Source organism: Lysinibacillus sp. FSL K6-0057, assembly GCF_038630885.1.
GTDB lineage: Bacteria > Bacillota > Bacilli > Bacillales_A > Planococcaceae > Lysinibacillus > Lysinibacillus fusiformis_F.
This window is the reverse complement of record NZ_CP152047.1, coordinates 288358-403700: the sequence shown is the minus strand read 5'-3', so window position 1 is coordinate 403700 and position 115343 is coordinate 288358. Positions and strand designations below refer to the sequence as shown.

Here is a 115343-nt window from a genome sequence, read left to right as displayed (position 1 = left end):
TGTTTTATTTTATGCACCATTAACATTTGCTGCAGCTTTTGGTCCAGGTTGGTTGGTTTCTGGTACATGGCAATTTACAATTGTTGCTGGTGTATTATTAGCTCCCCTTTTTGTTTCGGTCATTGCTGGTAAAACAGTTCGTCAAAAAATACCTTTCATATCTCTTCTTATTTCATGTGTCATCTTAGTAGGTATTCTGCTTATACAAATACCTCATGCACAATCAGTGTCGTTTAGAAGTTTAATGCTTGGTATTTTACCTGTTATCGTAGCAGCCTTTGCTTACCCTCTTGGCAATCGCAAAATGATGGAAGTTTGCGGTGGACGAATCGATACTTTTCAGCGAGTATTAGGTATGACGATCGCTTCGATGCCAGCATGGATCATCATGGCTTTTTATGCCATCCTTACAGTAGGACTTCCCTCAGCAAGTCAGATGTTCCAATCATTACTTGTCGGGATTAGTTCAGGCGTTATTGCAACGGTTCTATTTTTCATAGCAACGGATCGCGTAAGAGACCATCAGGGTAGACTAGCTGCGGTGGAAGCAACTCAGTCAACAGAAATTCTTTTTGTTATTATTGGTGAGGTATTACTATTAGGAATTGCCTTCCCTAGCCCTATCGCACTTGCAGGTCTTGGTGTCATCATTGTTGGTATGCTATTACATAGCTACTATACAATGATCATTGGAAAAAAGAATGCTGTACAACAAAATACAACTTCCTAACAGCTCATTTTATGGGCTGTTTTTTAGCTAGCACAAAAAAGACGACTCTATTCTAAAATTAGAATGAGTCGTCTGAGATTTTCACGTTCCCAAAAAATGAGGGGGGTTTTAGGAGCGTAATCATGAACTAGCAAACTTCTGGAGAAAAGTAGCTAAAGTTCATCCTCTCTACACTGTATTGTAGAGGAGGAATAATCTTTATACGATAATGATAATCATTATCAATTAAAATGTCAATCATAATCTAATAATTTTTTTACTTTTTTAAAAAGATTTTTTTAATGAGCGTCGGTACTGCCATTGCTTCAACTGAAAATGTAGAAAACAGCCTATACAAAAGCCTGCTATTGCGATGGAAGATGCAATAGCAACCATGCCGGTAAAGATATGACCAATAACCTGCCAATGTAATAGATAACCTAATAGACCCGCTGCTAAACAAAGGCTGGCAATACTGGAATTAAATTTTTGTTGCTGAGCATCCTCTGGTATATATGCTGATGAGGGCTTTGTTAAAAAGAGCTTCCCTACACGAAGTATTGGGTTATAGTTACATAAAATACCTAGTAAATTTGCAGCTAGTGGTATAACCAATATCCATGTCAACCCTGTTATCCATGATAAAATAACACTTAAAAGAATAGTCCACTGGTTCAGTCTAACTAGTGGCCTTGGAATTGTATGAAGCAGTGACATCCTAAAACCTACCTTCCAGATATGTTTAATGTATTTTACTACATGATATTCCATTTGTGAAGCAAAAATGATTACTTTATAATGAAATTAACAGAAGTTCAAAGGAAAAGAGGATGACCATGCCAGCTTTAACAATGGATCAAGTTCAACAATTAAACTCCTATAGTATTTATACAACTGAACCTAAGCGAACTTTATTTACCTTAGCTGATATACATAAAGACTTTTACCATCCTGATTTTTTAAACCTCATGATGGGTATAACAGATGCAGCAACAGAAACGGCCGCTATTTCTCACTTTGCACGCCGCTATGGTATGTTTTTTGCTATGCAGTTTTATATGCTTGCCGCTTATGACGAAGTATGGGATGGTAAACCGCTTGAATTGCGTTTTGATGCTGCAAAGGAATTTAACAGCTTTACTGTTGCCATGTTCGCTAACCCTAATGACTGGCGCTACGTTGATGAAGATGAACGTCAAGCTGTTATTGAAAAAATTCTTTACGATGGCCATATCATTGTCCAACAGCTTCGTAAAGTAACATCCATCTCCCCTCTTACCATTTGGGAAAATTTCTTTGGTTATTTGCTATGGCATTATCATATATTATTATCTAATCCTGGCTTAGCCGACCAAGCCATGGAGGATATCGAAGCTTTAGAAGATCCTAAAACATGGGCACGCTTCTCCAATAAATCTTGGTGGGCACAATATACAGGTGGCCTTAGTCCGACTAATTTAGTCAATGTTCCTGTAAGAAAATCATGCTGTTTCTCTAAAGATATCCCAGGTTTAATGGCTTGTGGTTTTTGTCCAATGAAGAAATAATAGAACCCTATAAAAAAGCCTTACCCTCCACAAATTCATGTGAAAGGGTAAGGCTTTATGCTTTATTTTTCGTATACAACAAACCAATCGTTGTTTTCTTCGTACATAGTCGTGCCAAGGAAACCTTGTTTTAAAAGTTGCTGTTGCGCAGTCGTGTCTCCCATTGATATCACTTGTTTTTCAGTGAAGATGGAGGGCATCTCTTGCCTTAGGTCTTTATAGAAGATATAACGAAGCTTATCTACATATTTAATTTTCAAGCCTTTAATAACGAGATCTTGCGAGAATTTATCCTTTAAGCTCGGAATATTATATGGCTTTACAGTGGAGCAAACATAATCGTATTTTTCTAAATCGATATTTTCCATCACTACTGTAGCTAATGTTCTCTGTAATCCGTAACCTCGATATTTCGGTGAAACATTCGATATTTCCTGATATAAAACACGGTGAAATTCGTTTTCTGCAATTCCACAATCATAACCAAGATGTTCTTCATCAATAGGCGGATTTAACAGTGCACGAAAGGCAATCAATTCTTCCCCTACATAAGCACCTATCATCATTCCATGACCAGTTAAAATATACTCAAATTCCTCTGTGCTCAAGGGTTGTAGGATACTTTGGTCTGCTAATGCTTCATAAACCTCAACTTGTAGCTCCTCGATTTGCTGTAAATGCTGGGGCGTTAATTTGATGACAAAAAACGGTGTCTCACCAAGCATACCATCATAGATAATTTCCATATTGCGCCTCCTTAGGCTGTGACAACAGTTGAGAACTTACATAATTCCTGGATTACATCTTCATCTACATCTACACCTAATCCTGGTTTTTCATTTAAGCAAATAAATGGTACGTCATAGTGTAAGTTCCCAACATCTTTTGAGAATTTTAATGGACCCGTTAGTTCTACACTCGTCATAATCTTCTTAGAGAATGCTACATGGAAACCAGCAGCAGAACCAACTGACGACTCTACCATGGAACCAACTTGACATTCAATACCTGCCATTTCCGCCATAACAGCAAGCTTCATTGCAGGATAGATGCCTCCACACTTCATTAATTTAATATTTACTTTATCTGCTGCACGCTTAGCTATAATTTCACGCATTTCACGTACACCTCGTAGTCCTTCATCAATCATTAATGCTACATCAGACTTTGATTTAATTTCCACCATTCCATCAATGTCTTCGCTATCTACAGGTTGCTCTAACCAATCGATATTTAATTCTTTCATGGCACGTAAGCCTTGTAACGTAGTGGCTGCATTACCCCATCCTTGATTTACATCAACTCGAATGGCAATGTTTTCACCTACTCGCTCACGTACCGCTTTAATACGGGCAACATCACGAATAACCTCTGTACCTACCTTCATTTTAAACGAACGATAGCCCATTTCTACTCGGTTTGCTGCCTCTTCTGCCATTGCTTCAGGTGTTCCAATACTGAGTACATGTGTGATTGGGAATTTTTCATGATAACGTCCACCTAAAAGTTGGTATACAGGAACCCCTAACGCTTTCCCAGCAATGTCGAAGCAAGCAATATCGATAGCTGCTTTTGCTGCTGGTACATCTTTCACAACTTTATTCATTTTATCGTGCAGTTTTTCAAAGGCCATTGGATTTTCTCCAATAACCGCCGGGACAAGTTGATGTTTTAGCACAGCATATGTGCTTTCCCATGACTCACCTGTTACATGTTCATCAGGAACTGCTTCACCATACCCCACAATACCTGTATCGGTAGTTACTTTTAAAATAATGGAAGGCATTGTATCATATGTAGCATAACTAATGATGAATGGATCAATTAGCGGTAAATGTATAGCAAAAATTTCTACTTGTTTAATTTTCATCGTAATCAGTCTCCTTAGTCGTTAAAGTTGTCGCTAATACGTCGCTAAATGTTTAAAAAAATAGAAAAGGATCGATGCCCATGTCTACCAAAATAGCGATTATTTGTTCAAAAGCATTTATGACTCGTATTATTAGTATCGCACAAAACATAGCCGATATTCAATTAGAATTTTATCTTTACAGCCACCCCTCTGAAGCACCTACTTTAATGAAGCAAATAAAACCATGTGATGCAATATTATTCGGAGGAACATTACCCTATTTGCACACTCAATCATTACTTTCAGAAATACCAATACCCTGGAATTACATTAAACAAGATGAGACAACCATTTCTACAACACTGTTATCACTAGTAGCCAAGCATGCTGTAGCAATCGACAGGATATCCATTGATGTAATGAATCCCGCATTCGTTGATAATGTTTTAGCAGAAATAGAATATCATGGTCAAAAACCACATGTTCAGCATATTTCGATTACTGAACCAACTGAGAATATCTTAAAACGCCATATCGCCTTGTGGAATTCTAAAAGTATTGATTTTGTCATTACAAGTATTCATAGTGTATTTGATAAATTACAAGCACTTCAAATACCAGCAATGCGAATGTTAGATGCTACCAAGTCTATTATTCAATGTCTTGAAGAAACAAAATCCAAATCATTGTTAACGAAATCAGAATCTTTTAAGGCTGTAGTGGGACTATTAGAAATCCCTAAAGATTCTTCAATTGAATCAACTGTTTTAAATCAAATTGTGAAAGCTACCTTTTCAACTTATAAGCAAATTTCAGCGCATTCCTTTGAGCTATATACAACGGCTGGACATCTCCAAAACGCCCTAGAAAAGGAAAACTTAGAACAGCTAATACAGCAAGTTGAACAACCATTTAAGTTAGCATTCGGCTATGGTTATTCCATTTTAGAAGCCACACAAAATGCTCAGCATGCTTTAACATTTACTAAACCTTTCGAGATTTATATTCTTGATGAACATAAAAACTTATTAGGACCTTTCCCCAATACAGAAGGTAAAGTTTCTTTAAAAACAGATGATCCTTATGTTTTACAAATGGCGAAGCTCACAAGTTTAAGTCCATTAAATATTTCTAAATTAATTAATTTCAGCAATGAACGACAATCAGCTCAATTTACATCTCAAAATCTTTCAGAATACCTACAAGTAACTCGACGTACTACAGAGCGTATTATCAAAAAATTAGTTGATAATGGTTATGTAAAAATTGTGGGCGAAGAAATGACCCATCAACAAGGACGTCCTCGCAAAATTTATCAATTGAATTTTGCAACCTACTAAGCTTCCCTATAAAAGAATTCTCGTAGATACAAACGGATCTACGAGAATTTTTATTTTAGTCAGCCATTACCATATTATCTGTATTTTCCACTTCTCGTTCCTTTTTACGCTTCTCAGCTTCTGCCATTTCTTCTGGTGTTAATTTCACAATGGCAAATCCAATATAGCCATAAATAATAGATATAATCGGTACTACAAAATTAAGGATTGCATATGGCGCATATTCCATAGCACCTACACCTAGCGTTGCTAAAATAAACACGCCACAAGTATTCCAAGGGAAGAAAACAGATGTTAATGTTCCCCCATCCTCTAATGCACGAGATAGATTTTTAGAATGTAAACCACGTTGTTGATAGACACCTGCGAACATACGTGAAGGAACAACAATTGAAATATATTGCTCAGAACATGTTGCATTGGTTGTTACACATGCTGCAATCGTTGAAGCAATAAGACTTCCTGTAGATTTAGCAAACTTCACAATTACATTCATCAATGCCTTTAACATTCCTGAATACTCTAAAATACCACCAAATGTCATCGCTACGATCGTCATTGAAACCGTATTCATCATAGAGTCTAAACCACCGCGGTTAAATAAATCATCCACCATATGATTACCTGTTGAGATTTCAAAGCCCGCCTGTAATGCTTGTACAGCACTTGCAGCTGAACCACCTTGTACAAAAATTTGTAGTAAGAAACCGGATACAATTCCAATAATTAAAGCAGGAATTGCTGGCACTTTCTTAGCCACTAATACAATAACTCCCACTGGCACTAGTAATAGTAAAGGAGAAATAACGAAGCTTTCTTCCATCACTTTTAACGTAGTTAAAATTTCTTCAGATTGCATTGAAACTTCTGCAAATTTTCTACCCAAAAATCCAAAAACAACAAGTGAAATAATCAACGCTGGAATCGTTGTGTAAAGCATATGCTTAATATGATCAAATAGGTCAGTACCTGTTAACCCTGCTGCTAGATTCGTTGTATCTGATAACGGTGACATTTTATCTCCAAAATATGAACCTGAAATAACTGCACCGGCAATCATAGCCGCTGGAATACCCATACTTAAACCAATACCCATACCTGCGACACCAATTGTCGCCATCGTTGACCATGAGCTACCAATAGCTAATGACACGATTGAACATAACACCATGATTGTCACTAAGAACCACGCAGGAGAAATTAACTTTAGGCCATAGAAAATCATCGTTGCTACGACTCCGCCGCCTATCCAAGCCCCAATTGTCAAACCTACTAAAATAATAATAACAATGGCAGGTAATGCCAGACGTATTCCTTTATACATCATTTCTTCAATTTCAGTCCATTTGTATCCATGCATTTTGGCAACAATTGCTGCTACAGTTGTGCCAACAAGAAGAGGTACGTGAGGACTTTGCTCTAAAACAACTACTGTAATCAACATAGTAATAATCATAATTGCAAAAGTTAGTAGTGCCCAGCCCGCATTAATATCCTTTTTCATTTTTCCATCCCCTTTTTTTGCACCAAATCCCTTTTCGGTTTTTCTAAGACGCAAATAATTTTTTACGTTTTTTAGCTTAATATTCAAAAAATTAAAAGTCAACGCAAAAAATTTATGCTTCCCTAGCAAATCCCTTTATTTTAGCGTAATAAAACGCTTTCAAGTAGCAATAAAAAACAATGCAAACCCTTGAATATCCATGCATTATTAAAAATGTTCATGCAAAAAAGCTATCTGAAAAAATAGTTACATTTTTTCAGATAGCTTTTTAAAAAATTTTTTATTCAGGCTTTTTTTCTAATACACATGCAAGTACTTTCGCAGCATCAATTAAGGCACTACGATCAAATGTCATTTTAGGGTGATGCAGTCCTGGCGTTAAATTTGCACCAATTCCAATCATTGCAGCTTTTAATTCCGGCTTTTTAACTGTATAAAAATGGAAATCATCACTACCCGGTGTAGTGATTTCGTCTGCTAAATGTTCTTCCCCTAAAGCTTCGATGATGGCAGCTTTCGCCATATTTGCAGCGATCGATGAAACTTCAGCACCTGGTGTGAAATCTATCCAATTCCAACTCATGTCAATATCATATTGTTGCTGTATCGATTTCAAGCCAGATTCAATTTTACTACGCAGCAATTCAAGTTGCTGATTATGTTGTGCGCGAACATCCATTGAGAAACAAGCATTACCAGGAATAATATTTGTACTACCACCATCCGCAATAATTTTTGTTAACTTAGCAGAATGCGGTTCAAATGGTGATAAATGAATACTGTGTAGCATTTGTTGCACGGCCATAATAACATCAATGGCATTTTTACCTTGATGTGGTCTTGCACCATGGGCATCAATACCTTGAATAGTTCCCTCTAAAAAATAAGCAGCACCATGATGAATAGCAGGCGAAACTTTGCCAAGTGGTAATTCTTCTATCGGTCTTAAATGAACACCAAATAAATGTGATACTCCCTCAACTGCGCCTCTATCAAACGTTGCACATGCGCCATTTCCTAATTCTTCAGCAGGTTGGAAAATAAAACGAACACGATGTTGTAAGTTGTGATCTTTCAGTAGTAATAATGCACCAAGAACCATTGATATATTGGCATCATGTCCACAAGAATGGTTGGCTTGCCATTTTCCATCAACTTCCTGCCATAAAGCATCAATATCAGCACGTACTGCAACGATTTCATTCCCTGTTCCAATTTCAGCTATTAATCCAGGTATATCACCTAGTAAACGATAACTAACATGTAATTCATCCAGTATTGAAGCAATTTTCTTAGTGGTCTCGAACTCTTTCCAACTTACTTCTGGATACTTGTGAAAATGATCAAACCATTGGTAAATCGTTTCTTCAACTGTTAAAGCTTTCGACATAACTACACCTCTATACGCATTTTTGTTTCCCATTATACATGAATCTATTTCAGAAAAGTACATATGTCTTCAGACCTAATCAACTTATTAAAATGATATACTACATTCATATGCTCTGAAAAAGTCATTTATAAATAGAGGCATAAAATACAATGGGCTATGTTAAAAGTTAATATACTTTCAACATAGCCCATCAAATTTTCATTATAAACTTGTAAAAAACCCTTCTGGATACTCTTCATACTGAATCTTCACCATTTGCTCCTCATTTTTCTCTTCCTCTTCACGTAAATCAAACTCTTGATCCATTAAATACGTTTCAAACTTTGAATTTAACAACTTACCCATTTTACCACTCCTTATTTAATTGAATTTTCTGATAAAAGAATTATACAATAGGATTTTAGCAAAATGCAATAAATTATACACATTATGCATTATAAATATAAAACCTATCGCATAATTAGATCAATCCCCATTATGTTTCCATTTTTTTGAAAATAGCACAAAAAAAACTGCATCTTATGTCGTTAAGATACAGTTTCAAATTTTATTCTATTGAATGGCACCGCAAGCTATTCTCGCACCGGAATTACCGGCAGGATCTGTTTTATAGTCATCCGCTGATTCATGAATAACAATGGCACTTCCATCACTATCTAATAAAGAATTAGGTTGATCTTTTTGTAAAGTTAATCCCTCAGCTAAAAAGTTAAGATCCACATTGCCATCGTCACCAATCTCCAAATTTGGTAAGTCCCCTAAGTGAAAGCCATTAGGATTTAATTTACCATGCTCCTTGTTTGTTGGATTAAAATGGGCACCTGCCGATTCAAATTTAGGTGGCTCACATTTTCCTACTTCATGAATATGGATACCATGTGTGCCTGGTGGTAAGCCTGTTAACGCGAGCGTCATCATAACGCCATTATCTTCTTCTTGAAAATATGCATTCCCATAGCTTTCATTATTAGCACCAATCACTTTTGCAGTAGCTGTTAAAGGGGACGACGCATTTACCGTTACCTTTTCTTCTTTCTTATCAAAAAAACTACAACCCGCAACAAAAAATAATAATGAAAGGCCAATTAAACTTAGTTTTTTCATAAAAATACCTCCTCTCTTTCTGATGATTTCCAACTTACCCAGTACTTATGCACAAGTAATCAATTACGCTTCGGCAATGATTCTATTTCATTGGCTGTTTGAATAGCCATTCAATCAAGAGAAAAGGGATTTCTCAAAGTTAGAGAAACCCCCTTTCTATATCTAATTTAAAATTTTTACCGTTACTGTTTTAACACCCCATTGAAGTGCTTGTCCTTCAGTAGGAATAAATACATCGATTTTATTACCTTTAATAGCTCCACCTGTATCAGCCGCTACTGCTTCACCATAGCCTTCCACCCAAACCCTCGTACCAAGAGGAATTACTCGTGGATCTACTGCAATTACTTTTAAATTAGGATTAGATCTGATATCTGTACCATTTGCTGTAATTCCTGAACAACCTTCACAATAGGCTGTATAGGCAGTAGCACGCATTGTTAATGTTTTACCAGAACCTGTCGCTGGTGCACTTGCAGGTTTTGTTTGTGCTGATGTTGCAGGCTTTGCAGATGCAATTCCCGCAGAAGCTTTTGGTTTCGGTTTTGCAGCCGAAGCCTTAATAGCTAATGATTCGCCAGCTAAAATCAAATCTGAAGCTAGGTTATTCCATGTCTTTAATTCATCTACTGTTACATTATTAATACGGGCAATCGAAAACAATGTGTCACCACCTTTGATGACATATTCATCACCCAATGGTTCTTCGGCTTTTGTCGTGTCTTTTACTAAGTCTTGCTCTGGATAAAACCATAACGACTCCATCTCATTTAGTTGCTGGAACTCACCTACAGTTAAATTATAAATTTGCGGGAGTGCCCATAGTATATTGCCTGGCGATTTGTCCTTAGCAAAGGAAGGACTAGCATAGAGACCCACACCAAATGTCAATACTACCGCTAAAGCTAATGCTCTTTTCTTCATGTTTAGTAATACCTCCATCATTTTATTATTTGTTGCAAATCTGTTGCTAGCACACTAGAGTTGAACGCTCTATTATGTAAACAACAATAAGTTTGCAAATTAATAACTCAGGACTAGCTGCCTGATATTAGGAATTATTACTATAAAAACGGAAAAATATACAATTTCAATTAATTTTTTAGTAATTTAACCAATTTGTTGCGAATAAATCTATAATTTAGTAGGGCCATTTAGGACTTTTTTATATTAGATATTTGCTATTTTTAGCCGATAAAAAAGAAAAGGAGGGAATGTAGAAATGGAAATAAATTCACTTATGTCTTCCCAGCTGATGGAGCTTCAACAAACCGTACAGATGAGCGTCATGCAAAAAGCACTTAATTTAAACACATCTACAGCTATTGAATTACTACAAGAACTACCTCAGCAGCAAGCTCCTACACACCCATATAAAGGATCTAAAGTAGACATCTCAATCTGATCCTATAGTCATATTTATCGAAAGGTGGTTCCTTAAGTGATTCGGGTAATTGTGGTGGACGATGAGCCATTAGCTCTTGTAAGCATGAAAAAACATTTAAACAAATTTGATAATATCGAGGTCATTCAAACTTTTACTACAGCTAAAGACCTACTTTTAGAAGGGCCAACTTTGGATTTTCAAGTAGCATTTTTAGATATTGAAATGCCGGAAATGAACGGCATAGAAGTTGCTCAATTATTAAAAACTTGGGACAAAAATATTTGTATTATTTTTGTAACTGCCTATCGAGATTATGTTGTTCAGGCAGTTGATGTACAACCTTTCGAGTATTTATTAAAACCGATTTCAAAAACTCATTTAGAGAAGACGATTAACAAAATAGAAGAGAAGTTCCAAACTAAGATAAAACCGCTGTGAACTTAATCTCATCAAAAAATTTACTTATGATGTTTTGGAGAATTTGCCGTTTCTTATAATGAAAATGCTATTCATTTTCGAAGTTATTATGGTGAGTGTATGTCTACATCGAACTATTCTTGGAGCAGGTATATAAAATAGAAAACGTCCATTATAAATCCATATTCTTACAAAACGGTCAGCAAGCTTTTAATTCTTTCATTTTAATTGGGGGACACGAAAAAGCATGCTAGTACCGTACACTAGCATGCTTTCCTACATTATTTAATAATCATTTGTCTCATATTCCTAACGACACATAAACAGTTTCTTCCTGATTGTTTAGCCTTATACAAAGCATGATCTGCAATTTCTATTAATTGATTTGGACTCTGGACATTTGGTGTAAAAGCCGTAATTCCAGCAGACATGGTTACTGGTCTACCACACACTGTTTCCTGTAAAGCCTGTTTAATCCGTAAGTTTTCTGCTAATTTTGTACAGCAGCATCTATGTTCATTGAAGGCAAGATGACCATAAACTCTTCTCCGCCATATCTAAAGCATAAACCCGGGTCCTTTATACTACTTTGCATATGATTAGCAAAAGCCTTTAGAACCTCATCCCCTACTGTATGACCATATGTATCGTTTATACTTTTAAAATCATCTAAATCAATTAAGATGATTGCATGTGGCACTTTATGTACAATCAACTCTTGTAAAGTTTGATCCATTCTTCTTCGATTAGGAATTCCCGTCAATGAATCTAGGTTCAATTGCTCTGTTAAATCAGTGATTTTACTTTCGGAACAAATCATCATATTTTGCACATTATTTTTCAATAATTTTACTTCGTAATACCAATCAGCAATACCCTCTGTTCCCTGTAATGTCTCCCCTATCTCTATTCTTGTTGCAAGATCCTTTAGTGGTCGCGTAATTTTTAGGGCTAACCATATAGCTAGTCCCGATACAATAACTACTACTATAATGATAGGGACAATGGTTTTCTTAAAAAGCAAACTAAAAGAAACAACTCTTTCATCAAGTAAAGTATCAACGACCTGCTCCACATATGGTTCTAATGAACGTTCATCTGTCATAGAGCCTTGTAAATAGTCTTCTGTAAGTGTTGAAACTTCCTTTACATAGGTTTCTTTCATATCTTTTTTATTTTCCTGCAAAATTTCATTAAAATTTAGATAGCTACTCCAAATACTAATACTAGATGCCGCGAGTACAACTATTATCGTCATACTAACAATAAGAAACGATAACTTTAACTTGAATTTACCCACAATAGATCATTTCTCCCTTTGAGATGATTTTTTCGTTAAACTTTATCTATGTTTCAACTCAAACTTCGATATATTTATTCAATCATCATACGTCATATCTCTTAAAGAATACTTAAAAACTAATTAATTCTCCCTCTATTCTGAATACAATAAAAAAATAAATCGAACTATATTATCCATATAGTTCAATTTAATTAGTCTTAAAGTTTTTATTTCTATATGAAGAACAATCAGCAATTTATAGCTCTTCCTCACAACCTTTTACTACACAATCCCCCCTCATTTCAGCTTTACTTTTATAATTTAAAAGTGTTGTTACTAAAAATAGTCATAACATTCTCTATTCTGTTTTGTAGTGGCTCTTCCACCAAGTTTCAAGTTACAATTCTTCTATAGATTTTTGGAAATCAGGGTACATTATACATATAGGATAAAGGAAGGGTCGATAGGTATGTACAAAATTTACATAATAGAAGATGATGCAAATATAGCTTCACTGATTGTCGAGCATTTATCCAAATATCAGTTTGAATGCTATACTGTACAACAATTCCCACATATTATAGAAGAATTTAGCGCTATACAACCACATCTAGTCATTATGGATATTAATCTCCCAACTTATGATGGCTATTTTTGGTCACGAAAAATCCGTCAACTCTCAACATGTCCCATCATCATTGTGTCCGCCAGAGTAAATGATATTGATCAAGTATATGGAATTGAAAATGGTGCGGATGACTTTATCACGAAACCATTTTCATTAGATGTCTTTATGGCAAAAGTTAATGGGCTACTTCGACGTACCTATGGAGAATATGCTTTAACCGAGACAACTACCATGACCATAGCCAATACTACACTTAATCCAGATACAGTTCGTCTTCAAACGAAAGGCAATGAGAGCCTGTTAACGCTAAAAGAAATGCAGCTTAGTAAGTTATTATTCGAAGCCTACCCTAATGTAGTGCCTCGTCAAAAGCTTTTAAGTGCTATTTGGGATGATGAAACCTTTGTTGAGGAAAATACTTTGTCTGTGAATATTGGTCGGCTACGTAGAAAATTGGAAGCTGTTCACTCTCAACTTGAGATTAAAACCATTCGTGGTCTTGGTTATCAATTGGTGGAGGAAGGTAAATGAAGTTATTCTTTCGGGATCATCTTAGTATCATCATTCTCTATAGCATAAGCTTTCTACTAATACCTTTGATTATTCATGTATTAGATGACCTATCATCACACTATGCCTACTTTATCTTTCTTGTCAGCTTTCTGTTTATTCTGTGGCTACTTGGTCGTTATTATCGTAGAAGAAAGTTTTATCATCATTTACAAAAAAATATCCACACACAGGATGACCTCCATCTATTTGAACCACGTGCATCTATTGAGCAGTACTATAGCGAAAAGCTAAGACAAATGCAGTATTTATTTTTAACCCAACAACAAAGATTAGAGGAACAAGCACATGAAAAGCAACTAGTTCTATCACATTTTGCACATCAAATGAAGACGCCTCTATCTGTTATTCAATTAATTGTTCAATCTACATCCAACAAGACCCCTGACGAATTGCAGCAATGGCATATTATTAATAAAGAGTGCGATAAATTGTCATTTACCCTCAATCAGTTATTAACGTATGAACGCACCTCTCATTTAGTAGCTGATTTAAAAATTGAACCTATTGTTTTAAAAGGACTCGTGCAAGAAGTCATCAATGATTTGAAGGATTACTTTATCACAAAGGAAGTTTTCCCAAAGCTGAAGCTTGCTGAAGACCAAATCATTTATTCTGATCGAAAGTGGTTAAAAATTGTACTTTATCAAGTGTTAAATAACGCCATTAAATATAGTGAAACGGCAAGCACAATCCATATTCACTATGACCATGCTGCTTTACACATAAAAAACCGGGGTGAGACGATCCCTACTAGCGAAATAGCACGAGTCTTTGATTTATTTTATACAGGTATGAAGGGACGAACGAATGGCGAAGCAACAGGTATAGGATTATATTTAGTGAAAAAGATTTTAACTACACTAGAGCATCCCTTCACTTTACAATCCTCTGACCATGTCACTACTTTTTCTATTCGTTTTTCAAATAGTCTAAAAAAATGAAGATGACAACTTTGTCATCTTCACGTCATCAAGCGAAATAGGTTATGTACCGCTCCTTTTCTATACTAAAGGTATCTAATGACCATAAAGGAGTTGTTTCAATTTGGGCAACACAATACTACAAGTAACCAATTTGCAAAAGGAATACATCGGAGAGATCACCTATAAGGCGTTAAACGGTATCGATTTTCAGCTACGTCAACAAGAATTTGTAGCTGTCATGGGACCTTCAGGTAGTGGGAAAACAACATTTTTAAATAGTGTATCCACTATTGATCGTCCTACCGCTGGTGATATTGTCATAAACAATCATAATCCTTATGCATTAAATGATGAAGAGCTCGCCAAATTCAGACGCTCTGAATTAGGTTTTGTATTTCAGGATTTTAATCTTGTGCATACATTAACAGTGAAAGAAAATATTTTATTGCCATTAACGTTAGATAGCCTACCTGCTTCAAAAATGCATCAACGTTTAAAGGATGTCGCTCAATTTCTCGGTATCGAGGAACTATTGCCTAAACGTATTTATGAAATTTCAGGTGGACAGAAACAACGAGTAGCCATCGCTCGTGCTGTTATTCATGAGCCGAGTTTATTGTTAGCAGACGAACCTACTGGAAATCTGGATTCCAAGGCAGTCAATGATGTCATGAATTTATTTTCTGCTATTAATCAAGGGCTTAAAACAGCTATTCTCATGGTGACACATGATCCTTATGTAGCGAGCTTTGCCAATCGCATTATTTTTATTAAAGACGGTAAGTTATATAACGAAATACATCGAGGCAACAACCGCAAGCAATTTTATCAGGAAATTATGGACACGCTTGCTTTTCTAGGTGGTGGACAGCATGAGCTTTAACCATATTGTTATCCAAAATATTTTACGTGACAAATGGACATACGTTTCTTATTTCTTGAGTAGTATGTTTTCCATTATTATTTTCTTTCTATTTTCTGTTATCGTCTTTCATCCCAATCTGAAAAGCCTTGATCCAGACTCAACACTTGGTATTTCTTTGATGTTAGCTAGTATGCTCGTTTATTTATTTTCTTTTATCTACATCATCTATTCAATCAGGGCATTTTTACGTAAGAAGACTAAAACTTTAGGGATATTTATGATTACTGGGGCTTCCATGAAGCAAATTCGTAAGCTTGTCTTCCGAGAAAATCTATTGATTGGCATCATAGCTATTGTGACAGCTATCGTTCTTGGACTTGTCATTACGCCTCTTTTCTTAATGGGGGCAAAAGTCGTTTTAAAGGCAGATACATTTGGGATGTACATGCCTCTTCAAGCAATGGGCTTAACCATAGGCTTATTTCTAATTTTATTTGTGGTGATATCAACAGTCGTAACGAGATTCATTAATAAAGAAGCTTCTATCCAGCTCCTAAAAAGTGATACAGTTATCGAAAAACCCATTAAGCCACATTATGTGTTATTAGTACTAAGTATTATGATGACTGCCACATTAGCCTACTTGCTAAAAATCGAGCATTCTATTGTAGACACTTTAAGTGTTCTTTATTATCTGTTATTTTTTATTAGCATTCTTAGTACGATTTATTTAGTCATTGCACAAGGATTTCGTTTGTTTTTGAAAATATATGAAAAGTCTCCTGCCTATCTTCAAAAAACAAATATGCTTTTGGCATCTAATTTAAATGCAAAAATGAAATCACATGCAAATATGCTGTTTCTCATTACTATCCTATTAAGCGGTGTCTTTCTATGTACAAGTATTTTATTTAGCTCTTATTACAATGTAAAAAAGGCTAGTGAAGAAAATTATCCATATAGCTTTCAATATATTGCTGATCCAAAAGCTGATGACAATATGGTAAAGGCTGATCTTGATTATCTTGAAAAAACTTTATCAACGGTTCAAGCTCACAAGTATTATATTGAATTTAAATCAAACGAGGACCAACGTATCGGCTATATGGCATTATCAGATTATAACCTGTTACAACAGCAGGAAACTGATCTAGGTAAAGATGAGTTTATTGCCGTTGCTGGCAGTCGTGATGTAGCGCCAATAATAAACACTGCCAACGATCTGTATATAAACTCTTTCAAACTAGCCAGAACCCAAGAACAAAACCTGCTATCTACTGGTTTTCAACAAAGTTATTTCATTATTCCTGATGACATTTACGATGCCATTGACTACCCTGTTTATAAAACCTATATCTATGAATTAGACGATTGGACAGCCCATACAGAATTGGCGAATACTATTACCAGCGACATACCGTCTTTACCTGGAGAACGTTATGTAACATCTAAAATTGATTTATATGACACAGAGATGTTTGTCAAAAGCGTTATGTTTTTTATCGGCTCCATGCTAAGCCTAATTTTCTTAAGTGCTGCCATGAGTATACTGTACTTCTATTTACAAACAACATTACAACAAGAGAAGGAAAAGTATATTGGTATCCGTAAGTTAGGTCTATCTAAAAAAGAGTTAGCTACTGTTATTGCTAAAGAATTGGCGATTCTTATATTTGTACCATTCTCCATAGCCATTACACTCTTACTAATTACGCTCTTGTCTATGCGAACAATGGTTTCTACAGCATTTTTACAAGTTTCCATGGCTAGCTCTTTCTGTTTCTTTGTACTCTTCCTCATCAGCTATCTATTAATTCGTAAAAGTTATTTTAAACGTTTAGTAAGCTAAAAAAATCGCACTCCTCAAGGGGTGCGATTTTTTTACCAAAGAACGGGCTTTGCTACCATCAACCAAAGCATGATGAGCAATAATAAAATATACATCCATGTTTTACGATGCAAAAGTGAAACAAATTGTTGTTGATTATACGCAGGCGTGTTAAATGTGCGTAACGTCGGTTTAAACGCTCTCGCTAAAAATACGATCGATGCAAGCATCACGAGGAAGGTTAATACAATCCACGAAGTACTCCAATGATAGCCTGCATGCCACATTAACAAAATACCCGATACTACCAGCACATGTCCTGAATGTTTGACAAGCGCAATGGCACCCTTAAAGGCTTCTATATATGGCGGCATTTCATCATTGGAAGCTGTGCGCATTTTTTTTACAATAGTTAGCACAACGAACAAAGGCCCAATCGAAAGAATCGCACTTAAAATATGTATATAAAGAAGAAGTGTATAAATGGAAAACATGATGTGTACGCCCCTTTTCATCAGTCCCCTACATTATAGCATTCAACCTGAATCTACTTTATCAGCAATTGTGAATCCTTTGTAAACACAGCTTGAATCATTGTTAAATTGTTTGAAAACCGTATAAAGAGGGTATTGTTTATAGTAACATGCACTTATAGAACAAAAAGGAGTGATTTTTATAGGAATTCATCAATTTTTTACAAGCCTTAATGATTTAGAGCGTATTATTCGTTGCCCAGGTCGCTTCAAATTTGAAGAGCACAACGTGGCAGCCCATTCATGGAAAGTATCACAATATGCGATGTTCTTTGCAACGTTAGAAGAAATGCACGGTGCAACAGTTGATTGGAAGTCTTTATATGAAAAAACGATCAATCATGACTTTGCTGAAGTTTTTATTGGGGACATCAAGACGCCAGTGAAACATGCTAGTCCAGAGTTGAAGCAAATGCTAGCACATGTGGAAGAAAAGATGATGGAAAAATTTATTATCAATGAAATCCCACAAGAATTTCAGGCTATTTTCTTTGAACGGATGAAAGAAGGAAAGGATACTACTTTAGAGGGTCGGCTACTTGAATTTGCGGATAAACTCGATCAGTTTTATGAAGCTTTCGCAGAATTAAAGCGTGGCAATACTGACAAAGAATTTGTCTATATGTACCAATCAGCCCTTTCAAAACTTTTGGCCATTCCACTTGAAGCGACAGTTCATTATTTCCGCACAGAAATTTTAAAAGACGCAGTAAAGGAAAAAACACATATCGATATTCAAGCATTAACAAATGAAGTACTAACAGCAAATTAATAGGGTGCATGTACAAGTTTTCCGATTGAAAAATTCACGGAAGGCTTTTTTTATTTTCTACAAAAAGTCGTATAATAGGGAGAGATTGAATGGAGGGAAAGTATTGTCACAGGAATGCTCAATTGTAGAAGATTTAATACCTCTTTATAAAAAACAAATGCTTCAAGCATCAACAATCGAATTTGTTGAACTACACCTAACGACTTGTCAACAATGTCAGCAGCTAGCAGCCAAGTCATCAACTCAAAACGAATACTTACCCATGAAAAGAACAGTATCCTTTTTTCATATCATATTTATTGTCTTATCCTTTATGTTCGCCATTAACTCATCCTTACTCGGCAATCAAAAGGGCTTCGTCATCTCGTATGCACTTTTCGGCTGTCTTTCTTATCTTTTCTATAAAAACATCTGGATTGTCTTTATCATAAGTTCTGTGCCTGTATTCGTTTGGGCTATCATAAATAATCTTAATAATGAGCTCTATATTACAACCTTTTCTTTAACAGAACTAGGAGCACTAGTAATTGGGGCTGGCTACATCGCACTTTTACATACCATTTTTGCCTTAATTGGCGCAGCTTTTGCCATTCTATTACGTAGGGTTTTTCAATAAACAAAAAAGCACCTTCAACTTTGTTACCAAAGTTGAGGTGCATTTTGTTTATTAGGCCTTTTTCACAAATTCTGACTTTAATTTCATAGCACCAAAGCCATCAATTTTACAGTCGATGTTATGATCACCTTCTACAAGACGGATACTTTTTACCTTTGTACCAATTTTTAAAGTGGAAGAACTACCCTTCACCTTTAAATCTTTAATAACGGTAACTGAATCGCCGTCAGCTAACAGATTACCATTTGCATCTTTTACAATAAGTGCATCTGATTCCTGTTCAGTTGCATCCATACTCCATTCATGCGCACATTCTGGACATACATAGTTTGCTCCATCCTCATACGTATATTCTGAATGACATTTTGGACAATTTGGATAAGCTGCCATTTCCACTTCCTCCTTTTACATTTTTGCTAGGAAAATCCTCTTTATGCTCCTATCTTTACATAGTCGACCTTATTTAGCAAAGGTTGTTCGTATTTTCCGTTCGCATTTGTGAAAAAAATATGAAACATCAGCATCTTTTTGAACGTATTTCTAGATGTTCATTACGCTATTTGGAACACTTGCCCATTGACTAATTTGCCATTATCATCTTACTTGCATGTTTGTTGATCATGCTTTATTATATCCATAAAGGCTGCATTGTTCGTATAATATTAAGTTTTAACCTTTAAGCTGTAAAAGGGAGTTTTATTATTGGAGTTGGAATGACGGGCCTCACACTACGGTGCATGAGGATAAGCAGGAAAACTTCTGCGAACACCCACTTTGAGGAGTGGTGGTTTAAAACTTTCTATAATAACTACGGCATACGCGGCTTTTTACATTACATTATTTATACAGCACCTTAGCCATTTTGGTTAAGGTGCTTTTTATACATGTTTTCCCCTCCTAAAAATTTCAGTATTTACAAAATTAATATCATTAATTTTCACATAACCTGATCGCTCCTAGTTCCCTTCTTCTCTATCCAATCAAGTACCGAACCATTCATAAAAAGTGTGGACAACCTTCTTGTATTCTGTATAATTCCCTTCTATTTTGCACATAGATGGAGTAACAAGGGAGGTTATGACATTGAAGAAATTAATTTATCTATTGGTTTTTACTTCACTACTGTTAGTAGCTTGTGGAAAGAACGCGGAACCAAAGGAAGTAGCAGTCGATCAAAATACGAATGTTGAAGATATTGTGGGTGCGATTGTGAAAAATGAATTCTCTGTGGAAGAATCGAAAGACGGTGTTGTCACAATTTCTATTCAAGATACAGATGTGACAGAAGGATCGAAAAGTCAGATGTTGAAGGATTCTACTAAAATTTTCGCTGATTTGTCCAAATTAAAAAGCGTGAAGACACCTGCTATTACTTGGTTTGCTCCTCTCACGGAACCTGATGGGGACAAAACGATGACTGAGGTTTTGAATATTTATTTCAGTGAAGAGGATTTTCACAAAGTAGACTGGGCCAATTATCTACAAGTCGATATCGAGTCTAGCGCAACAAATTATCATGAAGATGAGGCTTTGGAGGATTAACCACTCAAAGATACCCCACAACCTATTGTGGCGTATCTTTTTTTACATACTGTTCTATAGCGGCTACTAAAAGAGGTTGCTTTATTTTATAGTGCGTTGCTTGCCAAATGCCTTTCTTACCCTGCAGGATTATTAGCTGTGGTGATTCGTGCTTCACTTGAAGATTACAGGCAATAGCATTGGAAACCACACGATCCATTTGTACGATGACAAGGTATTTAGGCAATTTCGTTTGTAATGCTTTGTATTCCTTTAATGCTGAAATACTACTTATACATGTCATGCTAATTTTTAATACAAGACAAGGTTTGAGCTTCGATTGCTCCAAAACCTCGCTCCAATTGTCCAATGTCATTATCCGTTGCATTTGGTAACCTCCTAAACATATTATATACTACATAGGGTATTTTAGGTCATAAAAAAACACGAGACTACATACATAGCTCGTGCTTCAAATTCTTTATTTAAATGCCTTCTGTATTCATGAATACGAGACGCCAGCCATCAGGGTCTTCAATAGTTACCCCCTTCTCAGCCCAATATGGATTTTCAGGCTCTACTTCGGGATAGCCCATGAGCGCAAGTCGTTCGGCAATATGGCGAATCATATCTCTGTTTGGGATATAAAGTACGAGAAGATTGTCCTTACTTGGTGCTGGACAAGGGCTACCGTCAATATGCTCTGTAAATTCTAAGTGGTAATTTGCATTTGGAAGACCAATCATTAGACCATCATAGCCACGATGTCCTGCAAAAGAGCCTATTTTCTTTAATCCGACACCTTCACAGTAAAACCGCTCTATTTCCTTTAGCTGATCGGTTGGTCTTGCCACACGCACCTGTGCGACTGCTAATTCATTTGTCCATTGTTGTTCCATCGTTATAAATCCCCTTTTAGCCTATTGTAAAATGAGACGATAGCGCTGGAAACAGTCCTAGGTCTGAAGTTATTGTACTAAAGCGACGCTAAACGAAGCAGCTGTTTTCTCCTTTACTTCATCTAAAGAAACACCTTCCGCTAACTCTATCAGTTGCATACCATCTTTCGTAAAATCAAATACAGCCAAATCTGTAATTAATCGATGCACGACACCTTTACCTGTTAGTGGAAGTTCACATTGTTTTTTAATTTTAGATTCCCCATTTTTATTCACATGCTCCATGACGACAATTACTCTTTTTGCTCCGACAACAAGGTCCATAGCACCGCCCATCCCCTTCACCATTTTCCCTGGAATCATCCAGTTCGCAAGGTCTCCTGTTTCAGATACCTCCATACCACCTAAAATGGCAAGGTCTATATGGCCACCTCGAATCATCGCAAATGATTCAGCGCTGTCAAAGAAGGATGCTCCTGGAACGACCGTAACCGTTTCCTTTCCCGCATTAATTAAATCAGGATCTACCATATCTTCAACTGGGTAAGGACCAATACCTAGAAGTCCGTTTTCAGATTGTAAGAGTACATCATAGTCGGCTGGGATTGCATTGGCAACAAGTGTTGGAATACCTATACCTAAATTGACATTCATGCCATTAGCTATTTCTTTTACTGCTCGGTTAACAATTTTTTGTCTTGTATCCATTATGCTTCCCCCTTTTTCACCGTCAAACGCTCAATACGCTTGTCATAATTTTCGCCTACTAATACACGTTGCACGAAAACTCCTGGTGTATGAATATGGTCTGGATCCAGTTCGCCTACCTCAACAATTTCTTCTACCTCGGCAATCGTAATTTTCCCAGCCATAGCAGCTAATGGATTAAAATTGCGTGATGTTTTTCTGTAGACTAAATTTCCTAGTTTATCGGCTTTCCATGCTTTAACTAGAGCAAAATCAGCAACAATTCCTTCTTCCAAAATATACTCTTTTCCATCAAAAACTTTCACTTCTTTTCCTTCAGCAATCGGCGTCCCAACGCCCGTAGCTGTGTAAAACCCAGGAATTCCCGCTCCACCTGCACGTAAACGCTCTGCAAGAGTTCCTTGCGGTGTCAATTCTACTTCTAGCTCACCACTTAAAAATTGTTGTTCAAAAATCTTATTTTCTCCTACATAGGAAGCAACCATTTTTTGTATTTGCTTGTTTGCTAATAGTAGACCCAATCCCCAGTCATCTACACCACAGTTGTTACTGACAACCGTTAAATCCTTTGTTCCCTGTTGCACTAATGCTGCGATTGATTTTTCGGGTATACCACATAGCCCAAAGCCGCCTACAGCTAATGTGTCACCACCCTTAATATCTGCAATTGCCTCTTCAAACGAACTCCATACTTTCCCATTCCCCATCTCGAAACCTCCCTAAATTGCTCACTTATTAAGGAAAATTCTACATCACCGCTATTTTATAAGTAAAGGAATTAATTAGAATACTACTTATTCCTTTATGGAATAAATTTACCTTTTCTATTCCCGCTAATCATTTCTAGTAACTGTTTTAATGCATAAGATTGATAGGTATTTTTCTTCGTAATAATCCCTAAACGCCAAGGCATTTCAAAATTATGTAACGGAATAATTTTCACATTGGCATTTGTTTGCTTGGCAGCAATTGAATGTGGTAACAATGTAACCCCTAAATTGGAGGACACTAATTCCACAATCAAGTCCCATTGTGAACTTTTATAGCCGACTGTAGGTGTAAAACCTACGCTTTCACAGGATTTAATTATATAGTCGTGAAGCGTAAACTCCTCTGCAAAGATAATAAACGTTTCATTCTTTAAATCTTGCAAAGCTATTGATTCCCTGTTTGCATAGGGGTGAGACTCATTCATAAAGACAAAAAACTGATCTTCTATAAACGGTTGAACAGTAAACTTCCTTTCATCTATTGGTAATACGACGATGCCCATATCCACATCGCCATTTTCAACTAGCAGTTCCACCATCTTTGCACCGCGTTCAACAAGCGCTAAATGCACTTCTGGATAGAGTTGATGAAATCCTCTAGCAATCTCAGGGAAAAATAGTGTTCCAATTAAAGGTGGGATACCTAACTTGATAGTGCCTGTTTTAATATTTAATAAATCATCCAGCAAAATATGCAATTCTTGTACAGCATGTATTATTTTTTGACCTTGTTTATAGACAACACTGCCCGCATCAGTTAACTCTACAGTACGCGTAGATCTATTCAACAGTTCAACTTTTAATGATTCTTCTAATTTTTTGATGCTTTTGCTTAGTGAAGGCTGAGATACAAAGGAATCATTTGCAGCCTTTGTAAAACTCCTATGTTCAACAACAGCCATAAAGGCTTTTAAATCCCTTAATTCCATCACTATCTACTCCATTTATTCGTATTTGTTATGAAAATATCTAAAAGCAATACCCTTTAGTAATAAATTCTCCACATTCCTTTTTAATCCTTTGCAATTGAACTTCAGAGTTTTTGAGAGTTATATGTCATACAATCAATTATTTATATTGTAATAATTTACTAAATATCGGAGTAGAGCCAGCGTCACTCCTAGGCGATTTAGCGTCACAGAGAAGACCTTAGAGTGAAGGCTGGTGGAACGGAAATCAACCTCTCTCCTATCAAAATTGCTTTTCTGCCGTTGACATCACCTTTTTTCAACAACATGAAAATACACCACCTTAAAAAGTGGTGTATTTTATACTTAGTGTGCTTTTTCTAACGCTAACTTAATGCCAAATGCAATTAATATTGCACCTGTTAATCCTTCAATTACTGCCTTAGTTGATGGCTTTTTCATAAATGCGCTAATTCGATCTAAAAGGTACACATAGAAGATAAACCATAGCATTGTTAATGCTGTATAAATGAGACCCATGATTAAAAAAGGGAAAAATGCTCCACTATTTCCATCTACAAATTGAGGGAGAAATGTTAGGAAAAATACTGCGACCTTTGGATTTGTCACATTTGTGAGAAATCCCTGTTTAAAGCAAGATTGTTGAGAATATTTGTGTTCTATACTTGCTTCATCTTGTACAACTGGAGATTGTGTTCGAAGTGTCCACAAGGTTTTGATACCTAAATAACATAAATAAACCGCACCCACATATTTTAGAACAGCGAATATATAGGCAGATTTCACAATAATCGCCGAAAGTCCAATAACAGCCGCACAAGTATGAATTAATAAACCGCAGCAAGAACCTAGGATTGTTTGTAAACCGCCCTTTCTGCTTATAGTCAGCGTGTTCTTTGTAGCAATCGCTGTATCAGGACCAGGTAAAATAATAAGTAAAATGCACATAACTAAGAACACAGATATATTAACCATATTACGCCCCTCTTTCTGTCAGAAAATTATAAAAGTAATTGTAACATACGTAAAGACTAACAGAAAGATACAAATTGTTTTCATTGACATATAACCATAAGGTGTTATATATTCGTAACACCTTATGGTTATATTTTCTGTCTACTCCTCTGCTATAGTGGACTCGAATAACGTTGAACACCATTACGCCAAGGTATCACTCATCAATCAAAAAGGAGTAATAGAACATGACTGAAAAATTACAGGATATTGTCAAAACAATTACATTGGATGCCCCTATCGAAAAAGTTTGGGAGACTGTCGCTACGGCTGACAAAATTGCTTCTTGGTTTATGCCAAATGATTTTCAACCGATTGAAGGCCACGAATTCACAATTCAATCACCGTTTGGCCCATCACCCTGTAAGGTAGAACGTGTAGATGCACCGCACTTTCTGCGATTTGCTTGGGATCAAGATGGCTGGTTCGTAACTTTTGAGCTAAAAGAAGTAGGCGAGCAAACTGAATTTACTTTAACACATGGTGGCTGGAAGGAAGCTTCACATATTATTCCTAAAGCAAACACTGCCACTGAAGCCGTACGTACTAATATGGATGGCGGCTGGACAATGATTATTAATCATAAATTAAAAGAGGCTGCTGAATCCTAATGACACAACCAGCTATAAAGTATGATGTTTTTCAAGCAATTGCTGATCCGACAAGAAGAAATGTTTTACAACTCCTTGCAGCAAGTGATAGACCCATTTCCAATATTTCTGAGCATTTTGAAATTAGTCGAACGGCTGTTGTAAAGCACTTAAAAATATTGGAACAAGCGGAGCTGATCTCTGCTCAAAAAAAAGGGCGCGAAAAAATCTATACGTTGCATAGTGAGCGCCTTAAGGAGATTGAAGACTGGCTCCAATACTTCCATTTATTTTGGGACAATAAATTGGCTCGGCTTCAAAGCATGGTTGAAGATCATTAAAGCAAGAAGGAGCTGTCTTTTTATCAGACAGCTCCTCATTTAAAAGAGATAAAATAATCCCCCATTAATGACTTCAATTTTAATTTTTGCTTCATATTGCTCTTCTAATGCTTTTCTTTCAATTTCATAACATTCTGGTTTATCCTCTACATCTTCATAAAAATAATCTAATACACGTTGATCACGTTGCCATCGTTTTTGTGCTTCCGTTGCCCACGAATGATCATCCTGCTCAATAATTGACTCAATTGTTGCCTTTAATCTTTCAATTGCTCGGGCAGGTTTAATAATATATTGCACATGAAATACATTCTCTTCGGGTTCTGTGTCAAAGTCCGATGAACAAATCGTTTCATGAAAATCTTCCTTGATAACACCAGTTAATAAATTGATGCCAAATGAGTAAAGCATTTCTTTTGTACGATCACAGCAATAAGAAACTTTAAAGTTGACACCTAACCAAGGCGTTAAAATAACCTGCCCCATATCACGATCAACCTTTTCAAATAATTGAACAAATGCGCCTAGTTCTCTTGTAGCTAAAAATACCTGATTTAAACGAGGTGAGCCGTAATGAATAGCTTCTCCAAATATGTTTCCAACCATTGCTGTTTGATTTGTAATGAAGGTTACTTGAGCCGGGTTTGGCTCACTATTTGTCGCTTCAACGTATTGCCAATAAAATGGCCTATTCATAATTCTTTTATCTATGTCTACCGTTAATTGAACGGTTAGATAATGAGCCTCTTCTCCTAAAATTGCACAGTCATTTTCCATAAAAAATTCCTTTAAATAATGGTGAACTTGTTGCGGATACATAGCTGCACCTCCCTACCTTATACAGATTCTTTAAAGTTCGTTAAAATGGCATCTAAATCGCCAACCACCTTCTCAAACACATCAATTTTTGTATGAAGTAATTCCAGGATTTTTTCTTCAATCGTATGTTCAATGGCAAGATTATAAATATGGACATCATGTTCTTGTCCCAAACGATGGACACGGCCAATACGTTGCTCTAGCTTCATTGGATTCCATGGTAGATCATAGTTGATTACATGATGACAAAATTGAAGATTTATCCCCTCTCCACCTGCCTCGGTAGCGATGAGTACCTGTGCTCTTTCTTTAAATAGGTGCTTCATATAATCTCGTTTACTTTTATTAAACTTACCATTAAATAGCACACTTGAAATGCCATTAGAATGTAAGTACCATTGCAAATAGATTTGCGTAGCACGATATTCTGTGAAAATAATAACCTTGTCATTTGCTTGTTTAACAATTTCCAATGTCTTTTCTGCCTTTGAATTCACTTCCAAGGTCATTAATTTAGTTATAATCGCTTCAATTTCTTGTGGTTGTACATGATCATCCAGCATATTCGTTAATGTTAATGCTGTGGCTTCCTTGCTACTGCACATTTCTTTTTGCAACGTAATTAAGGAAAATGACCCTGTGTTTTCAAGGTTTCCAAGCATTTCATAAACTTCTCTTTCTTCGTCCGTAAATGTAATCGGTACAATTTGGACACAACGATTTGTCCATTCAATCCCTGTATCTTCTCGACGATTTCTTACCATTACCTGGTTGACCAATTCTTTTAAATAATCATCATGTTCTAAATCATGCTTACTAGCAGAGAAGGCCGATTGGAAGGTATCATAGTTACCTAGATGCCCAGGCTTTAATAAGGAGATTAAATAATACAATTCAAAGACATCGTTTTGAATAGGTGTGGCCGTTAATAGTAAGCAGAACTTTTTCTTTAAGCCTTGTACAAACTCATAAATTTGTGTTTTATTATTTTTTAACTTATGTGCCTCATCAATAATAATCATGTCATAATCCTGCTCATAAATGCGCTCTCTATGTGGACTCTTTTTAGCCGTATCCATACTCATAATGAGGACATCATAGCGCTCTATCGGACAATTTTTTTTATATGCAACGGCAGGAATATGAAATTTTATATTTAACTCTTCAATCCACTGATTTATTAGAGAAGCTGGAGCCAAAATCAATGCTCTTTTCACAAGGCCTCGAATAAGGTATTCCTTTAAGATTAGCCCTGCTTCAATCGTTTTACCTAGTCCTACTTCATCGGCTAAAATAGCTTTTCCATTCATACGTTCAATAACTGTTTCAGCTGCTTGTAGCTGGTGCGCCAAAGGTTGTAAATTAGGTAAATACTTCGTAGCCTGCAATCCTGTAAAATCAGGTATTAATTTCATTTTCACAATATCATAGTTCATCTTATACAATGTCCAGCTATGCCAGTTTTCAAGATGATTTAATCTGTTGATAAAGCCTTCTTCCCACTCGGACGACCTTTCTATTTTCATGATCATCACCTCATGTCATTTTTTCTATCTTAGGATGTCCAAAAAAGGAAAAGCTATGTTCTTTCTATACGAAAAACACCTAATGAAAGTTATTTTTCCACTAGGTGTTTGTTAATTCATATATTTACGGAACAGACTTGGCGATAACCCTGTGATTTTTTTAAATACACGACTAAAATAAAAATAGTCTGTATAGCCCACTTTTTCTGCAATTTCTTTAACAGATAAATGGGAAGTTCTCAGTAAAATTTTAGATTTTTGAATACGCAAATCAGTGAGATAAACATTTGGACTAACACCCATTTTTTTCTCAAATAGATAGGCCAGTTTTCTTCGTTCCATATTAAAATGTTTTGCGATATCCATGACAGTCATATTCTTTGTATAATTTTCTTGTATATACTCCATAATTAACGTTATGTTTTCTTTTTTATATTGATAGTCCATCATTTTAATGGTTAAAAGCATTTCCTCTAAAATGTTTAAAAAAAGAGCCTTAGATTGAAGAAAAGATAAATGACTACGCATAAGATAATTTTGTATTAATTGCTGCAGCATATTCATTAATTTGATTTGTTCTCCTACCTGTAAAGTAAAGTGACGATTATAGAGAGGGAACTTTGCATTATCTCCTTCTGCTAGTTGAAAATGAATGACTGCATACTCGAATTTAGTATCGCTCGCAATTATACGATGTATAGGTAAATTGGGACCCACATGGACAATCTGCCCTTTTTCTAAGCGGTAATTTTCACCTTCAATTTGTACATCAGCTACTCCCTTGATCGGAAAAATTAAACCTGCTGCGTTGGTCATCGTCTTGTAATTCCTAACAACTGTTTCGGAAGAAATCTTCTCCGTAATGACATCTATAAATGTTAATGGAGCAGTTGTATAGAATTCTATTATTTCTTGTGTGTCTATGTTGAACGCCTCCCTTCTTTTCATATTGTTACATCAAGACAAAAAGAAAGGAACACTAATAATACATTAGTGCTCCTAAAATCGATTATTTTAAACTTTCCTGTAATAGCTTACGATTACGTTGTTTGAAAATATCATTATGGGAGGAAACGATACCGCCCTCAGAAGCATCAGGTTGAATATACTTCTTCGCACTATTCACTGCATGAAGTGCATCATGAAATGCTGCTGCAATTAAATGAATTTTACCATCATGGCTCAAAATATCACCAGCAGCATAAAGGCCTGGAATGGATGATTCACTATTAATCGTACCAGCAATAAAATAATCATTTTTGCGCTCAATGGCTAACGGACTATTATCTAACAATTCTTTATCACGTACATATCCATGACTGATGACCACTTCATCAATAGGAATTTCCGTTACAGTACCTGTTTCATGATTTGTTAAAGCAATTGCTTTAATCATTCCGGCTTGATCGTCTGCAATCAGCTTCGTAATTTCAGAATTGAAATGGCATTCAATCGAACTATTTGTAAGCTCTGTAATTTGAGCCTCGTGTGCAGACAAAGTATCTTTTCGATAGGTTAAATAGACCTTGGATGCTATCTCCATTAATTCTAATGCCCAGTCTACCGCTGTATTACCACCACCTGAAATAATAACTGCCTTATCCTTAAATTTTTCATAGGATTTAATTGTGTAATTTAAATTAGATACTTCAAAGCGTTCAGCGCCCTCAATCTCAATTTTTTGAGGATTTAGGATGCCACCACCAATAGCAACGATAACCGTTTTGGAATAATGAATATTTCCTGACTCCGCTGCGATGACAAAAATACCATCTTCATTTTTAGCAATGGACAGCACTTTTTCATTTGTATATATAGAAGGATTAAAGGTTAAGGCTTGCTCAACTAATTGTTTAATTAGTTGTCCCCCTGAAATAGGCGTTACACCACCAACATCCCAAATCATTTTCTCTGGATAAACATGAATTTTACCGCCTAGCTGTGGCTGTGATTCAATTAGCTTGGTTTTCATTTCACGTAAACCACAATAAAAGCTAGAATATAAACCTGCTGGTCCACCACCAATAATGGTTACATCATACAATTCTTGTTCTAACAATACTTAACACACCTTTCTTTTTGTCATTACCTATCTAAACAATTGGACTAATACTGCATGACAGCCCTACTGTATATTTCTACTTGTATAAATTACTTTGAACTTCCTCCTTAATACCATTATACGATAATGATAATCATTATCAAACGAAATTATTACAAAACATGATAATAATACATATTCCGTCACCATTTATTAACATTCTTCTTTATAAAGGAAGAAATAGTATGCATTAGGCATACTATTTCATTTTTAGCATAATCTTATTTATCTTTTAATAAATCTACAACTATATCTATTCCATACATGGTTGCAATTGGGGCATCCTGTGCAAATAAGGAACGATCCACAATATAAACATTTTTATTTTTCACTGCATTGATGTTATTCCAAACTGCACTCTCTTCATAGGATTTTAAAAATTCCTCTTCACTCATGGTAATACCACTCTTATCAAGGAAAATAAATAAGTGATCTGGGTTTAAGACCGACATCCCCTCCATACTTACTTCCTTTGTTATATCTTCTGGGTAATTTTCTGGAACTTTAATACCTAAACCATGTTCAGGATTCGTTGGCGCAATATTTTTACCATATATCCAAAACCCTTCTTTCGTATTTACAGATGTAAAAACTACTGTTTCTCCTTTGGCTGTAAAATTCTTTAAAGCTTCACGGCCGTCTGTAATTTTTTCGCTGACTTCTTCTAATAGCGCCTTTCCTTGTTCCTCTTTCCCTAATACCTTTGAAATTTCTGTCACGGCTAACTCTTGATCAGTAGACATCGCTCTTTGATTTAAATATACAACAGGTGCTATTGCTGATAATTGGTCATATAGCTGATCATGCACACCTGAAGCAGCCAAAATTAAATCCGGTTTTAGTTCTACTATTTTTTCAAGACTTGGACTTCTAACATCACCAATATCTTTAAATTTTTGTTCTTTCACAAAAGATTGATAGGATTCCCATAAATTAAACATAGTATCAGCATTTGCAATACCTACTGGCTTCGTATCTAATGCTAATAAAACATCTGGGTATAATACATGCATCAAAGAAATAACACGCTTCGGCTCTTTCTCAATGATTACTTCTTTTCCTAGAGCATCTGTATATGTCAGAGGATAAATGGAAGGTTCCCCCTTCATCTCCTCTTTTTCTTTTTCGGGTTGATTCGCTACTTTCACTTCGGCATTATTACATGCTACTAGCAACACTGATAGTAACAAAGTGAATAACACCATTATCCATGGCTTCTTCATTGTATATCCTCCTTTAGTTTTCCAATGCAATAATGAGAATCATTATCAAAAAGATAATAACAAATCCGTTTTTCGGAGTACATATAATACCCGATGAACAAATTTGTGTTTTTTTGTGCATAAACGTAAAAATGTCCATCGTTGCACTTTTTGAAAGCTAAATATACGTTATACTTACTTTTTGATACACTATTGGAAAAAAGATAATAGAGGTCGTAATGAAAAGAAAAGTTTTTATATTACATGAAATCTATGGGGTTAATCATTTTATTGAAGAACAGGTGCAAGTATATTGTGATGAAGACACTACCGTTTCCCTTATTTCACTCTATCCTGAGGGACTTTCCTTTCCATATGAACAGGAAAAACAAGCCTATGATTTTTTCGTACAGACAGTTGGCTTCGATGCTCCTCTTGAGTTCCTTTCACAAAAATTATTGGAGGCTTGTGAAAATTACGATGAGGTAATATTAATTGGCTATAGTGTAGGTGCAACTTTAGCCTGGCGATTAATTACACTCCCCCTACACCGTGTCATTTGTGTATATGGATCACGGATCCGTCAATACCTTGATAACATACCATCTTGCCCAACTTTGGTCATTTTACCTAGCCATGAAAGTAGCTTTGATGTTCAATTATTAAAGAAGGCACTTGCTAGCATACCGAATGTTCAGATCAAACAATACCCAGGCTTACATGGCTTTATGGATGCCTCTAACTCAAACTATTGTCAAATGAGCCACTCACAAGCACACACTGATATCAAATACTTTTTACAAGCTGGCAAAATTTAGGAGGAATGAACGTGGAACAAAATATTGATATTCAGGTTGATCCATATATTGAAGCTGGCAATGTTATTTATCCAAGCTTTCATCTTTCTCTACAACCTGGCACGATTATCGGCATCTACACAGACGTTTCCAAAATACATACTTTAATGCAATGGTTTATGAAACAAAATGATACTAGTACTTATTTTCGTGAAAGTGCATTATATGAACGACTCACAGCTCGCGAGTACATCCAGTTCTTTTTGAAACTTTTTAATCGCCCAACTAATGAAACAGAGAATTTATTGAAGCTTTTTAAGCTTACTGAACAAAAAAACAATAGAATTAGTAAGCTTTCTAATAGTGAAAAGCAGCGATTAAAATTATTGAATACGTACCTACATCCGGCATCTATTCAAATTTTAGAAGAACCCTTTCAAAATATAGATGAATTTTCGAAACAAACTGTCCAACAGTTATTAAAAAATCTTGTGAAAGAGCATAAAATTATCATTTTATTATCAAATAATCTAGAAGATTTAATGGTTGCAAGTACATCTATACATCGATTAGATGGAACTGACTTACATGCTTTAGACATAAAAGAGGTTGACATAGAGCAAACGCCTCAGCCCCTTAAAAATACACCCGTTCGACTGGATAAAATCCCAACAAAGAAAAATGATAAGATTATTTTATTTAATCCACCAGAAATTGATTATATTGAAAGTGTTGAAGGAGAAGTATCTATTTATGTAGCGGGTGAAGCATACCCGTGTACTCTATCACTAAATGAACTAGAACAAAAATTGACACCATTCGGCTTTTTTAGAAGTCATCGTTCTTATATTGTTAACCTACAAAAGGTTCGAGAGATCATTACTTGGACACGTAATAGCTATAGCCTAGCACTCAACAGTACAGAAAAAACTGTGGTTCCACTGTCGAAAAATAAACTTGCAAATTTAAAGGAAATACTCGGAATTTAGTAGATTTCCCAGGAAATAAACGACTCCTGTCACCTTCGATATTGTTCTTCCTATGCTCAATTTTCTGCTGTTCACCCACTTTTTACTGTGTTCCTTTTGCTTGTTATTTATAGTGTAGATATCAACAACAAACAGGAGGTTTACACATGAATGCAGTGATTGATGTACAAAACTTGAAAAAGACATTTAATAATGAAACAGCATTACAGGATGTTTCTTTTATGATTAAGAAAGGGGAAATATTCGGCTTTCTAGGGCCCAGTGGTTCTGGTAAAACAACTACTATTAAAATATTAACGGCACAAACAGATAAATCGGCAGGCAATGTTCTGTTATTTGGGCAACCAGCTTCTGAAATGAAGAAAAGTCAAAATCGTAAACGTTTTGGTATTTTAACAGATAATAGTGGCTTGTATACAAGACTAACTATTGAAGAGAATTTATTACTTTATAGTAATTTATATCAGCTATCTCACTCTGCTGTAAAAGAAGCTTTGGACTTTGTAAACTTATATACAGAACGTAAAAAGAAAATCAGTCAGCTTTCAAAGGGAATGATTCAACGTGTCACACTTGCTCGTGCAATTATGCATAAGCCCGAATTATTATTTTTAGATGAACCTACTTCTGCTTTGGACCCTGTGAATACCCAGCATATTTATAATGGCTTACGAAGATTAAATGACATGGGTACGACGATTTTTTTAACTACTCATGATATGAGCGAAGCAGAGATACTTTGTGACCGTGTAGCCTTCCTTCATAGGGGAAAAATTCGAGCAATAGGTGCACCAAAGGACTTGAAAAAGGAATTTGGCACTGATTCCATAACAGTTGAACTCAAAAATGGTATGCAAGAGATTATTCAAAACGGTGCACAAGATGCAGAGAAGCTGTATCAATGGATGCATTCCAATGAAGTGACAAGAATTAATACAAACGAGCCGACATTGGGTGATATTTTTATGCAAATAACAGGGAGTGATTTGGTATGAACATTTCAATGACACGTATTCAAGCAATATTAGTGAAGGATTATAAGGAATTTTCTCGTAACTATGCCGTATCAACGATGATACTTCTGCCTCTAATTTTGGCTTTTTTATACAACAAAACAGGCGCGTCTACTATCAATGCTTATTTCCTACCCATCAATATAACGTTTTCTATGGTAACAACTTATATACAATGCTGTTTAATCGCAGAGGAAAAAGAAAAAAATACTTTACGTAGCCTTATGCTTTCCCCTGCTTCACTTGGAGATATTCTAATTGGTAAAAGTTTATTTGTTCTCATCGTGACCGTTGTTGTACTGGCACTGTCTATCTTTCTAGTTGGATATACACCTGCCAATCTAGCTATCTTATCTGTAGCACTACTATTATCTACTGTATTCTATATTGCACTTGGAACAATATGTGGATTATTTGCTAAGTCTATTATGGAAGGCTCAATAATTGTTTTACCTGTAATCTTTCTTTTCTCATTCGGTCCTTTTGCCCTGACTTTTGCATCTACTTACCCTATTTTAAAAATAGCGGAGTGGCTACCTAGCTCTCAATTATTACTTTTAGCAGAGGCATTAGAAGGGAAGTACTCCATGACAGATATAATCATTCCAATGGTAACGTTTATAGTATGGTCCCTTATTTCTTGGTTCATCGCAGCAATTATTTATAAAAAAAGGATGGTCGATTAAATTATTACAGGTAAGAAACCATACCAAAACTTATTAAATGAAACTATAATAGAGGTATAATTATATGGTTAATATTAGGTCTTATTGAAATAGTAGCAACTTTAATAAATCTTTATATGTATACCACAGGTAAAAATTATAAATTTGCGATGGCAATGGGGTTATCATTTACAGCATTCCGTGGGTATAATTGGAAGATTGGGCAGCTTTAGAAGATGTAGTACCTTGTATGGAAAGAGCATTATAGTTTTTTCACAAATTTTTCTAACTTACTAAATATAGCACCTATACCTTTAGAACTAAATAATAAAAATAATTTCTTATTCGGGTTCATACGGATTTACAACGGTAAGCAACATAAAGTACCCAACCAACGCTTTGGGAATATTGTTTATACTTAAAATTAGCCTACTCATCTCTAGAGTAGGCTATCGATTTATCTAAAGTAACAGCCCTTGTAAAAAAGCGAGTAAAATAACGAATGGCAAAGGAAGTATCTTTAATGAAAGTAAGCCAGAGGAGCTGGCAGTTACGTGTTCTAAAGGGTCCTTAGTTGGCGATGCTAAGTAGCGAATAAAGCGCTCGTACAGCGTTAACCTTTTGTTTAATTGATGCGTTGGTATTTCAATTTTATATTGTTCGAGTTGCTTTGAAAGTGCTTTTTCTTTTCTAAACTCTTCTTTCATGCTGGAAGTCCTCCTTTAGTACGAGCTTTAAAGCTTTCATGGCATTATGTAAACGTGATTTCACCGTACCCACTGGGATATTTAAAATTTGCGCTATTTCTTCCTGTGGTAAATCCTCATAATAAGCAAGCAAAATGACCGCACGCTGTTTTTCAGGTAGTTTGGAAACGGCCTGCTGAATAACGAGTGTTTCCTCATTTTGTAACGTCATATTTGGTGTAGGTACTAGAAAAGGCAAGAGCGTTTGCCACCTTTTTCGACGGTTTAATTTATTCAGCATACGACGATATGCGATTTGAAAGAGAAAAGATTTCACCGTGCCAATATTTGCATCAAAGTGCAGCTTTTTTGATTGGATGATTTCGAAAGTGTCATGTACAATATCGATGCTCAACTGTTCCTCTCGCGTATACCGATAAAGAAAGCAATAAAGAGGTTCGTTTAGACGCTCGTAAAGAATGCCTAATGCCTCTTTTTCTCCTGCTAAGTAGGCTTGCATGATCTCCTCATTACTCATCATCAATATCATCTAGTCGTGCTTGAATACTTTTAATCGTTGCAGATATGCGCATAACAAAATAAACAACTATCACTATGATCCAAGCCTGTGCCTGATTCGTGAAAAATTGCACGTATGGATTGTCGATTGTTTCACCAGAGGACAATAAAATATTTAAACCTTGCACACAGACAATTGTGTAAATCGCTAGAAGAAGCGTAATCGTATCAAAAACGTTCCAACGTAAATAAATTACTGTTTTTGCATAATTTATTTTGCCATTTTCACGTACAATATATTTTCGAAAGAAAGGAATGAGGATGGCAAATAGCAGTACCATCATGATTCCTCCAACAAATAACGAAATTATAAAACCAATATCCATTTTTTTCAGTCCTATCGCATGTAAATTTTTCTCGCTAGCATAATGAAGAACAGGCCTGCAAACGTTAAAATGATGAAGTATTGGTACATCGGTAACCATGTTTGCTCAATTAAATTTAGCTGAAATTGCATTGTATCATTTAAATAGAGCATTGGATTCCAAGATAGAAAGGCATAATATTCTTGAGGCTCATTGCCAGCTAATGTAATAAATAAAGATGGCATCGTAATGGAAAACATGAGTATGAGCATAATTGGTACGAGCATGCTTTGCGCTACTTTTCCATTTTTAACCAGACCTGCAATGATAAAGCATAATGGATAGAGTGCGAGTAATACGAAATTACAAATAAAAATAATTGCAATAGCTGATTCAAATGTCATTTCAATTAATAGTCGATAACCGAGTAGAACAAGTAAGAGTGCCAAATTCATTAATAAAAATACACCCAGTCCCATGCCGATAAAATAATTCAGGGGCGAAATATCAGTACGCTTAAGCCATTGTAAAGTCTTTGTTGTTTTTAAATCTGCCAAATAAATGGTAGCACTTGAAAAAGCAAAAGAGAAGGTTAATAGCATAATTGAAATCGGAAAAAACTGCCCTTTAATGATAAAATCTACTGATGTAGCATCACTTTTCATACCTAGGGTACAAACCCAGGAGACGAAGATAAAGAGAAAGGCCGGTAGTAAGTTTCCAATAAATACACCATAGTTGCGAATTGTCTCGAGTATAAAACTCTTTGTTACTGCTATTTTCATCATTAGTTTCCTCCTAACATTTGTCCAGTCACTTCAAAATAAACGCCCTCTAATCCTAAAAATAATGGATTTTTATACTTTTCTTGTAAGGCTGTTGATGTATCCCCTTCAATAAATGCACCATCTTTCATGAAATAAACAAAATCAAATAAAGATTCTACGCCACTTACCTCATGGCTAATGATAATTAAGCATTTTTTGTACTTTTGTACCTGATCCTTTAAAAAATCGAGTAAAAGGCTTTTTTTCTTTAAATCTAAGTCCGCAAACGGCTCATCTAGTAAAATGAATGGTTTGTTCATCAAAAATGCCAAATAGAGCGAAAGTGCTTTTCGTTGTCCACCAGATGCATTTTTTATGAGCGTATTCTCATATTTTTTAAATTCAAGTAGCTCATGGAGTAAATCGAGCTTGGCTGGTTGTTTGATGAGTGTTGAAAATAATTGAATGACTTCTTTGATTTTTAAAAATGAATAGCTTTCAAAACTTTGGTACTGTAATGCACATAAATCGGCTACATCCCCTTCTAGCTTAGAGTGAATTGTACCACGCTCGAATTTTTCATCTCCTGTAATACATCTAAAAAGTGTAGATTTACCTGCACCATTTTCACCTAGGATTAGATAGCATTGGCCAAGCTGGAAGATAGCAGAAACACTTTTTAATATTGTCGTATTTGTGTAAGATTTTTTTAGGTCTTGTAAAATTAACATTTAAACTCTCTCCCTTTTTATTTTGAATTGAAATGATAAATCTTACCAAACTTTCAGCTTTCCAAGCTCTTTTACTTTAAGAGAAGCGACTTCGCCACAACTTTGACAATACGTAACGAGCAAAGGTGTTCCCGTAGAAAAGATTTTATTAGCAGGCCTTACATTGGCATAACCATGACCTAGCTCACCTACAGCGAATGAATCTTTACCGCAGACTTTGCAATTATTGATTTCCCCCATTGTATATTTCCTCCTTTTTTGGATATTCACTTACTATACAAATGAGTGATTTGAAAAGTTCATTTAAAATGGGAAATTTTTTTAGTATTAATTGGTGGATAGGGCCAGGAGATTTGTTATCTACATATTTGTGAAATTAACAGCAATGAAAAGGTACGAAAAATTATTATTTCGAGATTAACTTAGATTACATCCAAATTTAGCTAAAGAATATGTTACCTTGCTTCTAAATATAAGTTCTATAGGCCTACATATATATAAGAAAGAACCATTTATTAAAACTATTAAGGAAATAACTGAGAAGGAAACGTATAAGAAATTTGGTGCAACAATGATTAATAATGCATACAAAAATTAACCTAATAACGTTCCCAAATCAAAGTTTGGACACGCCAAAAAAAGGCACGAATGTTGTACCATCAACGTTCGTGCCTTTCCTTGTGAACATTATTTATACATGTTTTTATGCACGTTCTTCAAAAATAGGCCATAGCAATGCTTTAGTGGTATTTGGAACACTGCTGCACTATCGACTTTAATGAATAAAATTATGCATATTTCTTAACGTTATAAATCCGCATTTTTCTGACGCTAACTCTTGCCAAAGTTTTAGTATATATACTAAAACTTAAACCCTTTATCCAAAGGGGTTCTATTGCATTTAGTACATATAAGATTAAAGACCATTCTTTTCTTCCTATAATAATTCCTTTTCCAGCTTTTCAATCTCTTTTAGCGTATCTGCGTACCATACACCGACAAATCTAGAAGCTACGGGCTCCTCAAAATAATCTCCATCATAGAAAGATAAGGGAAATAACATTCCCTGTTCTATAAATTTTTTGATTGTTTGATAGAAGTAATCATTCTGTTGTGGGCTTTGCGCTGAATAGGAGCTAAATTTATTGATGGGCTTTCCTAAAGCTTCATGAAACATCAGCATAGAGGTTGAACCATTTTGACGGAAATTTAAGTCTATCGCTTGAACATCACCAGCTTCAGTGACAATTAAATCAAAGCCTGCCACACCAACAAAGCCCTCCTCAACACCGCGTTCCATAATATGTTTTCCTACTTCAATTACTTTTTCGGGTACTTTATCTACAATGATATTCCCCTCATAAATGCCGTTGTCATCCGTAATTTGCTGGGAAGCTCCTAAGTATTGAATGCCAAGCTCCTCCGAGTAAACAAATTGACAACTATAGTTGTCCTTTGTCTGTAAAAGCTCCTCAATGATTATACTTTCAGTTCCCGTCATCCGAAATTGACGTAAACCTTCTGTCAGTTCCTCTTTGTTATGACAAATGGTTACGCCATATCCTCCCGATGTTGGAGAATCATCGCCAGGCTTTAGTACTACAGGTGGCTGCCAATTTTTAATGGCATCTGAAAGTCTATACGTCTCCACATTTAGACGACTTGGCACAAATTTGCTATCGATTAAATGATCGATATATGCTTTTGTATTCAACTCATTAAATTTCTCTGCATCCATCCAATAACATTGACGATCCATATGCTCCAGGTCATGTATATATTGGCACACAATGGTCTTCCCTTCCTCACACCAAGTTTGGATCAGTGCCAAATATTCCTCCTGTGTCTCATAGCTATAGGGCTGTTCAATCCATGGTAGTCCTGCTAGTTGATGAAGCTCTTGGGCTTTTTCTGTTTGTGTGGCTCGATGTACTAGCACCGGGATATCAGCAATAGCAACTTCTCTTGAGGTTAAAGCATCCAGCTTATGAGGATCATCCATCATCCACGGATTATCACTATACGGTGTTCTTGGTGTATACACAGCATTATCGCCATAAATTTGTCTTAAAGTATATTTTGGTTTCAAGTAGATTACCCTCTTTCAATTTTTCGGTACTCTACTCTACCCTTCCCTTTATTTTTTGACACTTTTTATAAGAAAAAACGGTTTTATGAATTAAATAAATACCATTTTATACCTATATTTATCCAAATTGCACTAAGAGCTTCTCTAAATGTTTTTTCACCTGTGGCCATTCTTCAATTGTAATACTATACATAACGGTATGCCTTGTTGTACCATCCTTGCGAATCATATGATTACGCAAGATTCCCTCTTTTGTGGCACCAATGCGCTCAATTGCCTTTTGGGAACGGATATTATCATGATCCGTTTTTATTTGCACGCGTTGTAAATGAAGGTGCTCAAAACAGTATTGTAAGAGCAAATACTTACAGTTAGTATTAATAGCTGTACGCCAGTATGCGGGTGTTAGCCATGTATAGCCAATTTCTAATCGCTGATGCTTGTCATCAATATCCATAAAACGAGTAGAACCAATAATATCCCCTGATTGTTTATCCACAATCACAAATGGAAATTCTGTTTTTTCGTCTTTGGCTCTTAATGCGTTTTCCACAAAGTTATTCACATCCTCCTTTTTTTCTATCGTTGTGGACATATGTGACCAAATTTCTGGATAACTCCCTGTCTCTAAAATTTCTGGTAAATCGCTCAATTCTAAAGGTTTTAGTTTAACCACTTCATTTTCTAATGTTATAAATTCCATTACACTTCACTCCTTTTTTACTTATTTAACGGTAAAATTGATATGATAGATATAACCAATTACTAAAAAATCAACCATACCAAAGGAGGCATCTATGTGGAGCTAGCCATTATATTTAGAGGGGATTTGGCGAAATACATTCAAATCTATGAAGAAATAAAGCATGCTATTATCACTAAAAAATTACTTGCTCACAAACAATTGCCTTCTAAGCGAGCTCTCGCCCTAACATTGGATGTGAGTGTACACACTATAAAAGAAGCCTATGAGCAATTACTTGCAGAAGGCTATATTTATAGCAAAGAGCGATCTGGCTATTTTATTGCTCCCTTTGAATTTGATTGGCTACAGCAAGTACCCCAGCATGTGTCTGCTACAAGTAATAGTATCCCTAACAATATACAATTTGATTTTACTAATGGGCATGTGGATAACGAGGCTTTTCCCTATACTGCTTGGCACAAGCTTATAAAAAAGCATTTTAATAGTAACAACTTATCAACAAGCCCTTGGGCAGGAGAGACGATTTTACGCACAGAGATTGCTCGCTATGTAGAACGTTCTCGTGGGGTTAGTTGTGATGCTTCACAGGTATTTGTTTATAGTGGTACACAAAGCCAGCTTCAGGCTCTTTGTCATTTTCTTGGTCCAGCGACACGTGTTGGATTAGAGGAGCCAGGCTTTAAACGAGTACGTGCCGTTTTCCAACAATGTGGATTGTCCACAGAGGCGATTCCTGTGGATTATTCAGGAATTACCCTACCTCGAAAAATAATTCACATGTTATACACAACACCCGCTCATCAATTTCCTTTAGGCATGATTATGACCATGGAAAGAAGAGCAGCATTGTTACAATGGGCCAACTTGAACGAGGCTCTTATTATAGAAGATGATTATGATTCCGAATTTCGTTATAAGGGGCTGCCAATTCCCTCTTTAGCCAAAATGGATCAACTTCAGCATGTCATCTATTTCGGAACATTCTCAAAAACATTGCTCCCATCATTACGCATTAGTTATATGATCCTTCCAAAGTCTCTAGTAGGACCGTTTATGACTTTTCATGATGAGCAAAAATCAGTTGTCTCCAAAGTAGACCAGCTTGTCTTGGCGGACTTTCTTGCACAAGGTCTATTCGATAAGCATTTAGCAAAAATGCGAACAATCTATCGTAAAAAGCAGCAAGCATTATTGACCGCCATCTCTACACATTTTTCAAATGAATTTCAAGTAATCGGTGAAAAATCTGGACTACATATTGTCATCAAGCTACCCCAACATCTCACCGAGAGTAGAGCGATCCAGCTTGCTCAAGAGGTAGGAGTTCAAGTATATCCATGCTCTACCTCCTATCAGGATGGTACGAATGAAACGATGGTCATTATAGGATATGGTGGACTGACGCTTCAGCAAATAAATGAAGGAATTGCACTCCTTGCGTCCGTTTGGCAATAGTATGTGATTCATTAGTTTGTCGAAATCTCATTTAAATAAAGCGAAACTTTATATAGTATTTTTCGTATTTAAAGTTAAATGGACACATAAGGGGATAAGACAATCATGGAGAACCGAGAGTTATTAGAGCAGTATTTACAAGAGATTCAAGTGTGGGAAAAAGATCAAAAGGATTTATGGTTTTGGGAGAAATTAGGAAGAATACCATTTAAATTATTAGATAAAGTGACACCCGCCTTTCTTCAAAATAAAATTGCTTTATTGGTCGATGAACTAGGCAATTATATTCAGTCAGGTGGAAAGTATTTAATCAATGAACAAGCCATGATACAAAAAATCCGTGACTATTCTTCCACACAGCATATTTTAACTATATCTGATATTGGTCAGATTCCTTTAGAGGACATGATCACTCTCAGTGATCAATTACAAAATGACCGAGTAAAATTTGCTACTGTACAAGGAGCCTCTACTGGCTTTGGTGGCATCTTTACTTTAGCTATTGATATTCCAATGATTTTAGGAACTGCACTCAAAACATTGCAAGAAATAGCGATCATTCATGGCTATGATCCGAATGATAAAATGGAACGTATTTTTATTGTAAAATGTCTACAATTTACTTCTGCTGATATTGTTGGTAAAGAAGCAATCCTACAGGAGCTTTCTACTATGAACAGCTCGAAAAAGGCTTCAGATAATATGATTTCTCAGCTTCAAGGATGGCAGGAAGTATTTTACACGTATCGAGATCAACTAGGCTGGAAAAAGCTGTTTCAAATGATTCCTATTGCAGGGATGGTTTTTGGAGCCTATGCCAATAAAGGCATGATTCAGGATGTAGCCGAAACTGGTACGATGCTGTACCGAAAAAGACGTATTTATGAAAAGCTTACTGAACTAGATCGCTGATAGACGTTGAAAAGATGACACCCATTTTGGAGCGTCATCTTTTTGTATTTTTATATTTTAATAAGTATTTTCCCTTGATGCTGGCGACTTTCCATAAATTCATGGGCCTTTTGCATTTCCTCTAAGGGAAATATTTTAGCAATTGGCACCTGGAAACTATCATCTTTTAACAAAGAAAAAATATCCTGTGCAACCTGCTGTAACAGTTCTGGCTTCAAAGCTCTTGTCGTACCTAAGCTAAATCCTTTTATATTGCGGCAGCTACTGTGTAAATCTGATGTTTTTATATTGCCTGCTCTGCCTCCACTATTTCCGAATTGGACAAGCGTGCCATAAGGTGCTAAACAAGTTAAACTTTCCTCTGTGACAGCTCCTGCAATGGAATCATACACGATATCAACGCCACGACCCTTTGTTAGTTCATTGACATGTGTACTGAATTGATCATATGTAAGCACGTGATCTGCGCCGAGCTGATAAACGATTGAGGCCTTCTCCAAACTACTCACCGTACCAATAATCAGTTTAGCTCCTAGCCTTTTTGCCATTTGGATAAGCATTGTCCCGACTCCACCAGAAGCAGCATGAATTAAGACGGCATCCTGCTGACCAATTGCTGCTATTTGATGTGTTAACATATACGATAAAAATAAAACAGTTGGTACAGCTGCCACCTTCTCGATTGGTACATCACTAGGAACTTTAAAAACCAGTTGTTCCTTTGCTACAACAAATTCTGCATAAGCACCGTTTTTCGGGAAGGCGATAACTTGGTCACCCTTTTGAAAGCCACTGTTATCATTAAAAACTTCTTCTATCACCCCTGCAACATCTAAACCAAGAACCATCGGAAATTTTGCTTTAGCTTTATTACCTGTACGGTTTTTAATATCTGCGAAATTGACGCTTGTATAGGTTGTCCGTATTAAGATTTCACCCTCAGAAATAATCGGTTTTGGACAATCAATAGGTGTTAAAACATCAGGTGCTCCAAACTCATTGATAATAATAGCCTTCATAAATTTCTCCCCCTTTGCTATAGTACAATTATAAACTATCATTACTATAAATGGAGGAATCTTCATGAAAATCAAACCTAAGCAAGCCATGTATAACGGTATATCCTACAACTTTTTTGATAGAAAAAGCGATAAGTTATGCTTTATGTTCTCCGGCACGGGCTATACCTATGATAAACCTATACTTTATTATTCTACGGCATTAATGCTAGAACTTGGCTATGATGTCATTCAAATCAATTATACGTTTGAGCAACAGCAATTCGAACAGGACTCACAAGCCATATCAAAAATGGTCTATCAAGTTGCCAACCCTATTGTAGAAAACAGTTTGCAATCAAAACCTTATAGAGAAGTCGTCTATCTAGGAAAATCTTTAGGTACTATGCCTATTATCGACTTTTATATGCAGCAGACTCCTTTTATTCCTGCTCGTTATATTCTCTTCACCCCATTACTATCTCTTCAACATACAATGGCAAATCTATTAGACAAACATGCATTTTTGGCAATCGGTACTGCGGATCCTTATTATTCACAGGAAAAACTGGCGCAACTTACTACTCTCCAGCTTGCTGTTTTTGAGGACCTCGATCATTCCCTTGAAATTCCTTTGAATGTTGATTTATCCATACAGCACTGCCAATCGCTGATGACACAATTAAAAATCTTTCTACAAAATTATTAGTAATATTTTTATAGTACTATTTACCAGAATCATGTACATATGCTACACTAGCAAAAATACATTGAAGAGAAGAGTAAATAAGGCTGTTCTTCCCAGAGAGCTCGGATTGCTGAAAACGAGTAAGAACGAATTATTGAAACAAGTCTCGGAGTAGCGCATTGGATTTTGTTTGAATGATGGTGCGACGGGAACTCCCGTTATAGAGTTACAGTATAAGCATAGGCACTATGCCGTACTGAAAGGCTATTATGGTGACATAATAGTGAACTAGGGTGGCACCACGTGAGTATATAAATTCCACAATCTCGTCCCTAAGACTAATCGTCTTGGGGGTGGGATTTTTTATTTTGCAAATCATCATTTTGCTTAAGGAGGAATTTATATGAGAAAATCTTTAGAGAGCTGGCGGTATCCTGCCATTCTATTATGTAGTATTGGTGTTTCCAGTATTGGTGGATGGATCTATTTTATTGCCTTAAATCTCCTTGTATTAAATCTTACACAATCTGCTCTGGCTGTTTCTGGCTTGTATATAGTAAGAGCAATCTCATCCTTGTTCACTAATTTTTGGTCAGGAAGCCTAATCGATCGTTTTAATAAGAAAAAGCTAATGATTATTTTAAATATTTTTCAATCTATACTCATTGTCATACTCCCCTTCTTTTCTAGCCTAGTATGGATGTATGTCTTTGTCTTTATCATTACAGTTGCTAGCTCTATGTATCATCCAACATCTATGACTTATATCACTAAGTTAATACCTATCGAACAAAGGAAACGTTTTAATTCATTACGCAGCTTGCTCGACTCTGGTGCATTTCTAACTGGACCAGCTATTGCAGGCTTGCTATTTACAGTCGGAACACCTCATATGGCTATATATTTAAACGCGATTGCTTTATTTCTATCAGCCTGTATAACGTTCAAAATGCCCAATGTTGAAGCCTTTGAAAAGTTTGATCGTAATACCGAAAAAACATCGCTTTATCGCGTATTGCTTCAAGATTGGCAAATGGTCATACGCTTTAGCTTAAAAAATTCCTATGTAATGGTCATCTATTTATTGTTTAGCATCACTATTGTCTTGATGACAGCTACTGATTCTTTAGAGGCTGCCTTTGCAACACAAATATTAGCTTTATCTGAAGGAGAATATGGTATTCTAGTCAGTATTGCGGGAGTGGGTGTATTAATTGGCTCGCTAACTAATTCCGTTATTGTTGAAAAAATACCAACTTCTTGGTTAATAGGTATGGGATCTCTCATAACAGCATTAGGTTATTTGATATTTACATCATCATTTTCTTTTTTTATAGCTGCTTTAGGTTGCTTTGTCTTATCCTTTGCAACCGCCTTTGCGAATACAGGATTTTATACATTTTATCAAAATAATATACCCTCTAAGAGCATGGGTCGAATAGGAAGTATTTATGGATTTTTTGAAGCCCTTTTTATTATTATACTTACTGCTATTTTTGGGATTTTTGCTGAATGGATAACAATACGCTCCGTTGTCGTTAGTGCATCCTTTATGATGTTGGTTGTAGCTGTTATTCTACTATTGCTAAATGTACAACCTACGAAAGGTCACTATTATCAAAGGATTGTGAATAGCAGGCAACAATAATTGAAAAACTAAAGTAACCCCTTTTCATGAAAAAAATTAACCATCTAATGTCGATTAATTATTGACACTAGATGGTTTTTTATCTTAGTAAGAAATTATTATATATATCCTAACTCATGGGACAGCTGCTGAGCTGTTTTAATGACTTCCTGTGTTATACTCTCTAATTTTTCCTCATCTGTATCATATTCAAAACACTCTGCACTAATGGCTGCAATTATTTGTTTATTTGAATCAAATATAGGAGCTGCTATGGATACTGTCCCCTTTGTTTTTTCTCCAATGCTTATGGCAAAGCCTTTTTCTCTCACACCATTGAGGTTCTCAATCAATTTTTCTTTCTCTGGCTCCTCAAGTTGTTTCAAAAATTGTTCCTGTACATCGCTTTTAGAAAACGCCAGCAACACTTTATTAGGAGCTCCGATAGGATAAGGGATTTTTTCGCCAATCATATCAATAATACGGACATTTTTAGGACTATCAATTCGATCAATAATAATGGATGCAAACTGTTTGGCGATACTTAAATAGATTGTTTCGCGAACATTATATGCAAGGTTTTCTAACAGAGGATGCGCTTTTTCTCTAATATCCGTCTCGTGATACATTTTCATGCCAAGTTGCAACCATGTATAGCCCAGTCGAAATTCCTTTTTATTCTCATTTCTCTCTACTAAATCAAAACTTTCTAATGTATATAATAATCTGTAAATTGTGCTCGTTGGCAAGTCTGTTTCATTAAAAATTTCCTGCACAGTAAAAAAACGTTTCGGATGCTTCGCCAGTATATTTATAACTAACATAGCTCTTTCGATTGATTGAATCATTACAATTACTCCCTTTCATTTCCCCATATGATCACTATCTTAAGGTTTTTATAGATCCAGTTAGCACTAAGTGGAATCATTATGAAAATAATATTCATGCAACTTATTAAATTTTTATGTACCCTCAAATTTTTACATGTAGCCCCTACTTTTGAATGTAGTTTCATTTTATTTTAACTAATTTTTATGCATATAAATAGATGCTACATGAAATATATACATAGTTCCACTTAATTAGTAAGGAAAATTACGAGTATTCACAAAAATTAAAATTGACAATTTGTTGTTTTCCATTTACGATGAATTTATATTCCACTATGTAGATTTAATTTCATATAGCGAAAAATAAATGACAATAAAAATATTTAATTCCCTTCTAATTTTCTATTTATATCATCTTGAAAATAAAACATTTTACTATAAAAGGAGAAAAAATAATGAATACTTTTATGTGGGATACACCCGAAAAACTACGTGCCCTCTTATGTGAACTTGTGAGCTGGGAAAGCAGAACATTAACGAAGGGTGAAAATGAATTTGCCTTTCGCTTAAAAGATAAATTGTTAACGCTTCCATATTTTGATAAACACCCGGAATTGATTGAATTACATGATGCAGGACTTGGAAGAAACGCTGTTACAGCCTTCTATAAGCATCCAACGGCAACGGAAACGGTTGTATTAATTAGCCACTTTGATACCGTGCATACGGAGGAATATGGCGAACTAGAGCCGTTAGCCTTTTATCCGGAAGAACTAACGAAAAAGCTACTGGAGCCTAAATACCTAAAAGACTTACCAGAGGCAGCTCGCATTGATTTGGAGTCAGGGAATTATTTATTTGGTCGCGGCACAATGGATATGAAAATGGGTCTTGCCTTACACATGCAGTTAATTGAAAAGGCAAGCTTTGAGCAATGGCCGATTAATTTGATTTTAACAACTGTTCCTGATGAGGAAGTCAACTCTGCTGGTATGAGAGCGGCTGTTGTGGAACTGGTGAGACTGCGTGAACAGCATGGTTTATCCTATCAATTATTTTTAAATAGTGAGCCTTCCTTTTCACAAGGGCCATCGGATACGAATGAATATATTTATTCAGGCACAATTGGTAAAATCATGCCTGCTGCCTTGTTCTATGGAAAAGAGACACATGTCGGTGAACCATTAAAAGGGATGACGGCTACCTTTATCGCCTCCTATATGACACAGCATATGGAGTGGAACCCGCTTTTCCGTGAAACAGATTTAGGTGAAAGCACGCCACTACCCGTATCGCTACAGTTAAAAGATTTGAAAATGGAATATTCTACACAAACACCGTATCGAGCTGCGGCACTTTACAATGTCTTTTTGTTAAAACGGACAGCTGCAGAAGTGATGGCTATTTTTGAGGAAGTTGCGTTACAGGCTATGGCTGCTTGCAATGCGCACTATCAGGACATTTGTACACGAGAAAATGTGCAGGGTGTGGGCAAAGTAAAGGTCTTACGCTACGAGGCATTATTGGAGCACGCCATCGATAAATTAGGCGCTGAGGAAGTACAAGCGATTAAGCAGCAGGTTCTGCAACATAGTGCATGGGATGATCGTGAAAAATCCATTCGCATTGTGGATCAGCTCATGATTCGCTGTCAGGAATTAGCACCTGCCACAGTTCTGTTATATGCGCCACCTTACTACCCAGCCATTAATTCATCCAATCATCCATTAGTGAAACAGTCGATTGAATTAATGAAGCAAACAGCTCGGACATTCGATATTGAGGTGGAGCAGATCCACTACTTTAACGGCATTTGTGATTTAAGCTATGTCAACTATTCCGATGCATCCAATGAATGGCTAGCATTTGAGCGGAACACACCAGTATGGGGCGACACGTATCATATTCCATTTAAAGAAATGGCGGCATTACAAGGTCCTGTATTAAATGTCGGTCCATTTGGTAAGGATGCCCATCAAAAAACAGAACGATTGCATGTGGATAGTGCGTTTAAAGAAATGCCTGTCATGATTGATACATTGATTAAAAGTTTATTTTAAGTAAAGAGGAGCTTCATGCAAAAATTGCTTTCACATCCTCCCATCTGAATTGTTACCTACTAATCTAGGATGAACAAAACAGAATTGAAAGAGGTTTTATATGGCGTAATGCTTTACCTTATCCTTGTTTAGGATTGGTCATCGAGTCAGCGTTAGCACAGGTTTAATCGCAGGAGAGTTTTGTGGAAGACCGCGGCTGGTGTTCAAGCCTTTGAAAGATGCGGTATGAAAGATGTAATTGTGGAATGAAATGACTGAAGTTGGCGATTTGAAATAATTAAATGAACCCTGTAGTAGTCACTAAGAAGTTGAGGAGGTGCTATGCAGGGTTCTTGCTTTTTTAAACTTCCATTGAATGAAGTTAGATTATTTATCTTTCTGTTGGGAAATGCTTTACTTGATCGACTGCCTCTAATAATTTTTTCGTCACAATTTCTGATTCATCAATATGGCTTTTTAGTACGCGATTTGTTTCATCAAATAAGGCAGTAGTCGTATTAAATTTATGCATAACATCTTCGTTTGATAGCTTTTGATCTTTGATTGAAGCTAATAGCTCATTAATTCCCGTTTGAACATTCGTCATAATGTGCAGTAATTGATCAATTTTTACTGAGGTTTTAGCGCTTTTGTCAATACCTTCCGTGACAAGCTGCATGTTATTTTTATTATCCTCGTAAGCAAGTCCAATTTGTTCTTCAATTTTCTTTGTTAAATTAGCAATATCTTCTGTGCTAGTTTTCGTGTTTTCAGCTAGTTTGCGAACTTCCTCAGCAACAACTGAAAAGCCCTTACCATGCTCCCCAGCTCTTGCTGCCTCAATAGATGCATTCAAAGCTAGTAAATTTGTTTGATTTGAAATTTCTCCAATAACATTTACAATTTCTGCTATTTGCTTTGAGCGCTCACTTAAATTACTCATGCTTAAAGATGTTTTTTGAGACTGCTCTCCTAACGCATCAATCAGCTGTTCTACCTCCTGGACAGCCTGCTTGCTTTCAACCGATAACGTCATCATTTGATCCGAGGAAGAAATTAATAAATTGCCTTTATCAAGCGCATTTTCAGAAATTTTATTGGATTGAATAGTGCTATCCTCAACTTTATTAAACTCTCCTACAATATCGGCGACCATTTCTCCTAAAATAGTATGCTGATCATTTACCTTGTTATGTTGTTCAATCGTTTCAATGATATCCTTATGTAACTCATTTAAAAAAATTTGAAATTCATGATCTTTCTTGTCCAGCTTTGCATTTAGTTCATCAATTTTAGCCTTAAATTGCTCTATATCTACTTTTTTTGATTGAAACATTGTTAACACAGCCATCACCTCAGAAAATAGAATATTGAATATGTAATTATTTTACTGGATTTAAAGTGATTAATATACATTTTTAGAAAAAAACACTCACTACTAGCAGCTTCATATCGTGATAGTAGTGAGTGTGATGTTTTTAATAGGCTAAACCGAATAAAGCTTTAATATGTGTTAGGTAACGAATATTAGAAGCTTCTTTCATTAATGTTGCAGGAAGGCCTTTAAGCTCTGTGTTGCTCGCACCTATTGTAGCAACAGCATCTTTACGACCTAAGCTTGCAAGTGTACCAGAGTTTACAGCTGAGAATGATTGCATGTCTTGGTTTTTGTATTGTGCAAATACATTATAACCAGCACATTCACCCATTTGCCATGCAACTTGTGCTGTTGGAGCGTATAGTGGACGACCTCCATCAGCTGGTAGTGCAACAGATGCGTCACCAATAACAAATACATCTTCGTGAGATGTAGATTGTAAGAATTCATTAATCGTTGCTTTACCACGATCAGCTGCTAGACCTGATTCGCCTACGATTGGAAGTGGAGCTACCCCACCTGTCCAAACAAGTGTATTTGCAACAATTGGTTCACGATCTTTTAAAGAAATAACGTTGCCGTCAACACCTGTTACTGGTGTACCTGTAATAAATTCTACACCACGTTTTGCTAAGCTTTCAGTAGCACGTTGGATAAGTGTATCCGGAAGCACTGGCAAGATTTTTGGACCAGCTTCAACAAGTTTAATTTTAAGATCAGCAAAATTAACACCGTGTTTTGCAGCGATTTTCGGGAAGTTGTCCACGATTTCACCAACAAGCTCAACACCTGTTAAACCGCCACCGCCAATAACGATTGTTGCATCTGCTTCATCTTTAGATTGTGCATATGCTTTAATGCGGTCTTCAATATGTTTGTTAATTTTATTGGCATCATTTACTGATTTAAGAACCATAGAGTTTTCTTCTAATCCTGGGATACCAAAGAACCCAGTTTGGCTACCTAAAGATACTACAAGTGTATCGTAAGTTAATGTATAGCCATTATCTAGATCAACTTTTTTAGTATCCACATTGAATTTTGATACTTTTGCAATGTGTAGGTCGATATCTAAACCTTTAAAGATTTTTTTAAGTGGTAATGCAACAGCACCTTCTGCAATTGTACCACCTGCTAAACGGTGAAGCTCAGTGATAATTTGGTGTGTTGGGAATTGGTTTACTACAGTAATTTTTGCTTCATCAGCTGATAGATACTTACGTGCTGTTAATGCAGTTAAAACGCCAGCGTAACCTGCACCTAAGATGACGATTTCTTTTGACATGATTAATTAATCCTCCGTCCTTACGAATTGAATTTACCTTGAGTCTTATTTAGCTTTACGTTCTGAGCTTACTTGTAAGAAAGCATTAACAAAACGGAAAACATTTTGAACTTGAGGGTCTTTTAACATTTTCACAAGACCGAATAAGCCAATTACTTCATGGCTTTCAGATGCACGGTCTTTCGCTTCAATTGCAGTTGCTGCAAGGTTTTTCGCAGAACCAACTACAGGACCAGCCATTTCTGTTACTGCTCCAACAGTATCGTTTTTAAGCACTTCGTCTGTTGCAACAGCTTGAGCAAACTCGTATGATTTCGTTAATAATGTCATCATTTCAGTTAACTTTGGTAATTGCTCAACTAAAGTTGTAAGTGATTCTTGAACTTCAGGCTTTAATAATTGATCTAGTACATCTAATTGCTCTTTACTCACAGTTACTTGTTCAGCCTGTGTTTGGTTATTCGTTTCTGACATTTTGAACTCTCCTTTGCCATCACTAGTACTATTTTTTATTGCTTACATGTAAAAAAGACCATTAAGGTAAAACTTAACAGTCGTTACAGCGTATATCTTACACAATCACCAGTCACAAGGGCTGGATAGCGATTCGTATGACTTGTTATTACAATGTTTACTTTAAATCGCAAAAAGCGCATCATAATACCATCCTTATCTTGTCTTGGTGACATTACAACCTTCATTATAAGACTGTTTGTACATTATTTCAATGAGCTATATCACAATTTCGACAATCTTTTCAAAATTCATTGATTTTATCAACTATTAACTGTCTTGCTATAATAAATTTTCCAAAGCATCATAATTTTTAATGATAATTCTTTTTCCTGTCATCTCTATATACCCTTCTTTTTGGAATACAGATAAACGACGACTTAAGGTTTCTCTTGTAGTATTCAATAAGGAAGCTAAATCTTTTTTTGTTAGTGTCAATAGAAATGTGTCACTCTTGGCCAAGGTAGCTGATTTTAAAATAAAGGCAGCAAGTCTTTCACTCACCTCTTTAGAAATAGCTTCACTCAAGTGATTTTCTGTCTCCTCTAAACGTGCAGAAAGCTGGGCAAGCATATGAAACAAGGTAATAGGTGTACCAGCTAATATCTTCATAAGTTCCTCACCATCAAGCGAGCAAATTTCTGTTTTTTCCAGTGCCTCTACTGTCGATTTTTGTGGTTCATCATTAAACAAGGTAACATCACCAAAAAATTCCCCTGCTTCTAATATTCTCATGACATACTCCCGACCATCTGCAGATATATGAGAAACTTTTGCTCGTCCATGTCTTACGATAAATAATTTTTTCTTACGATCACCTGCAAGTAATATAATGTCTCCCTTATCAAAATGATGATGCGTTATAATACGTGAAATTCCCTCCATTTCATGCCCTTTTAGATTTTGAAATATCGGTACCTTTGAGAAGCAATATTGTTTTTGACAGACCATTCATATACCCCCAAATTTGATTTAGATCACATTATCAATTAATACATTACCTATATAATAATGAGAATAATAATCATTTTCAACTAAAGGAGGATTTTATAAATGAAAAAACATACCTTAAATTATGAAAAAATGCCAGGACATTGGCTGCTCGCAAACTTGGGAAAAACAGTACTTCGCCCTGGTGGCATTCAAATGACACGACAAATGCTTAAGCATCTAGCCATTACAGAACAAGACTATGTTGTAGAGTTTGCGCCTGGGCTTGGTATTACCGCAAAAATGACCTTGGAAAAAAATCCTACCTATATAGCGATTGAACGTGATGAGGAAGCTGCTACAAAAGTAAGAAGTTATTTAAATGGGGAAACTCAACGTTGTATTATTGGTAGTGCTGAGCAAACTGGTTTACCAAATACTTGTGCAACTGTTGTATATGGGGAAGCCATGTTGACCATGCAATCTGCTAAACAAAAAAATGCCATTATTAGTGAGGCAAAAAGAATATTAAAGCCTGGTGGCACATATGCCATCCATGAGATGTGTTTGACCCCTTCTACTATCGCTAGTAATCAACGTGAGGATATTCGTAAAGATCTGGTCAATGCTATTAAAGTCAATGCACTACCACTAACAATGGAGGAATGGGAGGATGCTTTAAGGCAACATGGTTTTGTTATAGAGCATGTTGAAACGGCACCTATGCACCTCCTCTATCCGAAACGCTTAATTGAAGATGAGGGGTTATTTGGCGTCCTAAAAATCCTAAAAAATGTAGCAACTAATTCGCAAGCTTGGAAGCGTGTATTGTTAATGCGTAAAACGTTTATGAAGCATAACCAGAATCTGCAAGGCATCTCCATCGTTGCACGTCTGCCGCAACATGGATTATAGTTCTTTAGAATAAGCATATAAAAAGCTCCATATTGAATAGGAGCTTTTCACTTTGTTGAAAAAAGATCATATCACTAGCAGAAAAAGATATTTTAGCAAGGTGAGGGGTTGATTTCCGTTCCGCTGGCTTCACTCCAATCAACCATTCTGTAAAAGTGTCTTTTCCTTTTCTTTCATACTAACAGTAGTGAAAAATGTGGAGAAGTGATGCGTGACAACACCCTCTTCATAAAGAGTAGTGAACACCTTCACTTTATCTGAAAACCTTTGCTAAAAGTTAAATATTTATGGGGTTGAGTGGAAGGCTACTTGACTCCCGTGGGATAGCGAGACAGGCAAAACTCTAAACAGGGCGGTAGCGGTGGAAGCGATTCGGCACTCGCCCACAGGAAAACAAGTAGCCTGCAACGGAAATTCATTTTCACCTTTCACAAAAATTCTATGGATTGTTTTGTTTTTCAACACTATGAAAAGCTCCATATTAAAGTAGGAGCTTTAATTTAATTTAATTACAATAACACGAACGTCTGTAATTGCTTCTAAGCTATGCTTTTCAGATGGTTTTAAGGTTAGAATAGTATCTTGTGTTAAAATTTCCTCTATACCTTCAACAAGAAAGCGAACTTCACCAAATTGAACAATAATTAGAACTTCATTGTCTGTATGATGCTCAGGAATTTCTTCACCTGCACGTAATTGAATGTTCAAAATATCTGCACCATCGATACGCCCTAATTTACCAATATGTTTTGCCTTTTCTTCTAACATTGCTTGAATTGGTATAATTGCCATTGTCATTCCTCCATATTCCATTTCATCATTTTTGCTTTTAATGGGTTTAAGATAAAGCTATCAATTGCTAAAATTACTAACACACTTATCAATGTCCAAGCGAATACTTTATCCGTGTTAATATTGATACGTGCCATGGTTAAAGCAGCACCAATACCACTGCTTGTTCCTAATAATTCAGCCATAATGGTAATTCTTACTGCACCTCCTGCTGCCAACGAACAGGCTGTAAAAAATGGCACCATTAGGCTTGGTAAAATGATGAAGCGTAATGTTTGCCACGTCGATTTTTTATAGACCGTTGCCATTTGTAAGAGTTGAATATCTATTTGACGATAACCATTTGCAATATTCATGTAAAAAGTCGGAAACACTAAAATACTTACGACAAAAATTGGTATGATTGAATTAGTACCAAACCAAACCATTGCAACCACGACCAAAATAATAGGTGGAATACCTAATAAAAAGGCAATAATGGGGCGGAACATTTCGTAGATAACTGCAAATCTACCAGCCAATAAACCTGATAGAATGGCCAACGACATCCCTATTATTAAACCTACTAACATACGAACCATTGTTAAATAAAGTTGATGAAGCAACTCCCCACTAACTGTAATGTGCCATAGTGCGGTTAGTGTTTCATATGGGGAGGGTATTAAAATGCTCGGAAACTTTAAAGATAATAGTGTCCAAATGAGCACGATGCCACAGCAAGTGCTCATTTGAATAATCAAGCTTTTTTTACGGTTCATAATAGAAATCATCATCCGGTAATTGCCCACCAATAATATCTGGCGATAGTGAAGCTAGTTGTTCAAAGAAAAACTCAAGCTCTTCCTTGGCTTCTTGCGCAGTGACAAATTCGATATTTAAATAGGGTAATAATCCTGCAATAAAGGTTGGATCAAGCCCTTCCTGATATGATGCTAATAGCTCGCCAGCAGCTTCAGGGTCATCTTTTAAAAATTGAATAGATTCCTCTATTTTTTCTTGCAGCAATGCTACAGTTTCTGGGTGCTCTTGAATCAATGCCTTATCAACAACAATTCCTGCTTGTGGAATACGTGGAGCCTTTCCTGTTGCTGCTGCCCACTCTTCTTGCAGGCTCATGGATTTTTGTAGGACGATTCCCTCTTTCTTCGCTTTCGCAATAACAAGTGAAGCGGTATGCTCTGGTAATACAGCATACTGTGCTTTGCCTGCTGCTAATAACTGGACAACCTCCTGAGGTGTCGCTGTATATTCCACTGTTAAATCTTTTTCTATATCAAGCCCGTTTTTTTGTAATAAGTATTGAAATACTAATGCTGGCATATCTCCTTTAAATGGTACATGAACTGTTTTGCCTTTTAAATCTTCCCATGCTATTGCTTCACCTTCTGGACCAATGAAATATAAAATCCCCCAAATCAGTGTATTCACTAATTGAATGTCTACACCTTTATTATAAAGGTTAGCACCTACATAGGTTGGGACGGCAGATACTTGCACCTGACCTCCACTGATACGTGCACGTAATTCATCAGGCGTATTCCAAGTTAGAAACTCAACATCCTCTGCACCTTCTAATAATGATTCGTCATCAATCATTTTATAGAGTGGTGCGGCAATGGAAATACCTGCTGGTGCTTGAATAGTCATTTTTTTTGCCTTTGCTACTTCAGATACACTTGATTGGTCAGCAGTAGCTTGTTCACTTTTCTCTGGTTCTTGATTTTGCTTTGTTTCTTCTTTATTGCCACAAGCGACTAAAATCACTGTAAGACATAATAGTAAAAGGCTAAATATAGGCCATTTTTTCATGGTATGTTTTCTCCCCTGTTTAAAGTTGTAATAATTGATATTCAATATTTTTTATATAATCAAAGCTGCGTTGTTTTCTTGGTATATCTAAAATTATTTCCTTGTAAATTCCATCCTTTGCATACGCAATATTGACAATGCGATCTGCCACCGTTGCCGCTTCCTCATAGTCATGAGTAACATAAAACATACCCACATGCTCATTTTCTATTAAAGCAATCAGATCCTGCACAAGTTCTTTTTTTAACCAATAGTCTAATGCTGAAAAAGGTTCATCCATCATAATAAATTTAGGCTTGCATGCAAATGCTCTGACAATTGAGGCTCGCTGCTTCATTCCACCTGATAATTGCTTAGGAAACTTATCAATTTCATTGTTAAGTTTGACACGCGCCAATAGATTCATAATTTGGGCTCTATCTACATTTCCATTACAGCTAAATGTGACATTTTCATATAATGTACACCATGGTAATAGCCTTGGTTCCTGAAATACATAACCTAACTTATCTGTGAAGCATTTAATATGACCTGATGTCGGCTGTAACACATTTGTTGCTAAGTGTAAAAAAGTCGTCTTCCCACACCCTGAAGGTCCAACAATAGCCACTACTTCACCTTCCTGCAAACTTAAATTACAATCTTTAATGATTTGCTTCGTTCCAAAAAATTTAGATACTTGTTGAAATTGAACTGCTGTTTTCATTGATTATCCTTGCTTTTTTGCGATGATGGTAATGTGACCAAAGTGATGGCGAGCATGATCAAAATGCTCAATTATTTCAAGGAAATATTGCTCATCATCCGAATTTTTTCGTGCATTTTCAACTATACGTATTAAACCATCTAAGCCCTCATCTCGAATAAGCCCTACCAAAGATACTAAATGAAGTTCTCCAGTATGCACATCTACAGGTTTGAACCCTATTTTTTCAACTAAATTTCGCCAATTTTGCTTTGATAGTGGCTGTGCCTTTACAATGATGACTTTTCGAAGTGCCTTAATTTCATCAGTAAGAATTTCTTCACTTGACGCTTTAACAACTAAATCGTGTGTGGCTAAGATGCCACCTGGCTTCAAAACTCGCATATATTCAGCCAAAGCCTGTTCTTTTAATTCCTGCGGTAGCATTGTGAGCATCGCTTCATTGATAACCACATCGAAGGTTCCATCGTCGAATGGTAATTGTGTAGCATTCCCTTGCTGAATATGGACGAGATGCTGAACATTTTCACCAATAATATTTTCATTTGCTTTCTGAACTGCCTCTTTATTAATATCGATTCCACTTACTTTAGCATTGTATGTTTTGGCAATATGTATTGCTGTTGTCCCCATATTAGTAGCCACCTCTAGGACATGGCTATTTTCATTTAGCTGGCAAGCATCTAATAGTCGATTCGTTGCCTCTTTTCCACCTGGACGTAAGATTGTCTTTCCTAATTTCGCTAAAAATAGATGTGTTGGTAAACGCTGTTCTGTTGAATTCATTTTTTTCTCCTCCTCTGTCAATAACCAAACTATAAATGAGAACCATTATCAATGTATGTGACCTATATCACAATTAAAGGAGTTACCTCAAATAATGAGATAACTCCTTTCATGTTGTTTGTTGCAAAAAGATGAAGTCAACGGCAGAAAAGGCAACTTGGCAAGGTGAGGGGTTGATTTCTGTTCCGCCAGCGTCCTTTCCAGGGGGCGTCCGATGAGCCGCTCAATCCCCTAGGAGTGATGCGCGACAACACCTCTTCATAAGGAATAGTGAACACCTTCACTTTATTTGAAAACCTTTGCTAAAAAGTCAGTGGATTGGAGTGGAAGGCTACTTGACTCCCGTGGGATAGCGAGACAGGCGAAGCCCTGCACGGAGCGGTAGCGGAGGAAGCGATTCGACGCTCGCCCACAGGAAAGCAGGTAGCCTGCAACGGAAATCCATTTCTACCTTTCAATTAACTGTTTTGTTTTTCAACACTAAGAAAGGAGTTACCCCAAATAATGAGATAACTCCTTTTATAAAAAATCACATAATCATTAAGTTTTATTTATTTTCAACAGACCGCCAAAAGAAATTTGTTACTTCCTTTGCCGTCACATCTACTGAGCCTAGCAAAGTTTTACCATCGCCATCTTTAAAATACCCTACAGTCATCAATGCCATAAAGTTATGAGCGAAAAATTTTGCATTTCCTTTTCGAATTGTTCCCTTTTCCATCTCTACTTGCATAGCCTGCTCTATTGTTTGATACATATCATTTTCGGAGGCTTGGACTTGTTTCAACTGTGATTCCGATAAATTGATAGTCGCCTCTTTCATAAAATTTTTCATATCAATATCGATAGTGGCTGATAAATGAACCTCAACAAGCTGTTCGAGTCGTTCTTTAAATGGTTTAGGCTGCTCTAAAATTTGTAGAATCGATAGCTTGATACGATCCATCATCGCGATTAAAGCAGATGTATATAATTCCCCTTTTGTTGGGTAATAGTAATAGATAGTCGCCTTTGTTACGCTACAAGCTTTTGCTACATCATCCATCGAAATATTTTTGTATCCTTCTTTAATAAAAAGTCTTGTGGCCGTTTCAAGGACAATATCTTTTGTAGGTTTCGCATTTTCATCATGGCGAGGTCTCCCGAGAACACGCGGTGATTGTTTCAACAAGTTCGCCTCCTTAATTAAGCATTCTTTTTACGCATATTATAACATATTAATATTTATAGATTGATTAATTAACCTTCTAGTATATATAATTAAATCACTTACATGAATGGAGGTCTTCTTATGAAAAAACATCCACTTGAGCAATGGGGCTCAATGGTTGCAAGTAAAAAGGGACGTTTATTAGCACTAGCTTTTTGGGTGTTATTAGTAGTTGTATTATCGTTTGCTTGGCCACAAATCAATAGCATCGAAAGTGAATCAGGCAAAAACTTACCTGACACTGAAATGTCTGAGCAAGCAGCAGCAATTATTGCAGAGCAATTTCCTAATGATGCTGGCACACCGCTATTGCTGGTTTGGCATCGTGAAAACGGCTTAACATCGGATGATTTTTCAGCCATACAAGGTGTATACAGCGAGCTACAAGCAAAGCCCTTAGCCCATCAAACTATGGTTCCACCATTTGATCAAATGCCACCGCAGGCTTTAATGGCTTCCGCTTCCGAAAATGGCACAACAATTGTTACACCTGTATTTTTTGAAAAGGGTGTCGCTACAGATATGCTACAGGATAGTTTAGATAATTTGACAAAGATAATGGAAGGCTATCAAGTACAATTAGATGAGAAATTATCTAGTGATGTACTCCATGTGCGCTATTCTGGACCAGTGGGGATTGCCACTGATGCTGTCAGTTTATTTTCACAAGCAGATGTGAAGCTATTGATCGCAACTGTATTACTCGTTTTGGTACTACTTATTATCATTTATCGTTCTCCATTGCTAGCTATTATTCCTTTAATTGTTGTAGGGCTTGCCTATGGTGTAATTAGTCCAACACTTGGTTTTTTTGCTGATCAGGGATGGATAGATAAGGATTCACAGGCAGTCTCCATTATGACTGTTTTACTTTTTGGTGCAGGTACTGACTATTGTTTATTTTTAATTTCTAAATATAGAGAAATACTCTTTAATGTTGAAGATAAGGCGGTCGCTATGACGTTAGCTATCAAAGAATCGGGTGGCGCTATTTTAATGAGTGCCCTAACGGTTGTCATAGGTTTAGCTACCCTTAGTCTCGCCCATTATGGCGCATTTCAACGCTTTGCCGTGCCATTCAGCTTTGGCGTGCTTGTCATGGGAATCGCAGCACTTGTTGTCCTACCTGCTATTCTTGTCCTTATTGGTCGTGTAGCGTTCTTCCCCTTCACTCCACGCACGGAGGAAATGGCAAATAAAAAGGGCAAGAAACAGCATAAGCCTTCACATAAGGTCAGTCATAAAATCGGCCATTTTGTTACCCATAAACCTTGGATCGTAATTGCTGTAACTGTTATCTTACTTGGAGGGTTGGCAGCATTTGTTCCACGTATTCAATATACGTTTGATTTGCTTTCATCCTTCCCAAAAGATATGCCGTCTAGAGAAGGATTTACTTTAATTGAAGAGAATTTTTCACCTGGAGAGCTAGCACCTGTTCAATTAGTAATAGATACAGAAGGTGCTGATATTAATTTACAGCAACAACTTGAAGCTATCTCTTATATTGATAGTGTGTCAGATGTACAAATTGGCGAAAAAAATAAGTACATTCACTTGTACGAACTCACTTTCAATGCCAACCCTTATGCGAAAGAATCATTAGCCCATATTCCAGAACTACAAACAGAGGTTATAAAAATGCTGGAGGCAAAAGGTCTCAATCATGCTGAGAAACAAGTTTGGATTGGCGGGGAAACAGCTAGTCAATACGATACACAGCAAATAACTAAGCGTGACGAAACAGTGATCATGCCAACCATGATTGCCTTAATTGCAGTATTATTATTTGTTTATTTACGTTCTATTACAGCAACTGTTTATTTATTAGCGACTGTTATTATTTCTTACTTTGGAGCATTAGGCGCTGGATGGTTAATCTTGCATCACATCATGGGGGCCGAGGCTATTTCTGGAGCTATTCCATTGTATGCCTTCGTTTTCTTAGTAGCTCTCGGAGAGGATTATAATATTTTTATGATCTCAGAAATTTGGAAAAAGCGTAAAACCACTGACCATTTAACAGCTGTAGAAGAAGGTGTTGTCCGAACAGGAAGCGTTATTACATCTGCTGGACTCATCCTAGCAGGTACATTTGCTGTGCTGGCAACATTACCAATTCAGGTGCTTGTTCAATTTGGTGTTGTGACAGCCATTGGTGTGTTGCTCGATACATTTATTGTAAGACCATTGCTTGTGCCAGCTATCACGACAGTACTAGGTAAATATGCTTTTTGGCCAGGTAAGTTATTTAAAAAAGATGCCTAAATAGATAACACGGACATTAGCTAAGTATGATTGTCATACTCGCTAATATCCGTGTTTTTATATTAATACTATTATCATTTCATCATATAATTATAGTAAGTTGACCTTTTTACTTTCTATTCAAATAAAGGAGTGGCATGCATGGATCTTCAAAAATTACAGCAACGTTTCCCATTATTAAGCCCCTTTTCAGGTAAAACTGATGGAAACTATGTGTTTAATTTTGACAACCAGCTTTACGAAATTCCAATACACACAATGACACAAAGTGAATATGAGTTATTGCGGGTATTCTCAGGACCCATTGACTTGTCGCATAACTACAATATAGTTTGGCTTGATTATCTAACAGGGAAAACAGACGTTGCCCCAGCTGTCCTTCCTATGCATCGTTTGTTATTTCTTCAATTTGACAAAGACTTTACAGCACCTACATTATTGCGTTCAGTCTTCGAAGCTTTACTGGGGAAGGATATTATACTGCTATCGCTTCATCCACAATTATTTGTCATAGTCGAATGTATCGACAGCGATGAATTATTAAATTTGGCTCATTATCATGATCCCATAATGGTTGACTTAGAGGTTCATTTTAGGATTTTTGTTTCTGATGTTATACATGACATCACCACGACCAAGGAACGATTTAACTGGTATGTTCACCTTCTACCATCCATTTGGACTTATACACCAAAGCATGTACTCACACAGCAAGAGCTTTTAGTGCCATATGTAACGCAGCATCTAGCGTATCAAGAGAAAGAGATTTTTATCTCCTCTATTCTAAAAAGTGCCACCTCTCAGCCAGATTTACTCCACACAATCAAGAAATTGATTGAATACGAGGGAAACATTACATTAGCCTCTAAAAAAATGTATATGCATCGCAATACCTTACAAAATCGCTTAGAAAAATTTCAACAAATGACGCAAAAGGATATTCGGCAATTTTCCCATCGGCTAGAAGTTTATCTCGCAATTATTTTCTTAGAATCACTTTAAGACCAACTGCACAATTTATGACCTCAATACTGTGCATGCTTTCCATATCACTCTACTCTAAAGTCATTTACAATGAAAATATGACTTATAAAGGGGTGTAGTGTGTATGGCGGAATTACGGTTAGAGCATATCTATAAGATTTACGATAAAAATATACAAGCCGTAACTGATTTTAATCTGCATATTCATGATAAAGAATTCATTGTGTTTGTAGGTCCTTCTGGCTGTGGTAAGACAACAACTTTACGTATGATTGCTGGCTTAGAGGATATATCAAATGGAGAGCTATATATTGACGATGTCTTCATGAATGATGTGGAATCAAAAGATCGTAGCATCGCAATGGTATTCCAAAGCTATGCATTATATCCGCATATGACAGTTTATGATAATATGGCATTTAGCTTAAAGCTACGAAAAGTCGATAAAAAGGAAATAGATCGTCGCGTTAAAGAAGCTGCTAAGATTTTAGGATTAGAGGATTATTTAAAAAGAAAGCCAAAAGCTCTATCTGGTGGACAACGACAGCGTGTAGCACTTGGCCGAGCTATTGTCAGAGAAGCTAAGGTATTTTTAATGGATGAGCCTCTTTCGAATTTGGATGCAAAATTACGCGTGCAAATGCGTGCAGAAATTCAGAAGCTCCATCAACGAATTCAAACGACAACGATTTATGTCACTCATGACCAAACAGAGGCTATGACAATGGCGACTCGTCTAGTAGTGATGAAAGATGGACTTATCCAACAAATTGGGACACCTAAAGAAGTATACAATACACCACATAACATGTTTGTGGCAGACTTTATTGGTTCACCGTCCATGAACCTCTTCCATTGTCGTCTAACAGAAACGGAAATCCTGTTAGGTGAGCAAAGCTTCCCTATTCCATCCATATACTTACCATTGTTAAAGGAAAAAAATTATTTAGGGAAAGAGATTGTTATGGGTATTCGTCCTGAGGATTTACAAATTACTGATGTTATTTCCCCTTATACGTTCAACGCAACGATTGATGTAGCAGAATTACTAGGAGCAGAAACTTACCTCTATTGTTCTTTAGCAAATCAAAATTTCATTGCACGAGTACAGGCTGATAACAATTTGCATCCATCCGATAAGGTTTTCCTAGTCATGAAGGAAGAAAAGATCCATTTCTTCGATCCTCAAACAGAGGAGCGTCTTTGAAAAAACATGCATTGCTCCCACATGAAAGAAGGGAGCCTTTTGTACCTGGCTCGTCAAAAAGCTTTGCTGAATTAAGATAAAAAACGAAGACGATGCTATGGCTAATAGAATCGTCTTCGTTACTTTATTTTATTTTTTTGTTTAGCCACTTTTTTATGCAATCCTTGAATAACTGAACGTGTTTCATCTAAATAGTTTATTGTCTGCTCATAAGCACTCGTCACGACCCCCATAAATAAAATATCAATGACAAGTAGCTGGGCAAGGCGTGAGGAGGTTGCACCACTTCTAAAGGTTGCTTCAACATTTGGAGATACATATAAACAAATATCTGCTAGGCTAGATACAAGTGAACTTCCATACCTCGTTAAACTAATTGTAGTGGCTGGTGTTTGGCCAGCTATTTCAAGGATTTTAGCCACTTCATGCGTTTCTCCAGAGAAGGAGATACCTACTACCACATCCCCTTTCTGTGCATTGACAACGGCTGTAGCTCCTAAATGCAAATCCACAAATGCCCTACTATTTTTATTGATTCGTAAAAATTTTTGATCCGCATCCATTGCTGCTATACCTGATGCACCCACTCCAAAAAATATAATTTTACGGGCTTGTGATAAGGCCGTTACGGCACGCTCTAATTCAGCAATATCTATTAAATTAGCTGTTTGTGTCAAAATTTCACTACTTTGCATCGTCACCTTCTCTACAATCGATGGCAATGCTTCATTCGCCTCAATATCCCGATCTTCCGTTTTAGCATGTTGTAAATCACCAGCAATACGCAATTTCAGCTCTTGAACACCACTAAAATTTAACGATTTACACAGCCGAATAACCGCGGCACTACTTGTATGACTTGCTTCTCCCAACTCAACCGCAGTCATTTTAATCGCCTGTGTTGGATTCTCTAAAATATAGCTTGCTACCTTTTTTTCCGAAGGTGGTAGCTTTTTTCGCATTTCTGCGAGCATAATTAAGCCAGCATTTATTTTTTCCATTTTTCTATCCCCATCCCTAGTTAAAAAAAGGTCTTCCATTCATCTCTATCATCAATACTTTTTTAATTCTACTGCTCTACGTACATGCCCTTCGGATTGAACCAGTAATTCTGCCGCTTCTTCTAATGTTGTATTTGTCAGTAACAGCACAATGGCGAGTTTTACTTGAAAATTAGTTTGTTCTAAAACACTTTCAGCCTGACTATAAGAAACACCCGTCACTTCACAGACAATTTGTTTGGCTCGCTCTCGCAATTTAAAGTTACTAGCATGAACGTCCACCATTAAATTTTTATAGACCTTTCCAAGCTTAATCATGGTTGTCGTTGTAATCATATTTAATATTTGTTTATGAGCTGTGGCAGCCTTTAGTCTTGTAGAACCTGTTAAAATTTCAGGTCCTGTAATCACCTCTATTGCAATATCTGCATGCTGACTAATGACAGAATGAGCGTTGCTGACTAAGCTGATTGTTTTCGCCCCTAATTGTTGAGCATAAATTAATGCCCCTTTGACAAAAGGTGTTCGCCCACTTGCTGCAATCCCTATCACTACATCACGGTTTGTTAGCTGTTGTTTCTGTAGTTCAACCTCTCCTAATGAAAGATCATCTTCTGCACCTTCTATGGCGATCATCACTGCATCTGCCCCTCCAGCCAATATTGCCTGGACAAGCTTTGGTGACGTACTAAATGTAGGTGGACATTCTACTGCATCTAGCAAACCAATTCGACCACTCGTCCCTGCACCTACATAAAATAATCTACCGCCATTCTTTAACGCATGCACAACAGCTGTAATAGCTTGTTCGATTTCAGGTAAAACCTTTGCTATGGCTAACGGTACTTTTTTATCCTCTTCATTCATCAGCTTTACAATGTCACTAGTGGACATCAAATCTAGATTTGTCGTATCTGGATGATAGCCTTCAGTCGTCAGTTTTGTCATTCTTTCCATTGAAATCAAATCCCTCCCACGCTATTTTTCATGGATGCTCATCCAAGTTTCTTTTACCGTTCGTTGTAAAGCCTCTGTTATTGGAATTCCTTCACTGAGAAGTCCATTAACGAAAGCTCCTATAACAGGTGGCACCTCTGGTCGTATGAGTCGATTAGGTATTGTAGCGAGGTGTAATTTTTCTCGAAAGCATTGAACAAAATAAAAATTTTCGAACAAACCTCCACATAGGACAATAGGGTAACCTTTTAGCTGCGGCTCTTTTTTCAACATTATTTGGATGAATTGAACTAAATGATGGGTAGCCTGCTCAATAATTTTCTTTGCCCTATCATTATTTTGTTCGGCTAAACGTAACACCACTCGAGCTAAGGAGGCTATGAATACACGCGGCTGTAGATGCTCATAAACATGCGTAATAATTTCAGTAGGATTTTTTAATGCTAGCTGATCCAAAATAGTCGCTGTAAATAGATCCTCATTCAGGCCAAAAGCATCATAATGTCGCGTAATAAATCGCAATGCCTCTTGCCCAATATAGTACCCACTGCCCTCATCGCCTAATAAATAACCCCATCCTCCAACACGACTAGCTTGATAATTTTTTCCGACAGCATATACGATAGAACCCGTTCCTGCTATCACAACGAGCCCTTGCTGTGTAAATGTACCGCTAGTAAGCCCCGCTACCGCATCATTGGTGATGGTTATCTTACAGGCGCTAGCAGGGAAAAGAAAGCTAATCCATTGCTCCCAGCGTTCTTTATCTACCTGGCGATCGCCCCCTGCCACGCATAAGAACACCGCAGAAATATCATTCTTTGTTGCATCTATCTTTTGTAGTAACTGAGCAAGTAGCTGGATGATTTGTAGCCTTACCTCGTCTGGTGGCGTTGATTTCATATTCGTTCCGGCTCCTTCAACAAAGGCCAGCACTTCCCCTTTTCTTGTCCCAATCACTGCACGAGTCCTCGTCCCGCCACCATCGACCCCAATAATGTATTGCCTATTTAATGGCACCAGCCGTCAGCCCCTCCATAAATTGCTTTGACGCAATAAAGAATAATAGGATCATTGGTAATGATGCTAATGTTAAACCTGCAAAAAGAGAGCCCCAATCTGCCGAATGCTCCCCAAAGAGTGACATCATTCCAACAGGTATCGTCCTTTTCATTTTTTCTGTAATAAAAATAAGTGGGAAGAAGAAATCATTCCATGCAGCAATAAAATTTATAATCACCACTGTTCCAAGTGCAGGTCTCATTAACGGTAACACCACATGCCAAAGGACTCTTAAGTTCCCCGCCCCATCTATACGGGCCGCTTCCTCCAGCTCATAGGGCATCGTTTTAAAAAAGCCCGTTAAGATCAGCATGGATAATGGAATCCCTGTCGCCGTGTTCATCAAAATTAAAGACCATAAGGAATTAATCAGCCCTAAATCACGCATTAAAATAAAGAGCGGTACAATCCCAAGCTTTATAGGAATCATCATGCCTAGTAAAAAAATAAAGAATAATGCATGATTCCAAGCGAATTTAAAGCGGGCAATATAAAATGAAGCCAGTGAACAAACAACAACAATCAGTACAACAGATACAATACTGACAAACAAACTGTTTAGAAAATACGTTGTAAATGGAATTTTTGCTAATAATGTACGGTAAGTATCTAAGCTAAAGCTAGTCGGTAAACCTAATGGATTTTTGTAGATGTCCACGCTCTTTTTAAATGAAGATAAAATCATTAATACGATAGGATATAAACTAATGGTCGCTACCGTAAATACCACTAGATAATAAAATGGTCTAACCCAAATAGCACCTTGCTTCACTATACGCACCCCTTACATTTGAACGTCCTTTTTATTGGCAAAGCGTAAAAATAGCGTGGTACAAACTAATATAAATAGGAACAGAACCGTCGCTAACGCAGAGCCTAGCCCAATAGCTGTCGCTCCAGAAGCTGTAGAGCTACCAAATGCCAAGCGATAGAAAAACACAGCTAACGTATCCGTAGAATAATATGGCTCTCCCATAGAGCCCTGCATCGCATATACAAGCTCAAATGCCTCAAAGGACTGGATAAACGTTAAAATGCCCATGATCATAATAGATGGCACCATTAGGGGCAAATAAATAGTACGCAGTAAAGTAAAGCCCTTAGCACCATCTAACTTTGCAGCTTCAACTAACTCACTTGGAATCCCTTGAAAGCCAGCAAGGAAAATTAAGACACCAAAACCTAGTCCAAACCAACAATTGACTAAAATAATGGCGATTAACGCAGTTCCAGGATCCCCCAGCCAAGCTTTTTGTAAGGTTTCTAGACCTAATTTCTCTAAAATAACATTTAAAGTACCAAAATTAGGATTTAGAATGAGCTTCCATAAGAAACCTACAACGATCACTGATAATAACCGTGGTAGAAAGAAAGCCGCCTTAAAAAACGCTGCTCCTTTAATTTTTTGATAGATAATAAAGCCAAGAAAGAAGGCTAATCCATTCATAACTACCATTTGCACAACAAAATACAGTACATTATGTTTAAAGGCGTTCCAAAACATAGAGCCATAGGGTTCTGTCGTAAAAAGCGTCACAAAATTTTGGAGACCGATAAAATCGCCACGAGCCATCCCTTTCCATTCAAAAAAACTATAGGACATTGCCGCTACTATCGGATAAAGCACAAACATTCCATATACGATTAATGCAGGAATAGGGAAAAGATGAATAGTCCATCTTGCCCACGATCTCCTTTTTCTTACTGATGAAGCTGTAGATTCTCTCATCATAAGCAGCCTCCTTTACTAATAATGAGACAACAAGACCCCTAAACTCCTTTATAGCGCTTCAGGGGTCTGCTGGCTTGATGCTTTCATTATTTTTGAAATGGCGTAAACCAAGTTTTAGCGTTTTCCTGTACTTTTGTGGCCACCTCTTCAGGCGTTACTTGACCTAAATACATGCCTTGTAGCTCACTTTCAAGCAAGCTCTTTGTTGTCGGGTCCCCACCAGTAAAATTAGTTACCCACATATATGGGGTTGCTTCATTTGCAGTCGAATGACTAATATCATTGAGCAATGCATCGTCAGAAGTAATACCAGGAATGGCGCTGATCATGGAAAACTCCTTCACAAATAACTCACCAAACTCCTTTGTTGTTAAAAACTCTAAAAACATTTTAGCCGCTTCTTTATGTTTCGAATTAGCATTGATCGCAAATGAGCCATCTACCCAAGTCGTCACTGTTTTATTTCCCTCTTTAGATGGAATAGGGAAATAACCTAAATCTAAGTCTGGATTCATTTCTAATACAACAGGAATTTCCCAGCTACCTAACGGGAACATAGCCGCGTCTTCCAGCGCAAACAAAGTACGAATATCATCCATTCCTAAGCCTTCAGAATTGGCTGGAAAATACTTTTTCAAGTCATTCATCACTTGTATCGATTCAATAAACTTTGCATCTGTAAAATCTCTTTCCCCCGCAAGCACCGCTTGATAGAAGTCATTGCCTTCATAAACAGCCGGACCGACAATACCGTGCAGCAATGATAATAACCAGCCTTCTTTTGTACCCATTGCAATTGGTGTAATGCCCTTTTCTAATAATTGGTCGTTTAATGCAATGAATTCATCCCATGTAGTAGGAATTTCAAGATTATTATCTTTAAAAATCTTTTTATTATAGAAAAATTGTGTAGAGCTTAAGTTAATTGGTACACCGTACTGATTTCCTTGGTCATCGCGAGAAGCCTTTAATGCTTCTTCAGGAAATACACTCAATCCATTTAAGCCATTTATTTTCTCGACAAAACCTGCCTCTGCAAGCTTCAATCCAGCTGCATAAGGACGTAAGTGGAAAATATCTGGACCCTCCCCAGCCTGTAATGCCGTATTGAGGACTGTATTGTATTCTGTATTTTTAGTTGGGTTAAATGACACATGTATATCAGGATGTTGTTCATTAAATAAAGCAATCACTTTTTCATACTTGGCAACATCTTCTGTACGCCAACTCCCTATTGTTAGCGAAACCTCTTCTGTTTTCGGTTCCTCTTCTTTATCAGGTGATGTTGAGTTCGTTGATTTCTCACTCGTGTTACAGCCTACTAAACCTACAACGAGTAATAAAAGAAGCAGCAATAACCATTTACTCTTTTGTCTCATACCAGCAGATCCACCCTTCATATCAGTAATTTTTCATAAATCATCGTATGAAGCTTCTCTCTAATCTTGCTCATGTTTATATTTCTCCCATAATGCACAGCATTCGTTAGTAAAATGACAAATGCCTTTTGTACAGGGTCCATCCAAATACTCGTACCTGTAAATCCTGTATGACCAAATGAGCCCTTGCTCCACCTCCTACCAAAACAAAATGATGCGTCGTCCCCTCCCCATACTTCAAATCCAAGTCCCCTCGTTTTAAATGTTTTCGTATAGGCAAGCTCTAACCAATCGTATGGAATCACCGTTTGTTGCTTGATCCCCAACCAAATTTCCGCATACTTTGCTAAATCCTCTGTACATGAAAATAAACCTGCGCTACCAGCAATCCCATCTAGTAATAAAGCTTTCTCATCATGGACAATTCCCTGCACAAATTGATCTGCCACCATTTCTGTAGATGCCGTAAGCCTTCTTGTATGCTCAGGCAGTTGAAAACATGTATGATGCATGCTCCACGGCTTAAAAACCTCTTGCTCTACAAAACTTTTTAATGAATTGCCAGTAACTTTTTCAATCACCTTTCCTAGAATAATCATACCTAAATCACTATATAGCACTTGTTCATTTGGCTGACACACTACATCACTTGCCAATACTTCCTGCATGATGTCACGCTTATGATGCCTCTTAACTACTGGTGTTAAATCTGCTGGCAAACCTGAGCAATGCTGCAATAAATGCTGGATTGTCACAAGGGGATATTTAAAATCAGGCAAATAGGTTTGAACTGAATCTGTTACATTAACTTGATTTCGACTCATCAGTAGTAAAATAGCCGGGAGTGTTGCAACAACTTTTGTTAAAGAGGCTAAATCAAATAACGTATTGCTTAATATAGCTTGCTCGCTGCCATCCTCAGCTGTATAGGCTCCATAGCTGCCTGAAAATAGCCTTCTTTCTTGCTGCTGAACAATTAACACGGCACCTGGAATTTCCTGTTCTTTCACTAAGTCATTTATATATGCATCTACCAAGTAAGCACCTCACTACTTAAATATCTAAATTTTCTGTAAATTAGTATTATCATATAAAATAAAATGATGAAAAATAACAATAATCCTAAAATTTTTTTTCATATAAGCTCAATTAAAAAATCCCTAGCTAGTAAATGTTTACTGGCTAGGGATTCACTTGATTATTTAGTTGGCTTTTTTAAATCCATTGACGCTGCTGCGCTTTCAACTTTTACGCGTTTCAAGAAGAATGCGAGTACCACTGCAATCACTGTTATTGCAGCTGCAATTAAGAAGGAATGCGTAATACCATCTAATAAGGCAGTTTGCATAATTTGATCTTGCATTTGCTGCATTTGCTCTGCAGTAGGCGCTGCTCCTGATTGTGCAGCATTCGCTTTTGCTTCTGCAATTAATTCTTCCGCTTTAACTTTTGTACGGTTATTCATAAATGTTACAAGGATCGCACTACCGATTGCTCCTGATACCTGCTGTAATGTATTGTTAATCGCTGTACCATGTGGATTCATCATTTGTGGTAGTTGATTTAAACCGTTTGTCATAATAGGCATCATGACCATCGACATACCGAACATACGAATTGTATACATCGATACGATATATGTGTAGCTTGAATCAATTTCTAATTTCGTTAAACCGAAAGTTGCGATTGTTGTAATCGTTAATCCAATAATGGCCAACACTCGAGGACCAAATTTATCAAAAAGCTTACCAGTGATTGGTGACATAATCCCCATGACAAGTGCCCCTGGAAGCATCATCAAACCTGCTTCAAATGGTTCGATACCACGGATAGACTGTACATATGCTGGTGTTAAAATCATCCCTGAGAACATTGCCATAGAGACAATAACTGAGATAACTGACCCTAAAGCAAACATCGGATACTTATAAATACGTAATTCCAGTAATGGCTCTTCCATTTTCAGCTGTTTAACAACGAAAACAACTAAAGCAATGAAGCCAATCGTAATTGTGCCATATACCCATGGACTTGACCAACCTTTATCTCCTGCTGTACTAAAGCCATATAAAATACCACCAAATGCAACTGTTGATAAAAGGACTGAAAGGAAATCTAAGTGAACTTCACGTGTCTCCATCACGTTTCTTAGTTTCCAAACACCAAATAATAAACTAATTAAAGCAAATGGAATAATCATTTGGAAAAGCATACGCCAATCATGATGTTCCACAATATATCCTGATAATGTAGGACCGATTGCTGGCGCCATAATCATAACTAAACCAAAGATCCCCATCGCCGCTCCACGCTTCTCTTTTGGGAAGCTTGTTAGCATAACGTTCATTAAAAGTGGTGACATACTAGATGCCCCGGCTGCTTGCACCATACGACCTGCTAATAGCACACCAAAGTTAGGTGCAAAGCCTGCCATAATTGTACCGATTGTAAAGATGGACATCGCTGTTATAAATAAATGTCTATTTTTAAAGCGTGTCACAAAGAATGCTGAAGCTGGCACTAAAATACCGCTCACAAGCATATACCCTGTTGCTAACCATTGTACTTTTGAATAGGTAATCCCAAAATCTTTCATGATTGTTGGTAATGCCACATTCAACAATGTGTTGTTTAGAAAAGCAACAAAAGCACCCACAAATAGAATAGCTATCATGCCATAAGGGGGCTTTTTCATTGTTTGCTCACTATTCATTTATATCCCTCAATTCTTTCTTGTGTTTTACGATAAAACTTATTTTATACTCGTAGTCTACTTTTTTCAACAAATAAGTTTATATTTTTTATAAACGTTGATATAAATACGTTTCAAAGGTAGAATAAGAGTATAATATTATAAAAAAGGTGAGGTCATGAACAAAAGAAAAAGACAAATTATAACAGCAGCACGTGAACTTTTTATTGAAAAAGGCTTTCTAGATACATCGATTAATGACATCATCAATGCGGCTAAAATCTCAAAAGGTACATTTTATAATCACTTTCCTTCGAAAAATGAATGCTTAATCGCCATTTTGGATGAAGGGCGCGAAGAAGCTAGTAATCGCCGCCATGAGCTCATCTATGGTAAAGACCCTACAGATTTAGAAGTATTGACACAGCAAGTCGCTGTTCTCATGTATGTTAATCGTGAACATAATTTAGTACAGATATTCGAATCCATCTTCCAATCAAGAGATAAAGAACTAAAAAAAATTATTATTAATTACCATTTACAAGAATTAGAATGGCTCGCCAATCGTCTAGTACAAGTATTTGGCGAAGAGATTAGCCCTATTAGCTATGAATGTGCTGTTCAAACACTTGGGATGATTAACCTCACTCTACGTGCTGTCTTTATTGCCGATTATAAATATATCAATCGAGAAGCGATTGTACGTGTAGCATTGCGCAATATTAGCGTAATTATACCCACTATGCTTGAGTCGAAAGAGATTATCGTGAGTGTTGAAATGATCAATACCATTCAAAATGTCGTGAACTATAAAACCGTTACAAAAGAAATGGTCATTGAACAACTACAAGGCTTTACAAAGGGATTATCGAACAATGAAACAATGGAAGGTTTGGAATATGCACAATTCTTATTAGAAGAATTACAAAACGAAAAACCAAAGCTTTTTATCATCGAATCACTTCTTACCCCTTTCCGTAAGGCATTTGTCGGCACAGAACATATCGCAGAAGCCCGCGACATCGCCAATAACTTATGGCGTTACGTAAAAATTGAACAGCCAACTGAACGCTGTACGAAAAATAAATAAAAAAAGAGGTATCAAATGAACAGCTTGATACCTCTTTCATGTTGTTGAAAAAAGATGATGTCAACGGCAGAAATAGCAACTTTGCAAGGTGAGGGGTTGATTTCCGTTCCGCCAGCGTCCTTTCCAGGGGGCGTCCGATGAGCCGCTTCACTCACTTACGTTCGCTCCAGGGTCTCCTCTGTGACGCTAAATCCCCTAGGAGTGACGCTGGCTCCACTCCAATCAACCATTCTGCAAAGTGTCTTTACTTTTTTCATAGTAGCGATCAAATCGCCCATTATCTGTATTCTTAGCGGGGATAAGCTCTTATTGGGGAAGTGATGCGTGACAACACCTCTTCATAAGGAATAGTGAACACCTTCACTTTATTTGAAAACCTTTGCTAAAAAGGTAACACTTTTGTTGATTGGAGTGGAAGGCTACTTGACTCCCGTGGGATAGCGAGACAGGCGAAACCCTGCACGGAGCGGTAGCGGAGGAAGCGATTCGGCGCTCGCCCACAGGAAAGCAAGTAGCCTGCAACGGAAATTCATTTCTACCTTTCAATTGACTGTTTTGTTTTTCAACATAGTAAAGAGGTATCAAATGAACACTTTGATACCTCTTTACTATGTTGAATGAGATTAAGTTCTATGACAGAGTCCTAGAAAAGCAAGGAGATCCACACTAATGACATTGAAATTTTAGAACAAAAATTGTCCCGTCCTGACCTGAGCGAACACTAATCGTGCCATTGTGTAAATCAATGAGCTGCTTCGTGATGGCTAGTCCTAGCCCTGTTCCTGTTATATCGTCTGTCGTATTCGTACCTCGATAATAGCGTTCGAATAGATTATCGAGCTCCTCCTGAGGAATGCCAGGTCCTTGGTCAGCAATGGTAAGCATCACTTCTTTACCTGTATGTTGCGCTTCTACAATCACCTTGGTGCCTTCAGGGGTATACTTTTTCGCATTAGTAATTAAATTATCCATTATCCGCTTAAGTAAAAGCTCATCTGCTTGTAGCAACACATCACCATATACCTTCACACATACCTGTTCGTCTGCAAATTGTGGTAACCATGTTGCTAGCGGAAGTAACACTTTATCAAGCTGTATAGCTTTATTTTTTAACTGATACGTATACGTTAAATCCTGAATAAGTGCATCCATATAGGTTGCCTTTTCCTGCATGGTCTGTGCAAAAATACGCATCTCATCCTTTGTCCACTCATAATCTTCAGATGCTAGCATCGTTGAATAGCCATAAATTGAGCTTAACGGCGTCTTTAAATCATGCGATAAACCTGTTATCCACTCTTCACGTAATTGCTCTCCGTGCTTAATTTGCCTTTCATTTGAATCAAGTCTCTCCGATAAGTGGTTGAGTGACTCCTCAACAGGTTGGAATAATTTAAATTTCCTTTTCAACTTTCCTGTTTTTTTATGATGGATTTTTTTGTCACTAATTTCACTGTAATCGAATTGGGTTAGTCGCTCAATGCGCGATATAACATAGACTAGTGGACGCACGAATTGACGTGAAATACTAATAGACAAAAAGATAACACCCAACAGCAAAATAATATGCCCTCCAAAGAAGATAGAAACAAACAGTACCATTGCTTTATTAAAAGGCTCTTCAAATGGCTTATAAGACGGGTTAGGCATTCGTACAACAAATGTCACATCATTGGCTAAGGCTGCGCTTTGCTTGAGCTCCTCATGCTCAAAAATATCGTATTTTTCCTCTAGTAATTGCGGTTTATTTAGCTTCTCATACCGCTCGCCTATAACATCAATCCGATTCCATTGCTCATCATAAATTTCAACACTGGCTTTATTATCTTTTAGACGTTGCAGAGTTACAGCTGAAATGTCCCCTGTTGCCTTCCAATTATCAAGTGCCTCCTCAAAAAGTGGTTGGACAGGCGTATTCGGAATAAATAATAAGTAGTAATTCGGCAGTTCCCATGTATGCATGCCCGGTTGCTTCAATGCCAATATTTCGCTATCGGACTTTCCACATAGTCCGCATGTCTCTCCTGTATAATCAACGATCGTCATGGATGGATCAAATAAATAGAGCTGTCCTACATTTTCCTCAGCTCTCTTCACTAAATAATCAGCAATTTTAATCGTCTTCCCTTTCTCTACAACTGCATCATCTTCAATTTCAAAGGAGCTCATCACATGAATGTTGTCACCAACACGGTCATTGATAAAGATAGCAAAAAACACCAGACTTATAATAAAACCTGAAATGATTAATAGATAGAATATGATGAAATACGAAACAAAACGGAGTGTTAATTTTCCAGCAGGCTTCATGAAGAAATGTCCCCAACAAGCTTATAGCCTATGCCTCTTACGGTGATAATGCATGTTGGCTTCCCAGGATTTTTTTCGATTTTTTCTCGTAGTTTTCGTATATGTACCATCACAGTATTATCATCAAATAAGCAATCTCCCCATACGCGCTCGTATATTTGCTCTTTAGATAATACTTGCCCTGCATTGTCACATAAATATTTTAATAAATGAAACAAGCGACCACTGATTATTTCCTTCACACCGTCTACCTCGATTTCTGCTGCGTCAATATCAAATGTAAAACGGCTGCAAGTAAATACATGATTTTCTGGTACATTCTTTTTCTTCATATAACGGACTAACTGCACCTTTACTCTCGCTACAAGTTCTAAGGGGTTAAATGGTTTTGTAATATAATCATCTGCGCCATTCATAAAACCGCGAAGCTTATCTGCATCACTGCTTTTGGCTGTTAAATAAAAAATAGGCGCATCACTTTTTTCCCGAATACTATTCGCGATATCCAGCCCACTTCCATCTGGAAGCATGATATCTAATAGATAAAAGTCAAATGTTTTAGTATTCATTTCATCTTTTGCTTCTTCAATCGTGTTACATAATGTAATATTGGTAATTCCTTCTTTTCTTAAAATGATTTCAATCATTTCAGCAATGGCACGTTCATCCTCTAACACTAAAATTGATGCTTCCTGCATTTCCTCACCTACTTTTAAGATTACTTTAAGGTAGTCATTATTTCACCATAAGCTTCCCTCATTATTATATGTATAAGATAACCAATTAAGGAGATAAAACGCAATGACAACTAACCGAGTTACCTTCATTGATACAATGCGTGGATTTAGTTTATTTGGCATCTTAATGGCAAATTTGCTGATCTTCCAATTTGGGATGTATGGCAAAGATGAATTAAAAAATCTTTCTACCTTAGATAACGGGGCTTTATATTTTGTAAAAGTTGTGATTGAAGGCTCATTTATGCCCATCTTCACTATTTTATTCGGCTTCTCACTTATTAAATTAATTGAATCCATCCGCAGAAAAAAGAATAAAAGCCGCTGGTCTATTTTACGTCGTGCAACAGGTTTAATTGCCCTGGGCTTATTACATTCTATTTTATTGTGGGAAGGCGATATTCTATTTTCTTATGGCTGTATGACGTTATTTTTAGTCCCATTTATTAATCGTAAACCAAAAACTTTATTTATTTGGGCTGGTATCCTATTTGTTTTAACTACAGCGTTAACATATGGCTCTATGGAAACGTCTAAAAAAGAACAAAAGGAGACACACACATACATCGAGCAAGCGGATGATGTTTATGCAAACGGAAGCTACTTAGAAATTTTTGATTTTCGAGCTAATGCCGAAATACCAGGAGTGGATGAATCTTCCTTCATCTTCATTATATTAATTTTTGCACCGATGTTCTACGCACCTCTCTTCCTCTTTGGTATGGCGCTCGCTAAAAAGCAAGCATTTGTGGAGATGAACAAGGAAATGAAATGGTATAAGTTAGGTGCTCTCCTTGTACCTATAGGACTCATATGTAAAAGTGTAAGTTTTATAGAAAGTAAAAGTGCATTTTCTTCTATCTTATTAACGGGCGGCTCCCAGTTACTAGCAATTGGCTATGTTTGCCTCGCAGCATACCTTTATAACACCCGTCCAGTTCAACTACTGGCTCCTGCATTTGAGAGCGTTGGCAAACTATCATTAACCAATTATTTACTACAAACCATCATTTGTACAACTGTTTTTTATGGCTATGGCCTTGGCTTATACGGTAAATTAGGCGTCTTTGGTGGAATCCTTTTCGGAATCGTTGTGTATAGCTTGCAATGTGTTTTCAGCCTTGCCTATTTAAAAAAATTTAAACGTGGTCCATTTGAAACACTCTTACGCATATGGACAAATTGGTCTTGGTCTGGGCAGGTAAAGTAAAGCCCATCACACAAGCAAAATAGAAAGGAATTATTTTTTATGAATAGTGACACAAAAGAAGACTTTACTGACTCATGGTGGTTTTTAGGTATTTGTGCAGCTGTAGCAGTAATTTTAACACTATTTGCCTTTTCATAAACAATATCGTTTTCATTTGCCCCCTTACTGTATACTAGTAGTACAACTAGACAGCTTAGGGGGTATTTTGTTGTTACAGCGTATTATGATTACTGGCTATAAACCACATGAGCTTGGTATCTTTAATGATAAACATCCCGGCATTGTCATCATAAAAAAAGCACTGGAAGCTCGTCTACGTACACTGCTTGATGAAGGACTCGAATGGGTGATTATCAGCGGTCAGCAGGGCGTAGAATCTTGGAGTGCTGAAGTTGTTTTAATGTTAAAAAAAGAATTCCCGCATTTAAAATACGCCGTGATCACACCTTTCTTAGAGCAAGAGAAAAATTGGCAAGATCATAAAAAAGAAAAGTATCAAGCATTAATTGCCCAAGCTGATTTTGTCACAAGCGTGACCAAAAAACCGTATGAAGCACCATGGCAATTTATTGAGAAGGACAAATTTATTATCCAAAATACAGATGGACTTTTATTAATTTACGATGAAGAAAATGAGGGTTCTCCGAAATATATCAAACGGCTTGCAGAAAAATATATGGAATCCCATGAGTATGCTCTTTTAATAGTAACCGCCTATGACTTACAACTAGTAGCAGAAGAAATTCAACAGCAAGACTGGTAGAAAAATATTGATATAATTTTCTGACAATTATATACTAGAATTAATAAAAGCTGATTGTTCTTATGGTTTTTACCTATAATTTGAAAGGAGCTGTCATCATTTGAATAAACATATTGAAATGATTCTTGAAGCTTCTCCCGTAAATGTATCACATGATACGTATCGTAGAGAATGTCGGTATACACGGGGAATTCATATTGAAGAACAAGAATTTCTTGCTATTTTAAACACAATGAGTCATGATTCACGCTTATATTTTGATTTCCATAATCCACGAAAAGAGATTAAAAAGGGAACCTATTTGAATGGACACTCCGGTTTAGCCTACAATATTTATGATTACTATAAACAAAATTTTAATATTGAGATATCCGAATTAATCAACGGTAAAGATTTTTATGTAAAAATCGTATAAAGCTAAAGCCCCTTTAAAGTTTTACCTTTAAAGGGGCTTCTTAGTGTTGAAAAACAAAACAGTCAATTGAAAGGTAGAAATGGATTTCCGTTGCAGGCTACTTGCTTTCCTGTGGGCGAGCGCCGAATCGCTTCCTCCGCTACCGCTCCGTGCAGGGCTTCGCCTGTCTCGCTATCCCACGGGAGTCAAGTAGCCTTCCACTTCAACCCACTGACTTTTTAGCAAAGGTTTTCAAATAAAGTGAAAGTGTTTACTACTCTTTATAGAGGGGTGTTGTCACGCTTCACTTCTTCACATTGAAAATAAGAGCTCATCCCCTCTAAGAATACAGTTAATGGGCGATTTAATCGCTATGCTGCTATGAAAAAAGTAAAGACACTTTGCAGCATGGTTGATTAGAGTGGAGCCAGCGTCACTCCTAGGGGATTTAGCGTCACAGAGGAGACCCTGGAGCGAACGGAAGTGAGTGAAGCGGCTCATCGGACGCCCCCTGGAAAGGACGCTGGCGGAACGGAAATCAACCCCCTCGCCTTGCCAAGTTGCTTTTTCTGCCGTTGACATCATCTTTTTTCAACAACATGAAGCCCCTTTAAAGTTTTACCTTTAAAGGGGCTTCGTTGATCTTATAGGTCTGCTACTTGAGCACCTAATTCTTTATTATTATACATTTCTGTATCTAATTCTTTAGTAATACGCGCTGTTGTAACACCAGCAGTCATTGAACCACTTACATTTAACGCTGTACGACCCATATCAATTAAAGGCTCAACAGAGATTAATACACCTGCTAGAGCAATCGGTAAATCAAGTGCGGATAATACAAGGATAGCTGCAAATGTTGCACCACCACCAACACCTGCTACACCAAACGAGCTAACTGCTACTACTGCGATAACTGTAATAATGAACACAGGGTCAAGTGGATTAATGCCGACTGTTGGTGCGATCATAATGGCTAACATCGCAGGATATACACCTGCACAACCATTTTGACCGATTGATAATCCGAATGAGCCTGAGAAGTTTGCAATCCCCTCAGATACCCCAAGACGACCTGTTTGCGTTTTAATATTCATCGGTAAAGTACCCGCACTAGAACGAGATGTAAAGGCGAATAATAATGTTTCTGCTGATTTTTTCAAATACGTAAATGGATTTAAACCACTTAATGTAATGATTAATAAGTGTACGATTAAAACAATAAATAGTGCTACATAAGAAGCAATGACAAACTTACCTAAATTGTAGATAGCTCCAAAATCTGATGTTGCTACAGTACGAGCCATAATCGCTAGAATTCCGTATGGCGTTAAGCGTAATACAATTGTTACAACACCCATTACAAGGGCATAGATGGCATCTAAGCCTTTTTTAATTGTAGCTGCTGTTCCCTCATCCTTACGTGCCACACGTAAATAAGCAAAACCAAGGAATGCTGAGAAAATGACAACCGCAATTGTTGACGTAGAACGAGCACCCGTTAAATCAAGGAATGGATTTGCTGGGAATAACTCAATAATTTGTGTTGGTAGATCAGGAGCTGCTAAGCCCGTAGTTTTTTCTTCAAGGTATTGACCTCGTGCAGTTTCTGCATCACCTTGTAAAATTTGTGTTGCATCTAAATCAAAGACTGTTGCAGAAAAAATACCTACAGCTGCTGAAACTGCTGTTGTACCGATTAAAATGGCTAAAATAAGTGCTGCCATTTTCCCGAAATTTTTGCCAATCTTCATTTTTGTAAAGGCAATTAAAATGGAGATAAATATCAATGGCATTGCTACCATTTGGAGCAGTTTCACATACCCAGTACCGATAATATTGTACCAAGATGTTGTTTTGGCTAATACTTCAGAATCAAGACCATAAATAAAATGAAGTCCAAGACCAAGTACAATCCCTAAGCCTAAGCCGGCAAAAACACGATTAGAAAACTTAACGTGCTTTTTATTCATAACATATAAAATTCCAACGAACACAAGCAACACTGCTACGTTAAGAATGATTTGTAAATTCGACAATGGAATGCCTCCTAAGATGTTTTATAATAATGTAATCGAATTATATACCCATAATCCCTATAATTCAAGTATGTTTTATTAAGATTAATAAATTCCTATAACAAAATGCTTTCTTGCTAAGGATTATACCCCGAAAAATGGCGTAACAATCATCCTCTGGCACAGGAATAATCTTAGAAAAGAATGTTTGTAAATATATAGCTAGTTTAATCAATGCCACTACATTTGGTGACAAACGATTAACTGCCCCTAGACAGTTAAAAACTAACAGTCTAAGGGCAGCCTTTTTAAGCGTTATTTCTAATTACAAATCTTGGTTCGTAGTCACTAATGATGTCAAACACACCGTCATTATAGCAGTAGATATGATGTTCAACGGTCGGAATTTCTTTGCTTCCAATCCACGGGAGTTGGTCAAACCAATCTATATAATCTGAATTGCTCATTTTATAAAACCATTCTGCAGAAGAATTTATAGGTTGTTCCTGGGTCAAGGCTTCATTGACTTTGTCTACTAAATCAGATCGTGGAATTTCTCCAGTATAGCGGAAAGACCAAACATAATCTTGAATTGGGGACATTTTATCATAGATAATATCAACTTCTGTATTGTTTCGATCGATTAATGTTAAGCATAGTCCTAAATCTGTATAATTTAATGTAGCATTAACGATTTGGGCTCTTTCTAAGCAAGTGACAGGTTGCCAAATGTGCAATCTTCTTGAATCCATCTAATCCCCCTTTAAACAAAAAATATATCAATTTCATTTAAATCTTCATATATTTTACATATCAGCTCCAACAATCTAGCATTAAGCACTATGTTAATGGACAAAGTAGGTTTGTTGTTTATTAATGAGGTAACAGCTACCTGCGATTTTTTTACACTGCTTTTTCACATGCGTGACTGCATTGGACAATTGTTCGACAGAGTCAAAATACTGATATTCATTCGTAATTACGGCAATGGATAAGGATGTGCATGTTAAAGGTTCCAGTTCGCCTGATCTATTAGCTACCTGAACATATGCTAAATCCTCTAACTCATAAAAACTAAGTATGTTGGCATCAAAGTCATCTATGATCTTTTGACATATCTTTTCTGCCTCGTAATACGGCAGAATGGCCACAAAATCATCTCCACCAATATGTCCTAAAAAATCTTCCACCCCGCATATATGTCTTTTAAGTATATCTGTTAAATACCGTAAAATTTTATCCCCTTTATTAAAGCCATATGTGTCATTGTAGGATTTAAAATGATCTAAATCAAAATAGATTAAACTATATTGTGATAGCTGTAATGCTTCCTCTAACTTTTCATCGATTAATTTATTGCCAGGAAGACTACTTAATGGATTCAGGAAGCTTGCAATGGCTACCTGTGTATCTACAAGCTTTAACAATAACTCTCGAATACTGACCATGCCATAATATAGATTGTTTTTCGTGACGATGACATCATCATATAAATCCTCAGGAGGTCTAGCCATAGCTAATGTACTAACCTCTGTAATTGGTGTATTACGATCAACGATTAAAGGATTTTTCTTCATCATCAGCTGATTTTGTCGTCCCATTAATAAATGATAGCCATACCGAGTACCAATTTTTTGATAGAAATGTGTGCGTGTAATATGTCCAATTGGTTTTTCATCACGCACGACAACAACGCTACGCAATGATGGATTACTCGTAAAAAGTACATCTACGTCTTTATTTTTCACAAATTCATCAATACACGGAACTTTCTCAATGACTTCCCCTATCTTCATGGTCACCCACCCTTATTTTCCCCATATGTATTTCTTTTGCGGGCTTTCCTATCGCATAACCCTGTGCATAATGAATGCCAATACGATGCAAATAATCAAGCTCCTCCTGCCGTTCAATCCCTTCAGCGATGATTTTAGTATTGACCTGTTCAGCATATTTCATTAACAATGTGACGAGCTGCTGTTGCTCACTATTTTGGTCAATGAATTGAATCAATGAACGGTCTAGTTTAATGAATTCTGGCTTTAAATAGATGAGCGTCTTCAAACTATTATAGCCCGACCCTACATCATCTACTGCAATGCGATAGCCCTGTGATCGATAATGTGATAATACACGTTCAAACTCCACAAAATCTATTACAGCACTCCGTTCAGTTAGTTCAAAAACGACTTGCTGAGGTTTAATACCAAGCTCCTTTAGTAATTGTAGCGTTTCTCCACTGTGGTATTTTTTATCTAATAAAACATTCGGATGTATATTAAGAAATACTAAAAAGTTTTTATTCGCCAAATCTTTGTGTAAGCGTTCCTTGAAACGTTGTAAGGAAAGATTTCTACAAAAACATTCAAATAAAAACACGCAATCTGTTTGTCCTACAAACTCATAAAACTGATCTACACTATTAAATAATGTTGAAGGTATTGGTCGATTTAATGCTTCAAATCCCATTGTTTGCTTCGATTGTAAATCTACAATCGGTTGAAAGTATGTATGTAAATCATTATGCTGAATAATTTGTTTCAATGCTTTTAAACGTTTCATAAATAACGTATTGCTTTGATGTTGCCCATATAAATATTTTATAAAAGAAAATATATTACTCGTTTTTATGCTTTGGCCCACAGCAGACTCCATTCTCGCACCTCTTCAATTGGTTATTATGGTTCATTGTACGCTTTGATTGTAAACAGACTGTGAATCGTATGTAAAAAGAGCCAGTTCCAGCAATAGGATTTAATAAAATACTTGTCTAGTAAATATTTCTTAATATTAAAACGATTACAAATAATTTATTTGATATAAATTATTATTAGTGTATGATTGTAATAATAGGTTTATATTACCTATTATATTTTTTTGCGTTTTTACTGTATCGATCTTAATAGGGAAACCTATTTAGATAAAAATTATTCAAGGGAGGATCCTGTTAATGAGCTTGTCTATTCAACAATTATTGGAGAACAAAGGAATTACACCGAAACCTGAACACCTTGAACTATTATTAACACGCTGGGAAGGTATGCAGTCACTTCGTAGCAATTTAGAAGGTATTGCGATTGATGATGCAGATATCGCCGTACGTAGTATTCCTGGAGGTGATCACATTGACAACTGATTTACATTTAAAATCTGTTGAAGAATTGGCACCTTTACTTGCATCAAAGACGCTATCTCCCGTGGAATTAACGAAAGCTATTTTAGATTTTGCTGAGGAAAGTCAGCCTAAAATTAATTCCTATATGGCTTTCTATCGGGAAGAAGCATTAGCAAAGGCAAAAGAAGTTGAACAGGAGATTCTCCAAGGTCATTATAAAGGTATGTATCATGGAATACCTATGGCCTTAAAGGACAACTTGTATTTTAAAGATAAAATAACAACGATGTCCTCAAAAATTCATAAGGACTTCGTTTCTGATTATGATGCGACAGTGGTTGAAAAGCTTCGTGACGCTGGTGTTATTTTCACTGGTAAATTAAGCATGCATGAGTATGCTTGGGGAATTACCAATAATAACCCTCATTACGGCCCTGTTCGCAACCCATGGGATTTAGATAAAATTCCTGGAGGTTCAAGTGGAGGCTCAGGGTCGGCTGTTGCGGCTGGAGCAAGTGTTGCTTCACTAGGTACGGATACAGCAGGCTCCATTCGAATTCCATCCTCTGCTTGTGGCATTGTTGGTTTGAAACCTACACACGGTCGTGTAAGTAAATATGGCTGTTACCCACTCGCTTGGAGCTTAGATCATATTGGCCCAATGACTAAGACAGTCAAAGATGCAGCGGGCTTGCTTGAAGTCATTGCTGGTTTTGATCATCGAGACCCTACTTGCATTGATGTTCCAACAGACAACTACGTGCAGCAGCTTACTGGCAATATCAAGGATTTAGTGATTGGTATCAATGAAGAATATTTCTTTAAAAATGTTGATGCTGATGTAGAAAAGGCTGTTCGAGCAAGTATTCAAAGCTTAGTAGACCAAGGAGCAAAAGTGGAAGTAGTACGTATTCCTTCCCTACAATATGCAGAATGGGCAGAGCTTGTGACGTCCCTTTCAGAGGCAGCAGCTATACACCATTCAGATTTACAAAAGAGACCACAAGATTTTGGTGACGATATTCGCCTACTATTTGAGCTTGGCGAATTGCCTTCTGCAGTCGATTACTTGCAGGCTCAACAGGTACGTCGTCAAATCAAGCAGGAGTTTACAGAGATTTTTAATGTGGTAGATGTGCTCATTACCCCTACCCTACCTGTTGTAGCTAGTACAATTGGGGATGATTTTGCAGAGTTAAACGGTCAAAAAGTAGATTTAATTGATAATATTATCCGCTTTACAGGCCCTAGTAACTTAACAGGCTTACCTGCCCTTTCGGTTCCTTGTGGCTTTAAAGGAAACTTACCAATAGGTTTACAAATTATTGGTCCAGCCTTTAAAGAAGGACGTATTTTAAATGTAGGGTATGCAGTTGAGCAAACAAATTCACAGAGAAATAGAAAACCAAATATTTTTGCTAATATCTAAACGATAAATGCTTGAAATCTGCTCACTTCACGGTATACCGCTGAATGAGCAGATTTTTTGTGGTGGATACCCATTGGCATTAATACTAATGGTTTTTTATGAACAAGTAATTTTATAATAGAAACTAGAAGCTTACTACAGGAAAGGCAATGATGCACTCATGAATGTAGAGAATTTTTTACAACTACCTATTACAAAAGATTTCACTGTTGTTGCTGGTCACAATGGCTTACATAAAGCTGTTCAAAATGTAGAGATTTTAGATTTTGAATTTTCACCTGATATACACCATGTCAGAGATACTGTCTTTACACCCAACAGTGTTGTGTTAAGTAGTTTATTATTTGCAAAGCAAGAGCCTGAGTATTTATTAAATGCTGTTAAAAATCTAATTGAGCTTGGGGCGAGTGCTTTAGCTTACAAGCCTGTTATTTTTAAGGAATTACCTGAAGAAGTTTTGTCGTATGCGGAGCAGCAAAATTTCCCTATATTGCGCTTTGGTGGAGATGAGTTTTTTGAAAAAATCATTTTAGAAACGATGGCCTATGCTAAGACACAGGATTATTCCTACTTTTTAGAGACGATCTTACGAAGGTTAATGGAGGAAGATGTAACACAGGAGCAAATCAAATCCATTTTACAACAGCTCAATAAGCCCTTTGAGAGATATGTATTTATAGCAAATTTACGAGCAAGTGACACAATCCATCAAAGCTGGATGCAATCCTTTTATTCGTTGGAGCCACTATTAAAATCAGGTCTGATTTGTTCCTATAAACAAAGCCTTTTTATCATCATGACAAATCCATCTCAGCAGTTCCAATTTGAAAGGGTATTACATGAATGGCTAACATTATATGCCATTGCTACTGATACATTCACGTTCGGTTATAGCAGTTGCTATGATACCCAGACAGGATTCCCAATGGCATTACGCGAAGCTTTTTTTGCCAATATTTTCGCTGGAATCGATAAGCTACCTAGCTGTCATTATAAGAATCTCGCATCCGATTGTTTATTAATCGAGTTGTACCGTAAAGATGCAACATTCTCAATGGACTATGTTACCTCCTTTTTAGCCCCTTTACTTGATGATAAGGCTGATCCAGATTTAATGGAGACCGCCATAACCTATATCATTAATAAAGGAAATATTAAGGAAGTTGCTGTAGCACAATTCTGTCATCCAAATACAATCCGCTATCGCATGGCTAAAATCCGTCAGCTAGTAGCACCCATAGATAATGATTATGTTTTTTATGAACGCCTAGCTGCAGCCGTTAAATTGTACTTATTACATAGCAAAATGAACAGTGACTAATCGCTTTGGAATAAGTACAAAAAAACGCCTGAATATTTAGAAATAAAATCAAATTCTTTTCTTCCCTCTTATGCTATTCTATTGAAGTTAGGAGGAAGAAAACATGAAAACTTACATAGCTGATGGCATGCTATTAGTGACTGCAATCGTGTGGGGTAGTGGGTTTGTTGTAACAGCCATTGCCTTAGAATATTTAACAGCTTATCAAGTAATGGCTGGTAGATTCTTATTAGCTTCAATTATATTAACCGTTTTATTTGGCTCCCGCTTAAGAAAGGCTTCGAAATCAGTGGTTTGGAAGGGAGCTTTATTAGGTACGATTTTGTATATAGCGTTTGCCCTTCAAACAGTTGGACTTCAATATACAACACCATCTAAAAATGCCTTTTTAACCGCAGTAAATGTTATTATTGTCCCTTTAATAGCGTATGCCGTTTATAAACGTCGTATCGATGGTTACGAAATCATTGGGTCAATAATAGCGATTGTCGGTATTGGCTTTTTATCATTACAAGGCTCATTAACAATGAATATAGGTGATGCCCTATCATTAGCTTGTGCGGTTGCTTTTGCATTTGATATCTTTTGTACAAACCTTTTTGTTCAAAAGGAAGATGCCATTGCTCTAACCATTATTCAGTTTCTCACAGCATCCCTAATAGGTGTTCTAGTTGTCATTAGCCAAGGCGATATTCCTACGTCCCTTGAAAAAGAAGCAATCTATTCTCTTGTTTATCTAGGGATTTTTTCTACAACAATAGCTTATCTTTTCCAGAATGTGGCCAATCAATATACAACTGCCACAAAGGCTGCAATCATACTATCAACCGAATCTTTTTTCGGCATGGCTCTATCCGTTATCTTCTTGCATGAATTGCTAACAAGCCGTATGGTCGTAGGCGCAGTACTTATTTTACTGGCTATACTAATTGCCGAAGTGAAACCCGCACATCCAAAAAAGAAGCTACTGAAAGCACTCGATAATCAGACCCCCAAATAGTTTCAGTTTATACTGGAACTATTTTTTACGTTTATTAAACTCGACTAGTAATAATGCTTGTCGTAATACCCACTACTAGCACTGTAATAATGGATAATAGAAAGGTCGAGGTAGATAGGAGGAAGCCGCCTATAATAATTACGATGGAATCAATAAAAAATATTAAGATCCCAACATTGATACCCGTTTTATCACAGATAAATTGCGCGATTAAGTCTGTCCCCCCTGTGCTTGTCTGAAAACGCAGCATTAGACCAATGCCAAAGCCTACAAGTATTCCTCCAAGAATGGCACTATAAAGCGCGTCAATTTGCACAAGATTGCGGACAGGCTTTAACAAATCGATAATGAAGGAAGACGTTATTAAACCGTGTATACTATTATAAAAATAGGTTTTATATTTAAACCAAGCGATAATAAAAATCGGAATACTAATGATAATAATCATTAAACCAATTTTGAGTTTATATAAATAGTGTAATATTAGCGCTAACCCTACTACTCCCCCATCTAAAATTTCATATGGCGTTAAAAATAAGTTTATTCCTAACGACAATGAAATACTTCCTATTATAATGACAAGACTTTTTGTAAAGAAATACATACAACCCCCCTCCGTGTCTATGCATGTCTTATAGTATGAAAATAGGTTATCGAACATGTTATGAAATAACCTTAGATGATTAGCCATTTTTATCGAGTACATTTGCTAAATTTCTTCGAAACTTATTCAATTTATTTCCGTATATACAGGTAAATTTTAAATTAACAAAGGAGATTATAATATGGAGCATGCTTTATTGGAGCAAGTGAAACATACTAGAACTTTTTTAAGACAAGAACAATTAGAAACAATCTTTGAAGAGTTTGATGTTCAACGAATGCGTTTAACAGAGGTACAGCGTTTGGAGAAATACCGTAAAATGCTTGAAAGCCCATTTCGCTTTTTCCGCGGAAGTGCCTATCTATTTTATTTTGATATGACAAAATCCGCCTCAATCTTCCATACTCCTGATAGAAAACCGACTTGGATTCAAGGTGACATGCATATGGATAACTTCGGTGCTTTTCAAAATGAAGCAGGCGCCATTGTTTTTGATGTCAATGATTTCGATGAGGGCTATGTCGGCTCTTATTTATACGATATTGTTAGAATGAGTGTTAGTATTGCGCTCTATTTAGAGGAACAAGGCTTACATAAGGCAACCCAAGAAACGGCTATTCAGCATTTTCTTAACAGTTATATTGATCAGCTAAAACGATTTGAGCGTAAACAGGATGATCCTCTAACACTTATTTTTACAAAAGACAATACAAAAGGACCAGCAAAGAGGTTATTGAAAAAGCTTGAGAAACGCCAACGATCTTACCTTTTACAGGATATTACGTATCTCAATGAAGATGGCGAACGCGCTTTCTTATGGAATGAAGAAATTCAACCAGTCACTGCTGAGGAATACAGTGCCATTTCAAACGCACTTTCTACATATAAAATTCGAGACATAGCCTATAAGTATGGCTCTGGAACAGCTTCTATCGGTTTAAAACGTTATTATATTTTAGTAGAAGACGAAAAGAGTGCATCAGGTGTCGATGATTTAGTGCTAGAAATGAAAGAGGTACGCACAGCCATTCCTGCCTACTTCCTCCCTTATCAGGATCTATTTTGGAATCACTACGAGCACCAGGGAGCACGAGTAGTTGGAACTCAAAAAGCCATGCACCATTTAGAGGACCCACATTTAGCCTTTATCACGATGAATGGACAGGAATTTTATATTCGAGAACGTTCTCCCTATAAAAAGAAGATTAAGCCTAAAAACTATAAGGATGTAGAGGATTACTTTACAACAACATCACTTATGGGACAAATTGCTGCTAAAATACATGCCCGAGCTGATATCGATTATTCTCATGTTTTTACCTATCACAGCGAGGAGGAGATTTTAAAAGCGATCGGCAAAGAACGGAATGTATTTATAGAACATACAATTTTACAAGCAATGAGCTACAAAGAAACCGTCTATACAGACTTTGACTTATTTAAAAATTGGGTTGAAACAAAATTTATGTAACATGTAAAAAAGGACCTTCGCTTTTAGCGAGGGTCCTTTCTTAGTGTTGAAAAACAAAATAATCAATTGAAAGGTAGAAATGGATTTCCGTTGCAGGCTACTTGCTTTCCTGTGGGCGAGCGCCGAATCGCTTCCTCCGCTACCGCTCCGTGCAGGGCTTCGCCTGTCTCGCTATCCCACGGGAGTCAAGTAGCCTTCCACTTCAACCCACTGACTTTTTAGCAAAGGTTTTCAAATAAAGTGAAGGTGTTCACTACTCTTTAGGAAGAGGTGTTGTCACGCATCACTTCCCCAATAAAAGCTTATCCCCTATAAGAATACAGATAATGGGCGATTTGATCGCTATGCTACTATGAAAAAAAGTAAAGACACTTTGCAGCATGGTTGATTGGAGTGGAGCCAGCGTCACTCCTAGGGGATTTAGCGTCACAGAGGAGACCCTGGAGCGAACGTTAGTGAGGGAAGCGGCTATCATCGGACGCCCTCTGGAAAGGACGCTGGCGGAACGGAAATCAACCCCTCACCTTGCCAAGTTGCTTTTTCTGCCGTTGACATCCTCTTTTTTCAACAACATGAAAGGACCTTCGCTTTTAGCGAGGGTCCTTTCATATTGAATATTATTTTTGCTTGGCTTTCATACGAGCAAGTAAAAAGCCGCCTTTAAATGACTTAGGCTCATACGAGATAATAAACGCATTCGGCTCGAATTGCTCTACTATTTGAAAGAGCTCCCCTTCACGATTCCTCTTCGTTAAGATTTCATATTTATAGCGGTTACTATCTCGCCCTTCTCCGATATAAATCGTGACGGCAAATCCTTCATTACGAAGAAATTTCACAAGCTCTTCATTCTTATTTTGCGTATTAATGGTTGTATAAACATAGCCTATCGCTAGCTTTCGTTCTATTTTTGCTCCTAAAAATATACCTAATCCAAACCCAACTGCATAGACAACCATAGATAACATACTTTGCTTCCCACTGAAAACGAGTGAAAGGCCAAATACATACACCAACATCTCCAGCATACCAAATATCGCTGCAAGGAATGTGATATTCTTTACCAAAAATATTGTTCGTAATGTTAAAAAAGGTACATATACTAATTGTAGGATTAAAATTAAAACGATACTTTGCATTTGTACTAGACCTTTCTGAGAGTAGTTTTATATAAGTATATGTTGAAAGAGAGAGTTACATGCTATTTCAACAATTCTATTTTTAAATTCCCCTTTAATCTAATGTTAAACATTCCATATGACTATCTATAGTTATTTTAAAAAAATAAATTTCAACTAATATCATAATCAATAGTTAAAAACATACAATTCTACTTGAGGGGTGACTATTATGAAAAAAACCTTAATTGGTTTTATTACTGCCACTACAATTACAGCCATTATCATAACGACAAATCTAGATAAATCAAGGTCTGCTCATTGTGAAGAAGAATTGGAAATGGCTTTAGTTAAAAGTATGGAGGAAACTAAAAAGGAAAATGAAAAGATTAACGAGGTATTAAGAAAAATTTCTCAGGAGTTTAATAAAAATGGTTTCGTTCAAATAGGGTTTGATTTTTCCCCTGATGACCGTGTATTTACTATTCAAGCCAAAGATAAGGATTTTATTGATAAGAATAAGAGTATTATTGAAAATATCATCTTAAATATAGCAAAAGAGACGGATTACAAAAACTTCAAAGTGGAATACATTGCATTGGATGGTTATGAATTAAGTGAGGAAGATGGTAAGCTAAATGAAGTACTAAAAATAACCTTAGATTTATTAAAAGCGAATGGTTATGATAAAACCAATTATTCATTAACTATTGACCCGAGTAAGGGAATCATTATTGAGGTAACGAACGGGGAATTGATAAATAAGAATGAAATAGAAAAGCTTATCGCCAATTCAGTTTATTCTAATACCAGCATGAACTTTAAGGTTTTTATTAAAGAAAAAAGCAAAAGTAAAATCAAAGACCAAGAATGGCAACCTGTATTTAGTGCAATAAGAGATGAAACTAAAAAAGAATTCAAAGAATATAGTGGTTTCGCCTATTCATTTCATCCTGAACCCTTACAAATTATTATTAAAACGGACTTAGAAAAGCCAAAAGGGTTTTGGCAATCTAATAAAAAGGTAAAGCAGCTAATAGATTATGTGGATAAGATAATAGAATTGAAAAGAGAAGAACTATCCATCGAGGAAATTCCATATGAAATTATTATACGTGACAAAAATAATAACAAACTAAACTAAATATTTCTCTACATACTATTTTTTAGATTGTCTCCAAAATTTCTTTTGCAATTTCATTCATTTCTTCTGCAAGTTCATTCTGTGTAGGTCTTTCAGCCACTTTTGTTAAATAATCTTTAAACTGAACTCTTGACTCTACTGGTAATTCAATAACTAAAAAGTTTAAAATAAACCATTTCCAGTTATCGTCATCTGAAGATAAGACTTCTTGCACATGTGGCATAATTTCTTCTGGAAAAGTTAAAAGTAACTCTAATACACTTGGGGCCACTGGCCAATTCATATCTTGAACCCATTCAAGGAGGCTAGGCAGTAAAGGTATTATTTTATCTCTCTCCATTTTCTTAATCATTTCTACTCTCGCATTATCAGATTTATGTCTTGGCAAAAGATCTTCAAAGTTTTCCATCTGCATCTCTCCTTTATTTAATTATACATGGCAATCTTAAAAAAATATCCCTCCTTTTGATTTCAAATAAAAATATCCAACACCTATGATCAAGATGTTGGATGTTTTATTTAAGTATGAAATTGTTTGCATAAATTATATATATACTTCCATGGATTTAACACGATTTAAATTTTCAATGATGTTTGCTAATGGGAAGTTTTCAAGAATTACTGTTGGTGCTTTCCCTCTAATTAAATTACTCAAATAATTGACTTTTATAACATAGTAATCTTCAGCATATATTGCCATTTCTTTTAGTTCATTTCGTGAAATAAAATAATAGCCTGCATTATTAAAATTTGTTTTAATTTCTAATTTAAAGGTTTTACACTTAGTAATAACACGTATATCATGTCCTAATGATTTATCAATGAAATTAGCCGTGTCTTCCTTATAATTATCGTTATCCCATTCCACACTCAAAATATCATCAGGATTTTTAATACCTAATTCAGCAAATAATTCAACATTACGTTCATTCAATAAGTTAAATACGTACTCTTCACCCATTAAACCTAGTAACTTTTGTTTTTTTTTACTTAATAAGTTCACTTCTCTTTCCGACTTATTGGATTTTGAACTCAAAGACTTTTTACCGTCTCCCTCTTCCCGCTTTCTAGTAATTACATTAGCGGAATTTGGTAACTCAATCTCTTTTTGATTCAATTTATCAAATAAATCTTCGACTAAAGAATTTAAATCTACTTGTGCTATTTCTAGTTCACTTTTATTTTCCTTAATTACTAATGAACCATCATTCCTCACTTTTAAGTAAGTACCTCCACAATGATTTTTGATAATTTGGATTAGTTCCTCTTCCTCGATTAACTTCGGACCTAATTTCGTTCGTGTTATACGTTCGTTAAGAATCCACTGCCTAAACATTTCATAACCGTTATGGAAGATTCTATTCGGAACACTCGGCAAAATGCTATTTAGTTTTTCACGTTTGAATGTTAAACGCAACTTATTTTCTAACACAAAGACACTTTCAAATTCTACAATCAATTCAAAATCAGGGTCGTTCCAATTTTTTTCTCCTATTGTTAAATCAACATACTTAGCACTCAGTACACCTATCGAGTCGATCACTTCGTATTCTTCATTATCCCTTGTAATAAAACATACATAATCTCCCACAGACATTGACTCGAAGTTCTTTTCATTCTTATCCCCTAGTCGGAATGCCCAGTAACTAACATTTAATTCATTTCCATCAAATGTTCTACGATTTAAAATTAACGTTGCATGTTCATAACTTATAAGTTTTTACACTACATGAGTATAAATTTTGAATTTTGGATTAAAAAAATGAAATATTTGTTGCTTTACTTTAAAATAGATTGAAAGGTTACTAAATTTTAACAGAAAAGGAGAATTAAAAGTGAAACGTAAAACCAGTTTTTTTGTTGGATTAATTTTATTATTGTGCATAATCAATACACCTGAAGTAAGTTCAAAGGCATCAGAAGGATTATCTCAAGCACAAAAAGAGCAGTATTACCAAGAATACTTAAAAATAGGAGAAGAATTACGAGAAAAATATCCTGATTCACTACCTTTTAAGGTAGACGAAATTGAAGAAATTAAAGATAAAGATTGGGTGGTATCGAAAGAATATCGAAATAAAATCATCCCTATCATCACTAAAGAAAAAGGGATCGTTGATTTACCTTTTGTCTCTTTTGATGTTCAGGCACCTTCTAAATATCAACAAATTCTAAGTAACGATACTGTACTTGCGAATATTGTTATTACTTCTACTGTTACAGTTTCTTATGATTCTGATCTAGGACAACCGGTTATTGAAGATATAAGCAATGTTAAAAGTTACACGATGACTGGCTTTACTCATTGGGGACAAGTAAGTTCTAATTTCTTTAACTTAAATAACAATAATAATCTGACTGTTTTGGGTAATTTATCAGTCGGTAAAGCTCTCTTCCCTAATATTATAGAAGTTTCTTATAGTTTTAATAAATATGGTTTTATTCAATTATCAAATTTAGAGTGATACAAATTATAAGACATAAAACACTAAAAATTCTTAAAAATTCAGATTTTTTAGTGTTTAACATATTTTTTTCATTGATGTATTGGATAGCCCAGCTTGTTTTACCACTTCCCATAATCGAATCGATAATGCGTATTTCCGTATGTGTAGATTTCTTGCTTAGCATTTATACGTTATCTCCTTTTCCATGTGTTTGTGTAAAAATGTTCTTACATAGGGACACTTGCATAATTCACATGAAAAAGGACACGTACTGAATACCTTTTTTTATAAATGAATCTTATACCATCTAATACCCCATCCCCCTTTGTTTCCATAGTTCTTGTAACGATTGGTTTATCGTTAATTTTTAAAGAAAGTAAATTATTTATATACTTACTAACTGTTTTTCTATGGACACCAATTCGTTCGGATAATTGCCTTTGTGTTGGGCAGCATTCTCCTTTCTCATTGACGTATGAAATAAGTGCCATAAGTGTAGCAAACTCTTGTACCCCAATCTTTGCGATTAGACCATTGTTTAAAATATTGGCAATTACTTTGATGTAGGTTTCTTCGTGTACCTCACCTCTAGCCAAATCAGTAACCATTTCATGTTGTAGTGTTATTTTTTGCATACTAAATCAACCTTCTTTTCTGTTATTAAGGGAAATAAATATCTCCCTAAAATTACACTTGCAAGTATCGTCAGAAATAGTACATATAAATAAAAAAGCCGTCCGATTATCCGAACGACTTTGCAATAAATAACACTTTTTAAGTTATAATCAGTAATCTCTAACCAATTTGTGAAAAAGCGATAATGTTCTATATACGTGACTAGTGTTTTTTCTCGAATATTTTCAGTCTTTTTAGCCGAATAAAAATAGTCATAAGCCTGCTGTAGAGTAAGTGATTCAGTATCATCATTTGTATCATTCCTCAATAGGTACCCCTTTTTCCGCATAAAAAAATGCCACCTCCTCAAATCTATAGCAATAGATAAAAGCAGGTGACAATATTGTTTTAATTAAAAATGGAGCACTTAGATGATTTTTAATATTTTTCTTTACACTTCCCCATGCATCGGGTCTTTTTTATGCTTCGGCCCAATCATGTTGAATAAAATATTAAGGATAATCGCTGTAACCGAACCACAGACGATACCGTTAGATGTTAGAAGAGAAACACTTTCTGGTAGTGCATCAAAAATACCAGGAACAACGGATACACCAACACCCAAACTTACTGCCACAGCAGCAATCATCGCATTTTCTGCTGATTCATTCATAACTGGTACAAGCATCCCCATACCTTGTGTAATCACCATTCCGAACATCGCAAGCATCGCTGCACCTAGTACGGATGTTGGAATAATCGTTGTTAACGCTGCGATTTTGGGTAGGAAGCCAAGTGCTACTAGTAAACCACCTGTGATGTAAATGACTTTACGGTCCTTAACGCCTGACATACGCGTAAGTCCCACGTTTTGTGAGAATGTTGTGTATGGGAAGGCATTGAAAATACCACCGATTACTGACGCAAGACCTTCTGAACGATAGCCGCGAGCTAAATCTTTTGAATCTAATTTTTTATTACAAATATCGCTTAGTGCAAAATAGACACCAGATGATTCTACTAGGGATACCATTGCTACAAGTGTCATTGTAATAATTGCCGTTACATCAAATGTTGGCATTCCAAAGTAGAAAGGTTGTACCATATGAAGTGCATCGGCTTCAGAAACCGGGCTAAAGTCAACTTTCCCCATGAATGCACCTAAAATTGTTCCTACTACTAATCCAATCAGAATAGAAATGGCACGAACAAAGCCTGTAGAAAAACGATAAACGATTAAAATGATAACCAAAGTAATAAACGCTAAAGCTACATTAGAGGCAGAGGCAAAATCCTCAGCACCTTGTCCACCTGCCATATTGTTTAATGCTACTGGTAATAAGGAAATACCGATAATCGAAACAACTGACCCTGTTACGACTGGTGGGAAGAATTTCACAAGCTTACCGAAGAAGCCTGCAATAATCATTACAATTACACCAGAAGCAATAATAGAACCATAAATGTCCGTAATACCTTGGTCTGGGTTTGTACCTATCGCAATAATTGGACTTACTGCTGTGAATGTACAGCCAAGCACTACAGGTAAGCCGATACCAATGAATTTACCTGAATAAACTTGTAAAAGTGTAGCGATCCCGCACATCATAATATCAATCGCTACTAAATACGTCATTTGTGTTGAATCAAAGCCAATTGCCCCACCGATAATCAGTGGCACTAAGATGGCTCCAGCATACATTGCAAGTAAATGTTGAATCGCTAGCGCAGACGATTTAAAGGTATTCATTACGCGCGAGCCTCCGTAGCAAATGTTACTTTGCCATCTTCAAGAGAATCTACAATTGCTAATGACTCAACGCGAACACCTTGCTCACGCAATAATTTTCCGCCATCTTGGAAGCCCTTTTCAATAACAATTCCAACTCCCACAACATTCGCACCTGCTTGTGCAGCAATATCAAGTAAGCCTTTGACAGCTTCACCATTGGCTAAGAAATCATCTACAATTAAAATATTGTCATCTTCACTTAAGAAATTACGTGAGACAGAGATCTCATTTGTTTCATTTTTTGTGAATGAATGTACCTTTGATGAATAAAGGTTATCTGAAAGCGTTAATGATTTACGTTTACGAGCGAACACGACAGGCGCGCCAATTTCTAAGCCTAACATGACAGATGGTGCGATACCTGAAGATTCTATTGTTAAAATCTTTGTAATGACTTGATCAGAGAAACGATTTGCAAATTCGTGACCAATTTCCTTCATTAGCATCGGATCAATTTGATGGTTTAAAAATGAATCAACTTTTAATACGGATGAAGATAATACTTTACCCTCTTGTATAATTTTGTCTTGTAATAACTTCATTTCTTTCATATCCTTCTTTCGTAAAAAATTATAAAAAAACGCTGAATACTTTGATTCCATTCTGCTACGAGTGGAGCAAAGCATTCAGCGTAAAAACGTCGAAATGAATAGAAAACATCATTAAAATTGAAGCTCTCTAAAAGCATTGCTACCCATAGTCGATTCATTTACGGTAAATCGGTAGAAACTCGCGAGCCCTATTCTCGCTATTATATGAGTGGATTTGTATGAAACTATCAGAATAACCAATTTATCACTTTATTCGGCAAGAGCTACTATCTCTCACTAAAAAAAGTTTGATTTTTCGGAATTTAATGGTATTCTGCAACTTTTTAATTGTAAACGTTCGTGTTTTCAATCAACGTACTGATTATAACAGACTATTTTCTAGCTTGCTAGCATTATTTTGATAAATGAAAAGGTACTGTCATAATGACGACATTTCTGTGAAATAACAGTGTCGTACGAATGAGAAGACTCGATTGGTTGTGTAGCATATGGTGCCACCCTTTTTTCGGTAAAAATTGAGGGATAACAACCGTTACTTTATGACCTGTCTTCGTACATTGATGTTCAACTTTATCAATAAATTTAATCAATGGCTGTGTAATGCTGCGATATGGTGAATAGTAAGTAACTAACCGTACATCCGGTTGCCATGCGTTCCACTTCTCTTCAAAGGCTTTTGCATCTGCTTGATCGAAAGCTACATAAAAGGCGATCACTTTATCCACCTTAAGTGATTTAGCATAATGTAGGGAATTTTCAACCACCTTCGTTATCCCAGCTACTGGCACAATGAAAACATTCCCCTCAATAGTAGCCAGCTCCTCATGATTCAATCTTAACTGTTCTCCAACGGCTTGGTAATGGTGCTTAATACGATGGAATACAAAAATTATAATTGGTAAAAAGATAAACACAGGCCAAACTTGAGGCATTTTTGTCACAAAAAACATCATTGCCACGATGAAAGAGATAGCTGCTCCTATTGTATTGATTGTAAATCTCGCTACCCAACCTTTTGGTTTTTCGCGCCACCATTTTCGCATCATTCCCGTTTGCGCTAATGTAAAGGGAATAAATACCCCTACTGCATAAAGCGGAATTAAATGCTCTGTGGCCCCGTCAAATAGTATAATTAAAACAATGGCTGCAACACCTAGCATTAAAATGCCATTTGAATAGCCAAGACGATCGCCTCGAATTTGGAAGATTCTTGGGATAAAACCATCCTTCGATAAATTCACAGCAAGCAATGGAAAGGCTGAATATCCTGTGTTTGCCGCAAGTACTAATATCATTGCCGTAGTTCCCTGTACAATATAATAAAGGAAATTGCGACCAATACTAGCTTCTGCTAGCTGGGATACTACTGTTGCTTCTGCTGTTGGTGCAACCCCATAAAAATAAGATAGGCTAACAATCCCGATGAATAAAACGGCTAAAATGGCGCCCATTGCTAAAAGCGTTTTAGCAGCATTATTAGGGGCAGGATTTCTAAAATTAGGAATTGCGTTAGAAATAGCCTCTACCCCTGTTAAGGCTGAGCTTCCTGAAGCGAATGCCTTTAATAAAATAAATAGGCTAATCCCTGCCACTGGTGTGCCAATCTTTGGATGTAGCTCTGCTGGCACCTGCCCAGTTGCCACATTATAAAGTCCAATCCCAATTAACAATAGCATAACGCCTACAAATAGATAGACTGGATACGCCAAGATAGAGGCTGACTCCGTTACACCTCGCAAGTTTAAAATCGTTAAGAAAATCACAAAAATGATAGCAATGGGTACATTGTAAGGGTGAAGACTTGGGAATGCCGATGTAATGGCATCTGTTCCTGCCGACACACTTACTGCTACCGTTAAAATATAATCAACAAGCAAAGAGCCCCCAGCTACAAGACCTGCATTCACGCCTAAATTCTCTCGTGATACGACATAGGCGCCTCCCCCATGTGGATAGGCGAAGATAACCTGACGATAGGATAAAATCAGTGCCACAAGTAGAACAACCACTCCAGCGGCAATAGGTAAGGAATACCAAAATGCCATTGTACCTACCGTCATCAGGACAATTAAAATTTGTTCTGGCCCATAGGCTACTGACGACAACGCATCAGACGATAATATGGCCAATGCCTTTGTTTTACTTAGCTTTTGTTCCCCTAACGCATCGGATCTTAATGGTTTACCGATTACATAACGTTTGAATGAGGATTTCATTGATAAACACCTTCTAGTTTCATAGAATGTGTTTCGCCTTTCTAAATAACATCAAAAAACGCCTACAAGTCATCACTAAATAAGACTTGTAGACGCTCATCCGTCTGCCAAGCTCCACTTTTCTGCTCTTAACGCTTACGAGGTTAGCTGTCGGATTCGGGCCTGAGTAGCCCTACTCCTCCAAATGGAAGAGATTCACCCCAAGAATGGCTATGCCATCCGTCAAAATTGGTTCCCCCGCGTCTAGTTGCTTCAGCGATTTAGAAATTTGAAACTTTTATAATGATGTCATATTACGCCTGCCGATTAAAAAAGTAAAGAAGAAAATTTTTCTTTTTTTTGAGCAAAAGCATAGGTTTAAAATAACCGCTTCTTAAATAAAATTTCTTGAATACCCGCAGTATATACAACAAAAACTGCCTTAAAAGTATGTTCTACCTTTAAGACAGTTCATTAAATTAGTCATCATAGCCTTGTTCAAAGTCGATAATGTTCCCAGAGACTGCATCTACTTCTACTTCGTATTCATATTGACCGTCTTTCAGTTCAATTTCATATACACCATCATCGAGCTTAATTTTTGTCACTGTGCCCTTTGCTTTCGTTTGGGCTGTCTTGATAGCCTGCTCTTTTGTAATTATTTTTGTTGTCGTAGTGGTAGTTGGAATTTGATCATCCCAATCATCATCATCTAGACGTTCTTTTTTCTGTTTGAGTAATTTTCCACTAAAAGCATCAAACTTTAAATCATATTCTTCTGTATCTGTATGCACCTCTACTTCATAAATAGAGCTAAACTGGTTTTGGTCAAATTCGATATTTGCCACTGTACCATCAACTACTGCTAGAGCTTTCTTCTCAATTTCCTGCATTGATAAAACCTTTTTTTCTTGGGCATTTCCTGATAATAAAGTCGTCGAGCCAATCGCTGCTCCCACCCCAAGAGTAATTACTAGTGCTGGAATCATAATCATTTTTTTCATGTTCATCTCTCCTTTGTTTTATCTAAACTTAGCTTACCAAGTGAAGATGATAGAACTATAAGAGGAACATTAGAATTTCATGAGAATGATTTATTGATCGTCATCCCATGTAACAGACAACACCTTCCCTGAAACAGCATGAATTTGAAAAGTAGCCTCGTCCTCCTGTGTTTCGATTTCAACTAAATAGTAACCACCCTCTGAGGTTTCCTCAAAATCAACTGAATCCACTTCACCCTTTAATTGCTTAAGAGCTATTTGAATGGCCTGCTGTTCAGTAATAATAGGCTCTTCGATAGATTGTCCTTGTAGTTCAACCTTTCTCTCTGTCAGTACATCACCAGTATAACCATCAAGCGTTAAATCCTTTTGTATTTTCTCATTTTCAACACGCACAGTATAAATTGAATCTGTTAGCATAACACTTTCTACATCACCATATTCCTTTTTAACCATTTGTCTGATCTGCTTTTCTGTTAACAGTAATTTACTTTGTCCTTCTTTCATTATTAGATCAGTCACCTGCTGTGTCGTAACATCAAGTATGGCTGCATATTTAACATTCTCCCGCGTAAATAGCATTTCAAAGGTATTTCCTTGTTTCTTCACTTGTGTAACATGACCATTATAGATTGTTTCAATATGGCGAACAGCCTCCGCTTCACTAAGAGGTTGAACGTAAAAATAACGATTTTGAATAAACCAAATTACTCCACTACAAAGAAGGATAATAACAACAATTATTAATATCCACTTTTTCATTGCTGTTCCTCCTTTGGTATATATAAAGTAAAGCTTGAGCCTTCCCCTAGCTTACTTTTCACATCTATCGTTATGCCTAATTGTTGTGCCAGCTCATGTGCTATTGCTAGCCCTAGCCCTGAACCGCCTGTCTTACGATTACGATCCTCTGTTACACGATAAAAACGCTCAAACAAATGAGGAATATGCTCTGCAGGAATACCCATACCAAAATCTTGGATGGTAATACGTACTTGATTAGTTGTTTCTGTGGCTAGAATACGTACTTCATCCTCACTATATTTCCTCGCATTATCAAGTAAAATAAAGAGTAGTTGCTTCAATATTTTTTCATCACTATAAATAAATCTTGGAATCGTCGCATCCATTCTAAATGTTCGATGATATGCCTGCTCCATTTGTGAAGCTACTTTATTTAAGAACGGGGCAAGCTCTAGCTGCTCGAAATGAACGTCCAAATGCTCATTATTTTTAGCTAGTTCTAGCAATTGCAGCACCATTTCATGCATACGAGATGATTCATTAGCAATGGCTTGTAAGGATTCCTGAGCAACCTCCCGATTATCAAAACCTCTTCTTAGGAGTAATTTTGCATAGCTTTCAATAACAGTTATAGGTGTTTTCAGCTCATGGGAGGCGTTTGATACAAATTCTTGTTGCTTTTGATAATGCTGCTCAAGCTTCTCCATCATCATATTGAAAGTACGATTAATATTTGTTAACTCGTCTCCACCTTTTTCTGCGATATCTATTTTTTCATATTTCCCAGTAGATGCACTTTTGCGCATGGTCTCATTTAAACGTTCTAGCGGTAATAAAATAAGACGCCCAAGTACTAAGCTCGCTAGGAAAATCGGAACTGTTGCCATAATCGATACAACAATCAATATGACCTTTAACAAATCTAATGTCCGCTCTACTTCTTCCATAGATTGCTGTAATGTTATGTCCACAACCGTTCCGTCTATCCAAATAGCAGGCATTGTGTAGGTAATAGAAGGACCTTCTTGCATTTCAAGAGTAGCCTGAACCTTTGTTTTCAAACGCTCACCTTCATAAATATAGACAGCGCCATCTGTTGGCATATACGCTCTTAATACTTGCTGTAGGTTGGTTTGTGCATTTAACTGACTCAGTGTAGCGCTTAAATCATTTGCCCGTGTCTGGAGCTGATTATATTCCGTATCATAGGCAAATTTCTCATACAACAAATAAATTCCACTATTTGTTGCCACTACTATAACTAGCATTAGCAATGTTGTTAGTAGATGAATTTTTGTTTTAAGTCTCATAACTGTGTTCCTTTAGCACATACCCAACACCTCGAACCGTTTGAATAAGAGGTGTAGCATTGGCAGCTTCAAGCTTTTGACGGACATAACGTATATAAACATCCACAACATTTGTATCCCCATAATAATCATAGCCCCACACAGCCTCTAGTATTTGCTCTCTTGTCAGTACTTGTTTGGGATGTTTCAGTAAATAGAACAGCAAATCATACTCACGAGGTGTCAGCTGAATTTCCTTATCAAAATAGACAACTTCCCTTGTTTGCTCGTTTATCGATAAATGGCCAAATATAAGGGCAACTTGCTTTGGACTGACCTTCTGCGAAAATCGTAAAGCATTGCGAATACGTGCCAGCAGCTCCTCAATTTCAAAAGGCTTTGTCACATAATCATTGGCTCCTAAATCCAAGCCCTTTACCTTATCCTCTACCTCGCTTTTGGCAGTCAACATGATAACAGGCGTCTGGGATTCTGTTGCACGAATCCGCTTTAGCACATCAATACCGCTCATCTCAGGTAGCATGATATCAAGTAAAATTAAATCCCATTGCTGCTCACGGTATTGTAGTAAGCCTTCTGCTCCTGTATGGGCCATTTCTGCCTCATACCCTTCAAATTGAAGCTCCAGTTGTAGCACTCTGGCAATATTTTCTTCATCTTCAATAATTAAAATTCGATGCGTCATGTCGAATCCGTCCTTCGCCTTTTCTTTTCATCGTATACGATACAAGTGGTGAAAGTCTAATTAGAAAATGATGAGAATGACACATACTTATAAAGAAAGATAAAACAAACTACTTCACTTTTTTTATTCCTAGCGTTAGAATACTAATATCTTATTTTCCTATAGGAAACTTTATTTCGTTAATGATACTTTTTGAAACGAGGGAACAATATGGTTTACAAAAAAGTCACAAAACCGTCTGCAGAGGCGGTTTTAGATGGAGATATAAAAGGTTGGCGACGATTTTTACCATTTTTAGGACCTGCTTTCATTGCAGCAGTCGCCTATATCGACCCTGGTAATTTTGCTACAAACATTACAGCAGGTTCTCAATACGGCTATTTGCTACTTTGGGTTATAGCCTTTTCTAATTTAATGGCCGTGTTAATTCAATCCCTGTCTGCCAAGCTTGGCATTGCGACAGGAAAGAATTTACCTGAAGTAGCACGCGAGCATTTTTCTAAAAAAACATCTATCTTTTTATGGATACAGGCTGAATTGGTCATCATTGCCACTGACCTCGCTGAATTTATCGGGGCAGCATTAGGGCTTTATTTACTTTTCAATATTCCTATGCTTCCCGCAGCATTGATTACAGCGGTGGGTTCATTCGCTATTTTAGAGCTGCAAAGAAGAGGATTTAGAGCCTTTGAGGCAGGTATCTCAGGCATGGTTTTAATTGTTGTATTAGCATTTGCCTTCCAAACATTTTTAGCCCAGCCAGCATGGGGCGATGTAGCGATTGGCATGTTCACGCCACACTTTGAAGGTGTAGATTCGCTATTACTAGCAACAGGTATTTTAGGTGCAACCGTTATGCCTCATGCTATTTACTTACATTCTTCGTTAACACAAAGTCGTATTATTGGTCGTAATGAGGATGAAAAGAAACGTATTTTCCGTTTTGAATTTATCGACATTATCATCGCTATGATTATTGCTGGTGCCATCAATATGAGCATGCTCATTATTGCCGCAGCAGTATTCCACACACAAGGCATGGTAGTAGAAGATTTAGATGTAGCCTATAATGGCTTAAAAGAGGCGCTCGGCCCAATGGCAGCTATTTCCTTTGGCTTAGGTTTACTCATTGCAGGGCTAGCTAGCTCCTCCGTAGGAACTTTAGCAGGCGACGTAGTCATGCAAGGATTTATTCAAAGAAAAATACCACTTTATTTACGAAGAGCGATTACTATGGTGCCTCCGCTAGTCATTATTGCATCAGGGGTGAACGCAACCTATGCTCTCGTTCTAAGTCAGGTTGTGTTATCTTTCGGTATTGCATTTGCCCTGGTCCCACTTGTCATGTTTACAAGCAAACGCGACATCATGGGCAGTTTAGTCAATCATCGTATTACAACTATTTTAGGTTGGTTTGTAGTTGTCATCGTTGTGGCATTGAATATCTATTTACTGTGGGAAACAATATTTGCGTAATAAAAAACCAGGTACTCTTAAAAATTGAGTACCTGTTTTTTTCGATTACACATCAACCTTCTCAACATTCCGTATGGCTAAATAGGCAATACCAAGACCCACGATTGCTAAAGTAATTGGAATAATAATAATATCGTTTAAAGTAAAGTTACCTGAATTAGACGAAGTTACAGATACAATTATAATAGATGAAATAATCGTTGTCGGTATGGAGTATTTTCTCATCCCGAAATACAATGGGATTAAAGCTATACCTGAGGCGGCAATCGCATTCATCAATATAGAAGGTATGTGCTGGATAATTAAAGAACTTGATAGTACATCAGGAATTAATTCATATCGATCGCTAATGACACAAAAAATTGTTGTAATAAGAGCATTGGAGATAATGATCATGGTGAATGTAAATAGCATGACAATGGCAAGCTTTGCGACCATTAATTTCTTTCTACTTATAGGATACATAAAGGCTAATGTGATGGTTTTAAATTTATATTCTCCGATGATTAACTTAGCTATTAACGTAGAAGCAAAAATAATAAAAACTGCTCTTACAAAGGAATCAATGACACTTAAAGCAACCTCATAATTTTCAAGCCCTGGATCTCCCTCTACTTTAGAAATAAATAAAATCATAAACAAAAACCCAAGAATAACAAAATTAGCAATAATGGCTCCTTTAACATAGGACCCTAAATGAAATTTTTTCATTTCCAAACGCATTAAATTAAGCATGAACAACGCCTCCATTGATTAGCTTTAAGAAATAATCCTCTAATGAACTTGTTTTTTTACTAATCTCCTCAATCTCAACGCCATGTTCAATTAATGCTCTAGATAGGGTTTGCTGGGATACTGTTGAGTCATAAATACGTATAGAGTTATCATCCATCAGCTTGAAATTAGTAATCTTCAATTCACTTTCAATAATAAACGCTGCCTTTTTCCCATCACTTACGATCACTTCCGTATAATTGACCTGATCACGATTGATTGTATCCATTGCTACCTCAGTGATGAGCCTACCATTCTTAATAACACCTATCGTATCGACCAATTGTTCTATTTCAGCCAGAATATGACTAGAAATAATAATGGTTATGCCATACTCCTTACAAAGCATCTTGAAAAGCTCTCTTAACTCCTTTATCCCTACTGGGTCCAATCCATTAATGGGTTCATCTAATATAAGTAACTCTGGCTTTGTAATAATAGCTCGTGCAATGCCTAATCTCTGTTTCATCCCCAGAGAAAAATCTTTAACCTGCTTATTTTCTGTATTCGATAACTTTACTAAATTAAGAACATGCGCAATTTCTTTCTTATCATAATAACCCATGTATTCACAATGTAGTTCCAGAGTCTCACTAGCCGTTAATTTTTCATAGAAAATAGGATATTCAATAATTGATCCCATTCTTTTTAGTATTTCATAGGATCGGTCTGTCAATTTCTCCCCTAAAATCTCTACATCCCCACTTGTAGGTTTCGTTAGATTAGTTAGCATCTTCATAACAGTGGTTTTACCCGCACCATTAGGACCTAAAAATCCATAAATCTCTCCCTTCTTAACGTTCATATTGACAGCAGAAACAACTTCTTTTCCATCGTAGACTTTCGTAAGCTGGTTTGTTTTTACAATGTATGTCATGTAATTCTCTCCCTCAATTGTGACTACGTTCATTATAAAAAATGAAACTCTCTATTTTATTACTGCATTCTTACAAATTTCTTAAGTAAAAAAGCCTGCAAAGCATTAAAGCTCTACAAGCATAATGGATTCAATACATCATTCGTTTTAACGAAATGGTAAAAATGGTTTTTTCATAGGGAATACTCGATAACCGAATGGAGCCATTCATTATTTCTACTAGTCGCTTTGTAATCGTTAGTCCCAAACCACTACCTTGGAAGGATTTATTTCGAGAATCCTCTAGTGTATACATCCTTTCAAAAACGCTATCGATATGATATTCATCAATGCCCTTGCCACAATCCCACACATCAATATCAATATTGGCTTCATCATTTCTTACGGTAATTCCAATGACATGGCCATCTGCTCCATATGCAATAGCATTAGACAGTAGATTGTTTAGGGCTCTATCTAATGCTTCTTCATTACCGAGTGCATACATAGGGCGCTCTGGGATATCAATCTTAATATCTAATCCCATTGAGGTAACCAGATCATAAAAAGATAATATATTTTTACGACAGATTTCACTGACATTGATTTTAGTGATTGGATAATCTGTATCTCCAGCCTCTAATTTCGCCAGATCAAAAAATGTATGAATAATTTTTAATACTTCTAAAGTTTTAGCATGAACACCCGTAAGTAATCGTTGGCGTTCCTCCTCACTAATCGAGCTCTGAAGTTGAAGCATCTCAATATAGCCTAATACAACCGTTAAAGGCGTTTTAAGATCATGCGAAATGTTTGCCAACATCTTTTTCATGGAATTTTCCATTTTCTGATGTGTTGCTTGGATTTTTTGATGCTGATCTAGTACGGTATTCATTGTAATAAGTAACTGTTGAATTTCTGAATTTGTAGTTGCTACTAAAATCTGTTCATAAGTCTGTTCATTCACAATTACTTGTAATTTTCTATGCATGTATTGGATAGTGCGATCTTGTTCCTTTTTGACTTTCCATTGAAAAATAATAATCCCCATTAGCAATACCACTATTAGTAATAGAAATATCATCATATTCTTAACCCTCAAACTTATAGCCGATTCCCCATAGGGTTTTAATATATAGAGGATTTGACGGGTCATCTTCTATTTTTTCGCGTAGTCTTCTTATATGTACATTTATAATATTTTCATCGCCGTAGTAAGCATCTTTCCATATCATCTGATAAATTTGCTCTTTGGTAAAAACCCGATGACGATTTGTCACAAACAACTTTAAAATAGAAAATTCCTTTGATGTCAGCTTTACCTCTTGCCCGTTCTTTGCTATTGCGTAATTAACAATATCTATCTTTAAATTATCAATTTCTAGGACATCTTGCTTTTGGTTATCCTGACTAGAGTATTTTGTAGCTCTTCTGATAACAGCCTTTACACGTGCCGAAAATTCTAGCATAGAAAAGGGTTTAGCAATATAATCATCTGCTCCTAATCCTAAGCCCAATGCTTTATCAACATCGCTGTCTTTTGCAGACATAATAATGATAGGAAGTGCTGCCTGCTCTCGAATAATCTTTAATACTTCTAATCCATTTAGTTTAGGAATCATAATATCTAGGATGATTAAATCAAAGGTATTTTCTAAACAACTTCGTAATGCTTCTTCGCCATTGGTCGTTGTTGTGACAGAGAAACCTTCCATTGTTAAGTAATTATCGACCATTTCACGAATGGCTTCATCATCTTCTACGAGTAAAATATGCTTTTGCACTATCATACACCTCTCCCTGCCAACTCTAAATTTCCATATCTATATTACATTACCATATTTATGATGTTTATTTTGAGAGATTTTGTTCATGAGTGTCGAAAAAGAGCTGTCCTATAAACCCATCACTCTTTGGTTTACAGAACAGCTCTATTATTTACTCTTCAACTTTTAAATCACAATCTTTAAGTGGCAGCATTTTGGTTTTGTGCTTTATTTTATAGCCAAACCATAGTGCTAAAAATAGTGGAATCCCGATATACGAAACAAGGATGCCATACCAATCAATTTTATCACCTGTAAAGGCTGTGTAATTTTGTCCAATGACTACGATCATACAAACGGTAAAAGCAAATAATGGTCCAAATGGATATAATTTGGCTTTATAAGGTAATAACTTTGGATCTAAGCCCTGTGCATCAAACGCTCGACGGAAACGATAATGACTAAATGCAATACCCAGCCATGCAATAAAGCCTGACATTCCAGAGGCATTTAATAGCCAGATATAAACCACTCCATCACCAAAGAATGACGCTAAAAATGCTAAACAACCTACAGCTAATGTTGCCATCAGTGCATAAATCGGAATACCTCGACGACTTAGCTTTGCGAAAAATTTAGGTGCATGTCCTTCCACCGCTAATTGCCATAGCATACGAGAAGATGCATACAGGCCTGAATTTCCTGCTGACAGCATAGCCGTTAAAATAATGGCATTCATTAATGAAGCAGCAAAGGCAATACCTAGGCGGTCAAACACTAGTGTAAACGGTGATACTGCGATATCTTCTGATAATAAACGTTCATCTGTGAATGGAATCAGCATCCCAATTGCACCAATCGCTAAAATATAAAACAAAAGAATACGCCAAAATACAGATTTAACAGCCTTCGGAATATTTTTACCAGGATCATCTGTTTCACCAGCTGTAATTCCAAGTAATTCTGTCCCTTGGAATGAAAATCCAGCAGCTAGGAAAATACCAAATGTAGCAAGGAAGCCACCATGGAATGGCCCATCACTAATAAAGAAATTAGTGAAACCTACAGGAGCCTGCCCACCTAAAATACCAAAAATCATTAGTAAGCTAATGATAATAAAAACGATGACCGTTACGACTTTAATCATGGCAAACCAATATTCACTTTCACCATAACTTTTTACGGATAGTAAATTAAACGTCAGTACAACAGCAATAAATAATACTGTCCACAGTGCTGATGAGCTATCTGGGAACCAATATTTCATAATTAATGACACGGCAGCGATTTCTGCAGCAATTGTGATTGCCCAGTTATACCAATAGTTCCAGCCTAATGCAAATCCTAAAGCAGGATCTACAAATTTGGTTGCGTAGGTACTAAATGAACCTGATGATGGCATATACGCAGCCATTTCCCCTAAGCTCGTCATTAAAAAATATACCATAATACCGATTAAGGCATAGGCCAGCAATGCGCCCCCAGGTCCTGCCTGTGCAATAGCACCACCACTGGCTAAAAATAGCCCCGTACCGATTGTACCGCCTAAAGAAATCATTGTAATATGGCGGCTTTTTAATTCTTTTTTCAGCTTCGGTGCTTTATGACCAAGCTGATTTACTTTTATTTCACTCACGATATAGCTTCCTTCCTATTTATGAGGCAAAAAAATGCCATCACATATACACTGTGATGGCTACGTTAATCCTCAGTTTTTCCTAAATGATAGCTCAACACGTTGTGCAAACGTGACAGTTCTGTTCCTTTCGGAGACAGCCCCAGCATGAGGTTTTCAAGTCCCCTCACACTTCGGCAATATTTCCTTTCAGCTAATTTCATCAATGCTTGTCATTTCAATTAGCATACTTATAAATATCGCGACCTCTACCTCAATACAAACATGAGGCATATAATTATTAAATTTATGATGTTTATTATACTAACATAAGACCATAGACATTTCAATATAACGGAAAATGTTCTGTATTTTATGAATCTTCTACTATTTTTAATAGTGTGATAAAGTGTTATAGTAGTTCAATTAGAATGGTTATGATTAGGGGGGATTTTATTTTGACTACAAATGATCATTCCGCTAGTTATCCTAGTAAAAAAATTAGCTGGAAAGGAACAACCTTACTTTTAGTTTTCGGAGTTATCTTTATAGCCTCTACATTACGAATGCCACTAACTGTTGTTGGCCCAATTATATCCTTTATCCGTGAAGATCTTGGGATATCTAATGTATTGGCAGGCTTTCTAACAACGATTCCATTGCTTGCTTTTGCTATTATATCTCCATTTGCACCAGTTGTAGCACGCAAACTAGGGCTTGAGCTAACATTATTTTTATCAACTTTTCTATTGGCCTTTGGGATTGTCCTACGTTCACTCGGTACAACAGAGTTACTTCTATTAGGTACTGTGCTAATTGGCGTAGCCATTTCTTTTGGAAATGTACTTATTCCAGGATTATTAAAATTAAAATTTCCATACCATGTCGGTTTATTGATGGCCTTTTTCACCATGTCCATGAATTTAACTGCTGGTCTTGGTGCTGGTATTAGCTATCCTATAGCCAATTCATCGTTAGGCTGGCAAGGTGCGCTGTCCATTGCACTCGTACTCGTTCTCATTACAATCTTAATTTGGATACCTCAATTAAAATCAAATAAACCCGAACCAGTTACTACATCTAAAAAGACAGGTACACCTTTATGGAAATCACCTGTTACTTGGGCTGTCACAGGCGCAATGGGGTTACAGTCTTTATTATTCTACACGACTGCAGCTTGGATTCCCGAGATCTATATTGCCCAAGGGCTAGCTCCTGACAAGGCCGGTTGGATGTTTTCCATCATGCAATTCTCACAAGTACCAATGGCTTTAGCTGTGCCTATAATTGCAGGTAAAATGACTTCACAACGCCCCCTTGTATTGATGTTTACATCTTTCTATTTAGTAGGGTTTGTTGGTGTTGTCATGGAATGGACTAGTCTTGGTGTACTGTGGATGGTCCTTCTAGGGTTAGCAGGAGGTTCTTCATTCGCCCTAGCAATGATGTTCTTCACTCTCCGCACTCGTACTGCATTTGAGGCAGCTGATTTATCAGGCTTTGCACAATCTTTGGGTTATTTATTTGCCGCAATTGGTCCTATTCTTTTTGGCTACTTGCATGATTTCTTTGGTGGCTGGAATATTGCGGGATGGCTCTTTGTCGTTGTGGCAATATTACTCTTCTTTTGCTCAATGAGAGCCTCCAAGGATGAATATGTGCATTAATAAATAAAGCAGATGGTTCAGGTTCCCCATCTGCTTTATTTCTATATGGTGTATACGTTTACGCATTGTTTAATGGTCAGATTGCTGTAGTAATGTTAGCAATTCTGCAAGACATTCTTTTGCTTCATTACTATGAACTGTCATAGCAGAAAAAATAGGAATAGCCTCTTGTAGGAGTAAATAACTAAAATAATAATAGCCTACAAAAGCTTGCTGCCCATAGCCCTTTGGCGTTTCTTCCTCCCACTCCTGCTCATCATTGTCCTCATTTTCTGACCATAAATAGTTAGTATCTAATAGCTCCTGCATGGTTTCAACAGTATTGACTGAGTCTAGATAATCCTTTGTAATAGCATGTGCCACAGCCAAATATAACTGTAATTCTTGTAAGGAGATATCCTCCGTATTTTTACTAGCTAGCTTTTTTAAAAGAAGAAGCAAAACCCAGGGTGTCACCTGCCATAGTGTACCTTGATGTTCAATTAACGCAGCTAGCTGTGGATATTGCTCCTGTTCAATCAGCTGAGGGATGGTTGTTCCTCTACCATAAGGTGTCGTCAATTGTCTCCATGGGATATTCGGGATTTGCTGGTCTAACATAGTAAACGCCCTCTCCTCAACATGTAATTTGGAAATTAATTTTCAAAATTATTAGGAAGGTAAACATCTCCTTTACTGCTAATAGCACGGCTTTTGATAAAAATAATTTGGTGTATGATATATATTTACATAGGGTTTATGGAATATATGAGTCGTTGCAGGCGAAAGTGGCGGGATTAACCATGTCCAGTTGCCTGTAACTTCTCTTTCTGCTGATTTTTCTGCTTCCTCAAACAATTTAAATTGCTGAGCCGCTGTATGATGATCAACAATGCTCACACCATCTTCTTTAAATGAGTGAAGAACAGCAATATTAAGTTCCACTAATGCACGATCACGCCAAAGAGACGCTTGTTTGGTTGTATCAAGATTAAAAATTTCTGCAATAGCAGGTAGCATGTTATAGCGCTCATGATCTGCTAAATTGCGTGCACCGATTTCTGTTCCCATATACCAGCCATTAAATGGAGCAGCTTGAAAATCAATACCTGCCATTTGAAAACGCATACTCGAAATTATGGGTACGGCATACCATTTCATCCCTAACTTCTCCACATCCACTAACTCTGGATGGCGGATTGAGACCTCTACTATATATTCTTCAGGGATTACATACATTTTGGGAGCGCGATCATCCACCTGTATAATGAGTGGTAGCACATCAAAAGCCGTTCCTTTACCTTTCCATCCCAGAGATTTACATACTTTTGTAAACTCAATGGATTGCGAATCTCCAATAACGCCTGCTTCTGTTTCATAGCCTGCATAACGGATAAGTTGATGATTCCAAATCCTTACTCTATCTGAAGCAAACACTGTTATAGTTGGACGGATCTTCCCACAATTTGTTGCATAATCAATATGTTCTAGTAATTTTTGAAAAATATCCTGTTCATCTAAAACATCACGTGCATCTACCACATGCAGTGACTGCCAAAATAGACGTCCGATACATTTATTGCTATTACGCCATGCCACTCGTGCACCAAAAACTAGCTCCTCAGTTGTTGGGTAATATTCACCTGCATTTTCAACTTCCTGTAATCTATTCTTTAACCAAAGTTCTGATTTATTTTGTTCTGTCTGGTATAAACTTAAAAATTGCTGTATCTCCTGTATATTCATATCGATTCCTCCACTTATCCTCATATTAGAGGAACAAAACAACAAGCACCATGAAAATAGTACTTGAAAAAACATACATATTTTATATATGAAATAGTTTGTTCAAATTTAATCTGTAGATTCTCTTTCGTAAAGAGAATCTACATAGTGTTGAAAAACAAAACTAACAATAGAATTTTTGTGAAAGGTGAAAACGGATTTCCGTTGCAGGCTACTTGCTTTCCTGTGGGCGAGCGCCGAGCCGCTTCCTCTGCTACCGCTCCGTGCAGGGGCTCGCCTGTCTCGCTATCCCACGGGAGTCAAGTAGCCCTCCACTCCAACCTACAAAATGTTAACTTTTTTAGCAAAGGTTTTCAAATAAAGTGAAGGTCTTCACTACCCTTTATGAAGGGGTGTTGTCACTACACAATGAAAATAAGAGCCTATCTAATTATACAAATCATGGGCTATTTTGATCGCTACGGTTAGTATGTAAGATAAGGAAAAGACACTTTTGCACATGGTTGATTGGAGTGGAGCCAGCGTCACTCCTAAGGGATTTAGCGTCACAAAGGAGACCCTGGAGCGAACGCTAGTGAGTGAAGCGGCTCATCGGACGCCCCCTGGAAAGGACGCTGGCGGAACGGAAATCAACCCCTCACCTTGCTAAAAGGTCTTTTTCTACTAATGACATGATCTTTTTTCAACAACATGAAAAAGGAGAATGTACTTAAAGAAAATAGAAAAAAGCATGTAACACACATCTGTGCTACATGCTTGATGACCCGTACGGGATTCGAACCCGTGTTACCGCCGTGAAAGGGCGGTGTCTTAACCACTTGACCAACGGGCCGTGGCTCCGAAGGCAGGACTCGAACCTGCGACAACCTGATTAACAGTCAGGTGCTACTACCAACTGAGCTACTTCGGAATAATGATGGGCCTAAATGGACTCGAACCATCGACCTCACGCTTATCAGGCGTGCGCTCTAACCAGCTGAGCTATAGGCCCATTTTGGAGCGGGTGATGAGAATCGAACTCACGACATCAGCTTGGAAGGCTGAGGTTTTACCATTAAACTACACCCGCAATAATGGTGGGTCAGGACGGAATCGAACCGCCGACACTTAGAGCTTCAATCTAATGCTCTACCAACTGAGCTACTGACCCGGAAAATGGAGGAGGTAGAGGGATTCGAACCCCCGCGCGGTGTTACCCGCCTGTCGGTTTTCAAGACCGATC

The 115343-nt window shown here is 36.7% G+C and carries 116 protein-coding genes, 6 tRNA genes, 1 other RNA gene, 1 pseudogene, 3 riboswitches and 1 other annotated feature (2 of these 128 only partly in view); of the genes and pseudogenes, 42 read left to right on the top strand and 82 right to left on the bottom strand.

What is annotated here, in order from left to right:
• On the top strand, positions 1-730 hold the 3' portion of the coding sequence (locus MHB40_RS01950; RefSeq protein ID WP_205446638.1) for a multidrug resistance efflux transporter family protein. 233 nt of this gene lie to the left of the window's left edge; only the last 730 of its 963 coding nucleotides appear in the window; its start codon lies beyond the left edge, outside the window; its stop codon occupies positions 728-730.
• Between the two features lie 264 nt (positions 731-994).
• Here MHB40_RS01950 and MHB40_RS01945 read toward each other — a convergent pair whose 3' ends face one another.
• Positions 995-1426, bottom strand: coding sequence for a DUF4395 domain-containing protein (locus MHB40_RS01945; protein ID WP_342533785.1), 432 nt, complete (start codon positions 1424-1426; stop codon positions 995-997).
• A 119-nt stretch (positions 1427-1545) separates the two neighbouring features.
• Between MHB40_RS01945 and MHB40_RS01940 the strand changes: the two genes are divergently transcribed.
• A complete protein-coding gene (locus MHB40_RS01940) occupies positions 1546-2256 on the top strand; it encodes a Fe-S oxidoreductase (RefSeq protein WP_205446636.1) in 711 nt (236 codons plus the stop codon).
• A 62-nt stretch (positions 2257-2318) separates the two neighbouring features.
• Here the strand turns inward: MHB40_RS01940 and MHB40_RS01935 are convergent, their stop codons facing one another.
• Positions 2319-3002 (bottom strand): GNAT family N-acetyltransferase, encoded by a 684-nt coding sequence (locus MHB40_RS01935; RefSeq protein ID WP_342442321.1) that lies wholly within the window; start codon positions 3000-3002, stop codon positions 2319-2321.
• A gap of 11 nt (positions 3003-3013) precedes the next feature.
• Positions 3014-4126, bottom strand: a complete 1113-nt coding sequence (locus tag MHB40_RS01930; RefSeq protein ID WP_205446634.1) for a dipeptide epimerase — start codon at positions 4124-4126, stop codon at positions 3014-3016.
• An 80-nt stretch (positions 4127-4206) separates the two neighbouring features.
• On the opposite strand from MHB40_RS01930, the gene MHB40_RS01925 reads away from it, so the two are divergent.
• Entirely contained in the window at positions 4207-5448 is a 1242-nt protein-coding gene (locus MHB40_RS01925; protein WP_342442320.1) for a hypothetical protein, read from the top strand.
• 55 nt (positions 5449-5503) lie between these two features.
• Here MHB40_RS01925 and nhaC read toward each other — a convergent pair whose 3' ends face one another.
• The 5 genes from nhaC to MHB40_RS01900 all read right to left on the bottom strand — a co-directional run bounded on the left by nhaC (position 5504) and on the right by MHB40_RS01900 (position 10373).
• Positions 5504-6952 (bottom strand): Na+/H+ antiporter NhaC, encoded by a 1449-nt coding sequence (nhaC, locus tag MHB40_RS01920; RefSeq protein WP_342533784.1) that lies wholly within the window; start codon positions 6950-6952, stop codon positions 5504-5506.
• Positions 6953-7232: 280 nt separating this feature from the next.
• Positions 7233-8342 carry an amidohydrolase gene (locus MHB40_RS01915; RefSeq protein ID WP_342442318.1) on the bottom strand — a complete coding sequence of 370 codons (1110 nt, stop codon included), beginning with the start codon at positions 8340-8342 and terminating at the stop codon, positions 7233-7235.
• A gap of 204 nt (positions 8343-8546) precedes the next feature.
• A complete protein-coding gene (locus MHB40_RS01910) occupies positions 8547-8690 on the bottom strand; it encodes a hypothetical protein (protein ID WP_221679049.1) in 144 nt (47 codons plus the stop codon).
• A 207-nt stretch (positions 8691-8897) separates the two neighbouring features.
• The gene (locus MHB40_RS01905; protein ID WP_342533783.1) at positions 8898-9449 is read right to left on the bottom strand and encodes a superoxide dismutase family protein; all 552 of its coding nucleotides are present in this window, start codon (positions 9447-9449) and stop codon (positions 8898-8900) included.
• A 162-nt stretch (positions 9450-9611) separates the two neighbouring features.
• The gene (locus MHB40_RS01900; RefSeq protein ID WP_342533782.1) at positions 9612-10373 is read right to left on the bottom strand and encodes a 3D domain-containing protein; all 762 of its coding nucleotides are present in this window, start codon (positions 10371-10373) and stop codon (positions 9612-9614) included.
• Positions 10374-10671: 298 nt separating this feature from the next.
• Between MHB40_RS01900 and MHB40_RS01895 the strand changes: the two genes are divergently transcribed.
• Both MHB40_RS01895 and MHB40_RS01890 read left to right on the top strand, forming a co-directional pair.
• On the top strand, positions 10672-10854 hold the full coding sequence (locus MHB40_RS01895; protein WP_205446627.1) for a YjfB family protein: 183 nt from the start codon (positions 10672-10674) through the stop codon (positions 10852-10854).
• A 36-nt stretch (positions 10855-10890) separates the two neighbouring features.
• Complete coding sequence (locus MHB40_RS01890; RefSeq protein WP_243456382.1) at positions 10891-11274, top strand: response regulator; 384 nt, start codon at positions 10891-10893, stop codon at positions 11272-11274.
• Between the two features lie 260 nt (positions 11275-11534).
• On the opposite strand, the gene MHB40_RS01885 is transcribed toward MHB40_RS01890, so the two are convergent.
• Entirely contained in the window at positions 11535-11684 is a 150-nt protein-coding gene (locus MHB40_RS01885; protein ID WP_342534741.1) for a diguanylate cyclase, read from the bottom strand.
• A gap of 59 nt (positions 11685-11743) precedes the next feature.
• Positions 11744-12553 carry a GGDEF domain-containing protein gene (locus tag MHB40_RS01880; protein ID WP_342533781.1) on the bottom strand — a complete coding sequence of 270 codons (810 nt, stop codon included), beginning with the start codon at positions 12551-12553 and terminating at the stop codon, positions 11744-11746.
• A 451-nt stretch (positions 12554-13004) separates the two neighbouring features.
• Between MHB40_RS01880 and MHB40_RS01875 the strand changes: the two genes are divergently transcribed.
• The 4 genes from MHB40_RS01875 to MHB40_RS01860 all read left to right on the top strand — a co-directional run bounded on the left by MHB40_RS01875 (position 13005) and on the right by MHB40_RS01860 (position 17373).
• Positions 13005-13694: a response regulator transcription factor gene (locus MHB40_RS01875; RefSeq protein ID WP_342533780.1), complete on the top strand. Its 690-nt coding sequence runs from the start codon at positions 13005-13007 to the stop codon at positions 13692-13694.
• Positions 13691-14677 carry a HAMP domain-containing sensor histidine kinase gene (locus MHB40_RS01870; RefSeq protein ID WP_342533779.1) on the top strand — a complete coding sequence of 329 codons (987 nt, stop codon included), beginning with the start codon at positions 13691-13693 and terminating at the stop codon, positions 14675-14677. The genes MHB40_RS01875 and MHB40_RS01870 overlap by 4 nt, the downstream gene beginning before the upstream one ends.
• Before the next feature lie 103 nt (positions 14678-14780).
• Positions 14781-15542 (top strand): ABC transporter ATP-binding protein, encoded by a 762-nt coding sequence (locus MHB40_RS01865; protein ID WP_342533778.1) that lies wholly within the window; start codon positions 14781-14783, stop codon positions 15540-15542.
• Positions 15532-17373: an FtsX-like permease family protein gene (locus MHB40_RS01860; RefSeq protein WP_342533777.1), complete on the top strand. Its 1842-nt coding sequence runs from the start codon at positions 15532-15534 to the stop codon at positions 17371-17373. The genes MHB40_RS01865 and MHB40_RS01860 overlap by 11 nt, the downstream gene beginning before the upstream one ends.
• A gap of 32 nt (positions 17374-17405) precedes the next feature.
• On the opposite strand, the gene MHB40_RS01855 is transcribed toward MHB40_RS01860, so the two are convergent.
• On the bottom strand, positions 17406-17846 hold the full coding sequence (locus MHB40_RS01855) for a DUF2269 family protein (RefSeq protein WP_205446621.1): 441 nt from the start codon (positions 17844-17846) through the stop codon (positions 17406-17408).
• 172 nt (positions 17847-18018) lie between these two features.
• On the opposite strand from MHB40_RS01855, the gene MHB40_RS01850 reads away from it, so the two are divergent.
• Entirely contained in the window at positions 18019-18657 is a 639-nt protein-coding gene (locus tag MHB40_RS01850; protein ID WP_342442312.1) for a YfbR-like 5'-deoxynucleotidase, read from the top strand.
• 103 nt (positions 18658-18760) lie between these two features.
• A complete protein-coding gene (locus MHB40_RS01845) occupies positions 18761-19273 on the top strand; it encodes a zf-HC2 domain-containing protein (RefSeq protein ID WP_342533776.1) in 513 nt (170 codons plus the stop codon).
• Between the two features lie 51 nt (positions 19274-19324).
• On the opposite strand, the gene MHB40_RS01840 is transcribed toward MHB40_RS01845, so the two are convergent.
• Positions 19325-19663 carry a zinc ribbon domain-containing protein YjdM gene (locus MHB40_RS01840; protein WP_048393229.1) on the bottom strand — a complete coding sequence of 113 codons (339 nt, stop codon included), beginning with the start codon at positions 19661-19663 and terminating at the stop codon, positions 19325-19327.
• A gap of 247 nt (positions 19664-19910) precedes the next feature.
• Here MHB40_RS01840 and ssrS point away from each other — a divergent pair.
• Together ssrS and MHB40_RS01830 are read left to right on the top strand one after the other, a co-directional pair.
• Positions 19911-20103, top strand: a non-coding RNA gene (gene ssrS, locus MHB40_RS01835) — 6S RNA.
• A 247-nt stretch (positions 20104-20350) separates the two neighbouring features.
• Positions 20351-20815: a hypothetical protein gene (locus MHB40_RS01830; protein ID WP_243456380.1), complete on the top strand. Its 465-nt coding sequence runs from the start codon at positions 20351-20353 to the stop codon at positions 20813-20815.
• A 22-nt stretch (positions 20816-20837) separates the two neighbouring features.
• Here MHB40_RS01830 and ytxJ read toward each other — a convergent pair whose 3' ends face one another.
• The 6 genes from ytxJ to MHB40_RS01800 form a co-directional block, all read right to left on the bottom strand.
• Entirely contained in the window at positions 20838-21182 is a 345-nt protein-coding gene (ytxJ, locus tag MHB40_RS01825; protein WP_342533775.1) for a bacillithiol system redox-active protein YtxJ, read from the bottom strand.
• 97 nt (positions 21183-21279) lie between these two features.
• Positions 21280-21693, bottom strand: coding sequence for a VOC family protein (locus MHB40_RS01820; RefSeq protein ID WP_342442309.1), 414 nt, complete (start codon positions 21691-21693; stop codon positions 21280-21282).
• A gap of 69 nt (positions 21694-21762) precedes the next feature.
• Positions 21763-22401 (bottom strand): 3-oxoacid CoA-transferase subunit B, encoded by a 639-nt coding sequence (locus MHB40_RS01815; protein ID WP_342533774.1) that lies wholly within the window; start codon positions 22399-22401, stop codon positions 21763-21765.
• A complete protein-coding gene (locus MHB40_RS01810) occupies positions 22401-23108 on the bottom strand; it encodes a CoA transferase subunit A (protein WP_342533773.1) in 708 nt (235 codons plus the stop codon). The genes MHB40_RS01815 and MHB40_RS01810 overlap by 1 nt, the downstream gene beginning before the upstream one ends.
• 95 nt (positions 23109-23203) lie before the next feature.
• Positions 23204-24100, bottom strand: coding sequence for a LysR family transcriptional regulator (locus tag MHB40_RS01805; RefSeq protein WP_342533772.1), 897 nt, complete (start codon positions 24098-24100; stop codon positions 23204-23206).
• 345 nt (positions 24101-24445) lie between these two features.
• The gene (locus MHB40_RS01800; protein WP_342533771.1) at positions 24446-25075 is read right to left on the bottom strand and encodes a LysE family translocator; all 630 of its coding nucleotides are present in this window, start codon (positions 25073-25075) and stop codon (positions 24446-24448) included.
• A 227-nt stretch (positions 25076-25302) separates the two neighbouring features.
• Between MHB40_RS01800 and MHB40_RS01795 the strand changes: the two genes are divergently transcribed.
• Complete coding sequence (locus MHB40_RS01795; RefSeq protein ID WP_342442304.1) at positions 25303-25725, top strand: SRPBCC domain-containing protein; 423 nt, start codon at positions 25303-25305, stop codon at positions 25723-25725.
• A complete protein-coding gene (locus MHB40_RS01790; protein ID WP_342533770.1) occupies positions 25725-26045 on the top strand; it encodes a metalloregulator ArsR/SmtB family transcription factor in 321 nt (106 codons plus the stop codon). The genes MHB40_RS01795 and MHB40_RS01790 overlap by 1 nt, the downstream gene beginning before the upstream one ends.
• A gap of 39 nt (positions 26046-26084) precedes the next feature.
• Here the strand turns inward: MHB40_RS01790 and MHB40_RS01785 are convergent, their stop codons facing one another.
• From MHB40_RS01785 to MHB40_RS01765, 5 genes are all read right to left on the bottom strand, one after another.
• Positions 26085-26864 (bottom strand): YqhG family protein, encoded by a 780-nt coding sequence (locus MHB40_RS01785; protein ID WP_342442302.1) that lies wholly within the window; start codon positions 26862-26864, stop codon positions 26085-26087.
• Between the two features lie 17 nt (positions 26865-26881).
• Entirely contained in the window at positions 26882-28396 is a 1515-nt protein-coding gene (locus tag MHB40_RS01780) for an SNF2-related protein (protein ID WP_342534740.1), read from the bottom strand.
• A gap of 105 nt (positions 28397-28501) precedes the next feature.
• Positions 28502-29338: an AraC family transcriptional regulator gene (locus MHB40_RS01775; protein ID WP_342533769.1), complete on the bottom strand. Its 837-nt coding sequence runs from the start codon at positions 29336-29338 to the stop codon at positions 28502-28504.
• Between the two features lie 61 nt (positions 29339-29399).
• Positions 29400-30449 (bottom strand): NAD(P)/FAD-dependent oxidoreductase, encoded by a 1050-nt coding sequence (locus MHB40_RS01770; RefSeq protein ID WP_342533768.1) that lies wholly within the window; start codon positions 30447-30449, stop codon positions 29400-29402.
• A gap of 263 nt (positions 30450-30712) precedes the next feature.
• Positions 30713-31714: an iron-siderophore ABC transporter substrate-binding protein gene (locus tag MHB40_RS01765; protein WP_342533767.1), complete on the bottom strand. Its 1002-nt coding sequence runs from the start codon at positions 31712-31714 to the stop codon at positions 30713-30715.
• 218 nt (positions 31715-31932) lie between these two features.
• Here MHB40_RS01765 and MHB40_RS01760 point away from each other — a divergent pair, with 218 nt between their 5' ends.
• From MHB40_RS01760 to MHB40_RS01740, 5 genes and pseudogenes are all read left to right on the top strand, one after another.
• A complete protein-coding gene (locus MHB40_RS01760; RefSeq protein WP_342442299.1) occupies positions 31933-32511 on the top strand; it encodes a dienelactone hydrolase family protein in 579 nt (192 codons plus the stop codon).
• An 11-nt stretch (positions 32512-32522) separates the two neighbouring features.
• A complete protein-coding gene (locus MHB40_RS01755) occupies positions 32523-33479 on the top strand; it encodes a LytTR family transcriptional regulator DNA-binding domain-containing protein (RefSeq protein WP_342533766.1) in 957 nt (318 codons plus the stop codon).
• A 146-nt stretch (positions 33480-33625) separates the two neighbouring features.
• Positions 33626-34474, top strand: coding sequence for an ABC transporter ATP-binding protein (locus MHB40_RS01750; protein ID WP_342533765.1), 849 nt, complete (start codon positions 33626-33628; stop codon positions 34472-34474).
• The gene (locus MHB40_RS01745) at positions 34471-35178 is read left to right on the top strand and encodes an ABC transporter permease (RefSeq protein WP_342533764.1); all 708 of its coding nucleotides are present in this window, start codon (positions 34471-34473) and stop codon (positions 35176-35178) included. Before MHB40_RS01750 ends, MHB40_RS01745 begins: the two co-directional genes overlap by 4 nt.
• 62 nt (positions 35179-35240) lie before the next feature.
• Positions 35241-35489 (top strand): annotated as a pseudogene (locus tag MHB40_RS01740) (hypothetical protein); the annotation flags it as partial.
• Between the two features lie 129 nt (positions 35490-35618).
• Here MHB40_RS01740 and MHB40_RS01735 read toward each other — a convergent pair.
• The 8 genes from MHB40_RS01735 to MHB40_RS01700 all read right to left on the bottom strand — a co-directional run bounded on the left by MHB40_RS01735 (position 35619) and on the right by MHB40_RS01700 (position 41017).
• Complete coding sequence (locus tag MHB40_RS01735) at positions 35619-35864, bottom strand: hypothetical protein (RefSeq protein WP_342533763.1); 246 nt, start codon at positions 35862-35864, stop codon at positions 35619-35621.
• The gene (locus MHB40_RS01730; RefSeq protein ID WP_342533762.1) at positions 35848-36393 is read right to left on the bottom strand and encodes an RNA polymerase sigma factor; all 546 of its coding nucleotides are present in this window, start codon (positions 36391-36393) and stop codon (positions 35848-35850) included. The genes MHB40_RS01735 and MHB40_RS01730 overlap by 17 nt, the downstream gene beginning before the upstream one ends.
• Positions 36374-36748 (bottom strand): group-specific protein, encoded by a 375-nt coding sequence (locus MHB40_RS01725; protein ID WP_205446572.1) that lies wholly within the window; start codon positions 36746-36748, stop codon positions 36374-36376. The genes MHB40_RS01730 and MHB40_RS01725 overlap by 20 nt, the downstream gene beginning before the upstream one ends.
• Before the next feature lie 11 nt (positions 36749-36759).
• Positions 36760-37515, bottom strand: a complete 756-nt coding sequence (locus MHB40_RS01720) for an ABC transporter permease (RefSeq protein ID WP_342533761.1) — start codon at positions 37513-37515, stop codon at positions 36760-36762.
• Positions 37515-38225 carry an ATP-binding cassette domain-containing protein gene (locus tag MHB40_RS01715; protein WP_342533760.1) on the bottom strand — a complete coding sequence of 237 codons (711 nt, stop codon included), beginning with the start codon at positions 38223-38225 and terminating at the stop codon, positions 37515-37517. The genes MHB40_RS01720 and MHB40_RS01715 overlap by 1 nt, the downstream gene beginning before the upstream one ends.
• Before the next feature lie 42 nt (positions 38226-38267).
• Positions 38268-38465 carry a hypothetical protein gene (locus MHB40_RS01710; protein ID WP_342533759.1) on the bottom strand — a complete coding sequence of 66 codons (198 nt, stop codon included), beginning with the start codon at positions 38463-38465 and terminating at the stop codon, positions 38268-38270.
• Positions 38466-39162: 697 nt separating this feature from the next.
• Entirely contained in the window at positions 39163-40314 is a 1152-nt protein-coding gene (locus MHB40_RS01705) for an ATP-grasp domain-containing protein (RefSeq protein WP_342533758.1), read from the bottom strand.
• 118 nt (positions 40315-40432) lie between these two features.
• Positions 40433-41017, bottom strand: coding sequence for a GNAT family protein (locus MHB40_RS01700; protein ID WP_342533757.1), 585 nt, complete (start codon positions 41015-41017; stop codon positions 40433-40435).
• A 96-nt stretch (positions 41018-41113) separates the two neighbouring features.
• Here MHB40_RS01700 and MHB40_RS01695 point away from each other — a divergent pair, with 96 nt between their 5' ends.
• Positions 41114-42475 carry a PLP-dependent aminotransferase family protein gene (locus MHB40_RS01695; RefSeq protein WP_342533756.1) on the top strand — a complete coding sequence of 454 codons (1362 nt, stop codon included), beginning with the start codon at positions 41114-41116 and terminating at the stop codon, positions 42473-42475.
• Between the two features lie 105 nt (positions 42476-42580).
• Complete coding sequence (locus tag MHB40_RS01690) at positions 42581-43387, top strand: EcsC family protein (RefSeq protein WP_342533755.1); 807 nt, start codon at positions 42581-42583, stop codon at positions 43385-43387.
• A gap of 50 nt (positions 43388-43437) precedes the next feature.
• On the opposite strand, the gene MHB40_RS01685 is transcribed toward MHB40_RS01690, so the two are convergent.
• Entirely contained in the window at positions 43438-44406 is a 969-nt protein-coding gene (locus tag MHB40_RS01685) for a zinc-binding dehydrogenase (protein WP_342533754.1), read from the bottom strand.
• Between the two features lie 64 nt (positions 44407-44470).
• On the opposite strand from MHB40_RS01685, the gene MHB40_RS01680 reads away from it, so the two are divergent.
• Positions 44471-45094, top strand: a complete 624-nt coding sequence (locus tag MHB40_RS01680) for a hypothetical protein (protein ID WP_342533753.1) — start codon at positions 44471-44473, stop codon at positions 45092-45094.
• A gap of 52 nt (positions 45095-45146) precedes the next feature.
• Positions 45147-45410: a binding site (T-box leader), on the top strand.
• Between the two features lie 66 nt (positions 45411-45476).
• Positions 45477-46721 carry an MFS transporter gene (locus tag MHB40_RS01675; RefSeq protein ID WP_342533752.1) on the top strand — a complete coding sequence of 415 codons (1245 nt, stop codon included), beginning with the start codon at positions 45477-45479 and terminating at the stop codon, positions 46719-46721.
• 98 nt (positions 46722-46819) lie between these two features.
• Here MHB40_RS01675 and MHB40_RS01670 read toward each other — a convergent pair whose 3' ends face one another.
• Positions 46820-47548, bottom strand: coding sequence for an IclR family transcriptional regulator (locus MHB40_RS01670; protein ID WP_342533751.1), 729 nt, complete (start codon positions 47546-47548; stop codon positions 46820-46822).
• Between the two features lie 437 nt (positions 47549-47985).
• On the opposite strand from MHB40_RS01670, the gene MHB40_RS01665 reads away from it, so the two are divergent.
• Positions 47986-49590 (top strand): M20/M25/M40 family metallo-hydrolase, encoded by a 1605-nt coding sequence (locus tag MHB40_RS01665; RefSeq protein ID WP_205446560.1) that lies wholly within the window; start codon positions 47986-47988, stop codon positions 49588-49590.
• A 370-nt stretch (positions 49591-49960) separates the two neighbouring features.
• Here MHB40_RS01665 and MHB40_RS01660 read toward each other — a convergent pair whose 3' ends face one another.
• From MHB40_RS01660 to MHB40_RS01645, 4 genes are all read right to left on the bottom strand, one after another.
• Positions 49961-50920 (bottom strand): methyl-accepting chemotaxis protein, encoded by a 960-nt coding sequence (locus tag MHB40_RS01660; RefSeq protein ID WP_342442286.1) that lies wholly within the window; start codon positions 50918-50920, stop codon positions 49961-49963.
• A 127-nt stretch (positions 50921-51047) separates the two neighbouring features.
• Positions 51048-52232 carry an NAD(P)/FAD-dependent oxidoreductase gene (locus tag MHB40_RS01655; RefSeq protein WP_342442285.1) on the bottom strand — a complete coding sequence of 395 codons (1185 nt, stop codon included), beginning with the start codon at positions 52230-52232 and terminating at the stop codon, positions 51048-51050.
• A gap of 45 nt (positions 52233-52277) precedes the next feature.
• Positions 52278-52706, bottom strand: a complete 429-nt coding sequence (locus MHB40_RS01650) for a DUF1641 domain-containing protein (protein ID WP_205446557.1) — start codon at positions 52704-52706, stop codon at positions 52278-52280.
• Between the two features lie 321 nt (positions 52707-53027).
• Positions 53028-53696 (bottom strand): Crp/Fnr family transcriptional regulator, encoded by a 669-nt coding sequence (locus MHB40_RS01645; protein WP_342442284.1) that lies wholly within the window; start codon positions 53694-53696, stop codon positions 53028-53030.
• Between the two features lie 102 nt (positions 53697-53798).
• Between MHB40_RS01645 and MHB40_RS01640 the strand changes: the two genes are divergently transcribed.
• Entirely contained in the window at positions 53799-54590 is a 792-nt protein-coding gene (locus MHB40_RS01640; protein ID WP_342442283.1) for a methyltransferase domain-containing protein, read from the top strand.
• Between the two features lie 495 nt (positions 54591-55085).
• Here MHB40_RS01640 and MHB40_RS01635 read toward each other — a convergent pair whose 3' ends face one another.
• The 6 genes from MHB40_RS01635 to MHB40_RS01610 all read right to left on the bottom strand — a co-directional run bounded on the left by MHB40_RS01635 (position 55086) and on the right by MHB40_RS01610 (position 59851).
• Positions 55086-55382, bottom strand: coding sequence for an AraC family ligand binding domain-containing protein (locus MHB40_RS01635; protein ID WP_342442282.1), 297 nt, complete (start codon positions 55380-55382; stop codon positions 55086-55088).
• Positions 55383-55384: 2 nt separating this feature from the next.
• Entirely contained in the window at positions 55385-56155 is a 771-nt protein-coding gene (locus tag MHB40_RS01630) for an ABC transporter permease subunit (protein WP_342442281.1), read from the bottom strand.
• A complete protein-coding gene (locus MHB40_RS01625; protein WP_342442280.1) occupies positions 56130-57191 on the bottom strand; it encodes an ABC transporter substrate-binding protein in 1062 nt (353 codons plus the stop codon). The genes MHB40_RS01630 and MHB40_RS01625 overlap by 26 nt, the downstream gene beginning before the upstream one ends.
• Before the next feature lie 19 nt (positions 57192-57210).
• Complete coding sequence (locus MHB40_RS01620; protein ID WP_342442279.1) at positions 57211-57897, bottom strand: ABC transporter ATP-binding protein; 687 nt, start codon at positions 57895-57897, stop codon at positions 57211-57213.
• A 3-nt stretch (positions 57898-57900) separates the two neighbouring features.
• The gene (locus tag MHB40_RS01615; protein ID WP_342442278.1) at positions 57901-58683 is read right to left on the bottom strand and encodes a class I SAM-dependent methyltransferase; all 783 of its coding nucleotides are present in this window, start codon (positions 58681-58683) and stop codon (positions 57901-57903) included.
• A gap of 547 nt (positions 58684-59230) precedes the next feature.
• On the bottom strand, positions 59231-59851 hold the full coding sequence (locus tag MHB40_RS01610) for a TetR/AcrR family transcriptional regulator (RefSeq protein WP_342442277.1): 621 nt from the start codon (positions 59849-59851) through the stop codon (positions 59231-59233).
• Between the two features lie 123 nt (positions 59852-59974).
• Between MHB40_RS01610 and MHB40_RS01605 the strand changes: the two genes are divergently transcribed.
• The 3 genes from MHB40_RS01605 (at position 59975) to ugpC (ending at position 64352) form a co-directional block, all read left to right on the top strand.
• The gene (locus tag MHB40_RS01605; protein ID WP_342533749.1) at positions 59975-62161 is read left to right on the top strand and encodes an MMPL family transporter; all 2187 of its coding nucleotides are present in this window, start codon (positions 59975-59977) and stop codon (positions 62159-62161) included.
• Positions 62162-62302: 141 nt separating this feature from the next.
• Positions 62303-63163 (top strand): helix-turn-helix domain-containing protein, encoded by an 861-nt coding sequence (locus tag MHB40_RS01600; protein ID WP_342533748.1) that lies wholly within the window; start codon positions 62303-62305, stop codon positions 63161-63163.
• A 106-nt stretch (positions 63164-63269) separates the two neighbouring features.
• On the top strand, positions 63270-64352 hold the full coding sequence (ugpC, locus tag MHB40_RS01595) for a sn-glycerol-3-phosphate ABC transporter ATP-binding protein UgpC (RefSeq protein WP_342533747.1): 1083 nt from the start codon (positions 63270-63272) through the stop codon (positions 64350-64352).
• Positions 64353-64471: 119 nt separating this feature from the next.
• Here the strand turns inward: ugpC and MHB40_RS01590 are convergent, their stop codons facing one another.
• From MHB40_RS01590 to MHB40_RS01555, 8 genes are all read right to left on the bottom strand, one after another.
• Positions 64472-65353: a MurR/RpiR family transcriptional regulator gene (locus MHB40_RS01590; RefSeq protein ID WP_342442273.1), complete on the bottom strand. Its 882-nt coding sequence runs from the start codon at positions 65351-65353 to the stop codon at positions 64472-64474.
• A gap of 51 nt (positions 65354-65404) precedes the next feature.
• Positions 65405-66310, bottom strand: a complete 906-nt coding sequence (gene murQ, locus MHB40_RS01585; protein WP_342533746.1) for an N-acetylmuramic acid 6-phosphate etherase — start codon at positions 66308-66310, stop codon at positions 65405-65407.
• Between the two features lie 21 nt (positions 66311-66331).
• Entirely contained in the window at positions 66332-67330 is a 999-nt protein-coding gene (locus MHB40_RS01580; protein WP_342442271.1) for a BadF/BadG/BcrA/BcrD ATPase family protein, read from the bottom strand.
• Positions 67317-68144, bottom strand: a complete 828-nt coding sequence (locus tag MHB40_RS01575) for a carbohydrate ABC transporter permease (RefSeq protein WP_342533745.1) — start codon at positions 68142-68144, stop codon at positions 67317-67319. The genes MHB40_RS01580 and MHB40_RS01575 overlap by 14 nt, the downstream gene beginning before the upstream one ends.
• Before the next feature lie 12 nt (positions 68145-68156).
• Positions 68157-69104 (bottom strand): sugar ABC transporter permease, encoded by a 948-nt coding sequence (locus MHB40_RS01570; protein ID WP_342533744.1) that lies wholly within the window; start codon positions 69102-69104, stop codon positions 68157-68159.
• 86 nt (positions 69105-69190) lie between these two features.
• Entirely contained in the window at positions 69191-70483 is a 1293-nt protein-coding gene (locus MHB40_RS01565; RefSeq protein WP_243456373.1) for an extracellular solute-binding protein, read from the bottom strand.
• A 17-nt stretch (positions 70484-70500) separates the two neighbouring features.
• Positions 70501-71520, bottom strand: a complete 1020-nt coding sequence (locus MHB40_RS01560) for a serine hydrolase domain-containing protein (protein WP_342533743.1) — start codon at positions 71518-71520, stop codon at positions 70501-70503.
• Positions 71521-71681: 161 nt separating this feature from the next.
• The gene (locus tag MHB40_RS01555; protein WP_342533742.1) at positions 71682-73196 is read right to left on the bottom strand and encodes a DHA2 family efflux MFS transporter permease subunit; all 1515 of its coding nucleotides are present in this window, start codon (positions 73194-73196) and stop codon (positions 71682-71684) included.
• A gap of 157 nt (positions 73197-73353) precedes the next feature.
• Here MHB40_RS01555 and MHB40_RS01550 point away from each other — a divergent pair, with 157 nt between their 5' ends.
• Complete coding sequence (locus MHB40_RS01550) at positions 73354-74265, top strand: TetR/AcrR family transcriptional regulator (protein ID WP_342442267.1); 912 nt, start codon at positions 73354-73356, stop codon at positions 74263-74265.
• Between the two features lie 666 nt (positions 74266-74931).
• Here MHB40_RS01550 and MHB40_RS01545 read toward each other — a convergent pair.
• Positions 74932-76575 (bottom strand): HAMP domain-containing sensor histidine kinase, encoded by a 1644-nt coding sequence (locus MHB40_RS01545; protein WP_342442266.1) that lies wholly within the window; start codon positions 76573-76575, stop codon positions 74932-74934.
• Complete coding sequence (locus MHB40_RS01540) at positions 76572-77273, bottom strand: response regulator transcription factor (RefSeq protein ID WP_342442265.1); 702 nt, start codon at positions 77271-77273, stop codon at positions 76572-76574. Before MHB40_RS01540 ends, MHB40_RS01545 begins: the two co-directional genes overlap by 4 nt.
• A gap of 103 nt (positions 77274-77376) precedes the next feature.
• Between MHB40_RS01540 and MHB40_RS01535 the strand changes: the two genes are divergently transcribed.
• From MHB40_RS01535 to MHB40_RS01525, 3 genes are all read left to right on the top strand, one after another.
• A complete protein-coding gene (locus tag MHB40_RS01535; RefSeq protein ID WP_342442264.1) occupies positions 77377-78522 on the top strand; it encodes a DUF418 domain-containing protein in 1146 nt (381 codons plus the stop codon).
• 208 nt (positions 78523-78730) lie between these two features.
• Positions 78731-79285 (top strand): DUF1273 domain-containing protein, encoded by a 555-nt coding sequence (locus tag MHB40_RS01530; protein ID WP_205446539.1) that lies wholly within the window; start codon positions 78731-78733, stop codon positions 79283-79285.
• Between the two features lie 100 nt (positions 79286-79385).
• Positions 79386-79700: a hypothetical protein gene (locus MHB40_RS01525; RefSeq protein ID WP_342442263.1), complete on the top strand. Its 315-nt coding sequence runs from the start codon at positions 79386-79388 to the stop codon at positions 79698-79700.
• Between the two features lie 623 nt (positions 79701-80323).
• Here MHB40_RS01525 and MHB40_RS01520 read toward each other — a convergent pair.
• The 4 genes from MHB40_RS01520 to MHB40_RS01505 form a co-directional block, all read right to left on the bottom strand.
• On the bottom strand, positions 80324-81718 hold the full coding sequence (locus MHB40_RS01520) for an L-cystine transporter (protein WP_205446537.1): 1395 nt from the start codon (positions 81716-81718) through the stop codon (positions 80324-80326).
• A 287-nt stretch (positions 81719-82005) separates the two neighbouring features.
• Positions 82006-82449 (bottom strand): hypothetical protein, encoded by a 444-nt coding sequence (locus tag MHB40_RS01515; protein WP_205446536.1) that lies wholly within the window; start codon positions 82447-82449, stop codon positions 82006-82008.
• 93 nt (positions 82450-82542) lie between these two features.
• Positions 82543-83493 (bottom strand): GGDEF domain-containing protein, encoded by a 951-nt coding sequence (locus MHB40_RS01510; RefSeq protein ID WP_342442262.1) that lies wholly within the window; start codon positions 83491-83493, stop codon positions 82543-82545.
• Positions 83471-84352 (bottom strand): EAL domain-containing protein, encoded by an 882-nt coding sequence (locus MHB40_RS01505; protein WP_205446534.1) that lies wholly within the window; start codon positions 84350-84352, stop codon positions 83471-83473. The genes MHB40_RS01510 and MHB40_RS01505 overlap by 23 nt, the downstream gene beginning before the upstream one ends.
• 295 nt (positions 84353-84647) lie before the next feature.
• On the opposite strand from MHB40_RS01505, the gene MHB40_RS01500 reads away from it, so the two are divergent.
• The 4 genes from MHB40_RS01500 to MHB40_RS01485 all read left to right on the top strand — a co-directional run bounded on the left by MHB40_RS01500 (position 84648) and on the right by MHB40_RS01485 (position 88562).
• Complete coding sequence (locus MHB40_RS01500; RefSeq protein WP_205446533.1) at positions 84648-84833, top strand: hypothetical protein; 186 nt, start codon at positions 84648-84650, stop codon at positions 84831-84833.
• Positions 84823-86241, top strand: a complete 1419-nt coding sequence (locus tag MHB40_RS01495; protein WP_342442261.1) for an amidase — start codon at positions 84823-84825, stop codon at positions 86239-86241. The genes MHB40_RS01500 and MHB40_RS01495 overlap by 11 nt, the downstream gene beginning before the upstream one ends.
• A 160-nt stretch (positions 86242-86401) precedes the next feature.
• Entirely contained in the window at positions 86402-87562 is a 1161-nt protein-coding gene (locus tag MHB40_RS01490) for a PucR family transcriptional regulator (protein WP_342442260.1), read from the top strand.
• A 103-nt stretch (positions 87563-87665) separates the two neighbouring features.
• Positions 87666-88562, top strand: a complete 897-nt coding sequence (locus MHB40_RS01485; RefSeq protein ID WP_205446530.1) for a DMT family transporter — start codon at positions 87666-87668, stop codon at positions 88560-88562.
• 34 nt (positions 88563-88596) lie between these two features.
• Here the strand turns inward: MHB40_RS01485 and MHB40_RS01480 are convergent, their stop codons facing one another.
• Complete coding sequence (locus tag MHB40_RS01480) at positions 88597-89166, bottom strand: YitT family protein (RefSeq protein WP_342442259.1); 570 nt, start codon at positions 89164-89166, stop codon at positions 88597-88599.
• A 181-nt stretch (positions 89167-89347) separates the two neighbouring features.
• On the opposite strand from MHB40_RS01480, the gene MHB40_RS01475 reads away from it, so the two are divergent.
• Positions 89348-90637 (top strand): DUF2252 family protein, encoded by a 1290-nt coding sequence (locus MHB40_RS01475; protein ID WP_342442258.1) that lies wholly within the window; start codon positions 89348-89350, stop codon positions 90635-90637.
• Between the two features lie 617 nt (positions 90638-91254).
• Here the strand turns inward: MHB40_RS01475 and MHB40_RS01470 are convergent.
• The gene (locus MHB40_RS01470; protein ID WP_004227692.1) at positions 91255-91776 is read right to left on the bottom strand and encodes a DUF2179 domain-containing protein; all 522 of its coding nucleotides are present in this window, start codon (positions 91774-91776) and stop codon (positions 91255-91257) included.
• 211 nt (positions 91777-91987) lie between these two features.
• Between MHB40_RS01470 and MHB40_RS01465 the strand changes: the two genes are divergently transcribed.
• Positions 91988-92899 (top strand): hypothetical protein, encoded by a 912-nt coding sequence (locus MHB40_RS01465; protein ID WP_342442257.1) that lies wholly within the window; start codon positions 91988-91990, stop codon positions 92897-92899.
• Positions 92900-92921: 22 nt separating this feature from the next.
• On the opposite strand, the gene MHB40_RS01460 is transcribed toward MHB40_RS01465, so the two are convergent.
• Both MHB40_RS01460 and MHB40_RS01455 read right to left on the bottom strand, forming a co-directional pair.
• Positions 92922-93308 carry a DUF5071 domain-containing protein gene (locus tag MHB40_RS01460; RefSeq protein WP_342442256.1) on the bottom strand — a complete coding sequence of 129 codons (387 nt, stop codon included), beginning with the start codon at positions 93306-93308 and terminating at the stop codon, positions 92922-92924.
• 135 nt (positions 93309-93443) lie between these two features.
• Complete coding sequence (locus MHB40_RS01455; RefSeq protein ID WP_342533741.1) at positions 93444-94496, bottom strand: DUF3883 domain-containing protein; 1053 nt, start codon at positions 94494-94496, stop codon at positions 93444-93446.
• A gap of 238 nt (positions 94497-94734) precedes the next feature.
• Between MHB40_RS01455 and MHB40_RS01450 the strand changes: the two genes are divergently transcribed.
• Positions 94735-95364: a hypothetical protein gene (locus tag MHB40_RS01450; RefSeq protein ID WP_342442254.1), complete on the top strand. Its 630-nt coding sequence runs from the start codon at positions 94735-94737 to the stop codon at positions 95362-95364.
• Between the two features lie 209 nt (positions 95365-95573).
• On the opposite strand, the gene MHB40_RS01445 is transcribed toward MHB40_RS01450, so the two are convergent.
• From MHB40_RS01445 to MHB40_RS01410, 8 genes are all read right to left on the bottom strand, one after another.
• Positions 95574-95981, bottom strand: a complete 408-nt coding sequence (locus MHB40_RS01445) for a helix-turn-helix domain-containing protein (protein ID WP_342442253.1) — start codon at positions 95979-95981, stop codon at positions 95574-95576.
• Between the two features lie 431 nt (positions 95982-96412).
• A complete protein-coding gene (locus MHB40_RS01440) occupies positions 96413-97711 on the bottom strand; it encodes a nucleobase:cation symporter-2 family protein (RefSeq protein ID WP_342442252.1) in 1299 nt (432 codons plus the stop codon).
• Positions 97711-98295: a xanthine phosphoribosyltransferase gene (locus MHB40_RS01435; protein WP_205446513.1), complete on the bottom strand. Its 585-nt coding sequence runs from the start codon at positions 98293-98295 to the stop codon at positions 97711-97713. Before MHB40_RS01435 ends, MHB40_RS01440 begins: the two co-directional genes overlap by 1 nt.
• Positions 98296-98430: 135 nt before the next feature.
• A riboswitch (purine riboswitch) is annotated at positions 98431-98532 on the bottom strand.
• 164 nt (positions 98533-98696) lie between these two features.
• Entirely contained in the window at positions 98697-100520 is a 1824-nt protein-coding gene (locus MHB40_RS01430) for an APC family permease (RefSeq protein ID WP_205446512.1), read from the bottom strand.
• A gap of 118 nt (positions 100521-100638) precedes the next feature.
• Positions 100639-100788, bottom strand: a riboswitch (cyclic di-AMP (ydaO/yuaA leader).
• Between the two features lie 190 nt (positions 100789-100978).
• Positions 100979-101503 (bottom strand): PepSY domain-containing protein, encoded by a 525-nt coding sequence (locus tag MHB40_RS01425; protein WP_342442251.1) that lies wholly within the window; start codon positions 101501-101503, stop codon positions 100979-100981.
• A gap of 90 nt (positions 101504-101593) precedes the next feature.
• Positions 101594-102265: a PepSY domain-containing protein gene (locus MHB40_RS01420; protein WP_342442250.1), complete on the bottom strand. Its 672-nt coding sequence runs from the start codon at positions 102263-102265 to the stop codon at positions 101594-101596.
• Entirely contained in the window at positions 102262-103557 is a 1296-nt protein-coding gene (locus tag MHB40_RS01415; RefSeq protein ID WP_342442249.1) for a HAMP domain-containing sensor histidine kinase, read from the bottom strand. Before MHB40_RS01415 ends, MHB40_RS01420 begins: the two co-directional genes overlap by 4 nt.
• Positions 103547-104242 (bottom strand): response regulator transcription factor, encoded by a 696-nt coding sequence (locus MHB40_RS01410; RefSeq protein WP_342442248.1) that lies wholly within the window; start codon positions 104240-104242, stop codon positions 103547-103549. Before MHB40_RS01410 ends, MHB40_RS01415 begins: the two co-directional genes overlap by 11 nt.
• A gap of 210 nt (positions 104243-104452) precedes the next feature.
• On the opposite strand from MHB40_RS01410, the gene MHB40_RS01405 reads away from it, so the two are divergent.
• Complete coding sequence (locus MHB40_RS01405; protein ID WP_342442247.1) at positions 104453-105718, top strand: Nramp family divalent metal transporter; 1266 nt, start codon at positions 104453-104455, stop codon at positions 105716-105718.
• A 45-nt stretch (positions 105719-105763) separates the two neighbouring features.
• Here MHB40_RS01405 and MHB40_RS01400 read toward each other — a convergent pair whose 3' ends face one another.
• The 5 genes from MHB40_RS01400 to MHB40_RS01380 form a co-directional block, all read right to left on the bottom strand.
• On the bottom strand, positions 105764-106453 hold the full coding sequence (locus MHB40_RS01400) for an ABC transporter permease (RefSeq protein ID WP_205446506.1): 690 nt from the start codon (positions 106451-106453) through the stop codon (positions 105764-105766).
• Positions 106446-107369 (bottom strand): ABC transporter ATP-binding protein, encoded by a 924-nt coding sequence (locus MHB40_RS01395; protein ID WP_342442246.1) that lies wholly within the window; start codon positions 107367-107369, stop codon positions 106446-106448. Before MHB40_RS01395 ends, MHB40_RS01400 begins: the two co-directional genes overlap by 8 nt.
• A gap of 130 nt (positions 107370-107499) precedes the next feature.
• Positions 107500-108435 (bottom strand): sensor histidine kinase, encoded by a 936-nt coding sequence (locus MHB40_RS01390; protein ID WP_342442245.1) that lies wholly within the window; start codon positions 108433-108435, stop codon positions 107500-107502.
• 4 nt (positions 108436-108439) lie between these two features.
• Positions 108440-109132, bottom strand: a complete 693-nt coding sequence (locus tag MHB40_RS01385) for a response regulator transcription factor (protein WP_342443687.1) — start codon at positions 109130-109132, stop codon at positions 108440-108442.
• Between the two features lie 154 nt (positions 109133-109286).
• The gene (locus tag MHB40_RS01380; protein ID WP_342442244.1) at positions 109287-110750 is read right to left on the bottom strand and encodes an amino acid permease; all 1464 of its coding nucleotides are present in this window, start codon (positions 110748-110750) and stop codon (positions 109287-109289) included.
• Between the two features lie 82 nt (positions 110751-110832).
• A riboswitch (Lysine riboswitch) is annotated at positions 110833-111009 on the bottom strand.
• Positions 111010-111187: 178 nt separating this feature from the next.
• Here MHB40_RS01380 and MHB40_RS01375 point away from each other — a divergent pair.
• Positions 111188-112396: an MFS transporter gene (locus tag MHB40_RS01375; protein WP_342442243.1), complete on the top strand. Its 1209-nt coding sequence runs from the start codon at positions 111188-111190 to the stop codon at positions 112394-112396.
• A 69-nt stretch (positions 112397-112465) separates the two neighbouring features.
• Here the strand turns inward: MHB40_RS01375 and MHB40_RS01370 are convergent, their stop codons facing one another.
• The 8 genes from MHB40_RS01370 to MHB40_RS01335 form a co-directional block, all read right to left on the bottom strand.
• On the bottom strand, positions 112466-112996 hold the full coding sequence (locus MHB40_RS01370; protein WP_342442242.1) for a hypothetical protein: 531 nt from the start codon (positions 112994-112996) through the stop codon (positions 112466-112468).
• A 78-nt stretch (positions 112997-113074) separates the two neighbouring features.
• Positions 113075-114121 (bottom strand): nitric oxide synthase oxygenase, encoded by a 1047-nt coding sequence (locus MHB40_RS01365; RefSeq protein ID WP_342442241.1) that lies wholly within the window; start codon positions 114119-114121, stop codon positions 113075-113077.
• Between the two features lie 760 nt (positions 114122-114881).
• A tRNA-Glu gene (locus MHB40_RS01360) sits at positions 114882-114953 on the bottom strand.
• A 1-nt stretch (position 114954) separates the two neighbouring features.
• A tRNA-Asn gene (locus MHB40_RS01355) sits at positions 114955-115031 on the bottom strand.
• Positions 115032-115038: 7 nt separating this feature from the next.
• A tRNA-Ile gene (locus MHB40_RS01350) sits at positions 115039-115112 on the bottom strand.
• Positions 115113-115116: 4 nt separating this feature from the next.
• Positions 115117-115190 (bottom strand) — tRNA-Gly (locus tag MHB40_RS01345).
• A 5-nt stretch (positions 115191-115195) separates the two neighbouring features.
• Positions 115196-115271 (bottom strand) — tRNA-Phe (locus MHB40_RS01340).
• Between the two features lie 6 nt (positions 115272-115277).
• Positions 115278-115343 (bottom strand) — tRNA-Ser (locus tag MHB40_RS01335) (it continues 27 nt past the right edge of the window).

What these genes read in the sequence shown, in the direction of transcription:
- MHB40_RS01410 (WP_342442248.1), bottom strand. Translation starts at nt 104,242, where the DNA reads ATGACGCATCGAATTTTAATTATTGAAGATGAAGAAAATATTGCCAGA.
- MHB40_RS01550 (WP_342442267.1), top strand. Translation starts at nt 73,354, where the DNA reads ATGAACAAAAGAAAAAGACAAATTATAACAGCAGCACGTGAACTTTTT.
- MHB40_RS01435 (WP_205446513.1), bottom strand. Translation starts at nt 98,295, where the DNA reads ATGAAGTTATTACAAGACAAAATTATACAAGAGGGTAAAGTATTATCT.
- MHB40_RS01630 (WP_342442281.1), bottom strand. Translation starts at nt 56,155, where the DNA reads ATGATGATTTCTATTATGAACCGTAAAAAAAGCTTGATTATTCAAATG.
- MHB40_RS01500 (WP_205446533.1), top strand. Translation starts at nt 84,648, where the DNA reads ATGAGCTTGTCTATTCAACAATTATTGGAGAACAAAGGAATTACACCG.
- MHB40_RS01475 (WP_342442258.1), top strand. Translation starts at nt 89,348, where the DNA reads ATGGAGCATGCTTTATTGGAGCAAGTGAAACATACTAGAACTTTTTTA.
- MHB40_RS01470 (WP_004227692.1), bottom strand. Translation starts at nt 91,776, where the DNA reads ATGCAAAGTATCGTTTTAATTTTAATCCTACAATTAGTATATGTACCT.
- MHB40_RS01790 (WP_342533770.1), top strand. Translation starts at nt 25,725, where the DNA reads ATGACACAACCAGCTATAAAGTATGATGTTTTTCAAGCAATTGCTGAT.
- MHB40_RS01605 (WP_342533749.1), top strand. Translation starts at nt 59,975, where the DNA reads ATGAAAAAACATCCACTTGAGCAATGGGGCTCAATGGTTGCAAGTAAA.
- ugpC (WP_342533747.1), top strand. Translation starts at nt 63,270, where the DNA reads ATGGCGGAATTACGGTTAGAGCATATCTATAAGATTTACGATAAAAAT.
- MHB40_RS01700 (WP_342533757.1), bottom strand. Translation starts at nt 41,017, where the DNA reads ATGGAATTTATAACATTAGAAAATGAAGTGGTTAAACTAAAACCTTTA.
- MHB40_RS01800 (WP_342533771.1), bottom strand. Translation starts at nt 25,075, where the DNA reads ATGGTTAATATATCTGTGTTCTTAGTTATGTGCATTTTACTTATTATT.
- MHB40_RS01365 (WP_342442241.1), bottom strand. Translation starts at nt 114,121, where the DNA reads ATGAATATACAGGAGATACAGCAATTTTTAAGTTTATACCAGACAGAA.
- MHB40_RS01895 (WP_205446627.1), top strand. Translation starts at nt 10,672, where the DNA reads ATGGAAATAAATTCACTTATGTCTTCCCAGCTGATGGAGCTTCAACAA.
- MHB40_RS01455 (WP_342533741.1), bottom strand. Translation starts at nt 94,496, where the DNA reads ATGTCTGTGGGAGATTATGTATGTTTTATTACAAGGGATAATGAAGAA.
- MHB40_RS01635 (WP_342442282.1), bottom strand. Translation starts at nt 55,382, where the DNA reads ATGGCAATTATACCAATTCAAGCAATGTTAGAAGAAAAGGCAAAACAT.
- MHB40_RS01665 (WP_205446560.1), top strand. Translation starts at nt 47,986, where the DNA reads ATGAATACTTTTATGTGGGATACACCCGAAAAACTACGTGCCCTCTTA.
- murQ (WP_342533746.1), bottom strand. Translation starts at nt 66,310, where the DNA reads ATGGAAAGAATGACAAAACTGACGACTGAAGGCTATCATCCAGATACG.
- MHB40_RS01910 (WP_221679049.1), bottom strand. Translation starts at nt 8,690, where the DNA reads ATGGGTAAGTTGTTAAATTCAAAGTTTGAAACGTATTTAATGGATCAA.
- MHB40_RS01625 (WP_342442280.1), bottom strand. Translation starts at nt 57,191, where the DNA reads ATGAAAAAATGGCCTATATTTAGCCTTTTACTATTATGTCTTACAGTG.
- MHB40_RS01515 (WP_205446536.1), bottom strand. Translation starts at nt 82,449, where the DNA reads ATGGATTCAAGAAGATTGCACATTTGGCAACCTGTCACTTGCTTAGAA.
- MHB40_RS01510 (WP_342442262.1), bottom strand. Translation starts at nt 83,493, where the DNA reads ATGAAGATAGGGGAAGTCATTGAGAAAGTTCCGTGTATTGATGAATTT.
- MHB40_RS01395 (WP_342442246.1), bottom strand. Translation starts at nt 107,369, where the DNA reads ATGACATACATTGTAAAAACAAACCAGCTTACGAAAGTCTACGATGGA.
- MHB40_RS01545 (WP_342442266.1), bottom strand. Translation starts at nt 76,575, where the DNA reads ATGAAGCCTGCTGGAAAATTAACACTCCGTTTTGTTTCGTATTTCATC.
- MHB40_RS01600 (WP_342533748.1), top strand. Translation starts at nt 62,303, where the DNA reads ATGGATCTTCAAAAATTACAGCAACGTTTCCCATTATTAAGCCCCTTT.
- MHB40_RS01675 (WP_342533752.1), top strand. Translation starts at nt 45,477, where the DNA reads ATGAGAAAATCTTTAGAGAGCTGGCGGTATCCTGCCATTCTATTATGT.
- MHB40_RS01390 (WP_342442245.1), bottom strand. Translation starts at nt 108,435, where the DNA reads ATGATGATATTTCTATTACTAATAGTGGTATTGCTAATGGGGATTATT.
- MHB40_RS01370 (WP_342442242.1), bottom strand. Translation starts at nt 112,996, where the DNA reads ATGTTAGACCAGCAAATCCCGAATATCCCATGGAGACAATTGACGACA.
- MHB40_RS01715 (WP_342533760.1), bottom strand. Translation starts at nt 38,225, where the DNA reads ATGTTAATTTTACAAGACCTAAAAAAATCTTACACAAATACGACAATA.
- MHB40_RS01615 (WP_342442278.1), bottom strand. Translation starts at nt 58,683, where the DNA reads ATGAATTCAACAGAACAGCGTTTACCAACACATCTATTTTTAGCGAAA.
- MHB40_RS01640 (WP_342442283.1), top strand. Translation starts at nt 53,799, where the DNA reads ATGAAAAAACATACCTTAAATTATGAAAAAATGCCAGGACATTGGCTG.
- MHB40_RS01775 (WP_342533769.1), bottom strand. Translation starts at nt 29,338, where the DNA reads ATGAAAAGAAGGGAGGCGTTCAACATAGACACACAAGAAATAATAGAA.
- MHB40_RS01420 (WP_342442250.1), bottom strand. Translation starts at nt 102,265, where the DNA reads ATGAAAAAGTGGATATTAATAATTGTTGTTATTATCCTTCTTTGTAGT.
- MHB40_RS01795 (WP_342442304.1), top strand. Translation starts at nt 25,303, where the DNA reads ATGACTGAAAAATTACAGGATATTGTCAAAACAATTACATTGGATGCC.
- MHB40_RS01915 (WP_342442318.1), bottom strand. Translation starts at nt 8,342, where the DNA reads ATGTCGAAAGCTTTAACAGTTGAAGAAACGATTTACCAATGGTTTGAT.
- MHB40_RS01535 (WP_342442264.1), top strand. Translation starts at nt 77,377, where the DNA reads ATGACAACTAACCGAGTTACCTTCATTGATACAATGCGTGGATTTAGT.
- ytxJ (WP_342533775.1), bottom strand. Translation starts at nt 21,182, where the DNA reads ATGCAACGGATAATGACATTGGACAATTGGAGCGAGGTTTTGGAGCAA.
- MHB40_RS01935 (WP_342442321.1), bottom strand. Translation starts at nt 3,002, where the DNA reads ATGGAAATTATCTATGATGGTATGCTTGGTGAGACACCGTTTTTTGTC.
- MHB40_RS01945 (WP_342533785.1), bottom strand. Translation starts at nt 1,426, where the DNA reads ATGTCACTGCTTCATACAATTCCAAGGCCACTAGTTAGACTGAACCAG.
- MHB40_RS01620 (WP_342442279.1), bottom strand. Translation starts at nt 57,897, where the DNA reads ATGAAAACAGCAGTTCAATTTCAACAAGTATCTAAATTTTTTGGAACG.
- MHB40_RS01485 (WP_205446530.1), top strand. Translation starts at nt 87,666, where the DNA reads ATGAAAACTTACATAGCTGATGGCATGCTATTAGTGACTGCAATCGTG.
- MHB40_RS01680 (WP_342533753.1), top strand. Translation starts at nt 44,471, where the DNA reads ATGAAAATCAAACCTAAGCAAGCCATGTATAACGGTATATCCTACAAC.
- MHB40_RS01670 (WP_342533751.1), bottom strand. Translation starts at nt 47,548, where the DNA reads ATGATTCAATCAATCGAAAGAGCTATGTTAGTTATAAATATACTGGCG.
- MHB40_RS01590 (WP_342442273.1), bottom strand. Translation starts at nt 65,353, where the DNA reads ATGGAAAAAATAAATGCTGGCTTAATTATGCTCGCAGAAATGCGAAAA.
- MHB40_RS01690 (WP_342533755.1), top strand. Translation starts at nt 42,581, where the DNA reads ATGGAGAACCGAGAGTTATTAGAGCAGTATTTACAAGAGATTCAAGTG.
- MHB40_RS01765 (WP_342533767.1), bottom strand. Translation starts at nt 31,714, where the DNA reads ATGAAGAAGCCATGGATAATGGTGTTATTCACTTTGTTACTATCAGTG.
- MHB40_RS01900 (WP_342533782.1), bottom strand. Translation starts at nt 10,373, where the DNA reads ATGAAGAAAAGAGCATTAGCTTTAGCGGTAGTATTGACATTTGGTGTG.
- MHB40_RS01570 (WP_342533744.1), bottom strand. Translation starts at nt 69,104, where the DNA reads ATGATGAGAGAATCTACAGCTTCATCAGTAAGAAAAAGGAGATCGTGG.
- MHB40_RS01745 (WP_342533764.1), top strand. Translation starts at nt 34,471, where the DNA reads ATGAACATTTCAATGACACGTATTCAAGCAATATTAGTGAAGGATTAT.
- MHB40_RS01810 (WP_342533773.1), bottom strand. Translation starts at nt 23,108, where the DNA reads ATGGGGAATGGGAAAGTATGGAGTTCGTTTGAAGAGGCAATTGCAGAT.
- MHB40_RS01855 (WP_205446621.1), bottom strand. Translation starts at nt 17,846, where the DNA reads ATGTTTTCCATTTATACACTTCTTCTTTATATACATATTTTAAGTGCG.
- MHB40_RS01405 (WP_342442247.1), top strand. Translation starts at nt 104,453, where the DNA reads ATGGTTTACAAAAAAGTCACAAAACCGTCTGCAGAGGCGGTTTTAGAT.
- nhaC (WP_342533784.1), bottom strand. Translation starts at nt 6,952, where the DNA reads ATGAAAAAGGATATTAATGCGGGCTGGGCACTACTAACTTTTGCAATT.
- MHB40_RS01730 (WP_342533762.1), bottom strand. Translation starts at nt 36,393, where the DNA reads ATGATATTGATGATGAGTAATGAGGAGATCATGCAAGCCTACTTAGCA.
- MHB40_RS01540 (WP_342442265.1), bottom strand. Translation starts at nt 77,273, where the DNA reads ATGCAGGAAGCATCAATTTTAGTGTTAGAGGATGAACGTGCCATTGCT.
- MHB40_RS01885 (WP_342534741.1), bottom strand. Translation starts at nt 11,684, where the DNA reads ATGTCTGCTGGAATTACGGCTTTTACACCAAATGTCCAGAGTCCAAAT.
- MHB40_RS01685 (WP_342533754.1), bottom strand. Translation starts at nt 44,406, where the DNA reads ATGAAGGCTATTATTATCAATGAGTTTGGAGCACCTGATGTTTTAACA.
- MHB40_RS01785 (WP_342442302.1), bottom strand. Translation starts at nt 26,864, where the DNA reads ATGTATCCGCAACAAGTTCACCATTATTTAAAGGAATTTTTTATGGAA.
- MHB40_RS01400 (WP_205446506.1), bottom strand. Translation starts at nt 106,453, where the DNA reads ATGCTTAATTTAATGCGTTTGGAAATGAAAAAATTTCATTTAGGGTCC.
- MHB40_RS01440 (WP_342442252.1), bottom strand. Translation starts at nt 97,711, where the DNA reads ATGAATACCTTTAAATCGTCTGCGCTAGCGATTCAACATTTACTTGCA.
- MHB40_RS01660 (WP_342442286.1), bottom strand. Translation starts at nt 50,920, where the DNA reads ATGGCTGTGTTAACAATGTTTCAATCAAAAAAAGTAGATATAGAGCAA.
- MHB40_RS01490 (WP_342442260.1), top strand. Translation starts at nt 86,402, where the DNA reads ATGAATGTAGAGAATTTTTTACAACTACCTATTACAAAAGATTTCACT.
- MHB40_RS01925 (WP_342442320.1), top strand. Translation starts at nt 4,207, where the DNA reads ATGTCTACCAAAATAGCGATTATTTGTTCAAAAGCATTTATGACTCGT.
- MHB40_RS01820 (WP_342442309.1), bottom strand. Translation starts at nt 21,693, where the DNA reads ATGGAACAACAATGGACAAATGAATTAGCAGTCGCACAGGTGCGTGTG.
- MHB40_RS01445 (WP_342442253.1), bottom strand. Translation starts at nt 95,981, where the DNA reads ATGCAAAAAATAACACTACAACATGAAATGGTTACTGATTTGGCTAGA.
- MHB40_RS01780 (WP_342534740.1), bottom strand. Translation starts at nt 28,396, where the DNA reads ATGATCATGAAAATAGAAAGGTCGTCCGAGTGGGAAGAAGGCTTTATC.
- MHB40_RS01905 (WP_342533783.1), bottom strand. Translation starts at nt 9,449, where the DNA reads ATGAAAAAACTAAGTTTAATTGGCCTTTCATTATTATTTTTTGTTGCG.
- MHB40_RS01875 (WP_342533780.1), top strand. Translation starts at nt 13,005, where the DNA reads ATGTACAAAATTTACATAATAGAAGATGATGCAAATATAGCTTCACTG.
- MHB40_RS01735 (WP_342533763.1), bottom strand. Translation starts at nt 35,864, where the DNA reads ATGAAAGAAGAGTTTAGAAAAGAAAAAGCACTTTCAAAGCAACTCGAA.
- MHB40_RS01415 (WP_342442249.1), bottom strand. Translation starts at nt 103,557, where the DNA reads ATGAGACTTAAAACAAAAATTCATCTACTAACAACATTGCTAATGCTA.
- MHB40_RS01870 (WP_342533779.1), top strand. Translation starts at nt 13,691, where the DNA reads ATGAAGTTATTCTTTCGGGATCATCTTAGTATCATCATTCTCTATAGC.
- MHB40_RS01860 (WP_342533777.1), top strand. Translation starts at nt 15,532, where the DNA reads ATGAGCTTTAACCATATTGTTATCCAAAATATTTTACGTGACAAATGG.
- MHB40_RS01720 (WP_342533761.1), bottom strand. Translation starts at nt 37,515, where the DNA reads ATGATGAAAATAGCAGTAACAAAGAGTTTTATACTCGAGACAATTCGC.
- MHB40_RS01815 (WP_342533774.1), bottom strand. Translation starts at nt 22,401, where the DNA reads ATGGATACAAGACAAAAAATTGTTAACCGAGCAGTAAAAGAAATAGCT.
- MHB40_RS01460 (WP_342442256.1), bottom strand. Translation starts at nt 93,308, where the DNA reads ATGGAAAACTTTGAAGATCTTTTGCCAAGACATAAATCTGATAATGCG.
- MHB40_RS01425 (WP_342442251.1), bottom strand. Translation starts at nt 101,503, where the DNA reads ATGAAAAAAATGATTATGATTCCAGCACTAGTAATTACTCTTGGGGTG.
- MHB40_RS01650 (WP_205446557.1), bottom strand. Translation starts at nt 52,706, where the DNA reads ATGTCAGAAACGAATAACCAAACACAGGCTGAACAAGTAACTGTGAGT.
- MHB40_RS01565 (WP_243456373.1), bottom strand. Translation starts at nt 70,483, where the DNA reads ATGAGACAAAAGAGTAAATGGTTATTGCTGCTTCTTTTATTACTCGTT.
- MHB40_RS01940 (WP_205446636.1), top strand. Translation starts at nt 1,546, where the DNA reads ATGCCAGCTTTAACAATGGATCAAGTTCAACAATTAAACTCCTATAGT.
- MHB40_RS01430 (WP_205446512.1), bottom strand. Translation starts at nt 100,520, where the DNA reads ATGAAATCCTCATTCAAACGTTATGTAATCGGTAAACCATTAAGATCC.
- MHB40_RS01930 (WP_205446634.1), bottom strand. Translation starts at nt 4,126, where the DNA reads ATGAAAATTAAACAAGTAGAAATTTTTGCTATACATTTACCGCTAATT.
- MHB40_RS01465 (WP_342442257.1), top strand. Translation starts at nt 91,988, where the DNA reads ATGAAAAAAACCTTAATTGGTTTTATTACTGCCACTACAATTACAGCC.
- MHB40_RS01480 (WP_342442259.1), bottom strand. Translation starts at nt 89,166, where the DNA reads ATGTATTTCTTTACAAAAAGTCTTGTCATTATAATAGGAAGTATTTCA.
- MHB40_RS01655 (WP_342442285.1), bottom strand. Translation starts at nt 52,232, where the DNA reads ATGTCAAAAGAAATCGTCATCTTAGGTGCAGGTTACGCTGGCGTTTTA.
- MHB40_RS01840 (WP_048393229.1), bottom strand. Translation starts at nt 19,663, where the DNA reads ATGGCAGCTTATCCAAATTGTCCAAAATGTCATTCAGAATATACGTAT.
- MHB40_RS01830 (WP_243456380.1), top strand. Translation starts at nt 20,351, where the DNA reads ATGACATTGAAGAAATTAATTTATCTATTGGTTTTTACTTCACTACTG.
- MHB40_RS01750 (WP_342533765.1), top strand. Translation starts at nt 33,626, where the DNA reads ATGAATGCAGTGATTGATGTACAAAACTTGAAAAAGACATTTAATAAT.
- MHB40_RS01505 (WP_205446534.1), bottom strand. Translation starts at nt 84,352, where the DNA reads ATGGAGTCTGCTGTGGGCCAAAGCATAAAAACGAGTAATATATTTTCT.
- MHB40_RS01760 (WP_342442299.1), top strand. Translation starts at nt 31,933, where the DNA reads ATGAAAAGAAAAGTTTTTATATTACATGAAATCTATGGGGTTAATCAT.
- MHB40_RS01805 (WP_342533772.1), bottom strand. Translation starts at nt 24,100, where the DNA reads ATGGAATTAAGGGATTTAAAAGCCTTTATGGCTGTTGTTGAACATAGG.
- MHB40_RS01725 (WP_205446572.1), bottom strand. Translation starts at nt 36,748, where the DNA reads ATGGATATTGGTTTTATAATTTCGTTATTTGTTGGAGGAATCATGATG.
- MHB40_RS01710 (WP_342533759.1), bottom strand. Translation starts at nt 38,465, where the DNA reads ATGGGGGAAATCAATAATTGCAAAGTCTGCGGTAAAGATTCATTCGCT.
- MHB40_RS01555 (WP_342533742.1), bottom strand. Translation starts at nt 73,196, where the DNA reads ATGAATAGTGAGCAAACAATGAAAAAGCCCCCTTATGGCATGATAGCT.
- MHB40_RS01645 (WP_342442284.1), bottom strand. Translation starts at nt 53,696, where the DNA reads ATGGTCTGTCAAAAACAATATTGCTTCTCAAAGGTACCGATATTTCAA.